Origin of the sequence: Streptomyces lacrimifluminis, assembly GCF_014646095.1 — a bacterium.
GTDB classification, from domain to species: Bacteria; Actinomycetota; Actinomycetes; order Streptomycetales; family Streptomycetaceae; genus Streptomyces; species Streptomyces lacrimifluminis.
In genome coordinates this window covers 57,672-166,139 of the sequence record NZ_BMMU01000001.1, presented here as the reverse complement: position 1 = coordinate 166,139, position 108,468 = coordinate 57,672, and the positions used below count along the sequence as shown (strand labels likewise).

General features: G+C 70.3%; 119 protein-coding genes, 1 tRNA gene, 2 pseudogenes and 1 riboswitch (2 of these 123 running past the window's edge). Of the genes and pseudogenes, 52 read left to right on the top strand and 70 right to left on the bottom strand.

Annotation, left to right across the window (positions count from 1 at the left end; translation table 11 throughout):
* Positions 1-576 carry the 5' portion of a hypothetical protein gene (locus IEY89_RS00840; RefSeq protein WP_189145244.1) on the bottom strand. It extends 465 nt beyond the left edge of the window, so 576 of the gene's 1,041 nt are visible here — the first part of the coding sequence; it begins with the start codon at positions 574-576; the stop codon falls past the left edge of the window.
* Between the two features lie 280 nt (positions 577-856).
* Here IEY89_RS00840 and IEY89_RS00835 point away from each other — a divergent pair, with 280 nt between their 5' ends.
* Entirely contained in the window at positions 857-3,424 is a 2,568-nt protein-coding gene (locus IEY89_RS00835; RefSeq protein WP_189145243.1) for a helicase C-terminal domain-containing protein, read from the top strand.
* A 30-nt stretch (positions 3,425-3,454) separates the two neighbouring features.
* Here the strand turns inward: IEY89_RS00835 and IEY89_RS00830 are convergent, their stop codons facing one another.
* Both IEY89_RS00830 and IEY89_RS00825 read right to left on the bottom strand, forming a co-directional pair.
* The gene (locus tag IEY89_RS00830; RefSeq protein ID WP_229694979.1) at positions 3,455-4,000 is read right to left on the bottom strand and encodes a hypothetical protein; all 546 of its coding nucleotides are present in this window, start codon (positions 3,998-4,000) and stop codon (positions 3,455-3,457) included.
* Positions 4,001-4,044: 44 nt separating this feature from the next.
* Positions 4,045-4,281, bottom strand: a complete 237-nt coding sequence (locus tag IEY89_RS00825) for a hypothetical protein (RefSeq protein ID WP_189145242.1) — start codon at positions 4,279-4,281, stop codon at positions 4,045-4,047.
* 62 nt (positions 4,282-4,343) lie between these two features.
* Between IEY89_RS00825 and IEY89_RS00820 the strand changes: the two genes are divergently transcribed.
* Positions 4,344-6,005 carry a DNA repair helicase XPB gene (locus tag IEY89_RS00820; protein WP_189145241.1) on the top strand — a complete coding sequence of 554 codons (1,662 nt, stop codon included), beginning with the start codon at positions 4,344-4,346 and terminating at the stop codon, positions 6,003-6,005.
* 93 nt (positions 6,006-6,098) lie between these two features.
* Here IEY89_RS00820 and IEY89_RS00815 read toward each other — a convergent pair whose 3' ends face one another.
* A complete protein-coding gene (locus tag IEY89_RS00815) occupies positions 6,099-6,293 on the bottom strand; it encodes a hypothetical protein (protein WP_189145240.1) in 195 nt (64 codons plus the stop codon).
* Positions 6,294-6,653: 360 nt separating this feature from the next.
* On the opposite strand from IEY89_RS00815, the gene IEY89_RS00810 reads away from it, so the two are divergent.
* A complete protein-coding gene (locus IEY89_RS00810) occupies positions 6,654-8,702 on the top strand; it encodes a HelD family protein (RefSeq protein ID WP_189145663.1) in 2,049 nt (682 codons plus the stop codon).
* Positions 8,703-9,008: 306 nt separating this feature from the next.
* Here IEY89_RS00810 and IEY89_RS00805 read toward each other — a convergent pair whose 3' ends face one another.
* Positions 9,009-9,701 carry a copper homeostasis protein CutC gene (locus IEY89_RS00805; protein ID WP_189145239.1) on the bottom strand — a complete coding sequence of 231 codons (693 nt, stop codon included), beginning with the start codon at positions 9,699-9,701 and terminating at the stop codon, positions 9,009-9,011.
* A 260-nt stretch (positions 9,702-9,961) separates the two neighbouring features.
* Between IEY89_RS00805 and IEY89_RS00800 the strand changes: the two genes are divergently transcribed.
* Complete coding sequence (locus IEY89_RS00800; RefSeq protein ID WP_189145238.1) at positions 9,962-10,687, top strand: HD domain-containing protein; 726 nt, start codon at positions 9,962-9,964, stop codon at positions 10,685-10,687.
* A gap of 40 nt (positions 10,688-10,727) precedes the next feature.
* Complete coding sequence (locus tag IEY89_RS00795) at positions 10,728-11,831, top strand: GNAT family N-acetyltransferase (RefSeq protein WP_189145237.1); 1,104 nt, start codon at positions 10,728-10,730, stop codon at positions 11,829-11,831.
* On the opposite strand, the gene IEY89_RS00790 is transcribed toward IEY89_RS00795, so the two are convergent.
* The gene (locus IEY89_RS00790) at positions 11,813-12,148 is read right to left on the bottom strand and encodes a DUF4031 domain-containing protein (RefSeq protein WP_189145236.1); all 336 of its coding nucleotides are present in this window, start codon (positions 12,146-12,148) and stop codon (positions 11,813-11,815) included. The genes IEY89_RS00795 and IEY89_RS00790 overlap by 19 nt on opposite strands.
* A complete protein-coding gene (locus IEY89_RS00785; RefSeq protein ID WP_189145235.1) occupies positions 12,145-12,549 on the bottom strand; it encodes a DUF8819 family protein in 405 nt (134 codons plus the stop codon). Before IEY89_RS00785 ends, IEY89_RS00790 begins: the two co-directional genes overlap by 4 nt.
* 56 nt (positions 12,550-12,605) lie before the next feature.
* On the opposite strand from IEY89_RS00785, the gene IEY89_RS00780 reads away from it, so the two are divergent.
* The 5 genes from IEY89_RS00780 to IEY89_RS00760 all read left to right on the top strand — a co-directional run bounded on the left by IEY89_RS00780 (position 12,606) and on the right by IEY89_RS00760 (position 16,432).
* On the top strand, positions 12,606-13,604 hold the full coding sequence (locus IEY89_RS00780) for a MurR/RpiR family transcriptional regulator (protein WP_373287179.1): 999 nt from the start codon (positions 12,606-12,608) through the stop codon (positions 13,602-13,604).
* A gap of 110 nt (positions 13,605-13,714) precedes the next feature.
* Complete coding sequence (gene murQ / locus IEY89_RS00775) at positions 13,715-14,662, top strand: N-acetylmuramic acid 6-phosphate etherase (protein WP_189145233.1); 948 nt, start codon at positions 13,715-13,717, stop codon at positions 14,660-14,662.
* Positions 14,663-14,732: 70 nt separating this feature from the next.
* Positions 14,733-15,266, top strand: a complete 534-nt coding sequence (locus IEY89_RS00770; RefSeq protein WP_189145232.1) for a GNAT family N-acetyltransferase — start codon at positions 14,733-14,735, stop codon at positions 15,264-15,266.
* A gap of 142 nt (positions 15,267-15,408) precedes the next feature.
* Positions 15,409-15,999: a hypothetical protein gene (locus IEY89_RS00765; protein WP_189145662.1), complete on the top strand. Its 591-nt coding sequence runs from the start codon at positions 15,409-15,411 to the stop codon at positions 15,997-15,999.
* 142 nt (positions 16,000-16,141) lie between these two features.
* Positions 16,142-16,432: a DUF6355 family natural product biosynthesis protein gene (locus tag IEY89_RS00760; protein ID WP_189145231.1), complete on the top strand. Its 291-nt coding sequence runs from the start codon at positions 16,142-16,144 to the stop codon at positions 16,430-16,432.
* A 98-nt stretch (positions 16,433-16,530) separates the two neighbouring features.
* Here IEY89_RS00760 and IEY89_RS00755 read toward each other — a convergent pair whose 3' ends face one another.
* The 4 genes from IEY89_RS00755 to IEY89_RS00740 form a co-directional block, all read right to left on the bottom strand.
* Positions 16,531-16,947 (bottom strand): PIN domain-containing protein, encoded by a 417-nt coding sequence (locus IEY89_RS00755; protein ID WP_189145230.1) that lies wholly within the window; start codon positions 16,945-16,947, stop codon positions 16,531-16,533.
* Positions 16,944-17,168: a type II toxin-antitoxin system VapB family antitoxin gene (locus IEY89_RS00750; RefSeq protein ID WP_189145229.1), complete on the bottom strand. Its 225-nt coding sequence runs from the start codon at positions 17,166-17,168 to the stop codon at positions 16,944-16,946. Before IEY89_RS00750 ends, IEY89_RS00755 begins: the two co-directional genes overlap by 4 nt.
* A gap of 89 nt (positions 17,169-17,257) precedes the next feature.
* Positions 17,258-17,467 carry a hypothetical protein gene (locus IEY89_RS00745; RefSeq protein ID WP_189145228.1) on the bottom strand — a complete coding sequence of 70 codons (210 nt, stop codon included), beginning with the start codon at positions 17,465-17,467 and terminating at the stop codon, positions 17,258-17,260.
* Positions 17,454-17,699 carry a hypothetical protein gene (locus tag IEY89_RS00740; protein WP_189145227.1) on the bottom strand — a complete coding sequence of 82 codons (246 nt, stop codon included), beginning with the start codon at positions 17,697-17,699 and terminating at the stop codon, positions 17,454-17,456. Before IEY89_RS00740 ends, IEY89_RS00745 begins: the two co-directional genes overlap by 14 nt.
* 111 nt (positions 17,700-17,810) lie before the next feature.
* Here IEY89_RS00740 and IEY89_RS00735 point away from each other — a divergent pair, with 111 nt between their 5' ends.
* The 4 genes from IEY89_RS00735 (at position 17,811) to IEY89_RS00720 (ending at position 20,712) form a co-directional block, all read left to right on the top strand.
* A complete protein-coding gene (locus tag IEY89_RS00735) occupies positions 17,811-18,653 on the top strand; it encodes a helix-turn-helix domain-containing protein (protein WP_189145226.1) in 843 nt (280 codons plus the stop codon).
* The gene (locus tag IEY89_RS00730) at positions 18,634-18,843 is read left to right on the top strand and encodes a DUF397 domain-containing protein (RefSeq protein WP_189145225.1); all 210 of its coding nucleotides are present in this window, start codon (positions 18,634-18,636) and stop codon (positions 18,841-18,843) included. The genes IEY89_RS00735 and IEY89_RS00730 overlap by 20 nt, the downstream gene beginning before the upstream one ends.
* 295 nt (positions 18,844-19,138) lie before the next feature.
* The gene (locus tag IEY89_RS00725; protein ID WP_189145661.1) at positions 19,139-19,975 is read left to right on the top strand and encodes a hypothetical protein; all 837 of its coding nucleotides are present in this window, start codon (positions 19,139-19,141) and stop codon (positions 19,973-19,975) included.
* 62 nt (positions 19,976-20,037) lie between these two features.
* Complete coding sequence (locus IEY89_RS00720) at positions 20,038-20,712, top strand: Uma2 family endonuclease (RefSeq protein ID WP_189145224.1); 675 nt, start codon at positions 20,038-20,040, stop codon at positions 20,710-20,712.
* Between the two features lie 20 nt (positions 20,713-20,732).
* Here the strand turns inward: IEY89_RS00720 and IEY89_RS00715 are convergent, their stop codons facing one another.
* The 6 genes from IEY89_RS00715 to thrC all read right to left on the bottom strand — a co-directional run bounded on the left by IEY89_RS00715 (position 20,733) and on the right by thrC (position 27,844).
* Positions 20,733-21,890 (bottom strand): winged helix DNA-binding domain-containing protein, encoded by a 1,158-nt coding sequence (locus tag IEY89_RS00715; protein WP_189145223.1) that lies wholly within the window; start codon positions 21,888-21,890, stop codon positions 20,733-20,735.
* A gap of 197 nt (positions 21,891-22,087) precedes the next feature.
* Positions 22,088-23,212 carry an NADH:flavin oxidoreductase gene (locus IEY89_RS00710; protein ID WP_189145222.1) on the bottom strand — a complete coding sequence of 375 codons (1,125 nt, stop codon included), beginning with the start codon at positions 23,210-23,212 and terminating at the stop codon, positions 22,088-22,090.
* Between the two features lie 253 nt (positions 23,213-23,465).
* Entirely contained in the window at positions 23,466-25,094 is a 1,629-nt protein-coding gene (groL, locus tag IEY89_RS00705) for a chaperonin GroEL (RefSeq protein WP_189145221.1), read from the bottom strand.
* A 389-nt stretch (positions 25,095-25,483) separates the two neighbouring features.
* A complete protein-coding gene (locus IEY89_RS00700) occupies positions 25,484-25,690 on the bottom strand; it encodes a cold-shock protein (protein WP_189145220.1) in 207 nt (68 codons plus the stop codon).
* A gap of 454 nt (positions 25,691-26,144) precedes the next feature.
* Positions 26,145-26,420, bottom strand: coding sequence for a MoaD/ThiS family protein (locus IEY89_RS00695; RefSeq protein WP_175433254.1), 276 nt, complete (start codon positions 26,418-26,420; stop codon positions 26,145-26,147).
* Between the two features lie 110 nt (positions 26,421-26,530).
* Complete coding sequence (gene thrC / locus IEY89_RS00690; RefSeq protein WP_189145219.1) at positions 26,531-27,844, bottom strand: threonine synthase; 1,314 nt, start codon at positions 27,842-27,844, stop codon at positions 26,531-26,533.
* A gap of 15 nt (positions 27,845-27,859) precedes the next feature.
* Positions 27,860-28,007: riboswitch (SAM riboswitch) on the bottom strand.
* A gap of 165 nt (positions 28,008-28,172) precedes the next feature.
* On the opposite strand from thrC, the gene IEY89_RS00685 reads away from it, so the two are divergent.
* Together IEY89_RS00685 and IEY89_RS00680 are read left to right on the top strand one after the other, a co-directional pair.
* Positions 28,173-29,117, top strand: a complete 945-nt coding sequence (locus tag IEY89_RS00685; protein ID WP_189145660.1) for a glucosyl-3-phosphoglycerate synthase — start codon at positions 28,173-28,175, stop codon at positions 29,115-29,117.
* Between the two features lie 126 nt (positions 29,118-29,243).
* The gene (locus tag IEY89_RS00680) at positions 29,244-30,653 is read left to right on the top strand and encodes an alpha,alpha-trehalose-phosphate synthase (UDP-forming) (RefSeq protein ID WP_189145218.1); all 1,410 of its coding nucleotides are present in this window, start codon (positions 29,244-29,246) and stop codon (positions 30,651-30,653) included.
* Here the strand turns inward: IEY89_RS00680 and otsB are convergent.
* The 4 genes from otsB to IEY89_RS00660 all read right to left on the bottom strand — a co-directional run bounded on the left by otsB (position 30,643) and on the right by IEY89_RS00660 (position 34,852).
* Positions 30,643-31,488: a trehalose-phosphatase gene (gene otsB, locus IEY89_RS00675; protein ID WP_189145217.1), complete on the bottom strand. Its 846-nt coding sequence runs from the start codon at positions 31,486-31,488 to the stop codon at positions 30,643-30,645. The two genes, IEY89_RS00680 and otsB, sit on opposite strands and share 11 nt — an antisense overlap.
* 335 nt (positions 31,489-31,823) lie before the next feature.
* On the bottom strand, positions 31,824-32,057 hold the full coding sequence (locus IEY89_RS00670) for a DUF3263 domain-containing protein (RefSeq protein ID WP_189145216.1): 234 nt from the start codon (positions 32,055-32,057) through the stop codon (positions 31,824-31,826).
* A gap of 76 nt (positions 32,058-32,133) precedes the next feature.
* Positions 32,134-33,393 carry an extracellular solute-binding protein gene (locus IEY89_RS00665; protein ID WP_229694978.1) on the bottom strand — a complete coding sequence of 420 codons (1,260 nt, stop codon included), beginning with the start codon at positions 33,391-33,393 and terminating at the stop codon, positions 32,134-32,136.
* Positions 33,394-33,589: 196 nt separating this feature from the next.
* A complete protein-coding gene (locus tag IEY89_RS00660) occupies positions 33,590-34,852 on the bottom strand; it encodes an extracellular solute-binding protein (RefSeq protein ID WP_444545537.1) in 1,263 nt (420 codons plus the stop codon).
* Between the two features lie 123 nt (positions 34,853-34,975).
* Between IEY89_RS00660 and IEY89_RS00655 the strand changes: the two genes are divergently transcribed.
* The 4 genes and pseudogenes from IEY89_RS00655 to IEY89_RS00640 form a co-directional block, all read left to right on the top strand.
* Entirely contained in the window at positions 34,976-35,917 is a 942-nt protein-coding gene (locus IEY89_RS00655) for an ROK family protein (protein ID WP_189145214.1), read from the top strand.
* 71 nt (positions 35,918-35,988) lie between these two features.
* Entirely contained in the window at positions 35,989-37,119 is a 1,131-nt protein-coding gene (gene nagA / locus IEY89_RS00650) for an N-acetylglucosamine-6-phosphate deacetylase (RefSeq protein ID WP_189145658.1), read from the top strand.
* 26 nt (positions 37,120-37,145) lie between these two features.
* A complete protein-coding gene (locus tag IEY89_RS00645) occupies positions 37,146-37,319 on the top strand; it encodes a hypothetical protein (protein ID WP_189145705.1) in 174 nt (57 codons plus the stop codon).
* Positions 37,235-37,440, top strand: a pseudogene (locus tag IEY89_RS00640) (PfkB family carbohydrate kinase); the annotation flags it as partial. The gene IEY89_RS00645 and the pseudogene IEY89_RS00640, both read left to right, overlap by 85 nt.
* Before the next feature lie 43 nt (positions 37,441-37,483).
* Here IEY89_RS00640 and IEY89_RS00635 read toward each other — a convergent pair.
* Both IEY89_RS00635 and cdgB read right to left on the bottom strand, forming a co-directional pair.
* Positions 37,484-38,479 (bottom strand): CBM35 domain-containing protein, encoded by a 996-nt coding sequence (locus IEY89_RS00635; protein WP_189145213.1) that lies wholly within the window; start codon positions 38,477-38,479, stop codon positions 37,484-37,486.
* 202 nt (positions 38,480-38,681) lie between these two features.
* Positions 38,682-40,412: a diguanylate cyclase CdgB gene (cdgB, locus tag IEY89_RS00630; RefSeq protein WP_189145212.1), complete on the bottom strand. Its 1,731-nt coding sequence runs from the start codon at positions 40,410-40,412 to the stop codon at positions 38,682-38,684.
* A 423-nt stretch (positions 40,413-40,835) separates the two neighbouring features.
* Here cdgB and IEY89_RS00625 point away from each other — a divergent pair, with 423 nt between their 5' ends.
* On the top strand, positions 40,836-41,354 hold the full coding sequence (locus IEY89_RS00625; protein ID WP_189145657.1) for a flavin reductase family protein: 519 nt from the start codon (positions 40,836-40,838) through the stop codon (positions 41,352-41,354).
* Positions 41,355-41,425: 71 nt separating this feature from the next.
* Complete coding sequence (locus IEY89_RS00620) at positions 41,426-41,893, top strand: GNAT family N-acetyltransferase (RefSeq protein ID WP_189145211.1); 468 nt, start codon at positions 41,426-41,428, stop codon at positions 41,891-41,893.
* 267 nt (positions 41,894-42,160) lie between these two features.
* On the opposite strand, the gene arfB is transcribed toward IEY89_RS00620, so the two are convergent.
* Positions 42,161-42,598 (bottom strand): alternative ribosome rescue aminoacyl-tRNA hydrolase ArfB, encoded by a 438-nt coding sequence (gene arfB, locus IEY89_RS00615; RefSeq protein WP_189145210.1) that lies wholly within the window; start codon positions 42,596-42,598, stop codon positions 42,161-42,163.
* Between the two features lie 181 nt (positions 42,599-42,779).
* Here arfB and IEY89_RS00610 point away from each other — a divergent pair, with 181 nt between their 5' ends.
* Together IEY89_RS00610 and IEY89_RS00605 are read left to right on the top strand one after the other, a co-directional pair.
* Positions 42,780-43,355 carry a TerD family protein gene (locus IEY89_RS00610; RefSeq protein WP_189145209.1) on the top strand — a complete coding sequence of 192 codons (576 nt, stop codon included), beginning with the start codon at positions 42,780-42,782 and terminating at the stop codon, positions 43,353-43,355.
* A gap of 257 nt (positions 43,356-43,612) precedes the next feature.
* Positions 43,613-44,113, top strand: coding sequence for a hypothetical protein (locus IEY89_RS00605; RefSeq protein WP_189145208.1), 501 nt, complete (start codon positions 43,613-43,615; stop codon positions 44,111-44,113).
* 103 nt (positions 44,114-44,216) lie between these two features.
* On the opposite strand, the gene IEY89_RS00600 is transcribed toward IEY89_RS00605, so the two are convergent.
* Complete coding sequence (locus tag IEY89_RS00600; protein ID WP_189145656.1) at positions 44,217-44,861, bottom strand: pentapeptide repeat-containing protein; 645 nt, start codon at positions 44,859-44,861, stop codon at positions 44,217-44,219.
* 235 nt (positions 44,862-45,096) lie between these two features.
* Between IEY89_RS00600 and IEY89_RS00595 the strand changes: the two genes are divergently transcribed.
* Together IEY89_RS00595 and IEY89_RS00590 are read left to right on the top strand one after the other, a co-directional pair.
* Entirely contained in the window at positions 45,097-46,317 is a 1,221-nt protein-coding gene (locus IEY89_RS00595) for an NAD(P)-binding protein (RefSeq protein WP_189145207.1), read from the top strand.
* 83 nt (positions 46,318-46,400) lie between these two features.
* Positions 46,401-47,381, top strand: a complete 981-nt coding sequence (locus IEY89_RS00590) for a zinc-binding dehydrogenase (RefSeq protein ID WP_189145206.1) — start codon at positions 46,401-46,403, stop codon at positions 47,379-47,381.
* A 360-nt stretch (positions 47,382-47,741) separates the two neighbouring features.
* On the opposite strand, the gene IEY89_RS41630 is transcribed toward IEY89_RS00590, so the two are convergent.
* Positions 47,742-47,873 carry a rhomboid-like protein gene (locus IEY89_RS41630; protein ID WP_373287178.1) on the bottom strand — a complete coding sequence of 44 codons (132 nt, stop codon included), beginning with the start codon at positions 47,871-47,873 and terminating at the stop codon, positions 47,742-47,744.
* Between the two features lie 60 nt (positions 47,874-47,933).
* On the opposite strand from IEY89_RS41630, the gene IEY89_RS00585 reads away from it, so the two are divergent.
* Complete coding sequence (locus IEY89_RS00585) at positions 47,934-48,821, top strand: aminoglycoside phosphotransferase family protein (protein ID WP_229694976.1); 888 nt, start codon at positions 47,934-47,936, stop codon at positions 48,819-48,821.
* A 27-nt stretch (positions 48,822-48,848) separates the two neighbouring features.
* On the opposite strand, the gene IEY89_RS00580 is transcribed toward IEY89_RS00585, so the two are convergent.
* On the bottom strand, positions 48,849-49,358 hold the full coding sequence (locus IEY89_RS00580) for a GNAT family N-acetyltransferase (RefSeq protein WP_189145204.1): 510 nt from the start codon (positions 49,356-49,358) through the stop codon (positions 48,849-48,851).
* A gap of 68 nt (positions 49,359-49,426) precedes the next feature.
* Positions 49,427-49,500 (bottom strand) — tRNA-Thr (locus IEY89_RS00575).
* Positions 49,501-49,726: 226 nt separating this feature from the next.
* Here IEY89_RS00575 and IEY89_RS00565 point away from each other — a divergent pair.
* From IEY89_RS00565 to IEY89_RS00555, 3 genes are all read left to right on the top strand, one after another.
* Positions 49,727-50,863 carry an ABC transporter ATP-binding protein gene (locus IEY89_RS00565; RefSeq protein ID WP_189145202.1) on the top strand — a complete coding sequence of 379 codons (1,137 nt, stop codon included), beginning with the start codon at positions 49,727-49,729 and terminating at the stop codon, positions 50,861-50,863.
* Between the two features lie 210 nt (positions 50,864-51,073).
* Positions 51,074-51,523: a hypothetical protein gene (locus IEY89_RS00560; RefSeq protein WP_189145201.1), complete on the top strand. Its 450-nt coding sequence runs from the start codon at positions 51,074-51,076 to the stop codon at positions 51,521-51,523.
* 166 nt (positions 51,524-51,689) lie between these two features.
* Entirely contained in the window at positions 51,690-52,421 is a 732-nt protein-coding gene (locus IEY89_RS00555) for a nucleotidyltransferase family protein (RefSeq protein ID WP_189145200.1), read from the top strand.
* 168 nt (positions 52,422-52,589) lie between these two features.
* Here the strand turns inward: IEY89_RS00555 and IEY89_RS00550 are convergent, their stop codons facing one another.
* The 6 genes from IEY89_RS00550 to IEY89_RS00525 all read right to left on the bottom strand — a co-directional run bounded on the left by IEY89_RS00550 (position 52,590) and on the right by IEY89_RS00525 (position 59,171).
* Positions 52,590-54,290 (bottom strand): DoxX family protein, encoded by a 1,701-nt coding sequence (locus IEY89_RS00550; RefSeq protein ID WP_189145655.1) that lies wholly within the window; start codon positions 54,288-54,290, stop codon positions 52,590-52,592.
* 123 nt (positions 54,291-54,413) lie between these two features.
* Positions 54,414-55,355, bottom strand: a complete 942-nt coding sequence (gene rlmB / locus IEY89_RS00545) for a 23S rRNA (guanosine(2251)-2'-O)-methyltransferase RlmB (protein WP_189145199.1) — start codon at positions 55,353-55,355, stop codon at positions 54,414-54,416.
* 109 nt (positions 55,356-55,464) lie between these two features.
* Positions 55,465-56,883, bottom strand: a complete 1,419-nt coding sequence (gene cysS, locus IEY89_RS00540; RefSeq protein WP_189145198.1) for a cysteine--tRNA ligase — start codon at positions 56,881-56,883, stop codon at positions 55,465-55,467.
* Between the two features lie 198 nt (positions 56,884-57,081).
* The gene (ispF, locus tag IEY89_RS00535) at positions 57,082-57,588 is read right to left on the bottom strand and encodes a 2-C-methyl-D-erythritol 2,4-cyclodiphosphate synthase (RefSeq protein WP_189145197.1); all 507 of its coding nucleotides are present in this window, start codon (positions 57,586-57,588) and stop codon (positions 57,082-57,084) included.
* The gene (gene ispD, locus IEY89_RS00530; protein WP_189145196.1) at positions 57,578-58,330 is read right to left on the bottom strand and encodes a 2-C-methyl-D-erythritol 4-phosphate cytidylyltransferase; all 753 of its coding nucleotides are present in this window, start codon (positions 58,328-58,330) and stop codon (positions 57,578-57,580) included. The genes ispF and ispD overlap by 11 nt, the downstream gene beginning before the upstream one ends.
* A gap of 358 nt (positions 58,331-58,688) precedes the next feature.
* Positions 58,689-59,171: a CarD family transcriptional regulator gene (locus IEY89_RS00525; protein ID WP_006380568.1), complete on the bottom strand. Its 483-nt coding sequence runs from the start codon at positions 59,169-59,171 to the stop codon at positions 58,689-58,691.
* 626 nt (positions 59,172-59,797) lie between these two features.
* Between IEY89_RS00525 and IEY89_RS00520 the strand changes: the two genes are divergently transcribed.
* Positions 59,798-60,424: a copper chaperone PCu(A)C domain-containing protein gene (locus IEY89_RS00520; protein WP_189145195.1), complete on the top strand. Its 627-nt coding sequence runs from the start codon at positions 59,798-59,800 to the stop codon at positions 60,422-60,424.
* A gap of 116 nt (positions 60,425-60,540) precedes the next feature.
* Here the strand turns inward: IEY89_RS00520 and phoP are convergent, their stop codons facing one another.
* Both phoP and phoR read right to left on the bottom strand, forming a co-directional pair.
* Complete coding sequence (gene phoP / locus IEY89_RS00515; protein ID WP_486389060.1) at positions 60,541-61,212, bottom strand: two-component system response regulator PhoP; 672 nt, start codon at positions 61,210-61,212, stop codon at positions 60,541-60,543.
* Positions 61,213-61,217: 5 nt separating this feature from the next.
* Entirely contained in the window at positions 61,218-62,543 is a 1,326-nt protein-coding gene (gene phoR / locus IEY89_RS00510; RefSeq protein ID WP_189145193.1) for a two-component system sensor histidine kinase PhoR, read from the bottom strand.
* Between the two features lie 203 nt (positions 62,544-62,746).
* Between phoR and phoU the strand changes: the two genes are divergently transcribed.
* The 4 genes from phoU (at position 62,747) to IEY89_RS00490 (ending at position 65,586) form a co-directional block, all read left to right on the top strand.
* Positions 62,747-63,436, top strand: a complete 690-nt coding sequence (phoU, locus tag IEY89_RS00505; protein WP_189145192.1) for a phosphate signaling complex protein PhoU — start codon at positions 62,747-62,749, stop codon at positions 63,434-63,436.
* Between the two features lie 154 nt (positions 63,437-63,590).
* Positions 63,591-63,743 carry a hypothetical protein gene (locus IEY89_RS00500; RefSeq protein WP_189145191.1) on the top strand — a complete coding sequence of 51 codons (153 nt, stop codon included), beginning with the start codon at positions 63,591-63,593 and terminating at the stop codon, positions 63,741-63,743.
* A gap of 301 nt (positions 63,744-64,044) precedes the next feature.
* Positions 64,045-65,181, top strand: a complete 1,137-nt coding sequence (locus IEY89_RS00495; protein WP_229694975.1) for a sugar ABC transporter substrate-binding protein — start codon at positions 64,045-64,047, stop codon at positions 65,179-65,181.
* Positions 65,182-65,337: 156 nt separating this feature from the next.
* Positions 65,338-65,586 carry an SCO4226 family nickel-binding protein gene (locus IEY89_RS00490; RefSeq protein WP_189145190.1) on the top strand — a complete coding sequence of 83 codons (249 nt, stop codon included), beginning with the start codon at positions 65,338-65,340 and terminating at the stop codon, positions 65,584-65,586.
* A 109-nt stretch (positions 65,587-65,695) separates the two neighbouring features.
* Here the strand turns inward: IEY89_RS00490 and IEY89_RS00485 are convergent, their stop codons facing one another.
* Positions 65,696-66,496 (bottom strand): hypothetical protein, encoded by an 801-nt coding sequence (locus tag IEY89_RS00485; protein WP_189145189.1) that lies wholly within the window; start codon positions 66,494-66,496, stop codon positions 65,696-65,698.
* 189 nt (positions 66,497-66,685) lie between these two features.
* Positions 66,686-67,447, bottom strand: a complete 762-nt coding sequence (locus IEY89_RS00480; RefSeq protein WP_189145188.1) for a phosphoglyceromutase — start codon at positions 67,445-67,447, stop codon at positions 66,686-66,688.
* Positions 67,448-67,598: 151 nt separating this feature from the next.
* On the opposite strand from IEY89_RS00480, the gene IEY89_RS00475 reads away from it, so the two are divergent.
* Positions 67,599-68,879, top strand: coding sequence for an MDR family MFS transporter (locus IEY89_RS00475; protein WP_189145187.1), 1,281 nt, complete (start codon positions 67,599-67,601; stop codon positions 68,877-68,879).
* Here IEY89_RS00475 and IEY89_RS00470 read toward each other — a convergent pair.
* Positions 68,854-69,324 carry a DUF2000 domain-containing protein gene (locus IEY89_RS00470; protein ID WP_189145186.1) on the bottom strand — a complete coding sequence of 157 codons (471 nt, stop codon included), beginning with the start codon at positions 69,322-69,324 and terminating at the stop codon, positions 68,854-68,856. The genes IEY89_RS00475 and IEY89_RS00470 overlap by 26 nt on opposite strands.
* Positions 69,325-69,373: 49 nt before the next feature.
* On the opposite strand from IEY89_RS00470, the gene IEY89_RS00465 reads away from it, so the two are divergent.
* The gene (locus IEY89_RS00465) at positions 69,374-70,195 is read left to right on the top strand and encodes a helix-turn-helix transcriptional regulator (protein ID WP_229694974.1); all 822 of its coding nucleotides are present in this window, start codon (positions 69,374-69,376) and stop codon (positions 70,193-70,195) included.
* Here the strand turns inward: IEY89_RS00465 and IEY89_RS00460 are convergent.
* Entirely contained in the window at positions 70,182-70,676 is a 495-nt protein-coding gene (locus IEY89_RS00460; protein WP_189145184.1) for a type III secretion system chaperone family protein, read from the bottom strand. The two genes, IEY89_RS00465 and IEY89_RS00460, sit on opposite strands and share 14 nt — an antisense overlap.
* A complete protein-coding gene (gene mshA, locus IEY89_RS00455; RefSeq protein WP_189145183.1) occupies positions 70,669-71,973 on the bottom strand; it encodes a D-inositol-3-phosphate glycosyltransferase in 1,305 nt (434 codons plus the stop codon). Before mshA ends, IEY89_RS00460 begins: the two co-directional genes overlap by 8 nt.
* A gap of 146 nt (positions 71,974-72,119) precedes the next feature.
* Between mshA and IEY89_RS00450 the strand changes: the two genes are divergently transcribed.
* From IEY89_RS00450 to IEY89_RS00440, 3 genes are all read left to right on the top strand, one after another.
* Positions 72,120-72,959: a class I SAM-dependent methyltransferase gene (locus IEY89_RS00450; protein WP_189145182.1), complete on the top strand. Its 840-nt coding sequence runs from the start codon at positions 72,120-72,122 to the stop codon at positions 72,957-72,959.
* A gap of 301 nt (positions 72,960-73,260) precedes the next feature.
* On the top strand, positions 73,261-74,355 hold the full coding sequence (locus IEY89_RS00445) for a C40 family peptidase (RefSeq protein ID WP_189145181.1): 1,095 nt from the start codon (positions 73,261-73,263) through the stop codon (positions 74,353-74,355).
* A gap of 334 nt (positions 74,356-74,689) precedes the next feature.
* Positions 74,690-76,102, top strand: a complete 1,413-nt coding sequence (locus IEY89_RS00440) for a PP2C family protein-serine/threonine phosphatase (protein ID WP_189145180.1) — start codon at positions 74,690-74,692, stop codon at positions 76,100-76,102.
* 79 nt (positions 76,103-76,181) lie between these two features.
* On the opposite strand, the gene IEY89_RS00435 is transcribed toward IEY89_RS00440, so the two are convergent.
* The 3 genes from IEY89_RS00435 to IEY89_RS00425 form a co-directional block, all read right to left on the bottom strand.
* Positions 76,182-76,520: a DUF2516 family protein gene (locus IEY89_RS00435; RefSeq protein ID WP_189145653.1), complete on the bottom strand. Its 339-nt coding sequence runs from the start codon at positions 76,518-76,520 to the stop codon at positions 76,182-76,184.
* Between the two features lie 148 nt (positions 76,521-76,668).
* Entirely contained in the window at positions 76,669-77,370 is a 702-nt protein-coding gene (locus IEY89_RS00430) for a hypothetical protein (protein WP_189145179.1), read from the bottom strand.
* Positions 77,371-77,483: 113 nt separating this feature from the next.
* The gene (locus IEY89_RS00425; protein ID WP_189145178.1) at positions 77,484-78,023 is read right to left on the bottom strand and encodes a helix-turn-helix domain-containing protein; all 540 of its coding nucleotides are present in this window, start codon (positions 78,021-78,023) and stop codon (positions 77,484-77,486) included.
* A gap of 287 nt (positions 78,024-78,310) precedes the next feature.
* Between IEY89_RS00425 and IEY89_RS00420 the strand changes: the two genes are divergently transcribed.
* From IEY89_RS00420 to IEY89_RS00400, 5 genes and pseudogenes are all read left to right on the top strand, one after another.
* Positions 78,311-79,222 (top strand): helix-turn-helix domain-containing protein, encoded by a 912-nt coding sequence (locus IEY89_RS00420; RefSeq protein ID WP_189145177.1) that lies wholly within the window; start codon positions 78,311-78,313, stop codon positions 79,220-79,222.
* A gap of 368 nt (positions 79,223-79,590) precedes the next feature.
* A pseudogene (locus IEY89_RS00415) lies at positions 79,591-80,010 on the top strand (MFS transporter); the annotation flags it as partial.
* A gap of 285 nt (positions 80,011-80,295) precedes the next feature.
* A complete protein-coding gene (locus IEY89_RS00410; RefSeq protein WP_189145175.1) occupies positions 80,296-80,832 on the top strand; it encodes a helix-turn-helix transcriptional regulator in 537 nt (178 codons plus the stop codon).
* A 10-nt stretch (positions 80,833-80,842) separates the two neighbouring features.
* On the top strand, positions 80,843-81,253 hold the full coding sequence (locus tag IEY89_RS00405) for a VOC family protein (protein WP_189145174.1): 411 nt from the start codon (positions 80,843-80,845) through the stop codon (positions 81,251-81,253).
* Positions 81,254-81,318: 65 nt separating this feature from the next.
* Entirely contained in the window at positions 81,319-83,727 is a 2,409-nt protein-coding gene (locus IEY89_RS00400; protein ID WP_189145173.1) for an ATP-binding cassette domain-containing protein, read from the top strand.
* Between the two features lie 27 nt (positions 83,728-83,754).
* Here the strand turns inward: IEY89_RS00400 and IEY89_RS00395 are convergent, their stop codons facing one another.
* From IEY89_RS00395 to IEY89_RS00380, 4 genes are all read right to left on the bottom strand, one after another.
* A complete protein-coding gene (locus IEY89_RS00395) occupies positions 83,755-84,306 on the bottom strand; it encodes an HAD domain-containing protein (protein WP_189145172.1) in 552 nt (183 codons plus the stop codon).
* Positions 84,307-84,327: 21 nt separating this feature from the next.
* Positions 84,328-85,041, bottom strand: coding sequence for a TetR family transcriptional regulator (locus IEY89_RS00390; protein ID WP_189145171.1), 714 nt, complete (start codon positions 85,039-85,041; stop codon positions 84,328-84,330).
* Between the two features lie 86 nt (positions 85,042-85,127).
* Positions 85,128-87,296: an aminoglycoside phosphotransferase family protein gene (locus tag IEY89_RS00385; RefSeq protein ID WP_189145170.1), complete on the bottom strand. Its 2,169-nt coding sequence runs from the start codon at positions 87,294-87,296 to the stop codon at positions 85,128-85,130.
* A gap of 225 nt (positions 87,297-87,521) precedes the next feature.
* Positions 87,522-88,421 carry a winged helix-turn-helix domain-containing protein gene (locus IEY89_RS00380; RefSeq protein ID WP_189145169.1) on the bottom strand — a complete coding sequence of 300 codons (900 nt, stop codon included), beginning with the start codon at positions 88,419-88,421 and terminating at the stop codon, positions 87,522-87,524.
* 172 nt (positions 88,422-88,593) lie between these two features.
* Between IEY89_RS00380 and IEY89_RS00375 the strand changes: the two genes are divergently transcribed.
* On the top strand, positions 88,594-88,776 hold the full coding sequence (locus IEY89_RS00375; RefSeq protein ID WP_189145168.1) for a hypothetical protein: 183 nt from the start codon (positions 88,594-88,596) through the stop codon (positions 88,774-88,776).
* On the opposite strand, the gene IEY89_RS00370 is transcribed toward IEY89_RS00375, so the two are convergent.
* Both IEY89_RS00370 and IEY89_RS00365 read right to left on the bottom strand, forming a co-directional pair.
* Positions 88,767-89,588 (bottom strand): HAD family hydrolase, encoded by an 822-nt coding sequence (locus IEY89_RS00370; RefSeq protein WP_373287167.1) that lies wholly within the window; start codon positions 89,586-89,588, stop codon positions 88,767-88,769. The genes IEY89_RS00375 and IEY89_RS00370 overlap by 10 nt on opposite strands.
* Positions 89,537-90,418, bottom strand: coding sequence for a winged helix-turn-helix domain-containing protein (locus IEY89_RS00365; RefSeq protein WP_189145167.1), 882 nt, complete (start codon positions 90,416-90,418; stop codon positions 89,537-89,539). The genes IEY89_RS00370 and IEY89_RS00365 overlap by 52 nt, the downstream gene beginning before the upstream one ends.
* Positions 90,419-90,629: 211 nt before the next feature.
* Between IEY89_RS00365 and IEY89_RS00360 the strand changes: the two genes are divergently transcribed.
* The gene (locus IEY89_RS00360; RefSeq protein WP_189145166.1) at positions 90,630-90,818 is read left to right on the top strand and encodes a hypothetical protein; all 189 of its coding nucleotides are present in this window, start codon (positions 90,630-90,632) and stop codon (positions 90,816-90,818) included.
* 33 nt (positions 90,819-90,851) lie between these two features.
* Here the strand turns inward: IEY89_RS00360 and IEY89_RS00355 are convergent, their stop codons facing one another.
* The 3 genes from IEY89_RS00355 to IEY89_RS00345 all read right to left on the bottom strand — a co-directional run bounded on the left by IEY89_RS00355 (position 90,852) and on the right by IEY89_RS00345 (position 94,158).
* Positions 90,852-91,709, bottom strand: coding sequence for a winged helix-turn-helix domain-containing protein (locus tag IEY89_RS00355; RefSeq protein ID WP_189145165.1), 858 nt, complete (start codon positions 91,707-91,709; stop codon positions 90,852-90,854).
* A gap of 273 nt (positions 91,710-91,982) precedes the next feature.
* Complete coding sequence (locus IEY89_RS00350; RefSeq protein WP_189145164.1) at positions 91,983-93,263, bottom strand: GNAT family N-acetyltransferase; 1,281 nt, start codon at positions 93,261-93,263, stop codon at positions 91,983-91,985.
* 274 nt (positions 93,264-93,537) lie between these two features.
* Positions 93,538-94,158 carry an RsiG family protein gene (locus tag IEY89_RS00345; protein WP_189145163.1) on the bottom strand — a complete coding sequence of 207 codons (621 nt, stop codon included), beginning with the start codon at positions 94,156-94,158 and terminating at the stop codon, positions 93,538-93,540.
* Positions 94,159-94,356: 198 nt separating this feature from the next.
* Between IEY89_RS00345 and dtd the strand changes: the two genes are divergently transcribed.
* Entirely contained in the window at positions 94,357-94,782 is a 426-nt protein-coding gene (gene dtd, locus IEY89_RS00340) for a D-aminoacyl-tRNA deacylase (protein WP_189145162.1), read from the top strand.
* Between the two features lie 27 nt (positions 94,783-94,809).
* On the opposite strand, the gene ygfZ is transcribed toward dtd, so the two are convergent.
* From ygfZ to IEY89_RS00310, 6 genes are all read right to left on the bottom strand, one after another.
* Positions 94,810-95,775, bottom strand: coding sequence for a CAF17-like 4Fe-4S cluster assembly/insertion protein YgfZ (gene ygfZ / locus IEY89_RS00335; protein ID WP_189145161.1), 966 nt, complete (start codon positions 95,773-95,775; stop codon positions 94,810-94,812).
* A gap of 10 nt (positions 95,776-95,785) precedes the next feature.
* Positions 95,786-96,250, bottom strand: a complete 465-nt coding sequence (locus IEY89_RS00330) for a Fur family transcriptional regulator (RefSeq protein ID WP_189145160.1) — start codon at positions 96,248-96,250, stop codon at positions 95,786-95,788.
* 67 nt (positions 96,251-96,317) lie between these two features.
* Positions 96,318-96,893 carry a heme-binding beta-barrel domain-containing protein gene (locus IEY89_RS00325; protein WP_189145159.1) on the bottom strand — a complete coding sequence of 192 codons (576 nt, stop codon included), beginning with the start codon at positions 96,891-96,893 and terminating at the stop codon, positions 96,318-96,320.
* A gap of 302 nt (positions 96,894-97,195) precedes the next feature.
* Positions 97,196-98,092: a hypothetical protein gene (locus tag IEY89_RS00320; protein ID WP_189145158.1), complete on the bottom strand. Its 897-nt coding sequence runs from the start codon at positions 98,090-98,092 to the stop codon at positions 97,196-97,198.
* Positions 98,089-98,946 carry a hypothetical protein gene (locus IEY89_RS00315; RefSeq protein ID WP_229694973.1) on the bottom strand — a complete coding sequence of 286 codons (858 nt, stop codon included), beginning with the start codon at positions 98,944-98,946 and terminating at the stop codon, positions 98,089-98,091. The genes IEY89_RS00320 and IEY89_RS00315 overlap by 4 nt, the downstream gene beginning before the upstream one ends.
* Positions 98,943-99,779 (bottom strand): hypothetical protein, encoded by an 837-nt coding sequence (locus tag IEY89_RS00310; protein WP_373287166.1) that lies wholly within the window; start codon positions 99,777-99,779, stop codon positions 98,943-98,945. The genes IEY89_RS00315 and IEY89_RS00310 overlap by 4 nt, the downstream gene beginning before the upstream one ends.
* Before the next feature lie 210 nt (positions 99,780-99,989).
* Here IEY89_RS00310 and IEY89_RS00305 point away from each other — a divergent pair, with 210 nt between their 5' ends.
* Positions 99,990-100,352 carry a DsrE family protein gene (locus IEY89_RS00305; protein WP_189145157.1) on the top strand — a complete coding sequence of 121 codons (363 nt, stop codon included), beginning with the start codon at positions 99,990-99,992 and terminating at the stop codon, positions 100,350-100,352.
* Here the strand turns inward: IEY89_RS00305 and IEY89_RS00300 are convergent.
* Together IEY89_RS00300 and IEY89_RS00295 are read right to left on the bottom strand one after the other, a co-directional pair.
* Positions 100,349-100,630 carry a DUF397 domain-containing protein gene (locus IEY89_RS00300; protein ID WP_189145156.1) on the bottom strand — a complete coding sequence of 94 codons (282 nt, stop codon included), beginning with the start codon at positions 100,628-100,630 and terminating at the stop codon, positions 100,349-100,351. The two genes, IEY89_RS00305 and IEY89_RS00300, sit on opposite strands and share 4 nt — an antisense overlap.
* Complete coding sequence (locus IEY89_RS00295) at positions 100,612-101,454, bottom strand: helix-turn-helix domain-containing protein (RefSeq protein ID WP_189145155.1); 843 nt, start codon at positions 101,452-101,454, stop codon at positions 100,612-100,614. Before IEY89_RS00295 ends, IEY89_RS00300 begins: the two co-directional genes overlap by 19 nt.
* Before the next feature lie 178 nt (positions 101,455-101,632).
* On the opposite strand from IEY89_RS00295, the gene IEY89_RS00290 reads away from it, so the two are divergent.
* Both IEY89_RS00290 and IEY89_RS00285 read left to right on the top strand, forming a co-directional pair.
* Entirely contained in the window at positions 101,633-102,028 is a 396-nt protein-coding gene (locus IEY89_RS00290) for a hypothetical protein (protein ID WP_189145154.1), read from the top strand.
* Positions 102,025-102,321, top strand: a complete 297-nt coding sequence (locus IEY89_RS00285) for a DUF7848 domain-containing protein (protein WP_189145153.1) — start codon at positions 102,025-102,027, stop codon at positions 102,319-102,321. Before IEY89_RS00290 ends, IEY89_RS00285 begins: the two co-directional genes overlap by 4 nt.
* A gap of 16 nt (positions 102,322-102,337) precedes the next feature.
* Here the strand turns inward: IEY89_RS00285 and IEY89_RS00280 are convergent, their stop codons facing one another.
* From IEY89_RS00280 to IEY89_RS00245, 9 genes are all read right to left on the bottom strand, one after another.
* Complete coding sequence (locus tag IEY89_RS00280) at positions 102,338-102,724, bottom strand: VOC family protein (RefSeq protein WP_189145152.1); 387 nt, start codon at positions 102,722-102,724, stop codon at positions 102,338-102,340.
* Positions 102,725-102,752: 28 nt separating this feature from the next.
* The gene (locus IEY89_RS00275; RefSeq protein ID WP_189145151.1) at positions 102,753-103,013 is read right to left on the bottom strand and encodes a DUF3099 domain-containing protein; all 261 of its coding nucleotides are present in this window, start codon (positions 103,011-103,013) and stop codon (positions 102,753-102,755) included.
* Between the two features lie 83 nt (positions 103,014-103,096).
* The gene (locus IEY89_RS00270; RefSeq protein WP_055524959.1) at positions 103,097-103,384 is read right to left on the bottom strand and encodes a DUF1416 domain-containing protein; all 288 of its coding nucleotides are present in this window, start codon (positions 103,382-103,384) and stop codon (positions 103,097-103,099) included.
* A 113-nt stretch (positions 103,385-103,497) separates the two neighbouring features.
* A complete protein-coding gene (locus IEY89_RS00265) occupies positions 103,498-104,337 on the bottom strand; it encodes a sulfurtransferase (RefSeq protein ID WP_055524958.1) in 840 nt (279 codons plus the stop codon).
* A 191-nt stretch (positions 104,338-104,528) separates the two neighbouring features.
* Positions 104,529-104,609 carry an Ms5788A family Cys-rich leader peptide gene (locus tag IEY89_RS41805; protein WP_351335063.1) on the bottom strand — a complete coding sequence of 27 codons (81 nt, stop codon included), beginning with the start codon at positions 104,607-104,609 and terminating at the stop codon, positions 104,529-104,531.
* A gap of 259 nt (positions 104,610-104,868) precedes the next feature.
* Positions 104,869-105,612 carry an LmeA family phospholipid-binding protein gene (locus IEY89_RS00260; protein ID WP_189145150.1) on the bottom strand — a complete coding sequence of 248 codons (744 nt, stop codon included), beginning with the start codon at positions 105,610-105,612 and terminating at the stop codon, positions 104,869-104,871.
* Positions 105,613-105,906: 294 nt separating this feature from the next.
* Complete coding sequence (locus IEY89_RS00255; RefSeq protein WP_189145149.1) at positions 105,907-107,007, bottom strand: hypothetical protein; 1,101 nt, start codon at positions 107,005-107,007, stop codon at positions 105,907-105,909.
* Positions 107,008-107,017: 10 nt separating this feature from the next.
* Complete coding sequence (locus tag IEY89_RS00250; protein ID WP_189145148.1) at positions 107,018-107,272, bottom strand: MoaD/ThiS family protein; 255 nt, start codon at positions 107,270-107,272, stop codon at positions 107,018-107,020.
* Positions 107,273-107,320: 48 nt separating this feature from the next.
* Positions 107,321-108,196: an alpha/beta hydrolase gene (locus tag IEY89_RS00245; RefSeq protein ID WP_189145147.1), complete on the bottom strand. Its 876-nt coding sequence runs from the start codon at positions 108,194-108,196 to the stop codon at positions 107,321-107,323.
* Positions 108,197-108,449: 253 nt separating this feature from the next.
* On the opposite strand from IEY89_RS00245, the gene IEY89_RS00240 reads away from it, so the two are divergent.
* Positions 108,450-108,468, top strand: partial view of a response regulator transcription factor gene (locus IEY89_RS00240; RefSeq protein WP_189145146.1) — the 5' portion only. It continues 782 nt past the right edge of the window; 19 of the gene's 801 nt are visible here — the first part of the coding sequence; the start codon lies at positions 108,450-108,452; its stop codon lies beyond the right edge, outside the window.

Genomic DNA, 108,468 nt, shown 5'->3' with positions numbered 1-108,468 from the left:
TGGCTTCTGGGGCCTGGGAGGCGGCTTGAGGAGGTCGGGGATCTCCACCCCGCCGACGAACCCGGCCGGGAGGCTGTCCGTGTCCGTGAGCGGACCCCTGCGGCCCGCCAGCCACCAGTCCGCGTCCCCGAGTTCGTCCGTACCCGCGAGATGGGGCGGAGCGGGGTCGCCGTCCACGGGAAACGGAGCGAACGCCTCCGCGGCGTCCGCTTCCTTGCCCTTGCCGGCCTCCGCCGGGCGCGGGTGCGGGACGAGTCGCCCGAGCCCCTTGCCCTTGCGCTGCGGCTCCTCGCGGTCGCGCTGTACAGGTACGGAGGCCCGCGGTGCCTCGGGCGCACCGGGGCCGGGGCCGGGGCCCGCGCCGGCCACGACCTCGTCCGGGGTGCCGATGCGGTCGAGGATGCGGCGTACGGAGGCCGGGCTGTCGACCGTGGCCCTGGCGCGGCGCCGGTCGATCTCCTCACGCAGCCCCGAGACGAGGCGCATCCGGTCACCGGACGGCAACTGCCGCTGCTGGGCCAGGTCTCCGACCCTGCTCAGATACTCGTAGACGACCTGGTCGCTCTCGATACCCACGAAGCCAGACGTTACCGGCATCTCCATCGAGCATGGGGGCACCCATCGAGCATGGGGGCACCCATCGAGCATGGGGGCACCTATCGAGCACGGCGGCACCTCTTCCAGCATGGGCGGTACCTCTCCAGCGCCGGCCTGCACCCTCAGCCCGTCCGGCGATTGAGGACGAGCGCGTTCAGCGCGAACGGGGGTCTGGGGGCGGCGCCCCCAGCAACGCCCACACCAACTCCCCGCACCGACGAAAGACACCGCACCGCACCCACCCGCTACCGTGGGCGGGATGAGCACCGAGGAGACACCGGCGCCGCGTTCCCTCGCGGAGGCGCTTCGCGCGCGCGACGACGCATCGCTCGCCGCGCTGCTGCGCACCCGTCCGGACCTCATCACCCCCGTCCCCACCGACCTCACCCAGCTGGCCACCCGCGCCGGCACCCGCGCGTCGGTCGTGCGCGCCCTGGAGCGCCTGGACCGGTTCACGCTCCAGACGGCACAGGCGCTGGCCGTGGCCCCGGACCCGGCGGCGTACGACGATCTGCTGGCCCTCCTCGCGGGCGACGCCGCCGATCCGGCGGTCACCGCCGCGCTGCCCCGCGCCCTCACCGTGCTGCGCGAGCAGGCGCTGGTGTGGGGTGGGACGGACCGGCTGCGTCTGGTCCGTACCGCCCGTGAGCTGCTGGCGCCCTCGCCGCAGCATCCGTCACCGACGGGGCTCGGTCCGACGGTCGCGGAGGCGACGGCGGGGATGTCGCCGGGCCGGGTCCAGGAGATCGTGGCGGCGGCTGGGCTCACGTCGACGCACGACGCGGTGAGCGCGGTGGCGTCGCTGACCGCGCTGTTCACCGACCGGAAGCGGATGGCCGCGCTGCTCGGCAGCGCCTCCCCCGACTCCGTGGACGTACTGCGACGCCTCGTCTGGGGGCCGCCCTACGGGCAGGTCACCGCCGACCCGGCCGCACACCTGCGCTGGCTGCTGGACCGGGGGCTGCTCCTGCCCACGGCGCCCGGGACGGTCGTCCTGCCGCGCGAGGTGGCCCTCCACCTGCGCGAGGGCCTGGCGCACCGCACGACCGAGCCGTTGCCGCCCGGGATCGAGCACGCGGCGACCCATCGTCCACAGGTTGTGGACAACGCGGCGGCCGGGCAAGCGTACACCGCGCTCGCGACCGTCGAGGAGCTGCTGAAGGACTGGGACGAGGGCGGCCCGGCGGTGCTGCGGGCCGGCGGACTGAGCGTCCGTGACCTCAAGCGGACGGCCGTCGCCCTGGACGTGTCCGAGCCGGTGGCCGCCTTCTGGGTCGAACTCGCCTACGCGGCAGGCCTGTTGGCGTCCGACGGCGAGGCCGACGAACGGTACGCGGCGACCCCCGCGTACGACGAGTGGCTGGAGTGGCCCTCGGCGCAGCGCTGGGCGCGGCTCGCGGAGGCATGGCTGACGGCGACCCGGACGCCCGGAGTGATCGGCGGCCGGGACGCCAAGGACCGTACGCTGTCCGCCCTCGGCCCGGGCCTGGACCGGTCGGCCGCGCCGGAGGTACGGCACCGGGTGCTGGCCCTGCTGGCCGCCCTCCCGGAGGGCAGCTCCCCGACCGTCGAGTCCGTGCTGGCCCGCCTGCACTGGGAGCGTCCGACGCGCGGCCCGCAGCAGGACCGGGAGGGCGACGAGGACCTGCGCACCAGGCTCGCCCGCTGGACCCTGGCCGAGGCGGAGTCGCTGGGCGTCACGGGACGGGGGGCCCTGTCGTCCCAGGGCCGGGCGCTGCTGGGTGCCCCCGCCGCGCCGGTGAAGGCGGCCGAGCCGACCGGCCCCGGCGACAAACTCCCGGTGCACCACCGCGACCACCCCCACCCCCACGCACACCCCCACGCACACGCCCTCGAACCCCTCTCGGCGTCCGAGCAGGCCGTCGCCTCCGCCACCGCCGCCCGGCTGCTCACCCCGCTCCTGCCCGAGCCGCTCGACCACGTCCTCCTCCAGGCGGATCTGACGGCGGTGGCCCCGGGCCCCCTCAAGCGCCCGCTGGCCGACATGCTCGGCGTGCTCGCCGACGTCGAGTCGAAGGGCGGCGCGACGGTCTACCGCTTCACCCCGGGTTCCGTACGCCGCGCCCTGGACGCCGGCCGCTCCGCCTCCGACCTGCACGACTTCCTGACCGCCCACTCCCGTACGCCGGTCCCGCAGCCCCTCGCCTACCTCATCGACGACGTGGCGCGCAGGCACGGCCACCTGCGGATCGGCGCGGCCTCGGCGTACGTACGCTGCGACGACGACGCGGTGCTCAGCGAGATCCTCGCCGACAAGCGGTCCGCGAACCTGCGCCTGCGGCGCCTGGCGCCCACGGTGCTGGCCGCCCAGGCCGACCCGGCGACGCTCCTGGACGGTCTGCGCGCGATGGGCTTCGCACCGGCCGCCGAGTCCGCCGAGGGCGACGTCCTGATCACCCGCGCGCACGCCCACCGCACCCCGCCCCGCACAGCCCCGGACCCGGTGCCGGACGGCCCCCCGGCCCCCGACACCACACTCCTCTCGGCGGCGATCCGCGCGATCAGGGCGGGCGACCTGGCCGCGACGACCCCGCGCAAGCCGACGGACACCCCGGCCGCGACCGGCGACCTCCCGCGCACCGGCCCCGCCGAGACGCTGGCCACCATGCAGGCCGCCGTGATGACCGGCGAGGCGGTGTGGATCGGCTACGTCAACGCCGAGGGCGCCGCCAGCCAGCGCGTCATCGCCCCCATCCGCGTGGAGGGCGGCTTCGTGACGGCGTACGACCACACGGCGGACGAGGTACGGACGTATCCGCTGCACCGGGTCACGGGCGTGGCGGAGCTGGTGGAGGACCAGCCGTAGGCACCCCAAGCCGCCGCCGGAGCGACCCGGTCAGCAGGCGGCGACCCGGGCGTCGGCGGGCAGGCCGAAGTGGGTTCGGGCGGCGGTCTCCAGGGCGGTGGACGACATCGTGCCGTCGGCGCCGGACTCGGCGTAGAAGCCGAAGTGGTCCTCGGTCCACTCCGCGTACCCGGCACCGTCCGGCGGCTCCTCCCGCGACACGACCCGGTAGCCGCCGTGGGCCTCCCGCTCCAGCCGCAGCACCTGCGGGTACCGGGCACCGCCGCACTCCACCAGGGCGCCCCCGCGGACCCCGTACTCCATGCACAGGGTGTTGACGCCGGCCCGCACGACGCCGTCGTCCTCGCGGCCGAGCTCCAGAGCCTCCGCCCGGCAGAACCACCGCGCCCGGAGTCCGGCCACCGTCTCCCCGTACCCGCTCCCCCGCGCGTCGGCCACCAGCCGGGTCTCGATCACCGGCCGCACCTCACCCCACAGCCGGGGGTCGACCTCCTGCGCCCCCATGGCCCACACCCCGGTGGCCGCCAGTACCACCACGGCTCCGGCACCGGGCCCCCAGACGCGTACGGACGTCACCGCGGCCTCCTCCCTTCCCGCGCGCACCGCGCGGGCCCGCCTGTTCAGATACTCGGAGGGCGCTCATGGTTGCCCGGGGCCTCTCGCGACCGGGCGAGGGCGCGGCGCATCTCCTCGGTGAAGCGGCGGCCGGGTGGCAGGAGTCCGCCGCTGCCGAGGAGCGTGTCGACGGCGTCGCGGGTGAGTCCGTACCAGGTGGTGTGCTCCTGCTCGGCCCGGGAGTCGGGCGGGGCGGCGGTCCGATCGGTGTGCTTTCGTATCCGGCTCCGGCCCCGGGGCAACCCGGGCGATGGGGCACACTGGACGTTTGGCCGTAGGCCGTACGGAAGGGATGTGTACGTACGTGAATGGTCCACTCATCGTCCAGTCGGACAAGACCCTGCTCCTTGAGGTCGACCACGAGCAGGCCGGCGAGTGTCGTCGGGCCATCGCGCCGTTCGCCGAGCTGGAGCGGGCGCCGGAGCACATCCACACCTACCGGGTGACCCCGCTGGGCCTGTGGAACGCGCGGGCCGCCGGGCACGACGCCGAACAGGTCGTCGACGCGCTCGTGCAGTACAGCCGCTACCCGGTGCCGCACGCGCTGCTCGTCGACATCGCCGAGACGATGGACCGCTACGGCCGGCTGACCCTCTCCAAGCATCCGACGCACGGGCTGGTCCTCACGACCACCGACCGGCCGGTGCTGGAGGAGATCCTGCGCTCCAAGCGGATCGTCCCGCTCGTCGGCGCCCGGCTCGACCCCGACACCGTGGCCGTGCACCCGTCCGAGCGCGGGCAGATCAAACAGGTGCTGCTGAAGCTGGGCTGGCCGGCCGAGGACCTCGCCGGGTACGTCGACGGCGAGGCGCACGCGATCGAGCTGGCCGAGGACGGATGGGCGCTGCGCCCTTACCAGCAGCAGGCCGTGGAGAACTTCTGGCACGGCGGGAGCGGAGTGGTCGTCCTCCCGTGCGGGGCGGGCAAGACGCTGGTCGGGGCCGGGTCCATGGCCCAGGCGAAGGCCACCACGCTCATCCTCGTCACGAACACGGTCTCGGCCCGGCAGTGGAAGCACGAGCTGGTGAAGCGGACGTCGCTGACCGAGGAGGAGATCGGCGAGTACAGCGGGACGCGCAAGGAGATCCGGCCCGTCACCATCGCCACCTACCAGGTGCTCACGACACGCCGCAAAGGCGTCTACCCGCACCTGGAGCTGTTCGACTCCCGCGACTGGGGGCTCATCATCTACGACGAAGTGCATCTGCTGCCCGCGCCCGTCTTCAAGTTCACCGCCGATCTGCAGGCCAGGCGGCGACTCGGGCTGACCGCGACCCTCGTACGGGAGGACGGGCGCGAGTCGGACGTCTTCTCGCTCATCGGGCCGAAGCGGTTCGACGCGCCCTGGAAGGAGATCGAGGCGCAGGGCTACATCGCGCCCGCCGACTGTGTGGAGGTCAGGGTCAACCTGACGGAGTCGGAGCGGCTCGCGTACGCCACCGCCGAGACCGAGGAGAAGTACCGCTTCTGCGCGACCACCGCGACCAAGCGCAAGGTCACGGAGGCGATCGTGCGACGCTTCGCCGGGCAGCAGATCCTCGTCATCGGCCAGTACATCGACCAGCTCGACGAACTCGGCGAGCACCTGGACGCGCCCGTCATCAAGGGGGAGACGCCGAACTCGCAGCGCGAGAAGCTCTTCGACGCGTTCCGCCAGGGCGAGATCAGTGTGCTGGTCGTGTCCAAGGTCGCGAACTTCTCCATCGACCTGCCGGAGGCCACCGTGGCCATCCAGGTCTCGGGCACCTTCGGGTCCCGGCAGGAGGAGGCTCAGCGGCTGGGCCGCGTACTGCGGCCGAAGGCCGACGGGCACAAGGCCCATTTCTACTCGGTGGTCGCCCGGGACACCCTCGACCAGGACTTCGCCGCGCACCGCCAGCGGTTCCTGGCGGAGCAGGGATACGCGTACCGGATCATGGACGCGGACGAGCTGCTCGCCGAGGGCGCGGAAGGCACCGAGGGCTGAGGGGCGGGGGCTCGGGGGCTGAGGTCCGGGGAGGGCTGAGGTCCGGGGGCTGAGGTCCGGGGCTGAGGTCCGGGGCTGAGGGGGGTACGCCGCTCACTTGCGGCGCACGCCCGCCTCCTCCCCGTACTCGCCGAGGAGTACGACGCTCAGGGCCGCACCGGCGAACACCTTGACGGCGCGCAGGGCGTCGCCGAAGGGGTGCCGGTGGCCGCCCCGCACGGGGGTGGCGCCGGAGCGGACGGAAGCCATGGAGGCTACGGACGCGGGGGTGAAGGCTGCTGCGCTCATGTATCCATGGTTGCTCCCGGGGCCGCCCATGCCATCGGCCTGCGGGTCGAACCTCCGTCGTCGCCCCGTACGTCTCCGGGTGGACGTCTCCCCCATAGGAAGGTGGAGTCCGCCCCCTAGGGGATGACGAACGCCGTACGCGCCGACGTACTCGTCACCGGGCGCCGAAATTGATTGGCCTCCACCTCCTCCCGTCCCCTAGGATCTCCGCTCTTGCCCGCCTCCCGTCGTGGAGCGCCGCCGCCCGGACGGAAACCGGTCGGCTCTCGACGTCACACCCAGCAGCAGGTACGCACGCGTACGCAGCAGGTATCCGGAGGCACCGCCTTGTCCAGCCCCGTTCCCGTTTCCGACGACCCGATGTCCGGCAACCCGATGTCCGACGATCCGCTCGGCCGCGAGCGCTCCCATCTCTCCGCCTCCCGAGCGGCCCTCCGCGCGATGCGTGAGGACGCGGAGTCGCTCGACATCAAGGACGTCACCGCGAACTGGGTCAACGCGGCGGTCCTCTCCCGCCAGATCGAGGAGCGGATCAGGGCCCTCGCCGACCTCAGTCACACCCCGCTGTTCTTCGGCCGCCTCGACTACCTGCACGCGCCCGGCGCCGAACAGGCCGAGGGTGCGGAGGGCGAGCAGTTCTACATCGGGCGCCGGCACGTCCACGACGCCGACGGCGACCCCATGGTCATCGACTGGCGTGCGCCGGTGTCCCAGCCGTTCTACCGGGCCTCGAAGACGGACCCGCTGGATGTCGCCCTGCGCCGCCGGTTCGGGTACACCGGCGGGGACCTCACGGCGTACGAGGACGAGCACCTCTCCGACCCCACGGAGTCGGCGGCGACCAGCAAACTGCTCCAGCAGGAGATCGAGCGCCCGCGCGTGGGCCCGATGCGGGACATCGTTGCCACCATCCAGCCCGAGCAGGACGAGATCGTCCGCAGCGGGCTGGGCGGCTCGGTGTGCGTGCAGGGAGGCCCCGGCACCGGGAAGACGGCCGTCGGTCTGCACCGGGTCGCCTATCTCCTCTACGCCCACCGTGACCGACTGGCCCGCACCGGCACCCTCGTCATCGGGCCGAACAGCTCCTTCCTCCACTACATCGAGCAAGTGCTGCCCGCGCTGGGCGAGTTGGAGGTCAAGCAGGCAACCGTCGACGACCTGGTGGCCCATGTGGAGGTGCGCGGCACGGACGACGCGCCGGCGGCGATCGTCAAGGGTGACGCGAGGATGGCGGACGTCCTCCGCAGCGCGGTCTACTCCCACGTGACGCTGCCCACCGAACCCGTGATGGTCGTACGAGGGTCACGGCGCTGGCGCGTCCCGGCGTACGAACTCGAAGTCATCGTCCGGGAGTTGCTGGACCGTGGGATTCGTTACGGCGCCGCCCGCGAGGCCCTGCCGCAGCGCATCGCGCACGCCGTGCTGGTGCAGATGGAACGGTCGGGCGAGGCGCCGGACGACCGTGTGCAGGACTCCGTCGCCCGCAACGCGGCGGTGAAGGCCGCCGTGAAGGCCGTCTGGCCGCCGGTCGACCCCGCGAAACTCGTCCTGCGCCTGCTCACCGACGCCGACTTCCTCGCCGTGCACGCGGCCGGAATCCTGGACGAGGACGAGCAGAAGGAGATCCTCTGGGCCAAGCCCGTACGGTCGGTGAAGGCGGCCAAGTGGTCGGCCGCGGACGCCGTGTTGATCGACGAGACGACGGACCTCGTCCAGCGCACGCACTCGCTCGGGCATGTCGTCCTGGACGAGGCGCAGGACCTCTCCCCGATGCAGTACCGGGCGGTGGGCCGGCGCTGCACGACCGGCTCGGCGACCGTCCTCGGCGACCTCGCGCAGGGTACGACGCCCTGGGCGACGCGGAGTTGGGACGAGGCTCTGGCCCACCTGGGCAAGCCGGACGCGGTGGTCGAGGAACTGACGGCGGGCTTCCGCGTCCCGACGGACGTCATCACGTACGCCTCACGCCTCCTGCCGCACATCGCGCCGGGTCTGACCCCAGTGGCGTCGGTGCGTGAGAACCCTGGGTTCTTCGACGTGCGGCCGATCAGCGACGACGCGGGTGAAGTGGTGGCCGCTTGTGAGGAGTTGCTGCGCAACGAGGGCTCGACGGGACTGATCGCGGCGGACACCCGTATCCCGGCGCTGGCGGAGGCGCTGGGGGAGGCGGGCATCGGGTACCTGTCCCCCGGCGAGGAGACGACGCACGAGACCCGGCTGACCCTGGTCCCGGCGTCGCTGGCGAAGGGCCTGGAGTACGACTACGTGGTCCTGGACGAACCCCGGGCCGTGGTGGACGCCGAGCCCGACGAACGCACCGGCCTACGGCGCCTGTACGTGGCCCTGACCCGAGCGGTGTCGGGCCTGATCGTGGTGCACGCGGCGGCGCTGCCGGGGGAACTGGCCTGACGGCTGTTTTCCCACCCACCCGTCTCGGCCCGTTCGCCAGGCGCCCCTGAACGACCGTCGCCGGGCGGCATTTCCAGCCGTCCGGCCGGTTCAGCGCATCCGTTGTTTCCCACCCAACCGCCCGTTCACCGCATCTATTCAGCACGGGCCCAGGCATCTTCAGCCCGTCTGGGGGTCCCCCTCTGGGGGAGTTTGAGGACGAGGCCCCTTCAGGGCCGAAGCGGGGGTCTGGGGGCGCAGCCCCCAGGGACAGGATGGGACGGGTAGGGGCGGCGGGGGCGAGAAAACACCCCCGGACACGCCCCCTCACCCCCCGTCCAGCACCCCCCGCCACTCCGCGACCGCCCCCACCGACACCGGCCTCCCCCACCCCTCCGGCCGAGCCGCACCCCCGATATGAAACGCGTCCACACCCACAGCACGCAGCCGCGGCACATGCTCCAACCGCAGCCCGCCCCCCACCAGCAGCCGCTGCTCGTACCCCGGCTCCCCACCCCGCGCCGCCTCCGCGAGCAACGTAGGCAGCCCGTCATCGACCCCGGCCGCCGAACCCGCCGTGAGGTAGGTGTCGAGCCCCGGAAGCCCATCGAGCTGCTTGCGCAACGCATCCCGGTCGACGGCGTGGTCGATCGCCCGGTGGAACGTCCACCGGCAGCCCTCGATCTCCCCCACGACCCGCTCGACGGCAGCGAGATCGACCCCACCGTCCGCCCCCAGGAACCCGAGCACGAACTCCTCCGCACCCGCCCCCCGCAACTCCCCGGCGACCCCGGCCAGCCGATCGACATCCCCCGCGCCGAACCCGTCCGCCAGCCGCAGCATCACCCGCAGCGGGATGTCGACGGCGTCCCGGATCCCGGCGAAGGCCGCGACGGTCGGGGTGAGCCCGTCGGCGGCCATGTCGGTGACCAGCTCCAGCCGGTCGGCCCCTCCGGCCCGGGCGGCGACGGCGTCCTCGACACCGAGGGCGATCACCTCCAGCACTGCGCGCCGGCTCATCGGACCCCTTCCCTTGGATTCCCTTGACTGCCCTTGACTGCCTTTGACTGCCTTTGGCTGCCCTTGGCTTCACGTTGAAGCGACTACAGGTCTAGTCCAATCCAAGAGTACGCCGGAGCCCCGCCCCCGTCACTCACCCGCCCCGCCCCACCCCACCCCACCCCACCCAGAAGCCCACCCCCACCCCCGCTCACACACCCACCGAAACCGTCACGCCTCCCACCCCACGGCCCACCCCGCCCGGACGGCAGAATGCCCGCATGCCCGATCAAGCCGACCCCGCCGCCCCGGACGCCCTCGCCACCCTCCGCGCCCGCTGGACCCGGACCCTGGAAGCAGCCCGCGTCACCCCCGGCGACGCCGAAGAGCTTCCCGACCCCACCCCCTACGCCGACAACCTCCTCGCCCGTTACCAGGAACCCCAGCGCCGCTACCACACCCTCACCCACCTCACGGCGGTCCTGAACCACATCGACGTACTGGAAGCGGAGCAGGCCGACACACCAGCCCCGGACCTCGCCCCCGACCTGGCCCTGGTCCGCCTCGCCGCCTGGTTCCACGACGCCGTGTACGCCCCGGACCGCTCCGAGAACGAGGAGCGTTCCGCCCGGCTCGCCGAGCGTGCCCTCCCCGAGGCCGGTGTCTCGGCAGCGGGCACCGCCGAGGTAGCCCGCCTCGTCCGCCTCACCGTCACTCACGCCCCCGCGCCCGGCGACCGCAACGGCGAGGTCCTGTGCGACGCGGACCTCGCGATCCTGGCCGCGCCCCAGGACACGTACGCCGCGTACACGGCCGCCGTCCGCGAGGAGTACGCCTTCGTCCCGGCGGACGCCTTCCGGGAAGGCCGGGCAGCGGTACTGCGCCAACTCCTCGCCCTGCCACAGCTGTTCCGGACGCCGTACGGCACGCGGCACTGGGAGGAACCGGCACGCGCCAACATCGCGGCGGAGCTGAACCGGCTCGAAACGGACTCGGCGCCGATTTAATCCGTGTCCGTCACCGCACCCCACCCCCTATCCTCGCCGCATGCTGAGCACGGGCGGGAACGAAGTGGACGAGGCTGTCGCGAGCGCGGTGGCGCTGCTGCGGCCGGTGGTGGACCGGGACTGGGCGGACACCAACGCGGGGCAACTGGAGTGGAGTTGCCGGCAGACCGCCGAGCACATCGTCACCGACCTCGTCACCTACGCCGCGCGGCTGGCAGGGCGGACACAGAGCCCGTACGCCCGCCTCGACATCACCCTCGGCAGTGCGGACGGCCTGGCCCCCGCCGACAACTCGGGCGTCAACGGAGGCATCCTCGACGTCATCACCGCGACCGGCGCCCTGCTCACCGCCGCCGTCCGCACCGCACCCCGTGACGTGCGGGCCTTCCACCCGGCCCCCTTCCGCAGTGCGAACCGCGAGGGCTTCGCCGCGATGGGCGTCGCCGAAGTGCTGCTGCACACCCACGACGTCGCCGAGGGGCTGGGGCTGCCGTACGAACCGCCCGCGCATCTGGCGGAGTTCGTCCTCACCCGGATCTTCCCGCACGTCCGGCCCGGCCCGGACCACTGGCGGACCCTGCTCTGGGCGACCGGCCGCGCGGGCCTCACCGGCCGGGCCGACGTCACCGAGTGGCGCTGGAGCAACAACCTCGTCCTCGACACCGAACGGCTCCGCCTGGAGGGTGTCACCCCGGCCGCAGCCGCCGATCTGAGCGCGGGCGGCACCGGCGGCTTCGACTGGATCGAGGGCGGCCCCTTCGAGGGCACGCGGGAGGCCGCCGGGATGACGACGAAGGCGTACGAGGCGGGCGTACACCGCCCGGAGTTCGGCCTGTTCGTCCTCGTACGGCGGGAGGACGACCGCGCGGTCGGCGGCATGGGCTTCCACGGCGCCCCCGACGAGGAGGGCAAGGCCGAGGTCGGCTACGACCTCGCGGAGGCCGCCCGCGGCAACGGCTACGCCACGGAGGCGCTGCGCACGCTGGCGGAGTGGGCGCTGGCCCGGGACGACGTACGGTCCCTGTTCGCGACCATCGAGCCGCGGAACGCCCCGTCCCAGGCGGTGATCGCCCGCGTCGGGTTCGTGCCGGTGAGCGCGGAACCCGACGAAGAAGGCCTCCGGGCCTACGAGTTGCGCGGCTGACGACCAGGCCGACCCGGCCCGCCCGCCTCTACCTGCCCGCCCGGCCCGCCCGGCTCGCGCGCCGCCTTCCGCCTGCGCAGCCCCGCCCCGTGCAACAGCCGCACCACCTCGCGGCTGCTGACCTCCACCGCCCCGGCCGCCACCACATCCCCGTACCGATGCGACGGAATGTCGTAGTGATCGCGCTCGAAGGCCCGCTCGGGTACGCCCAACTCCCCCGCGAACGAGTGCAGTTCCTCGTACGAGACGTCGCTCACGAGGTGTGACCACAGGCGGCCGTGCCCGGGCCAGACCGGCGGATCGATGTAGATCGTCACGACGACGGCGTCCCGCCCGAGGTCGCGCCCAGTCCCCCCACCGCCGCGACCCGCACCCCCGCCTTGTGGCACACCCACTGCGGATCGGGGCCCAACTCCGGTTCCACCTCCAGGGCGTGCGGATCACCGCCGCCGCAGACCGGGCACAGGGGCCAGCGGCCGTACGTCTCCAGCAGTGAGTCCTGGACGTCCTGGGCGACCAGCCCGGCCACATACCCCGCGCCGTCCGGCCACTGCTCGACCCACCAGCGGCGCTGGACGACCGACTCCTCGACCATCGAGACGACATCCGCCTCGGCGACCTCGCGCGCGGCCAGGTCGGCGAGTACCAGGGCACGTGCCGCGTGCAACGCCTGCTCCAGTGGGGTGACGGGGGGACTGGGGTCGCCGGTGGAGGTCATGCACCCATTGTGCGCACTCTTGACCGTACCTCCGAATGGAAAATATCTTTCATGATGTGAGCCGAGACGTGAAGGAAATTTTCGGTACAGCGGGTGCGGCAGGTGCGGCAGGTACACCGGGCACCTCCGGGAAGCCCGGCGGCCTCCCGGGTGTCACCCCTCCCGCGCCCGCCGCCCTCGCCGCCAAGGTGCGGACACTGGCGCCCTCCATGACCCGCTCCATGCAGCGCGTCGCCGAGGCGGTCGCCGCGGACCCGGCCGGCTGCGCGGCACTGACGGTCACCGGCCTCGCCGAACTCACCGGCACCAGCGAGGCGACGGTCGTCCGTACGTCCCGGCTGCTCGGCTATCCCGGCTACCGCGACCTGCGCCTCGCCCTCGCGGGCCTGGCCGCCCAGCAGCAGTCGGGGCGCTCCCCCGCCGTGACCGCCGACATCGCGGTCGACGACCCGATCGCGGACGTCGTGGCGAAACTCGCGTACGACGAGCAGCAGACCCTCGCCGACACGGCCGCCGGGCTGGACATGGCCCAGCTGTCCGCCGCCGTCAGCGCGCTGGCCGCCGCCCGTCGCATCGACATCTACGGCGTGGGCGCCTCCGGTCTGGTCGCCCAGGACCTCACCCAGAAGCTGCTGCGCATAGGGCTGATAGCGCACGCCCACAGCGACCCGCACCTCGCCGTCACCAACGCGGTGCAGCTGCGCGCGAAGGACGTCGCCGTCGCGATCACGCACTCCGGGTCGACCGGGGACGTCATCGAGCCGCTGCGCGTCGCCTTCGAGCGCGGGGCCACGACCGTCGCGATCACCGGCCGCCCCGACGGGCCCGTCTCGCAGTACGCCGACCACATCCTGACCACCTCCACGGCCCGCGAGAGCGAACTGCGCCCGGCGGCGATGTCGTCCCGCACCAGTCAACTCCTCGTCGTGGACTGCCTGTTCATAGGCGTGGCACAGCGAACGTACGAGACGGCCGCTCCCGCGCTCTCCGCCTCCTACGAGGCCCTCGCCCACCGCCACACCCCGCGCAACAGCGGCACGACATCGCGCCGCTAGGCCCGCCCGCGCCCGGGCGTCTCCGCGTCCGGGCAGCACACCGACAGCCGCAACACCGGTAGCCGCACCGTCACACCGTCGCGCCGGAAGATCCGAAAGAGCCGCACGCCATGACCTCAACCGCTGACGCCTCCTCCAACCACCGTGCCCTGAAAGAGGAGTTGGAGTCGCTGACGACGGAGGCGTTCCGCCCGGAGCTGGCCGAGATCGACCAGCTTCCCACTCTCGACATCGCCAGGCTGATGAACGCCGAGGACACGACCGTCCCGGCCGCCGTCGCCGAACGGCTCCCGGAGATCGCCGCCGCGATCGACGCCCTGGCGGCCCGGATGGCCCGCGGGGGCCGGCTGGTCTACGCGGGCGCGGGCACGCCGGGCCGGCTCGGCGTGCTGGACGCCTCCGAGTGCCCGCCCACCTTCAACACCGACCCCGCCCAGGTCACGGGCGTGATCGCGGGCGGACCCGAGGCCATGGTCACCTCCGTCGAGGGCGCCGAGGACTCCAAGGAGCTGGCGGCCGGTGACCTCGACGCGCTCGGCGTCACCGCCCTGGACACGGTGGTCGGCGTCTCCGCGTCAGGCCGCACGCCGTACGCGGTCGGCGCCGTCGAACACGCCCGCGCGCTGGGCGCGTTGACGATCGGCCTGTCCTGCAACGCGCGCAGCGCGCTCGGGGCGGCGGCCGAGCACGGCATCGAGGTCGTCGTCGGACCAGAGCTGCTGACCGGGTCGACGCGTCTCAAGGCGGGCACGGCCCAGAAGCTGGTCCTCAACATGCTGTCGACGATCACGATGATCCGGCTCGGCAAGACGTACGGGAACCTGATGGTCGACGTACGGGCGTCGAACGAGAAGCTCAGGGCCCGCTCCCGCCGGATCGTCGCCCTGGCGACCGGCGCGGGCGACGAGGAGATCGAGGCCGCGCTCGCGGCGGCGGACGGGGAGACGAAGAACGCGATCCTCGTCGTCCTCGGCTCGGTCGACGGCCCGACGGCCGCCCGCCTCCTCGCGGAGAACGACGGCCACCTGCGCGCGGCGCTGGCAGCGGCATCCCACTGACGCACTGCCGCACTGCCGCACTGAGACACTGATGCGTGGGCGCGTTCGGCCGTCGGGCAGGATGGACGCCATGACCGAGATCCACACCCCCCGCCTCCTCCTCCGCCGCTGGACCGACGACGACCTCGTGCCCCTGTCGGAGATCCTCGCGGACTCCCAGGTCATGCGCTGGATCGACGACGGCTCGGTGCGCGACCTGGAGTACACGGCGGAGGCCATCGAGCGGTGGGAGGAGGAGTGGGACGAGGAGGGCTTCGGCCTCTTCGCCGTCGAACTGCTCGCCTCGGGTGAACTGATCGGCGCTGTCGGCCTGTCCGTGCCCGCGTTCCTGCCGGAGGTGGCGCACGACGTGGCGATCAGCTGGCTGCTCGGCTCCCCGTTCTGGGGCCAGGGGTACGCCTCCGAGGCCGCCCACGCCACCCTGGAGTTCGCCCTCCAGGACCGCGGCCTGGACCGCGTGATCAGCATCAGCAGAGGGGGCGACGACGCCTCCGAGAACATCATCCGCAAGCTGGGCCTGACGGAGGAGCGGGACACGACCCACCCCGTGTACGGCCACCAGCTGCTCGTACACGCGATCGACCTGACGGAGTTCGAGGCGTAGGCCCAAATCGGACCGTCGGCATACGCGCACTCGCGCCCGCGTTGTCAGTGGCGTGTGCGACGGTTGAGACCGCTGACCGCTCCGCTCCGCTCAGCACACGCACATGCGCGTACGCACGCACGCCGAAGGGACGACGACCACCGTGAACCACGCCCAGCTGACCGCCCTAGGGCGAGCCCTGCGTGTCCTCGGCGAGCACGGGGACGCGCTCGGCGGCGACACCGCCGACGCGAAGCTGCACGAGATCAAGGCCGACCTGAAGCGGGCCCTGGCGATCCTGGACGACACGGTGGCCGGGGCGGCCCCCACGACCCGCTGCGCCGAGCACCCCAACGGCCCGGTCGACGAGAGCGCGAACGACCTGTGCCTGCTCTGCGAGACGCGCCGTCGCAGCGCCCGGCGCTCCCAGCAGAACGGCACCTACCCGCAGGCCCGCCACGCCGACCCGGAATCAGCACCCCCCGAGCGCACGATGTCCCGCTACGGCGTACGCGCCGACCGCCCCGAGTCCCAGCAGCGCTGGATCCCCGAGGTCTGGACCGGCCAGAACTGGCAGCTCTGCGGCACCCCGCGCCGCGACCGCCAGGAGGCCGAGCGCTACCTCTCCGCCGAGCGCCGCGCCCCCCGCCCCGGCATCGCGTACCGCCTGGTCCACGAGTTCACCGACTACGAGGTCCTGCGCATCTGGGGCACACCGGTGAAGGTGGACATCGAACCGATGGGGAACCTCTGACATCTCGGACAGCGGGACCGCAAACCTTGATCCACACGACCGGGTGAACCAGGTCCCTCGTGCGAGGCAATGTGGCCGGATCGGCGGCCGGTGATCGTCAATGCTGCGGGTGTCCGAATCATTCCTTTGCCAGGAGACCCTCTTGAACGTCCGCCGCTTCCTGACGACCGCCCTCGCCGTCGTCGCCCCCCTGACCAGCGCCCTGGTTCTCGCCGTCGCCACGCCTGCGGCCACCGCCGCCGCGAACCCCTGCGGGTTCTACGAGACGGGCAGCGACGCGTACTACAACCACTGCACGGGCGACGGCTCACGCATCATCATCGAGGTCGAGGTGTGGGGCCCGAACTACGAGAAGTGTGTGGCCCCCGGCGACACCTGGCTCGGCAGCAGCAGCAAGATCGACGGCGCGTTCTACACCGGCCGCCTCTGCTGACCTGATCGAGGCCCTACGGCCCAACGCAGCCGGCGCTTGATGGGCGACGCGGGCATAAACCTGCCTCGGCCCCGCCCCGCCCTCATCTCCGGTCCGGCTCAGAGCGGCCCTTGGCGCACATTGCGCTGCCGCAGCTCGCCCGCGAGGCCCTCGACGGTCACGAAGTCGGCGTCGTCGTGCAGAACGACCAGACCGTGGTGAGCGGCGGTGGCACAGATCTGGAGATCGACGGCGGACAGCGCGCGGTGGGCGCCCTTCTCGGCAGCGCGCAGTTGAACTCGGCCGATCCAGTGGGAGGCGCTCTTCGGGATGGCGACATCCTCGTAGATCTCCTCGAACAGAACCCGGAACTGCTCGTACTGGTCGAGGTTCCGCGCCGACGTCAGGAACTCGGCGCGCTGCGGGTAGCACGAACGGATGTCACCGTCGGCCGCCACCTCGCGCCAGGCCCCAGCCAGCGATCCGTCCCGCATGATGCGCCAGAGCGCGGAGGAGTCCAGCAGATAGCGTGTCACTCGGCGTGGCCCTCCTTTTCCGCACGATGCGCGGCCTCGGCACCCTCGACGTCCCAGTCCTGAGCGAGGGCGATGAACCTGTCGTAGGCAGCGGCTCGGTTCAGCCGCTTGTTGTACTCCTCCAACGCCTTCGCCACCGCGGCGGTCTTCGTCTTGTGCCCGCCCAGGCGCTTCGCCGTCTCCAGCGCCTCGTCATCGATCTCGATGTGCGTCAGGGACATCTCGGCCTCCCGCGATGTACATAAAAGGTCACCGTCTCCCTTGTGACTGTACATACCCTCGTCCGTCCCCACCCTCGCCCCAGCCCTCCTCAAGGCAGCCGCCCCTCCCGATTGACCCGCCGCACTCGCGCCAGCAGCACATCCCCCGGCGCCGCCTCCCCCAACGCCTCCGGCGGACAGTCCCACTCGCACCCGCCGCCCACGGGCCGCAGCTGCACGTATCCGCCCTCGCGCCCCATGACCTCGCCGATCCGCCCGTCACGCACATCGAGGGCGTACGCCACTTCACGCACCCTCATCGCCACCGGCGGCCACGCCCTCCAGCACGACGGCCAGCCGCGTCGCCGTACGGACGTTGCAGCGCCCGAGGGCCACCAGCGCGAACGGCTCACTGCTCGCCCCGCTCACGGGGTCGACCCCCAGCGACGGGAGGGCCACCCCGACCCCTTCCAGCACCGCCCGCAACCGCGCCACGATCTCCTCGGTCGTCAGCAGCCGCCCGTCCGACATCAGCTCCGTCACGCCGCTCATTCCTCTCCACTCTGAGTGTTCGCTTTCTCCACACAGCGTGGCGGTCAGGTGTCTAACCTGGCCAGAGACGACACCCCAACAACCCCATGTGTCCGACAGGGAGTTGCCGCCATGGCAGGTTCGAAGGACCTCGACCCCTCCTCCTCACCCCGTGCCTTCCTCGGCGCCGAGCTGCGCCATGCCCGCGAGGCGGCGGGCCTGAGCCAGGATCAACTGGGCCGACCACTCTTCGTCAGCGGTTCGTTCATCGGGCAGATGGAAGCCGGTACTCGGCGGATGATGCACGAGTACGCCGTGCAGATAGACCAGATCCTGGGCACGAAGGACTTCTTCGAGCGCAACTGCGCCGCGCTGGCCAAGTCGAAGTACCCGGACCACTTCGCGGAGGCGGCGGAGGCCGAGGAGACGGCTACAGCCATCAGGGAGCACTCCCATCTCCTCATCCCCGGGTTGCTGCAGACAAAGGCATACGCGGCGGCGGTGTTCCGTGCCTACAAGCCGACGGCTTCAGACGCCGAGATCGACGAAGACGTGGCCAGCCGCCTAGACCGCACACGCCTCCTCGACAACCCAACATCCCCGTTGTTGTGGTCGGTTCTGGACGAGGCGGTGCTCCGGAGGGTGGTCGGCGGTCCGGCAGTGATGGCGGAGGCGTTGCGGCACGTGGCAGCGCTGATCCGGCAGCACCGGATCATCGTGCAGGTGCTGCCGTTCGGCGCCGGGGCTCACGCCTCGATGACCGGCTCCCTGAAGCTCATGGAGTTCGACGACGCACCGCCTCTCTCCTTCGTCGAGGGCCCGAACATGGGAAAGCTTTTGGACGACCCGGCCACGGTCGCCCGCCACACCCTCACGTTCAACCTCCTCCAGGCAGCGGCACTTTCGCCGCAAGATTCACTGGCCCTGATCGAGTCGGTGGCGCAGGATTACGAGCATGGAGAAGAGCACTCTTGAGCACGCCCTGACCACGGCCACCTGGCACAAGTCGACGTACAGCGGCGGCGAGGGCGGCAACTGCCTGGAAGTGGCCGACGGCCACCCCGCCCTCGTCCCCGTCCGCGACTCCAAGAACCCCCAGGGCCCGAAGCTCGCGTTCCGGGCGGAGGCGTGGGGGGCGTTCGTCGACAACGTCAAGCGCCCCTAGGGAAACTGGCCCCGCCGCGCGCCCCGAAGCTCAAGCGGCCAGCTCCGAGCCCTCTTTCTGAGGATTGGGAGGCGGGTCTCAACCCACCCACCCACCCCGCGTGTTGACTTGACGCGTTCGGCTTGCCACGCAGAGTCACAAGGAGCTAGCGTGCCGAAATAGCAAACAAACAACCCCCGCCAGGTGCTGGAACACCTGCGGGGGTCTGACCTCCGAGATCGAAAAGAGCGATCCCGTGGCTGAAGCCAACTTTAGTGCTGCCGTCCTGCCCGCGCACGCGACCCCGCCCCATCCGATGGCCAATCCGGGTTACGGCAAGCGCGACGCCCCCGACCAACGCCCCCGCACGAACCACGACTTCGCGCATCTGCCGCCGCGCGAAGCAGCCGTGGCCGCGTATATCGATCGCCTGCCCGGCGGAGCCGACATCTCCGTGAAGACGCTGGCCAAGCACCTCCCGTACGGCCAGTGCGCTCTCCGGACGACTCTCAACAACCTTCACCAGGCGGGCCACCTGCGCCGGGGCCGCGAACACCTGACCGGCACCAGCAGCCAACTCTGGATCACCCGAACGTGGTTCACGCGCACGGCACGGGGCGACGACTGGTGGGCGGCGTTCACCCGGGGCGACGTACCGACGGAGTACGAGGCGCAGTCCCCGGCGGAGCAGCGGAGCCGCCCGACCCGCTCCCGCGCGTTCATCCTGCTGGCCGCTCTCGGCCGTACCGCCCCCGCGCTGTCCCTCTCCCAGGCGGACTGCGCGGCGCTGGCCCCGCTGGTCGCGGAGTGGTTCGAGCGCGGGGCGAACGAGGAGTCCGTACGGCATGCCCTGACCGCCGGCCTGCCGACCCCGGTCCACCACCCGGCCGCCCTGATCCGCGGGCGCCTGACCAGCAAACTCCCGCCGGAGCCCGCTGCCGTACGGCCACCACTGCGCATGCTGGAGTGCGCGAAGTGCGGGGTGCCGGGGCGGGCGGAGGCGTTGGCGGGGGGCGTGTGCGGGGAGTGCCGGGGTGAGACCGTTCCGCCTCGGGCACCCTCCGCACCGGTCGCCGCCTCAGCAGTCCACGCCTATGCCGCCACGACCCGCGCGGCGCTGATCGACCGACGCCGAGAAAGGCCACGCGTATGAGCGCTCCAACAGTGCGCAGACACCGCTCCGGGGCACCATGGTGGGAAGGAGGCGAGCCCACCATGACCTTTGGCACCAGGCGCCCGCAGATGTCCCGCGAGGACTTCGAAGAGCTGGCCGGTAAGGCCCCCGAGAACGTACAGCTCGAATTCCTCGACGGACGGCTGTACGTCAAGGGCGATCACATCGAGGTCGAGGACTTCGAAGAGCTCGCCCGCAGGGCTCCGGAGGGCGTGAAGCTCGAACTCATCGACGGAAAGCTAGAGGTCAAGCCGTTACCGGACAATCGCCACAGGGCCATTGTGGTGTGGCTCATTCGGCTGTTCATGCAACTGCGCCCCGAACTGGCCATGTACCACGAACAGGATCTCAAGATCGGCGCCTACCGCAAAGGGAACGCCACTGCGGATGCCGCGCTGGCGCCGTTGGATCACTTCATCGCCGAGGACAAGAACTGGGCCTCGCCGGACGGTGTCCTCATGGTCGTCGAAGTCACCTCCCACGACCGCGACACCGACCGACGCGACCGCATCGACAAGGTGCGCGGTTACGCGGAGGCGGGCATCCCCGTCTACCTGCTGATCGACCGGGACAACGACACCCTGGTCGTGTACAGCGAGCCGAAGAACGGGATCTACCAGCAGAACCCGTCGTACCCGTACGGAGCCGTGGTCGAGCTGCCCGCCCCCGTGAACGTCACCCTCGACACCGAGAAGCTCAAGGACTACGCCGACTGACCGTCGTCCGCGCGAAGCGGTCAGCCCTTGACTCCATTGACTCCCTTGACTGTCTTGGTCTCGACACCGGGAAACCCCTTGTCCCACCAGTGTCCGTAGCGCCGGTAGACAGCTGGATCGCGGTCGGCGAGCAGCGCGGACAGCTTCTCCGCCTCCTCGGTCAGGCCTTGCCACGCGGCCTTGCCGAGTGTGCGGAAGGTGGTCAGTTCCAGCCCACCCTCGACCGCGCGCCACACCCCGGCGACCTGCCCGTCGACGAGCAGGCAGGGCAGCATGTCGCCGTTGCGCCGGACGACCAGCGGCCGGTACTCCTGGGGCATCACCCGCCCGGGTACGGCGTGGGCCAGCAGCGTGCTGTCCCACATCGGCAGGAGCCTCGGCGGCGCCGGGGTGTCCTCGGCGGGCACGGTCGCCCCTGCCAGGTCGAACAGGGCGGCGCGGCCCGGACCTGCCACCCGCACCACCTGGTCGCCGAGCTCGTGCAGCGCCTGGGTGATCACCGGGCGCCCCAGCAAGGTGAACCGGGCGAAGTCCTGGGCCGACGCGGGCCCGAACCCCCGCAGGTAGGAGAGCAACAGCCGCCGCACCCCGGCTGCCGCGTCCTGTGTCGCGGGCCCGGGGGCCACGGGGGAGGCGAGGTAGGTGTTCCGCTGCGTGAACGACCACGGGCCGCCGGTCGGCACATGATGTATCGGCGCGTACGTCCGTAGCGCCCACCACACGCGGTGTGCCTGCTCGCCGAACCTCGCCGTGACCTCCTTCTCCACCTCGGCGCCCGTACGGGGTCGCGCCAGGAACCCGGCAAGTTCCGGGAGCAGTTCGTCGGCGTCGGCGTGGGTCAGCTCTGTCGAGGTGAAGCGGCGGTCGTACAGCCGCGACGCCCGCAGAGTGCTCAGCATGGCCGCGTGGTAGGACGCGTAGTCCTCGGCGTGGACAGCGTGCAGCGTGATCCGCATGAGGGACGCCTTCACGATCCGGCGGTCCGCGAACGCCGCGTCGAGCTGCTCGGGCGCGAAATCCCGCAGGCGGTTCCACAGCGCCAGGTACGGCGACGCCGGTGTCTGCGCCTGCAGAGCGCAGACCCGCCGGACCGCCTCCGCCACGTCGAGGCGCTGACGCTCCAGCAGGAGTTGACGGTCCAGGGTGGCCAGGGCGAGCTGTCGCGCGGTGAGGATCACGCCCCGGATTATGCCGCCCCCTCCCAGGCACAGACACGAGCACCGGCCGCCGAAGCGAGCGACACCTGGTTGTACATGGGCCGGCACAGACGGACGACGAAGCCCAGGCCGGAGGGACCGGACCTGGGCTTCGTCGTGTGTCTGTGGTGCCGAGTGCGGGTGCCGGGTGGCGGATGGCGGCTCGGATCAGCCGGACATCAGCTCAGCGACCCCAGCGCCGCCGCGTCGTAGGCCTTCAGCTCGCCCGTCCGGTCCTCCAGGACCTTCGCCGCCCACTCCGGGTCCTGGAGCAGGGCGCGGCCCACGGCCACGAGGTCGAACTCCTCGTTCTCCAGGCGGTCCAGGAGGTCGTCGATGCTCCTGAGCGGGGAGCCCTCGCCCGCGAAGCCGTTGATGAAGTCGCCGTCGAGGCCGACCGAGCCGACGGTGACCGTCGGCTTGCCGGTGAGCTTCTTCGTCCAGCCGGCCAGGTTGAGGTCCGAGCCGTCGAACTCGGGGAGCCAGTAGCGGCGCGTGGAGGCGTGGAAGGCGTCGACGCCGGCCGCCGCGAGCGGGGTCAGGATCGACTCCAGTTCCTCGGGGGTCTCGGCGAGACGGGCGTCGAAGGCGCCCGACTTCCACTGCGAGTACCGGAAGATGATCGGGAAGGACGCGGACACGGCCTCGCGTACGGCGGCCACGATCTCCGTCGCGAACTTCGCCCGGGCGACCGAGTCACCCCCGTAGGCGTCCGTGCGGCGGTTGGTGTCGGCCCACAGGAACTGGTCGATCAGGTAGCCGTGGGCGCCGTGCAGTTCGACTCCGTCGAAGCCGATGCGCTCGGCGGCCACCGCGGCCTCGACGAACGCGCGGATGACGTCGTCCAGGTCCGCCTGCGTCATCTCCTTGCCGGCACCCGCGGTACCGTCGAGCCGCAGTCCGGACGGGCCGACCGGCGGGGCCTCGGCGTACGGGGGCTGTCCGGCCTCCCTGACCATGCCGATGTGCCACAGCTGCGGCACGATCTTCCCGCCGGCCGCGTGCACGGCGTCGGCCACCTTCGCCCATCCGGCGAGCTGCTCCTCGCCGTGGAAACGGGGGACGCCGTCGCTGTCACCGGCGGACTCGTGTCCGACGTAGGTGCCCTCGGTGACGATCAGGCCGACCCCGGCGCCCGCGCGGCGCGAGTAGTACGAGGCCACGTTCTCGCCGGGGACGCCACCGGGCGAGAACTTGCGCGTCATCGGCGCCATCACGATCCGGTTCGGCACGGTCAGGCCGTTCAGCGTGACGGGGCGGGAGAGGACCTGGGCCGCGCGGGAGGTCTGGGTGGGGGCTGTCACGTGGGGGCTCCTCGGAAAGGGACGGGAGATGAGCGGAGGTTCGGGTGCAGTTGCTTGCATGTGCATCAACTACGGCCGCCCGGGTCTCCATTCCGGCCCGCCGGGAAGGTCGGCTGTGATCCCGGCCACTGCGCGCGCCACCTCGGGGTCCCCGGGGCACCTGGGGTCCCGGAAACGCCCGAGGGCGGCACCCTCTCCGTAAGGAGAAGGGTGCCGCCCTCGGTACGAAGGACGGTGATCAACCAGAGGTCGATCAGAAGTCCATGTCACCGCCCGGCATACCGCCACCGGCGCCGGCGCCGGCACCGGCCTTCTCCGGCTTGTCGGCGATGACGGCCTCGGTGGTGAGGAAGAGCGCGGCGATCGACGCGGCGTTCTGCAGCGCGGAGCGCGTCACCTTCGCCGGGTCGATGATGCCCTCGGCGATCATGTCGACGTACTCACCGGTCGCGGCGTTGAGGCCGTGGCCGACGGGAAGGTTGCGGACCTTCTCGACGATGACGCCACCCTCGAGACCACCGTTGACGGCGATCTGCTTGAGCGGGGCCTCCAGGGCGAGACGCACGATGTTGGCGCCGGTCGCCTCGTCACCCGTCAGCTCAAGCTTCTCGAAGACCGAGGAGGCCTGGAGCAGGGCCACGCCACCACCGGCGACGATGCCCTCCTCGACGGCCGCCTTCGCGTTGCGAACGGCGTCCTCGATGCGGTGCTTGCGCTCCTTGAGCTCGACCTCGGTCGCGGCACCGGCCTTGATGACCGCAACACCGCCGGCGAGCTTCGCCAGGCGCTCCTGCAGCTTCTCGCGGTCGTAGTCGCTGTCCGAGTTCTCGATCTCGGCGCGGATCTGGTTGACCCGGCCGGCGACCTGGTCGGCGGAGCCGCCGCCGTCGACGATCGTGGTCTCGTCCTTGGTGATGACGACCTTGCGCGCACGGCCCAGGAGGTCCAGGGAGGTGTTCTCGAGCTTGAGACCGACCTCCTCGGAGATGACCTCGCCACCCGTGAGGATCGCGATGTCGTTCAGCATCGCCTTGCGGCGGTCGCCGAAGCCCGGAGCCTTGACCGCGACGGACTTGAAGGTCCCGCGGATCTTGTTGACGACCAGGGTCGAGAGCGCCTCGCCCTCCACGTCCTCGGCGATGATCAGCAGCGGCTTGCCCGACTGCATGACCTTCTCCAGGAGCGGGAGCAGGTCCTTGACCGAGGAGATCTTGGAGTTGGCGATGAGGATGTAGGGGTCCTCCAGCGAGGACTCCATGCGCTCCATGTCGGTCGCGAAGTACGCCGAGATGTAGCCCTTGTCGAAGCGCATGCCCTCGGTGAGTTCCAGCTCCAGACCGAAGGTCTGGGACTCCTCGACGGTGATGACGCCTTCCTTGCCGACCTTGTCCATCGCCTCGGCGATGAGCTCGCCGATCTGCGTGTCGGCGGCGGAGATGGAGGCGGTCGAAGCGATCTGCTCCTTGGTCTCGACCTCCTTCGCCTGGTCGAGCAGGGCACCGGAGACGGCCTCGACGGCCTTCTCGATACCGCGCTTCAGCGCCATCGGGTTCGCACCCGCGGCCACGTTGCGCAGTCCTTCACGGACCAGCGCCTGGGCCAGGACAGTCGCGGTCGTCGTACCGTCACCGGCTACGTCGTCCGTCTTCTTCGCGACTTCCTTGACCAGCTCGGCGCCGATCTTCTCGTACGGGTCCTCGAGCTCGATCTCCTTGGCGATGGAAACACCATCGTTGGTGATCGTGGGGGCGCCCCACTTCTTCTCGAGGACGACGTTGCGGCCCTTGGGGCCGAGGGTGACCTTGACGGCGTCGGCGAGCTGGTTCATCCCGCGCTCGAGACCGCGCCGTGCCTCCTCGTTGAACGCGATGATCTTGGCCATGTGAAGTGGTCCTCCCGGACTGGGGTGGATGCTCCGGACCGCGCTGGCGCCCGCGACGGACGGCCTGCCTGCCCTGTGGTTCCTTGCACCACCTGGCCTGCGGACCTCACCCACCCGGTCCTTCGGTAGCACTCTCACCTTCAGAGTGCTAACGCCAATGATTAGCACTCGCCCCTGCCGAGTGCAAGCGGCTCTCGAAGATCCGCAGGTGAACAGGGGGGCACCTACGGGCCGGTAGGCACGTCGATGGACCTACCGAGGACCGACCGAGGACATGCCGACGGACACACCGATGGGCCCGCACCCCGTGAGGTCCCACGGAGTACGAGCCCATCGAATCCTTCAACGAAGGAAGAAGAACGTCGCTTGCGATGCGCCGGCGCGTTGCTTCAGCTGGTCGCCAGGCGGACCATGTCCGCCTGCGGCCCCTTCTGGCCCTGCGAGATCTCGAATTCGACCCGCTGACCTTCCTCGAGGGTGCGGTAGCCGTCCATCTGGATCGCGCTGTAGTGGACGAAAACATCCGCACCACCGTCGATCGCGATGAAGCCGAACCCCTTCTCCGCGTTGAACCACTTGACGGTGCCCTGAGCCATGCCTAACTCCCCTATTACTGGCCCTTGCACGGATCCGCACTTCGCGGATCCGGGTCAGACCTCACCCCCCCAACCGGTGGAGGTGTGCGCCGGAACGCGTCGACCGCGGCCGAATGTATCTGTCCAACTGCCCTCTGCAACAGGTCAATTGGACGAGAAATCCGGGCACACCAGGTCAGGAAATATGCGGAGAATTCACGCGGATTCAGGGCAAGCCGGGCCCCGCAAAGAGAACAAAAAACGCAAAAGGCCTGCACACTTTGGCTACTTCTCGTTGGATGCGCGGCAGGAATTAATACGCGTGCGGCGAGCGAAGTGGTGCGGCTTCCCAAACTGTACCGCGCTCAACCATACAGAATTGCCCCCTCCGCTTCTCTCACGGAGGGGGCAATTGGATGAACTCTCGGTAATTTATGTTACCGACGGTTACTACTTGCGGGTATCACACCCCGGATCATCCGCCGGCGACGGCCGGGATGATCGACACACCGGCGCCGTCCGGCGTCGCCGTCTCCAGCCCCTGCTCGAAGCGGACGTCGTCGTCGTTGACGTACACGTTGACGAAGCGCCGCAGCTTCCCCTGGTCGTCGAGCACCCGGGCGGCGATCCCGGTGTGGTTCTTCTCCAGGTCGGCGATGACCTCGCCGAGGGTCCCGCCCTCGGCACTCACCTCGGCCTGCCCGCCGGTGTAGGTACGCAGGATGGTGGGGATGCGGACAGAAACACTCACGATGTGACCTCCCGGTCAGGGTGACATACCTAGGGGCGCGGGACTGTGCTGGATGTGCGGCTACCGCCGCGTGGGCGCGACCGGCCCCCACGGGCCGCGGACAACAACGGCTAACCGAGTCCGGCCTCGCGGAAAGACTCAAGGCTGGGTCGAATCGTCGCGGTCAGCCCGACGTCGGCCACCGCGTCCAGCGTCTTGAGACCGTCCCCGGTGTTCAGCACAACAGTCGTGAGCGTCGGATCCAGCAGCCCGTTCTCGATCAGCTTCTTCGCGACACCCACGGTCACGCCACCGGCGGTCTCCGCGAAGATCCCTTCCGTCCGCGCGAGCAACCGAATCGCGTCAACGACCTGCTCATCGTTGACGTCCTCGACAGCCCCACCCGTCCGCCGCGCGATATCCAGCACGTACGGCCCGTCCGCCGGGTTGCCGATCGCCAGCGACTTGGCGATGGTGTTCGGCTTCTGCGGCCGTACGACGTCGTGCCCGGCCTTGTAGGCGACGGACACCGGCGAGCAGCCCTCCGCCTGGGCGCCGAAGATCTTGTACGGCCTGTCCTCGACGAGCCCGAGCTTGATCAGCTCCTGCAGACCCTTGTCGATCTTCGTGAGCTGCGACCCGGAGGCGATGGGCACGACGAGCTGGTCGGGCAGCCGCCAGCCGAGCTGCTCGCAGATCTCGTACGCCAGGGTCTTGCTGCCCTCCGCGTAGTACGGGCGCAGGTTGACGTTGACGAAGCCCCAGCCCTCGCCGGCCGGGTCGCCGATCAGCTCGGAGCAGAAGCGGTTCACGTCGTCGTAGTTGCCCTCGATGCCGATGAGCTCGCCGCCGTACACCGCGGCCATCACGACCTTGCCCTGCTCCAGGTCGTGCGGGATGAACACGCACGAGCGGAAACCGGCGCGGGCGGCTGCGGCGCCGACGGCACCGGCCAGGTTGCCCGTGGAGGAGCAGGAGAGGGTGGTGAAGTCGAAGGCGCGGGCGGCCTCGATGGCCTGGGCGACGACCCGGTCCTTGAAGGAGTGGGTCGGGTTGCCGGAGTCGTCCTTGACGAAGAGCTTGCCGGCGTCGACACCCAGCTCGCGGGCGAGGTTGTCGGCCTGGACGAGCTTGGTCCAGCCGGGGTTGATGTTCGGCTTCTCGGCGACGTTCGCGGGGACGGGCAGAAGCGGCGCGTAGCGCCAGATGTTCGCGGGTCCCGCTTCGATGCGCTTGCGGAGTTCCTCGGTGTCGGCCGCCGAATGGACGCCGAAGTCGTAGGCGATCTCCAGCGGGCCGAAACACTCCTCGCAGGCGAAGACCGGACCGAGGGGGACCCGGTGGCCGCATTCACGACAGGAGAGTGCGACGGCGGGGCCGAGATCAACGGGGGTGACGGAGCCGGTAGTGGTGCTCTCGGTGCTCAGAGCGGTTTGCGCAGCCATGGAGGCGAAGCCCTTTCCTCATCTTCCTCACGACGCGTTTCGCCGTGAGACGGATTTGGCACCTTCCCGAGCCGGCAGCCTCGCCACATGACATGCGACAAGACCGGCTGGAGGGTTGCCGGGGCTTCATCGGGCCGTATCCCTCTGCCCCTCTGGATGAGCGGTATGAAGTTGTGAGGTGGTGAACACCGGTGACCTCGGACATGCGATGGTCACCCGCGTTGTTCAAGACTGTAACCGAAGGCTTGGATGGTGGTGGGAGCCGTCCGAACCGCGAGATAGAAGATCGCTCGCGCTTCCCCCCATGGAACGCAAGGGAGAGCCGCACGTGCTGGAAGACGCCGAGCGCTGGCTGAACACCCGCTCCTGGTCCGTTGACGACCGCCCGCTGAAGAAGATCGTCGCCGCGAAGCGTTCCTCGAACGCCACGGTGAGTGTCGTACTGCCCGCGCTCAACGAGGAGGAGACGGTCGGCGAGATCGTCGCCGTCATCCGCCGTGACCTGATGCTGAAGGTCCCGCTCGTCGACGAGATCGTGGTCATCGACTCGGGATCGACCGACCGCACCTCCGAGGTGGCCGCCGCGGCGGGCGCCCGGGTCGTGCACCGCGACGACATCCTGCCGCGCATCCCTGCCGTTCCGGGCAAGGGCGAGGTGCTGTGGCGCTCGCTCCTGGTCACCAGCGGGGACATCGTCTGCTTCATCGACGCGGACCTGAAGGAGTTCTCGTCGGACTTCGTCTCCGGGATCGTGGGCCCGCTGCTCACGGATCCGGGTGTCGACCTCGTCAAGGCGATGTACGACCGCCCGCTCGGCCAGGCGGCAGGCCAGGGCGGCCGGGTCACGGAGCTGATGGCCCGCCCCCTCCTCAACATGCACTGGCCGCAGCTTGCCGGCTTCGTCCAGCCGCTCGGCGGCGAGTACGCGGCCCGCCGCTCGCTCCTCGAACAGCTTCCGTTCCCCGTCGGCTACGGCGTGGAGCTCGGCATGCTGATCGACTCCCTCCACCTGGTGGGTCTGGACGCGTTGGCGCAGGTCGACGTGGGTGTGCGCAAGCACCGCCACCAGGACGGCCGGGCCCTGGGCCGGATGTCCGCCGCGATCTACCGCACCGCACAGCTCCGGCTGACCCGGGGCCATCTGATCCGCCCCTCGCTCACCCAGTTCGAGCGCGGAGAGGCCGGTTTCGAGCCGCGTACGTACTCGGTGGACACGGAGGAACGGCCGCCGATGGTGGACGTCGCGGAGTACGCGAGGAGGAAGGCCGCGTAGGCCGTCACGGGTGCCGTCACGGGTGCTGTTACGGCACCGGCGCAGGTCCTCCCGCACGGGCTTGTATACGGCTGAGGCGTACGTGTGTACGTTTGAGTGTTTCCGGGCCGGGCTAGGTTGAGGCGTATGGCTTCAACGCATGGTGTGCAAAGTGGTCGGGGCGATTACCGAGTGCTGGTCGCGTCCAACCGCGGCCCGGTCACGTACGAGGTCCGCGAGGACGGCTCGCTGAACGCCCGGCGCGGCGGTGGCGGGCTGGTCTCCGGGCTGTCGGCGATCGGGTCGGACGCGAACTCCCTGTGGGTCTGCTCGGCCCTCGGTGACGGTGACCGCGAGGCGGTACGGCGCGGGGAGGCCGAGGCGGGCGTCCGGATGCTCGCGATCCCGGCGGACGTGCACGAGGACGCGTACAACGGCATCGCCAACTCGGTGCTGTGGTTCGTGAACCACATGCTGTACCAGACCCCGCTGGAGCCGGTCTTCGACGCGGAGTTCCGGCGGCGGTGGGCGTCGTACGAGGCCTACAACCGCGCGTTCGCCCAGGCCCTGGCGGACGAAGCGGCCGAGGGCGCGTCGGTGGTGGTCCAGGACTACCACCTGTGCCTGGTCCCCGGGATGCTGCGCGCGCTCCGCCCCGACCTCCGAATCGGCCACTTCTCGCACACACCGTGGGCACCGGCGGACTACTTCCGGATGCTGCCGTACGACATCTCCGAGCAGCTTCTTCGCGGCATGCTCGGCGCGGACCGCCTCGGCTTCCTCACCCGGCGGTGGGCCGACGCGTTCACCGCCTGCTGTACGGACCTGGTCGGCGGCCTCGGCGACACGCGGATCGGGGTGCACGGGCTGGGCGCGGACGCGGACTTCCTGCGGGGGCGCGCGCACGAGCCGGACGTCGAGGAGCGGATGGCCGCCCTGCGGGCGGAGATCGGCGGGGTCGGCCGTAAGGCGATCGTGCGGGTGGACCGTACCGAGCTGTCGAAGAACATCGTGCGCGGACTGCTGGCGTACCGGCAGCTCCTGGAGGACCGCCCGGAGTGGCGCGAGCGGGTCGTGCACGTCGCCTTCGCCTACCCCTCCCGCCAGGACCTGGCGGTCTACCGCGACTACACGGCCGAGGTGCAGCGGGTGGCGGACGACATCAACAAGGCGTACGGAACAGCGACCTGGACCCCGGTCGTCCTCCACGTCAAGGACGACTTCGCCCGCTCCCTGGCCGCCTACCGCCTCGCCGACGTGGCCCTCGTCAACCCCATCCGCGACGGCATGAACCTCGTCGCCAAGGAGATCCCGGTGGTCTCCGACGAGGGGTGCGCGCTGGTGCTGTCGCGGGAGGCGGGGGCGTACGAGGAGCTGGGCGAGGACGCGATCGTGGTGAACCCGTACGACGTGACGCAGACCGCGCGGGCGCTGGAGGAGGCGCTGACCATGGGGGCCGGCGAACGGGCGGAGCGCACGAAACGGCTGGTCGCGGCGGCGACCGCGCTGCCGCCTGCCCAGTGGTTCCTGGATCAGCTGAACGCGCTCAGCGACTGACGACCGCCCGGCCGAGGGCCGTCAGCAGCTGTACGACGCCGGCGGGGCCGTCGACCACCAGGTCGGCGCGTTCCGCCAGCTCCGTCACCGCCTCGGTGGCGTTGCCGCTGCACACCAGGAGGCCCGGGACGCCGTTCTGGCGGAGCTTCTCCACGGCCGCGAACGCCGGGAGGTCGCCGAGGTCGTCGCCGGCGTAGAGGACCGAGGTGGCGCCGGTCTCGCGGACGTACTCCTGGAGGGCGACGCCCTTGTCCATGCCGGGCGGGCGCAGTTCCAGCACGAGGCGGCCGGGTTCGACGATCAGTCCGTGCCTGGTCGCCAGGTCGGCGAGAGGCACGCGCAGGGCCTCGAACGCGGCCTGCGGGTCCGCCGCGCGCCGCGTGTGCACGGCGACGGCCCGGCCCTTCTCCTCGATCCACGTGCCCTGCCAGGCGCCGAACCGTTCGAGGAACCCGGGCAGTTCGGCACGGACTGCGGCGACGCCGGGGTGCGCGGCGGGGGCGCTGACCGTGCCGGTCACGGCGTCCCAGCGTTCGGTGCCGTAGTGGCCCAGGACGACGAGGTGCTCCAGACCGGGCACACCGGCGAATCCGCCGTGCCGGACGGCGACACCGGCGGGGCGGCCGGTGAGGACGGCGACGGAGGCGACATTGGGGGCGAGGGCGGAGAGGGCGGGCAGCGTGTCGGGGTGGGCGCGGGCCTGCTCGGGGTCGGCCACGATCGGAGCGAGGGTCCCGTCGAAGTCGAGAACGACGACGGCACCGGCGGGATTCGCGAGGACGGCATCCAGCCCGTCACGGCCGGTCTGCGTCACGGGCGTAGGCAGGGAATCCATGGGTTCGACCCTATCGGTCGGCCCGATACCTCTTCAGCTAGGACCGGCACCTTCAGCCCGTCCGGCGTCCGAGGACGAGCGCGGCCCGCATTTCCAGCCCGTCCGGCGTCCGAGGACGAGCGCGTGCCCGCATTTCCAGCCCGTCCGGCGTCCGAGGACGAGCGCGGCCCGCATTTCCAGCCCGTCCGGCGTCCGAGGACGAGCGCGGCCCGCATTTCCAGCCCGTCCGGCGTTTGAGGACGAGCGCGTTCAGCGCGAAGGGGGGCTGGGGGCGCAGCCCCCAGGAACGGGATGGGACGGGTAGGGGCGGCGGGGGCGAGGAAACCCGGCATCACCTACCGCTCCCCCCGCCGAACCTCCCGCACCCTCCGCAACCTGTTCACCGTCACCGGATCACACGCCAACGCCCGCTCATCGTCCAGCAGCGCGTTGAGCAACTGGTAATAGCGCACCGGCACCAACCCCAGCTCCTCCCGAATCGCCCGCTCCTTCGCCCCCGGCCCCGCGAACCCCCGCCGCTCCAGCGCGAGAATGTCCTGTTCCCGTCGCCCCAGCTGCTTCCCGTCCATGGAAGAAACCGTAGCCCCCGCCACTGACATCCGAAGTCAGGGAATCAGGGAGCCAAGGAGGCAAGGAGTCAGGGAGTCAGTCCGAGGCCGCCTCCGCCGCCACGGCCCGCTCCTGTATCGCCCCCAGCACCTCCCCCGGACTCCCCCGCTCCAGCACCGCCCCGCCGACCGTCTCCCGGATGTTCCGGCTGACGGCCGTCCACGTCGGCTTGCCGACCGGGAACAGCTGGGCGGTGCCGAGCGCGTCCAGGCCGTCCCACAGTGCCTCGTACGTCTTGTTCGCGCGCATCGACGTCGCCGCCGACGACGTCACCGGCAGCAGCTGATACGTGCCCGCCAGATCCACCGTGTTCTTGTCCTCGTACAGGAAGTTGAGATACGTACCGATCTCCGTGGCATGCCCGCCGTGCTTGAACGCGGCGATCCAGTCCGTCGTACCGACCGTCGCCGTCGTCGTGCCCGCCGTGCGGCCCGGCATCGGGACGGCCTCGTACGCCACCGGCTCGACCGACCGCTCGATCTCCCGCACGAGCGCCCCCGGTGCGCTGACCATGCCCGCCTCGCCGTCCACAAAGGCCTGGAGCGCGGCCTTGCGGTTCAGGCGGTTCGGGGGCACCGGCCCGGTCAGGCCCTCGCCGACCATGCGGTCGCGCAGCCAGGTGAGCGTGGAGACGTTGTCGGCGGAGGCGATGTCGTACGCGCCGGTGTCCCCGGTGTAGCCGCCGCCTCCGCCGAGCAGCCACTGCAGGGTCTCGGACTGCGCCTCCTCGGGGCCGAGCGGGAGCGCGTACGGGTACGTGACGCCCCGCTCGTCGAGGACCTTCGCCGCGTTCCTCAACTCGGCCCAGGTGGTGGGGGGTTGGAGGCCGGCCTCGGCGAAGAGGGTCTTGTTGACGTAGAGGAGGCGGGTCGAGGCGAGGAACGGCAGGCCGTACTGGGTACGGCCGGTCGTGCCCGCGTCGACGAGGTTGGGCAGGAAGTTGCCCTGGACGCGGATGGAGAGCAGGTCGTCGGCCGAGTAGAGCTCACCCTTGGCCGCGTAGTCGGCGTAGCCGCTGATCTGGGCGATGTCGGGCGGGTTGCCGGCGGCGACCATCTTGGCGACCTGCGCCTCGGCCTCGCGGGGTTCGTACACCCGGACGTCGATCCGGATGCCGGGGTGGGTGGCCTCGAAGGCGGTGTCGACCCTGTTCCAGTACGACTCCGAGTTCTTGACGACGCCGTCACCGTAGTTCGTGGCGACCACGGTGAGGGTGACGCTGTCGGACCCCGCACCGCCGTCGCCCGAGCCGCAGCCGCCCAGCACCAGGACGGAACCCAGACTCAGCGTCGTCACGGCGGCGAAGACCAGCCCCCGACACCCGCCCCACACTTCTCGCACGGCAGACCGCTCCCCTGGGAGGCACGCGCGCCACGCTCTGTGGACGCGCGTAGAGCCTCCCGCATCGGGGGACCCGGTCCAATGCCCCGGGCGTTTCGGCCGTGCAACATTTCCGGGCCCACGCACATAGCCATGGCCATGGCCTGGTGGCCTACTCCGCGCTCTCCTCCGAGTTGGCCTGCTTCTGCAGCTCGGTGAGGACCGTCGCCGGGTCGCCGTCGGCCGCGAACGCCGTACCGATCCGCTGCTTGATGTCCGCGCTGACCTGCGCCCAGGACGTCTTGCCGACCGGGTAGAGCTGGGCGGTCGGGAGCTCCTCAAGGAAGGGGGCGAGGTCCTTGTCGCGGGCGGCGGTGGACATCGTCTTCGAGGCGGAGGCGGTGACCGGCAGGAGGTCGTACTCGCGTGAGAAGGCGAGCACGTTCTTCTCGTCGTAGACGAAGTCGAGGAAGTCGCCGACCTCCCTCCGGTGGCCGTTCTTCTTGAAGGCCATCATCCAGTCGGCGACACCCATCGCGGACCGCGTCGAGCTCTCCTTGCCCGGCATCGGCACCATCCCGAAGTCCACTCCCCTGGCCGCCGCGATCTTCATCAGCGAGGGATGGCCGTTGAGCATACCGACCTCACCGCGCGCGAAGGCGGCGAAGGCGGCGGCCCGGTCGAGCTTGCCGGGCGCGACGGGCCCGGTGAGGCCCTTGTCGACGAGTTCGTCCTTGAGCCAGGTGAACGTCCTGATGTTCTGCGGCGAGTCGATGCCGTAGGTGCCGACCTCGCTGGTGTAGCCGTCGCCGCCGCTGAGCAGCCACTGCATGGTCTCGGCCTGCGCCTCCTCGGGCCCCAGCGGGAGGGCGTACGGGTACTTCACGCCCTCCTCCTTCAGCGCGGCGGCGTCTGAGGCCAGCTCGCTCCAGGTGGTGGGCGGGGTGAGACCGGCCTCGGCGAAGAGCTTCTTGTTGAAGAAGAGGAGACGGGTGGAGGCGGCGAAGGGCATGCCGTACTGGGTGCGGCTGACCTCCCCGGCGTCGGCCAGCTGGGCGACGAAGTCGGCCTGCGTCGGGATGGAGAGGAGTTCGTCGGCCTGGTACAGCTCACCCTTGGCCGCGTAGTCGGCATACGCGCCGATCTGCGCCAGGTCGGGGGCGTCACCGGCGGCGACCATCTCCTTGACCTCGCGGTCGACGTCGTTCCAGGAGTGGACGCTGACGTCGACCCTCACATCCGGGTGGGCCTTCTCGTACTCCGCGACCAGGTTGTCCCAGTACTTCTGGGAGCTGTTGGCGCCGGAGTCGCCGTAGTCGGCCGCGACCAGCTTCAGGGTGACCTCGCCCGAGCCGGCTCCTCCGCAGCCGCCGAGTACCGCCGTCATCCCGAGGGCGGACACCGCCGCGATCATGCCTGTCCTACGCCGCTGCACCACAGAATCCCAACTGGTCGTTCACATACATGTTCATTGGTACGTTCAACTTCTTAACCCCATAAGGTCTACACCACGTAAGTGGACTAGACCTCTTCCGGGTCGACGGGTCACACTGTCCTCGTGAGACATGTCATCGCCCTCGATGTGGGCGGCACCACGATGAAAGCCGCCCTCATCGGGCCGGACGGCGCTCCGCTCCACCAGGCGCGCCGGGCGACCGGACGCGAGCACGGCCCCGACGCCGTCGTCGAGGCGATCCTCGGCTTCGCCGCCGACCTGCGTGCCCACGGCATCGCCCACCTCGGCGAGAGCGCCGCCGCCGCCGGAGTGTCCGTCCCCGGCATCGTCGACGCCGACCGCGGCCTCGCCGTCTACGCGGCGAACCTCGGCTGGCGTGACGTACCCCTGCGCGAGCTGCTCACCCGGCGACTCGGCCTGCCGGTCGCCCTCGGCCACGACGTCCGGACGGGCGGGCTCGCGGAGGGCCGGATCGGGGCCGGCCAGGGAGCCGACCGTTTCTTCTTCGTCGCCCTCGGCACCGGGATCGCGGGCGCGATCGGCGTCGACGGCCGGGTGGAGGCGGGCGCGCACGGCTTCGCGGGCGAGATCGGCCACATCGTCGTACGGCCCGGCGGGACCCCGTGTCCGTGCGGCCAGCGCGGCTGTCTGGAACGGTACGCGTCGGCGTCGGCGGTGAGCGAGGCCTGGGCCGCGACCTCCGGCACCCCCGGCGCGGACGCGGCGGACTGCGCCAGAGCCGTCGACTCCGGCGACCCACGCGCCCGCCAGGTCTGGCAGCACGCGATCGACGCCCTCGCCGACGGCCTGGTCACCGCCCTCACCCTCCTCGACCCCCGCACCCTGATCATCGGCGGCGGCCTGGCGGAGGCGGGCGACACGCTGTTCACCCCGCTGCGCACCGCCGTACAACAGCGGATCACCTTCCAGAAGTTCCCGGACATCGTCCCCGCAGCCCTGGGAGACACGGCAGGCTGCCTGGGCGCGGGCCTGTTGGCCTGGGATCTCCCGACCGTCACCGACCTCACGGAGGCAACGCCCTGATGGCAACCCACCTAGGGGCGCGGGGAACTGCGCGACCAGCCCTCACCGCCCCGCAGCACGCACACAACCTGGTGTTCAAAGGCGCTCAGGTAGTACTCCCCACAGGAATCAGCAACGGCGCCCGACTCGGCGTCGAGGGAACCAAGTTCACCGAGCACCCCCACAGCGACGCCCACGAGATCGACGTAAGCGACCACTGGCTGGTCCCAGGATTCGTCGACCTCCACAACCACGGCGGAGGCGGAGCCTCCTTCACCTCCGGCACCGCCGAGGACATCCTCAAGGGCGTCCACACCCACCGGACCCACGGCACCACCACCCTCGTCGCCTCCACCGTCACCGGCGACATGGACACCCTCACCGCCCAGGCCGGCCTCCTCTCCGAACTCGCCGAACAGGGCGACATCGCCGGCGTGCACTTCGAGGGCCCCTTCATCTCCCCGTGCCGCAAGGGCGCCCACTCCGAGGCGCTGCTGCGCGACCCGGACCCGGCAGAGGTGCGCAAGCTGATCGACGCGGCACGCGGCCGGGCCAGGATGGTCACCCTCGCCACCGAACTCCCCGGCGGCCTCGACTCCGTACGGCTGCTCGCCGAACACGGCGTCCTCGCGGCGATCGGACACACGGACGCGACGTACGAGCAGACGGTGCAGGCCATCGACGCGGGCGCCACCGTCGCCACGCACCTCTTCAACGCGATGCCCGCCCTCGGCCACCGCTCCCCCGGCCCGATCACCGCCCTCCTCGAAGACGAGCGGGTCACCGTCGAACTCATCAACGACGGCACGCACCTGCACCCCGCCGCCCTCCAGCTCGCCTTCCACCACGCGGGAGCGGACCGGGTGGCGTTCATCACCGACGCGATGGACGCGGCCGGCTTCGGCGACGGCCGCTATCTGCTGGGCCCGCTGGAGGTGGAGGTCAGCGAGGGTGTGGCGCGGCTGGTCGAAGGGGGTTCGATCGCGGGCTCCACCCTCACCCTGGACCGCGCCTTCAAGCGGGCGGTCACGGTCGACCGCATCCCGGTGACGGACGCGGTGGCCGCCCTCTCCGCCAACCCGGCCCGCCTGCTGGGCATGGACGACCGGGTGGGCTCCCTGGAACCGGGCAAGGACGCGGACCTGGTCCTGCTGGACGCGGACTTCACGGTCAAGGGAGTGATGCGCAAGGGGAGTTGGGTAGTGGAGCCCCAACTGCCTTGAGCTGAGCGGGGGGAGGGATCGGCCGGGTGATCCTCACGGTGACGCTGAACACCGCGCTCGACATCACGTACCGCGTACGGGAGTTACGCCCGTACGCCTCCCACCGGGTCACTTCGGTGACCGAACGGGCGCCGGCGACTCGGTGGTCGCCGGCCTGCTGTCGGGCCTGGTCGACCAACTCCCCTGGCCCGAACGCCTGACCCGCGCGGTGGCCCTGTCGACGGCGACCGTACTGGCCCGGTGGCGGGCGAGTTCGACCGCGCGGCGTACGAGAGGCTGGTGGAGCGGGTCACGGTGACGCGTGAGGCGACGGCTGCCTAGCGGACGACGTCGGCCAGGCCAGCCCTCTCTCAGGCCTCTGTCACTATCCGTTGGCAGGCGTCAGATACAGCTGATCGATGTTGACGTCGCACTGGTTCCCCTGCTCGCAGGAGATCTTGAGCGTGTTGGTGCCCTTGTTCAGCTGAACGGACGCCCAGGTGTTCGTCCAGCCCTTCGCGTAGTCGCCCTCGGCGGCCTTCGCGAAGTTGCCCAGGTTGAGCGGGCGGGACTGGGCCGTGCCGTTGACCGTCAGTGTGGCGCTGGCGTCCTTGCCGGGTACGCCGTAGTTGACGTACAGCCGGTACTCGCCCTTCTTCGCGATGCCGTTCACGTTCCACGTGACCGATGCGCCCACGTTGTTGAAGTTGCCCACATAGACACCGCCGGCCGCCGTGGCGCCCTCGACGTCCGACGTGGTGGCGGCGCCGCCGCCGAGGAGCAGGGCCTTCGCGTCGACGGCCGGGAGCTCGCCCTCCGAGGCCGCCGAGGTGGTGGGTGACGGGGACGCCTCGGCGGTCTGCCCGGTCGACGGGGAGGGGCCGGCGTCATTGCCCGTGCCCTTGTCGTCATCGCCGCCCATCATGGCCACGCCGATACCGATGACGACCGCGGCGACCACCGCGATGGCACCGATCAGCAGTCCCTTGGTGTTGGGGCCGGAGCCCCGCCCGCCTCTGCCGCCGCCCCCGCCGTACGCGGGCTGCTGCGGGGCCGCGGGGCCGGCGCCGAAGGCCTCGGGTGCCTGGTAGTGGGTGTTCGGGCTGCCGTACACCCCCTGCTGCTGCGGGATCGCCTGGCCGTACTGCGCGGTCGGGGCGGTCTGGCCGTACGCCGGCTGCTGGGCCTGGCCGGGGGCCTGCCCCGGGGCCGTCTGCGGGCTGTACTGGCGCTCGCCGACCGGCCGCACCCGGCCGACCGAGTTCGGGTAGCCGTAGCCGCTGCTCGGCGGCTGGGCTCCGTTGGCCCGCCCGTCTTCGTACAGGTAGCCGAACGGATCGTCGTCCTCGGGCGTGCTCGCGCCGCTGTTGCCGGGCGTCATCCCTTGGTCTCCTCAACAGGTGCGGGGTGGGACTACTGCGGGGTGGGACCACAAGGTGTTGCGAGGTCCTGGGAAGCATGCAATGCGAATAACGAGCCTACCCGCTCCCACTGCCCCAAACGGGTGACTCCGGTGGCACAGAGCCGCTACAAGATCGCTACAGGGCCACTGATCTCGACTGATCTCTCGACCGATCCGGTGATCATCCCGCGCGGCGATGCTGTTTGGGACGAGATCGTTTCTCGATGTACATGCGCTCGTCGGCCGACTTCAGGACTTCGTCCGCCGTCATCCCGCAGTGTGCCCACCCGATGCCGAAACTCGCGCCGACCCGCATCGCGCGGCCGTCGACCCGGATGGGCTGGATGATCTCGTTGCGCAGGCGTACGGCGAGGTCCTGGGCGTCGGCACGGCCGAGGCCGTCGGCGAGGACCACGAACTCGTCGCCGCCGAGCCGGGCCACCGTGTCGCCGTCGCGCACAGCCCCGCCGAGCCGCCGCGCCACCTCGATCAGCACCGCGTCGCCGGCGTTGTGCCCGAAGCGGTCGTTGATCGACTTGAAGCCGTCGAGGTCGCAGAAGAGGACCGCGAGCCCCTTCGTCCCGTCGTCCTGGTCACCCTCGGGAGCGACGGTGTGGACGTGGTGGTCGTACGCGCCGTACACCTCGGGGCCGCCGCGGAAGTCGAAAGCGTGGCCGTTCACGTCGTACGGCTGGAACCCACCGTCCGTCACCGGCGCCGGCGCCGTCGTGTACTGGTCGTGCGTCCCGTAGGGGTCCAGCTGGCCGTGGCCGTAGGCCGCGTCGACCGACTCGACCGGACCGGGCGCCGTCGTCTGCGGGCGCTCGCAGAGGCGGGAGCTGAGCCGGGCGCGCAGTTCGGCCGAGTTGGGCAGACCGGTGAGGGAGTCGTGGGAGGCGCGGTGGGCGAGCTGGAGCTCGCGGCGCTTGCGCTCCTCTATGTCCTCGACGTGGGTGAGCAGGAAGCGCGGGCCGTCGGTGGCGTCCGCGACGACGGAGTTGCGCAGCGACACCCACAGGTACGAGCCGTCCCGGCGGGCGAGCCGGAGTTCGGTGCGCCCGCCCTCGGCGGAAGTGCGCAGCAGGGTGCCTATGTCCTCGGGGTGCACGAGGTCGGAGAAGGAGTAGCGGCGCATCGCGGAGGCGGGACGGCCGAGCAGCCGGCACAGGGCGTCGTTGGTGCGGAGTATTCGCCCGTGCTGGTCGCCGCCCATCTCGGCGATGGCCATGCCGGAGGGGGCGTACTCGAAGGCCTGCCGGAAGCTTTCCTCGCTGGCCCGCAGCGCCTGCTGCTCGCGTTCGAGTCTGACCAGTGCCCGCTGCATATTCGCGCGTAGACGTGCGTTGCTGATCGCGATGGCGGCCTGGAACGCGTACATCTGGAGCGCTTCCTTGCCCCATGCGCCCGGTCGGCGACCGTTGCGCGGCCGGTCCACGGACAGTACGCCGATCAGTTCGCCGCAGGAGCCGCCGGGCACGCTCGGAGTGAACATCGGCGCGAAGAGCCGGTCCGAGGGGTGCCACTCGTCCTCGAAGCGCGGGGCGGGGCCGTCGGTGTACCACTGCGGGACGTCGTCGTCGTCGAGGACCCAGCCCTCGGTGTGGGGTATGAAGACCAGGTCGCCCCAGGCCTCGCCCATGGCGAGCCGGCGTTCCCAGGAGTCGCGCGAGCCGACCCGGCCGGTGATGAGGGCCTCGGCGGCGGAGTTCCCGGCGAAGGCGGCGACGACGAGATCGCCGTCGGGGCGGACGAGGTTGACGCACGCCAACTCGTACCCGAGGCCGTTGACGACGCCGTCGGCGACGGTCTGGAGGGTGTCCGCAAGACTCCGCGCGGTGTTCATGTCCGCCATGACCTGGTGCAGTTGCCGCAAGGTCGCAAGACGGACGTACGGCTCCTGGTCGGTCTCCATTCGCCCTCCTTCCGCCTATCTCACCTTTCCCGCCACTGAATCACAGCGCGCTGCCCACTCGGTACACAGGGTCAACAAAAAAGGTCACCTGTGACTCAAGTCACAACGAAAGATGAGCAATTGAGTGGAGTTTCTGAGTTCTCCCTGTGCGTTTACTGAACGCAAACTTTGTATCCGTGTGGATACTACGAGCGAGGATACGGGCGAGGAGAAGTCGGCGGGGCCGTTCCCGATCATTGGGTGTCGCCATCGGTGTCGCATGGGTGTCGGTCGGGAGTCCTAGGTCCGGGTTCGGGCGCTGGTCCGATGCGGCGGCACAGGAGCGGCGAATAACTTTTCCGTGTGCCGACCCACGCCGCCGTACCCACCGCGCCCACCACACCCGCCACCACCGTCCCCTCTCCCGCCGGGCATCCTGGTGGAGTGAGCAACGACGACTTCCGCGCCGCGATGTCCCGCCTGGCCTCGGGAGTGGTCCTGGTGACCGCACAGGAGCCATCGCTCGACCCGGACGACCCGCACGCGCCCGTCGGTGAGGACGTCGGCATGACGGCGACCGCCTTCCTGTCGGTCTCCCTGGACCCGCCCCTGGTCATGGTCAGCGTGCGCGAGGGCTCCCGGATGGACGACCTGCTGGCCGAGCAGCCCCTGTGGGCGGTCTCCGTCCTCTCCGAGAACCAGCGGCACATCGCGGGCCGGTTCGCGATGAAGAACCGCATCAGCGACCGCCTCCTCTTCGAGGACCTCCCGGTCGTCCGGGGCGAGGCGTCCGGCGCCCCCCTGCTGGGCGGCGCCCTGGCGACCCTGGAGTGCCGGACGGAGCAACTGGTGACGGCCGGCGACCACACCCTGGTGATCGGCCGCGTCCTGACGGCGACCACACCGAGCGCGGACGGCGGCCCGCTGGCGTACTTCCGGGGCCGCTACCGGCAGCTGGGCTGAAGACCGGGTGAAGCCGGGCTGACGGGAAACTCCCTGGTCACACCCCTACCGGGCGCCTTAGCTTTGCCCCTATGACGAACGACACGCTCCGGCTGGAGCGGATCAGCTCCGACAACTTCGACGCGGCCGTCGCCGTACGGGTCCGCCCGGACCAGGAACACGCGGTCTCGCCCGTCATGAAGTCACTGGCCGAGGCGTACGTCCATCCGCGCACCGCCTGGCCCCGGCTGATCCTCGACGGTGACCGGCCCGTCGGTTTCCTCATGGCCTTCTTCGACATCGCCTGGGTCGGCACCAGCGCCGACCTGCGCTCCGGTCTGTGGCGCCTGAACATCGCGGCCGACGAACAGGGCAAGGGCTACGGCCGCTTCGCCGTCGAGTCCGTCGCCGCCGAGATCCGCCGTCGCGGGGGCACCGGCCTCTACGTCACCTGGCACCCCGGCCCGACCGGCCCCGAGCCGTTCTATCTGGGCCTGGGCTTCAGCCCCACCGGGGAGACCAGCGGGGGCCAGACGGTCGGGGTACTGAACCTGACCTAACCTGCCAATGCGACCTTTTGTGTACGAACGTAAACGTCAGGACTCGCTCCAGGCGCCCGAGGCCGCCTCCTCCGGAGAACACGGCCGCCTTCCGCCGCCGGGCCGGACAAGGCATTCGGTAGGTGACGGCCCTGAGACAACTTCGGCGGGATTCGCATCACCCGACGGGAAATACATTCCCGGGCGCCGTTCCGACCTTCTTTTTTTCCGTCGGACGAAAATTCACGATCGTTCACCCCGCACCAGGTCAATGCCCGGCTACAGGCCCTAACCCCAGTCCCGTCCCGTACGGCCCCGCTTCACGTCCGCGCGTGCCTTCTTCTGCCGCAACCGGCGTTCGTTGATTCCGCGCGGGATACGGGTCGGCGTACGGGGCTTGGGCGGAGGTGCGGTGGCCTCGGCGAGGAGGGCCGCCAGGCGTACGGCCGCCGTCTCCCGGTTGCGCCACTGCGAGCGGTGCTCGGAGGAGCGGACCGTGACGACTCCGTCGACGAGCCGGCCGGCGAGGCGCTCCAGCGCACGCTGCTTCCAGACTTCGGGCAGCGCTTCGGTGTTCGCGAGGTCGAGGCTCAGCTCCACCTTCGAGTCACTGGTGTTGACGTGCTGCCCGCCCGGCCCGCCGGACCGCGAGAAACGCCACATGAGCTCGGCCTCGGGGAGCGAGACGGAGCCACGGATGAGGTAGGGACCGGACATGCCCACCATGGTCGCGCGGCTGTCCGGTCCACGTCACCCCGTTTTCGCCGCGACAGCCGTCACGGCAGGTAAAGAAAGTAAAGACGCGGAACCTTCGGGACCCCCGTCGGCGTTCATGGGAGTGACGGTAGCTTCGTCCTGTACGGAGCACCGCACCGCACGCTCGTCAACGAGGGAAGGACTCCCAACAATGGCTGTAAGCCTGTCCAAGGGTGGCAACGTCTCGCTCACCAAGGAGGCTCCGGGCCTGACCGCCGTCACCGTGGGCCTGGGCTGGGACGTCCGCAGCACCACCGGTACGGACTTCGACCTCGACGCCTCGGCGATCGCGGTCAACACGCAGGGCAAGGTCTACTCGGACGGCCACTTCGTCTTCTTCAACAACAAGCAGACCCCGGACAGCACGATCGTCCACACCGGCGACAACCGCACGGGTGAGGGCGCGGGCGACGACGAGGCGATCAAGGTCAACCTCGCCGGCCTCCCGGCCGACATCGACAAGATCGTCTTCCCGGTCTCGATCTACGACGCGGAGAACCGCTCGCAGAACTTCGGCCAGGTCCGCAACGCCTACATCCGCATCCTGAACGAGGCCGGCGGCGCCGAGATCGCCCGCTACGACCTCTCTGAGGACGCGGCGACGGAGACGGCGATGGTCTTCGGCGAGCTGTACCGCAACGGCGCGGAGTGGAAGTTCCGCGCGGTCGGCCAGGGCTACGCCTCGGGCCTCGTGGGCATCGCCCAGGACTTCGGCGTCAGCGTCTGAGTCGACGACCGAGCCGTTGACAGCGGCTGAAAAGCCCCCGGCCGAGCGCCAGCCAGCGTTTGGACCGGGGGCTTCCGCGTGCCCGCACACTCCCCGCGTGACGGCCGTACAACGCTGACACCTCGCCCGCACAGCGCCCGTGTGAGGGCCGTACAGCGCTCGCGCATCGCCCGCACAGCTTCCCCTCGTGCACGCGGTTCGCACCCGTGCGGAGACAGGTTCACGGGCGTCAATCCCGCCGTGACACCATCACGTCCGTGCTCGATATCGGTTACGCCCTCTCCAACCGCTTCCCGGACCCCCCGCAGACCGACTACCGCCGCGCGGACGTCCACACACTCCGCCACGACCTGTTCTGCGGGGACGTCTATCTCGCCGACACCAAGGCGGACCGGGAACTGTCCACAGCCTGGGGATGGGTACCGGTACTCGACTTCGCGTGGGCGCTGTGCGACATCGTGGAGCGGCTGGACCAGGATCCCGCGGGCTCCCGTGCCGCCCGTCCCCAGTACGCCGAACTGGACTTCACCGAGTCCACCGACCGCATGCTCTTCGAGCGCCGCTTCGGGTGGGTGGACATCGAGTCCGACTGGATGCCGGCGGAGGAGCCCCCGCTCACCTTCTCCCACGCGGAACTCCGCAAGGAGGCGCGGGACTTCCTGCACGACGTACTGGCCGACCTGATCGACCTGCACGAGGCGCTAGGCGAGAACCCGGCGATCTGGACACTGCAGGCCCGCTTCCCGAGGGTGCGCTGATCGACAGCAACGTCCGGAGAACCGTCCCGTACCTGGGGGCTGCCGCCCCCACTGGACACATGCAGCAAACGGGTGGAGGGGTGGGGTGGGAAACACACCCCGCCTACTCCACCCGCACTCCCAACTCCGCCGCGAACACCTCCGCCAGGTCGAGCAACTGCGCAGGGCTGATCACCGCCCCCGCCAACCGATCCACCCCCCGCGCGAACCCCAACTCCGCCGCCCGCCGGAAATCCACATCGCTCAGCCGCGCCGCGCTGAAGTCCGCCCCCTTCACCACGCAGTCCACGAACTCCACCCGCTCCAGCACCGCACCCCCGAAGTCCGGCTCCACCAGCACGCATCCCTCGAAGACGACGTCCTTCAACCTCGCCTTGCGCAGGTTCAGATAGTCGATCTTCCCGCCCCGCACCACCACCCGCTCCAGCACGGCCCCGTGCAACTGCACCCCGCCCAGCCGGGCATCGACCAGCTCCACATCACGCAGAGTCGACTCGGCGAGGTTCGTGCCGACCCCCCTTATGCCCGTGAGGACCGAGTCGAGCAACCGGGCGTGGAGCAGCCGCGTCTCGTCCAGCGCGCACCCCGTCAGCGCGCAGTCCATGAAACGGGCGCCCCCGCCGTCCTGCCCGGCGAAGTCGGCCTCCCGGAAGTCCAGCCCGTCGTAGTCCCCGTCCGCCTCCAGTTCCCCGCCCCCGAACGGCTCCAGCCCCGGCAACCGCACCTCGGGCCGCCGAGCCGCCTTCACCCCGGACCCGGAACCCGTCGTACCACCCACGCCACCCACGCCAGCCGCTCGGCCCACGCCACCCACCACTCGCCTCGCCATGCCCCCCATCCTGCACCCCACCACTGACAACGCCCCTGACCTGCGCGAACCGTCTCCCACCACCCCCATGTCACATTCCGGCCCCACCCTCCGTCGTACCGACAGAAAGCAGAAACCAGAAAGGCGAAGGCGCCCACCACAGGGAGACGCAGACATGCACCCGGTCCGTACTCACGCCCGTACCCGCACCACCCTCACCGTCATCGGCGGCGGCTTCGCCGGCCTCACCGCCGCCATCGCCGCCGCCGAGGCGGGCGCCAAGGTCACCGTGCACGAGGCCCATCACACCCTCGGCGGCCGGGGCCGCACCGCCGAGGAGCCGTACCGTACGAACGAGGGCCCGCACGCCCTCTACAGCGGCGGCCCGCACTGGACCTGGCTCACCCGGCGGAACCTCGTCGGACCGCTCGCCCCGCTGCCCCCGCTCGAAGCCGCCCGCTTCCACTTCCGCCACCAGGGCACCCTGCGCCGCACCCCACCCCTCGCGATGCTCAAACTGCTCCGCCACAGCGCCCAACAGGCGCCCGTGGACGTCGACTTCATGACCTGGGCCACCGAGCAGGCGGGCGAGAAGGGCGCCCGGGCCGCCGCGCACTACTCCGCCGTCGCCCTCTTCCACCACGACCCCGGCGCCCTGTCCGCGGCCTTCGTCCAGGAACGGCTGCGCCGCGCCGCCGCCCTCCCGCCCGAGGCCCACTACCCGCGCGGCGGCTGGGCCAGCGTCATCGACCGGATGGCCGCCCGCGCCTGGAACCTGGGCGTACGGGTGGAGACCCTGTCCCGCGTCGACACACTCCCCACGAACACACCCGTCATCGTCGCCACCTCCCTCGACGCCGCCCGGCGCCTCCTGGGCGACGACACCCTCACCTGGACCGGCGCCCGTACGGTCCTCCTCGACCTCGCCGTACGGACCCGGCGCGGCGACCCCTTCGTCCTCTCCGACCTGGACGCACCCGGCTGGCTGGAACGCTTCACCGCACAGGACCGCACCCTCGCCCCGGCCGGCGAGCAGCTCCTCCAGGGCCAGTTCCCGATCGCACCGAGCGCGTCCCGCGCCGAAGGCATCGCCCGTGCCGAACAACTGCTCGACCTGGCCTTCGACGGCTGGCGCGACCGCGTCACCTGGCGCCGCGAGGCCACCGCGAACGGCCGCACCGGCGCGGTGGACCTCCCGGGTACGACCTGGCGCGACCGGCCCGCGATCGAACGCGGCAACGGTGTCTATCTGGCGGGTGACCAGGTCGCCGCCCCCGGCGTTCTCGCTGAGGTCTCGTTCAACAGCGCGCTGACCGCCGTATCACTGGCACTGGGCACCCGACGAAGCCGCGACCGCCCCGGCCCCCTCAACCCCCTTGACCTCAAGCACGCTTGAGGCCGAAGAGTGGGGACTCCTACGGCACCGCGCCGCACCGCCCGCCCGGCCACACACCGGGCCGCACACCTGGGGGACCCCACATGCACGCCATCCGCCTGCACACCTTCGGCCCCGCCGACAACCTCACCTACGAGCAGGTCGAGGACCCCGCACCCGGCCCGGGCCAGGTCCGTATCGCCGTGGCCGCAGCCGGGGTACACCTCCTGGACACAGCCCTCCGCGAAGGCGTCCAGGGCCCGGCGCCCGCACCCGTCCCCCTGCCCACCGTCCCCGGCCGCGAGGTCGCCGGCACCGTCGACGCCCTGGGCGAGGGCACCCCACACCTGTGGCTCGGCAAGCGCGTCGTCGCCCACCTCGGCTTCCAGCCCGGCGGATACGCCGAACTCGCCGTCACCGACATCGAACGCCTGCACGAAATCCCAGCCGGCCTCGACTTCGCCCAGGCCGTCGCGATGATCGGCACAGGGCGTACGGCGATGGGAATCCTGCAGTTCACCGACCTCGGCCCCGACTCCGTCACCATCGTCCCGGCCGCCGCGGGCGGCCTCGGCACCCTTCTCGTGCAGTACGCCCGGCACGCCGGAGCCACCGTGATCGGCCTGGCCGGCGGCCCGGCGAAAACAGCACGCGTCGCGGCGAACGGCGCCGCCCTCGCCGTCGACTACACGGACCCCGCCTGGCCGGAGAAGGTCCGCGCGTACCTCGGCGGCCGACCCGCCACAGTCGTCCTCGACGGCGTGGGCGGCGACATCGCCCGCGAAGCCACCGCCCTCCTCTCCCCCACCGGACAGCACCTCGTCTTCGGCTGGTCAGCAGAAGGCATCAAAAACGGCGGCCCCTACCTCGTCGAGGGCCTCTCCCAACAGATCCTCGGCCCGGCCATGCTGGCGAAGACAGGCGGCCCCAACCCCCTCCGCACCCTGGAACTCCGCGCCCTCACGGAAGCCGCCACCGGCCGCCTGACCCCGGCCGTACACCGCTTCCCCCTCGCCGAGGCAGCCGCCGCCCACCACGCCCTCGAAAACCGCGGCACGACCGGCAAGGTCGTCCTGGAACCATGACCAGCCCCCCTCACTGCCACCACCTACCGCCCGGCCACCCGATCCACCACCCGAGCCAGCCCCAACGACCGCCCACCTCCCCGGCCGACTCCCGCCGATCCGCCGCCCGATACGTGGCGTACACCCCAGCACCCCCAGCCACCGCAACGGCTCCGGCGCCGGCTCCGGCTCCGGCTCCGGCCCCCAATTCCGCACCCGATGCTTCACCCATGACAGATCAGCCGACTGACAGATCAGTCAACTCGGCACGCGCCCGCCCGACCCGAATCCAGCAGCACCAGATCCCGCAACGTCCGCGCCACGAGACTGACCGTGGCACACCAGTCCCGCGGTACCTTCTGATTCCGCTCGCGCTGGAGATCAGCCCACCCACCGGATGGTCCGCAGGAACTCCTCCTGGAACTCCGCCGACATGTGATGCACCGCCACAGTCGTGAAGCCCAGAACAAGCAGCCACACATACGTCGGAGCACCACGGACGCACGCCCCCACCCCACGCGGACCCACCGGAAATCTCCTGCCCGAAAGTACGCACGCACATACAGTCGGCAAGTGATCAGCATCCGTGTCCCGGACGAACTGGCCGCCACACAACTCAAGTACAACGGCGAGGCAGGCCGCGCCTTCATCACCGCACTCCCCGCCCGCACCGCCGACTTCCTCGGCCGCTGGAACCTACGCGTCGACGGCCACGCCATGCACGGCGTAACAGCCCTGGTCCTCCCGGTCCTCCGCTCCGACGACACCCCGGCCGTCCTGAAACTCCAACTCCTGGACGCCGAGAGCGAAGGCGAACCGACCGCCCTGCGCCTCTGGAACGGCTACCACGCGGTACACCTCCTCGACCACGACCCCACCACGGGAACGATGCTCCTGGAACGCCTCGACCACACCCGGATGCTGTCCCACCACCCCGACACCCACGAAGCCACCCTGATCATCGCCGATCTCCTGGCCCACCTCACGGCCGTACCGGCCCCACCGGGCATCCGCCGCCTCGCCGACATCGCGGAAAAAATGCTGAACGACGCACCAAGGGCTCTCCACCAAATCCCCGACCCCGAGACCCGCACCCTCCTCACGGACTGCGCGGCAGCCCTATGCGAAGTGGCCCCCGACCCCGGCGACCGCCTCCTCCACTGGGACCTCCACGACGAGAACGTCCTCGCCGCCACCCGAGCCCCCTGGCTGGCCATCGACCCGAAACCCCTCGCCGGAGACCCCGGCTTCGACCTCTGGCCGGCCATCAACAACCGCTTCGACCCCGGCGACATCCTCTGGCGCTTCGACGCCCTGACGGACGCCCTGGCCCTCGACCGGGAACGAGCACGCGCGTGGACGCTCGCCCGGGTCCTCCAGAACGTCCTGTGGAACATCGAGGACGGCGACCCCCTGGAGGAAGCGGACCTGGAGATCGCACGCCGACTGCGCCACGCCTGACCCACGGCAAGCCCCAGCCGCGACCAGTCACACAACACACTCCATGCACACCAGCCGATCCCGCCCGTCCCACGACTCGGTGACGATGAACCCGAACCGCTCGTACAGAGCAATGGCCCCGGTCCGCCATTCCCACACGGACAGCCGCACCCTGCCGACACCATCCTCCGCAGCCTGCGCGAGCGCGGCACGAAGCAGACCGGACGCGATCCCCCGCCCCCGGAATTCCGGATCCGTCCAGAGCCTCTTGATCTCCGACCGTCCACCGACGGCAGCGGCCACCACGAGACACCCCACGGCCACACCCCCGCTCAGAGCCACCAGCACGACATCCCCGACGAACGCGGCCCGCGGATCCGAGATCTCCGCCCGATAGCGCGGTGGCAGCCCGTCCACGTCGGCAACGGGCGCACCCTTCTCGGCCTCGGTCCCCAGGTGGTAGGCCGCCAACAACCGGGCGAGCCCGTCCTCGGAAGCCTCGGACGAGGGCGCCTGCCCCGGCCAGCGGACGATCACAACCTCACGCTGATCAGTCATGCCGCCAGCATCACACGGGCGCGAACACGAAGAAGCCCAGGTCAGCTCAACGCTGACCTGGGCAATTGAGCCCCCTGTCGGATTCGAACCGACGACCTACGCATTACAAGTGCGTTGCTCTGGCCAGCTGAGCTAAGGAGGCGTGCCGCGCGCGTACAACAGACCGTGCAGGCGTGCGTGCCCGTGAAGTGTACCCAGGCCCCGGCCGACCCCTGGTCGAAAATTTCCGCGAAGTTCACACTCCCCCAGCTACTGACAGACGCCGCAACCCCGGGTACCGTCCAGATTCAGTCCGCGTACGTGGACTACACCACCTTCCACTACGGATCGTCCGGCACGTTCCTGCCGGTGAAGGGGGCCTAGTACCCATGGCCACTGTTTCGTTCAACAAGGCGACCCGCATCTACCCGGGTGGCGACAAGCCCGCCGTCGACCAGCTTGAGCTCGATGTCGCGGATGGCGAGTTCCTCGTCCTCGTCGGTCCCTCCGGCTGCGGTAAGTCCACCTCCCTGCGCATGCTCGCGGGTCTTGAGGACGTCAACGCCGGCTCGATCCACATCGGTGACCGCGACGTCACGCACCTGCCGCCGAAGGACCGGGACATCGCGATGGTGTTCCAGAACTACGCGCTGTACCCGCACATGACCGTCGCCGACAACATGGGCTTCGCGCTCAAGATCGCCGGCGTCAACAAGGCCGAGATCCGCCAGAAGGTCGAGGACGCGGCGAAGATCCTGGACCTCACGGACTACCTGGCCCGCAAGCCGAAGGCGCTCTCCGGTGGTCAGCGCCAGCGTGTCGCCATGGGTCGTGCCATCGTGCGTGAGCCCCAGGTGTTCCTCATGGACGAGCCGCTGTCGAACCTCGACGCCAAGCTCCGTGTGTCGACGCGTACGCAGATCGCGTCGTTGCAGCGCCGCCTCGGCATCACCACCGTCTACGTCACCCACGACCAGGTCGAGGCCATGACGATGGGCGACCGGGTGGCCGTGCTGAAGGACGGTCTGCTCCAGCAGGTCGACTCGCCGCGCAGCATGTACGACCGCCCCAAGAACCTCTTCGTGGCCGGCTTCATCGGTTCGCCGGCGATGAACCTGATCGAGGTTCCGATCACCGACGGTGGCGTGAAGTTCGGCAACTCGGTCGTCCCGGTCAACCGCGAGGCCCTCACGGCCGCCGCGGACAAGGGTGACACCACCGTCACGGTCGGCGTCCGTCCGGAGCACTTCGACGTCGTCGAGCACAACGGTGCCGCCGCCAGCGCGCTGTCCAAGGACACCGAGGACGCGCCGGCCGGCCTCGCCGTCACGGTGAACGTCGTCGAGGAGCTGGGCGCCGACGGTTACGTCTACGGCAGCGCCAAGGTCGACGGCGAGCTCAAGGACCTGGTCGTCCGTGTCAGCGGCCGTGCCGTCCCGGACAAGGGCGCCACGCTGCACGTCGTGCCCCGTCCGGGCGAGATCCACGTGTTCTCGACCTCGACGGGCGAGCGCCTCGCCGACTGAGACCACTGACGTCTCGGCCTGAACACCGAAGGGCCCCGCGGCTTGCTGCGGGGCCCTTCCCATGCGCGCCCACCGGACGCCCGATACCCCGGCAGACCGGTCGTTTCGAATCGCGTACGTCAACGCCCTACCCACAAAATGGCACCAATCCATCCCCCGATAGGGTGACTGAATGTCGCCAAATCAGCACCGAGCGCTACCCTCACTCGCGTGAAGCACTCCACTAACCAACTGACGCGAAGTGGCCGTGGCCCCGCCCGCCGGATCGGCCGTAGCCTCGCCCTTGTCCTGCCCGTCGTCCTGGTGCTGTCCGGGACCCTCGCGGTCACCCGAGTCAACTGGTCGGGGAACCCCTCGGACTCGGTGCTCACCGCCTCCTCCGAGAAGCTGGCCGCCCGGGCCGCCGCTGCCCCCGCACCGCAGGACGTCCTGCGCGACCAGCTTCTTCTGGAGCTCCAGAAGAAGGACCCCGGCACCGCCCTCACCCACCTGCAGCAGGCGGTGAACGGCCGCCCGTCGCTGGCGAAGCACTGCACGTCGATCGCCCGTGCCCTGGGCCGCGCCGCGGTCCGCATGTACGGCCCGTCGCGCGCCCAGTCGTACGCCCGCCCGGTCTGCGACACGTCCTTCGCCACAGGAGTGGCCGCGGCCCACAGCTAGATGCCATCAGGCGCCCCTCTAGGCGCCCCGCAGGGGCTTGCCTAGAGGGGCGCGGGGAACTGCGCGACCAGCCCCACCGACCCGCAGACCCCCACCCACAGCTCCACCCTGAGCCCCACCCCAGCCTCCCCCGCGGCACCCGCGGAGCGCCCCGTACAGTTCGGACATGACCGATCCGAACGCCACGTCGCGCCCCACCCAGGCCGTGGTCCTCGCCGGCGGCCAGGGCTCCCGGCTCCGCCCGTACACCGACGACCGGCCCAAGCCGATGGTCGAGATCCCCGGCACGGGGACGCCGATCATCGGCCATCAGCTCGTCTGGCTCGCCGAGGAGGGTGTGACGGACGTGGTGGTCAGCTGTGGCCATCTCGCCGAGGTCCTCCAGAAGTGGCTGGAGACCGCCGATCTGCCGTTGAACGTCACGACGGTCGTCGAGACCGAACCTCTCGGTCGTGGCGGCGGCCTCAAGTACGCCGCCGCGCACCTGCCCGCCCCGGAACAGCCCTGGTACGCCACCAACGGGGACATCTGGACCCGTTTCTCGCTGCGCGACATGGCCGACTTCCACGCCGAGCGGGACGCCGTCGCGACCCTCGCGCTGGCCCGTCCGCGCCTGCCCTGGGGTGCTGTGCAGACGGACGGCTTCGGGCACATCACGGACTTCATCGAGTCCCCTCCGTCGACCTTCGAGATCAACGCGGGTGTGTACGTCTTCTCGTCCGACTTCGCCGCCCTGCTCCCGGAGCGCGGGGATCACGAGCGCACCACGTTCCCTCATCTGGCCCGCGAACTCCGCCTGGCCGGCTTCCCGATCCCGCACGGTGCCTACTGGCGTGCCATCGACACCGCGAAGGACCTCACGGAGGCGGCGAAGGAGCTGGCGGCGCTGGGCCGTTGAGCCGGCGGTCCGCCAACTGCCTTTGTAGATACGCCTGTACGTACTCCTGTACGTACTCCTGTAGGTACGCGTGCACGTACGCCGCATACGTCGATGGGGTCCCGCGCATTCCCGTGCGGGACCCCATCGACGTAACCTGCGTAACCGCCTTGCCCGGGCGGGTTGCCGCTAGCCCAGGAGGCCGCCCACCAGCCCTGGCTGGCCGGTGGAGGAGCCGCCGGTGCTGCCGTCGCTGCCGCCGGTGCTGCCTCCCGTGGAGCCGCCGTTGGTGCCGCCCGGGGTGCCCGTGCCGCCCGACGAGGACGGTCCGGCGGTGGTGCTGGGCGCCTGCTCGGCCGGGGTGGTCTGCTGCGGCGGGGCCTGGCCGGCGCTGCCCTGGGTCTGGCTGGGCCGGCTTCCGGTGACGCTGCCGCTCTCGCGGGCCTCCTGGGGGGTGGTCGCGGCGTCGCCGGTCGTGGGGCTGGCCGAAGTGGCGTTCTGGGTCGGGGACTTGGTGACCGCCGAGGGGCTCTTCGAGGCGCGGCGTTCGCCGGACTGCTCCGGGAGGGGGGAGCCGGGGAGTTCGTTGCGAGGGGCCTCGCCGGGGCCGGGGACGACCACGCGGTCGGCGTCGCGGACGGCGCCGCCGAGGAGCGAGCCGATGAGGAGCGTGAGTCCGATGACGACGGCCGTGACGAGGGCGCCGCGTCGCAGGACGTAGGCCCGCAGCTCCCAGATGTCCGTACGGGGGCCGAGTCGGCGCCAGGCGCTGCCTGCGAGGCGGCCGTCGATGGAGTAGACGGGGGCGCCGGCGATGATCAGCGGCGACCAGGCGGCCAGGTAGATGATGTCGGGCGCGTCGTAGACGGGGACGCTCTTCCAGCTGACGGTGACGAGCAGCGCGGCGGAGAGCATGGCGCCGCCGACGGCCGCGACCCGCTGCCACAGGCCCAGGACCGTGATGACTCCCACGATGACCTGGAGGAAGGCGATGACGAGTCCGGAGCCGACGGGGTGCTGGAGGGCGAACTGGCGTAGTGGTTCGGCGACTTCCCAGGGGTGAAGGGTGTTGAGCCACTTCATCATGGAGCCGCGTTTGCCGCCGTCGAAGTAGACGGGGTCGCAGAGCTTGCCCATGCCGGCGTAGATGGAGATGAAGCCGAGGAAGATGCGCAGCGGGAGCAGGACGACGCCGAGGTTCATCCGGCGGCCGGGGTAATAGGCGTGCCGTACGGGGTCGCTGGGGTGGCGCCTCGCGCCGGTGCGACGTCCGTCGGCGTCCCGCTCGTAGGCTTCGTCGCCCTCGTAGCCGAACTCGCCGTCTCCGTAGCCGGATTGGCCGTATCCGGCTTCCTCGTAGGCGCTGCCGGTGGTGCGCATGGTGGGGAGCAGGCGGCCGGTGTCGGAGCCGTGGGTGCGCTGGCTGCCGACGATCGGTGTCTCGACGGTCTGGTCGAGGGTGCTGCCCGCGTAGTCGAGTTCGTCGTCGATACGGGGGATGACCTGCGTCGCTCCGGCGTCGCCGGTCGGCGGCTGTTCGCCGTGGCGCACGCTGGAGCCCCGTACGGCCTGGAGCAGCCGGTGGGCGCCGGTGTCGTCGGGCGCCGACTTGCCGCTCCAGACGACGGGTGCCCTGCGTCGGACGGCTGTGGCGCCGCCGGCGCCTACGACGGGGATGCGCGCTGCGTCCTCGGAGGTGCCGAGGTGCCGGGCGACGCGGGACGACGGTGCCGCCCGCCGCGTCGAGGCCCCCAACTGCACGCGGAAACTCGCATGGTTGACGATGACCTGCGCCGGATCGCTCGGCACCTTCACCATGCTCAGCGCGGGAGCGTCGTCGTATCCCGACGAGCGGTCCCCCGTGGGTGTGCGGGGTGTTCTGGTGTCCACACTCATCTAACCGAGTGACGTGAGGTTAGGACACTGCTTTGACTTGGCGGATGTGTCCGGACCGCGTCAAGGTCACGTCACCCGCTCGGATTCCCCCGTACAGGTGACGTCGCGCACGCGTGTTCAGGCGCGTCGGCGGGCCGCTTCGTACAGGACGATCCCGGCCGCGACACCGGCGTTGAGGGACTCGGTGCCGCCGGGCATCGGGATCCGTACGAGGTGGTCGCAGGTCTCCCCGACCAGCCGGGACAGTCCCTTGCCCTCGCTGCCGACGACGATGACGACGGGTCCGCCGAGGGCGGGCAGGTCGCCGACCTCCGCGTCACCGTTGGCCGCGAGCCCGACAACGACGATCCCGGCCTTCTGGTACGCCTCCAGGGTGCGCGTCAGGTTGGTGGCACGGGCGACGGGTGTGCGGGCGGCGGCGCCGGCGGAGGTCTTCCAGGCGCCGGCGGTCATGCCGGCGGCGCGCCGCTCGGGCACGACGACTCCGTGCCCGCCGAAAGCGGAGACGGAGCGGACGACGGCGCCTAGGTTGCGCGGGTCGGTGACACCGTCGAGGACGACGATGAGGGGGTCCACACCGTTGTCGTAGGCGGCGTTGGCCAGGTCCTCCGGGTGGGCGTACACGTACGGCGGGACCTGGAGCACGAGCCCCTGGTGGTTGAGCCCGTTGGTCATCCGGTCGAGCTCGGGCCGGGGGGCTTCCATCAGGTGGATGCCGCCGCGGTCGGCGACCAGCTGGAGCGCCTCGCGCACACGCTCGTCGTTGTCGATGAACTGCTGGACGTAGAGCGTGCTGGCCGGGACGCCCTCGCGGAGCGCCTCGACGACCGAGTTGCGCCCGACGACGAGTTCGGAGGAGGCTTTCCCGCCGCGCCCCTTGGGTGCGGGCCGCCGCTGGAGCTGCTTGGACTTGGCACCGGCAATACGGTTCTTCTTGTGTCCCTTGCGCGCCTCGGCGGGCGGCGTCGGGCCCTTGCCCTCGAGCCCCCGGCGCCGCTGGCCGCCACTGCCGACCTGCGCGCCCTTCTTGCCGGACATGCGGCGGTTGTTGGTGGCCATGACCTACCTGTCTGTGTGAAGACGTGCGTGTGTACGTCTATGAGTGTGCCGCCCGGAATCCCGAGCGGCACAATCGATCAAGGAAATGTGTGGATATGAGCGGAAATACTCAGCGCGGTCCGAGGGTCCAGCGGGGCCCCTGCGGGCCGTCCTCGATGACGAGCCCCGACTGGTTGAGCTGATCGCGGATGGCGTCCGCGGTCCCCCAGTCCTTGCGCCCTCGGGCGGCCTCGCGCTGGTCGAGGACGAGTCGTACGAGGCTGTCGACGATCCCGTGCACGCTTTTATTGAGCACAGTCTCGCCGCGGTCACCCGCCTGCCCGGCCCAGTGCGGGTCGAGCGGGTCGAGGCCGAGGACGCCGAGCATGGCGCGCACCTCGGCGAGCCGGGCTACGGCGGCTTCCTTGTCGTCGGCCGCGAGGGCGGAGTTGCCCTGCCGGACGGTGGTGTGGACGATGGCGAGGGCCTGCGGCACGCCCAGGTCGTCGTCCATGGCCTCGGCGAAGGCGAGCGGCACCTCGGCGGCGGGCTCGACAGCGCCCCCGGCCTTCTCGACGACGCGCTGCACGAAGCCCTCGATCCGGGCGAACGCCGACTCGGCCTCACGCAGGGCGTCTTCGCTGTACTCGATCATCGAGCGGTAGTGCGGGGTGCCGAGGTAGTAGCGCAGGACGATGGGCCGCCAGGCCTTGACCATCTCGCTGACGAGGACGGAGTTGCCGAGGGACTTCGACATCTTCTCGCCGCTCATGGTGACCCACGCGTTGTGCAGCCAGTACTTGGCGAAGTCGTCGCCGAAGGCCTTGGCCTGGGCGATCTCGTTCTCGTGGTGGGGGAAGATCAGGTCGAGGCCGCCGCCGTGGATGTCGAAGGCGGTGCCCAGGTACTTGTGGGCCATGGCGGAGCACTCGAGGTGCCAGCCGGGCCGTCCCCGTCCCCAGGGGGTCTCCCACGTCGGCTCGCCGGGCTTGGCGGTCTTCCACATGGCGAAGTCACGGGGGTCGCGCTTGCCGGTCTCGCCGTCGCCGGAGGGCTGGAGCAGGTTGTCGAGTTCCTGGTTGGACAGCTGCAGGTAGCCGGGGAAGGAGCGCACGTCGAAGTAGACGTTCCCGTCGGCCTCGTACGCGTGTCCGCGCTCGATGAGGCCGCGCATCATCTCGACCATCTCGGTCACGTGCCCGGTGGCACGCGGCTCGTAGGTCGGGGGCAGGCAGCCGAGCGCGCTGTAACCGTCGTTGAAGGCCCGCTCGTTCTCGAAGCCGATGGACCACCAGGGGCGGCCCTGTTCGGCGGCCTTCCTGATGATCTTGTCGTCGATGTCGGTGACGTTGCGGACGAAGGTGACGTCGTACCCGCGGTACGTGAACCAGCGGCGCAGGATGTCGAAGTTGAGGCCCGACCGGATGTGCCCGATGTGCGGGGCGGCCTGCACGGTGGCGCCACAGAGGTAGATCGAGACGCAACCCGGCGTGAGCGGGGCGAAGTCACGGATCTGCCGGGCGCTGGTGTCGTACAGGCGAATGGTCACGAGACCAGGGTAGTGGCCCACACCGGGTGCCCTGCGACCCTTACCCACAAGGGCCACGTATTCGTGACATTGCCGCCGGCGGTTGGGCGGAGACGGCGTGCGGGCGCGTTGGGGGCGCGGCCCTGGGGGCTGCGCCCCCAACCCCCCGCTTCGGCCCTGAAGGGGCCTCGTCCTCACACGCCGGACGGGCTGAACTACTCAGCCCAGGCGGGCGACCAGGGCCGTGGCCACCGCCATCAGTCCCTCTTCCCGTCCCGGAAACCCGAGCCCGTCCGTCGTGGCGCCGGAGACCGACACCGGCGCCCCCACCGCCTCCGACAACACCTTCTGCGCTTCCTCGCGCCGCTTCCCGATCTTCGGCCGCGGTCCCACCACCTGCACGGCGACGTTGCCGATGGTGAACCCGGCCGCCCGTACGATCCGCGCCGCCTCCGCCAGCAGCGTCACCCCGGACGCGCCGGACCACTCCGGGCGCCCGGTGCCGAAGTGCTGCCCCAGGTCGCCGAGGCCGGCCGCCGAGAAGAGCGCGTTGCACGCGGCGTGGGCGACGACGTCCGCGTCGGAGTGACCGGCGAGCCCTGTCCCCTCGCCCTCCCATTTCAGGCCGGCGCACCACAGCTCCCGGCCGTCCTCGAAAGCGTGAATGTCGGTTCCGATGCCGACCTGGGGCAGCACCGGCGCCGCCGCGGCGGGTTCAGAAGCCATCGTTGAGCCTCCTGCGGGCCAGTACCGCTTCCGCCAGCACCAGATCGAGCGGCCTGGTCACCTTGAAGGCCTCCTCGTGACCGGGCACGACCACGACCCGCAGGCCCAGCTGTTCCACCATGCTCGCGTCGTCGGTGACGTTGTCGGTCACCGTCTCGTGGGCCCGTAGGAGGGTGTCGATCGCGAATCCCTGCGGTGTCTGGACGGCCCGCAGCCGCGCCCGCTCGGGCGTCGCCAGCACCGGTTCCGGTTCCCCGGGCGTCGTGGCCGGTTCGACCTCCTTGACGGTGTCCGCGAGCGGCAGCGCGGGGACCACGGCCTGCGCGCCGTCCCGTACCGCCTCGATGACCGCGTCGACGGTGTCCACCGGTACCAGCGGGCGGGCGGCGTCGTGCACGAGGACGATGTCGATGCCGGGCGGCAGCGCGTCCAGGCCGAGCTTCACCGATTCCTGCCTGGACTCGCCCCCGGGGACGACCAGGAAGTCCGTGCGTTCGGGCAGCGCGTGGGTGTCGAGGAGGGCTTTCACCTCGGCGGCGCCGTCCGGCGGGGCCACGACGACGACCAGCGAGACGGCACGGGACGCGGCCATCGCGCGTACCGCGTGGACGAGCATGGGCGTGCCGTTCAGCGCGCGAAGCGCTTTGGGGGCGCCCGGGCCGAGGCGTACGCCCCGGCCGGCGGCCGGAATCACGGCGGCCGTACGTGCCCCGGGCGGTGTGGGGCGCGATTCGTCAGACATCGGTTCCTGTCAGGTTTGTGTGCCGAGCCCTCGTGGGTATGGCCTGGAGGAGTGCCGGGCGCGAGCCTTGACCGGACCCTTCCGTGACATCCGGTCGAGCCTGCTCCGGGCCCGGCACACCAAGTATCAGTACTTCAGTGCTACTGGCAGATCGCGGGAACCCCACGACCGCGGAGAATCCACTGCTCGTAGGAAATCCGCTGACGGTGTCAGTGGTGTCCCGGATACGCGGCGGAACTTCCGGGCACGAACATGCCGCAGCGCCCGGCGACATTGGATACGTCATCGGGCACCGCGGCATTTCAATGTGCTGCTGAGCTGAGTGAGCCGGCTTCTCAGGGCCTGCGTTCAGTCAGAGTCAGGACGCGAGCACCTCGTCGAGCAGTGCCTCGGCCTTGTCCTCGTTCGTGTTCTCCGCCAGCGCGAGCTCGCTCACCAGGATCTGGCGAGCCTTGGCGAGCATGCGCTTCTCACCGGCGGACAGTCCGCGCTCACGCTCACGACGCCACAGGTCACGCACGACTTCCGCGACCTTGATGACGTCACCGGAGGCGAGCTTCTCCAGATTTGCCTTGTAACGACGCGACCAGTTTGTGGGCTCCTCGGCATACGGAGCACGCAGGACCTCGAAGACCCGGTCCAGCCCTTCCTGACCAACCACATCACGTACGCCGACGAACTCCGCATTGTCCGCTGGCACACGCACCGTCAGGTCACCCTGCGCGACCTTCAGCACCAAGTAGGTCTTGTCCACGCCTTTGATCTGGCGAGTTTCGATAGCCTCGATCAGCGCGGCCCCGTGATGGGGATAGACCACGGTGTCGCCAACCTTGAACGTCATGTGACAGGTACCCCTTCCGTGGCTATCCAGGGTAACACGGAAACGACGGCTTCTGAATGGTGTTTTCGCAGGTCAGGGCATATCTCGGGGCTTGACAACTGCAACAGGAACGTGCTTCGACAGGGCCGTGAGAGCGAAGACGGCGGGGGTATTCGCAGGTCGGAGCGGCTCTCCGAACGAAGTGAAACCCGGGCGTTACACACGCCCGGAGACCCCGACGGAAGACCAAACATCCAGTTATGTCCGCTTCCAAGCGTGCGACGTCCGCTACTCCGTTCGGTGAGCGGAGTCCACGCGGGGCGAATCCGGAATTGATCACGCCGGTCGATGTCCGGGAGATGGTCGGGCCGATGACACACGGGTGATCCACGAGTGATCTACGGGTGATCAATTTCCGGCTGTGCTCATTCCTTCACCGGAAATCCGCGAGCTCCCTGATGGCGCTTATCCGAATGTCGAAGTGGCTCATGAGGCACCCGCGCCCGCCGAGGCAACGCCTCCGTCCGCCTCTAGAGGCGGGTCGGGTGCAGCGGCGCGGGAACGGCTCGGTAACCTAAGGCCGCTGACAGTCACTTAGGGCGGCTTTATAAGAAGCTGCCCGTGCGTTCCAAGGAGTTGCCGCCGCCGTGAGCAGCAGCCTTCGACGCGGCGCCCTCGCCGCATCCGCCCTCGCGTTCTCGGTCGCCACGCTCGCCGGGTGCGCAGCCGGAAACAACGCCCAGACGCTGGGGGTCAAGCCGGACAACGCGGCAACGACCGTCGGCGACATCAAGCTGCAGAACGTCGTCGTCATCACCCCGGCGGAGCCGGAGTCGACCGGCCCGGCCGCCGTCTCCGCGACGGTGTTCAACACCGGCGCCACCGCCCAGACGCTGGAGTCGATCACCGTCCCCGGCACCGGCAAGACCGCTGAGCTGAATCCCGCCAAGGGCGGCAGCCTCAGCATCCCGGCCCATGGCTCGCTGGTCATCGGCGGCGAGAACAACGCCTCCGCCGTGCTGCCCGGCAGCCGTGAGGCGATCCAGGACGGCAACGCGCAGAAGGTCACCTTCACGTTCAGCAAGACCGGTGACGTGAGCCTGCGCGCGTTCGTCGTCCCGGCGGAGAGCTTCTACGCCTCGTGGGGCCCGACCGAGGCACCGGCCTCCCCGGCCGACACCGCCTCGCCGTCCGCTTCCCCGAGCCCGTCCGGGGAGGCCGAGTCGCCTGCCGCCGGGGCCTCTGCGAGTACCTCGGAGACGGCCGGCCACTAAGGCGTCCGACGGCCACGGGGCCGTCGTACACGCGCATGTACGTCGAAGGGCGGGACCTCTCCGGGAGGTCCCGCCCTTCGACGTACATGCGCGTACCGGCAGGTGCGCGGGCCGGTTTACGGCTCGAACTTGTATCCGAGGCCGCGGACCGTGACCAGGTACCGCGGTGCGCCCGGGTCCGGCTCGATCTTGGCGCGCAGGCGCTTGACGTGGACGTCGAGGGTCTTGGTGTCGCCCACGTAGTCGGCGCCCCAGACCCGGTCGATGAGCTGCATCCGGGTCAGCACGCGGCCGGCGTTGCGCAGCAGCATCTCCAGCAGGTCGAACTCCTTGAGCGGGAGGTCGACCTTGGCGCCGGAGACGGTGACCACGTGGCGGTCGACGTCCATGCGGACCGGGCCGGCCTCCAGTGCGGCCGGGCTGACCTCCTCGGGCTCGCCGCGGCGGCGCAGGACGGCGCGGATGCGGGCGACCAGTTCGCGGGAGGAGAAGGGCTTGGTGACGTAGTCGTCGGCCCCTATCTCCAGACCGACGACCTTGTCGATCTCGCTGTCCTTGGCGGTGACCATGATCACCGGGACGTTTGACTTGACGCGCAGTTGACGGCAGACCTCCGTGCCGGGCAGGCCCGGCAGCATCAGGTCGAGCAGGACGAGATCGGCGCCGTTGCGCTCGAACTCGTCGAGTCCGTCGGGCCCGGTGGCCGCGATGGCGACCTCGAAACCCTCTTTGCGGAGCATGTACGAAAGGGCGTCGGAGAAGGACTCCTCGTCCTCGACGACGAGCACTCGGGTCACGGATGGACCTCCGGGGCGTGAAGCGGATCGTAAGGGGATGTGCCGGTGGTCCGGTCGGCCACTTCGCCGGGGTCGGACGGTCCGTCCCCGGCTTCGGGGTCGGAGTCTGGGAGTGACTCGGGGTGTGAGTCATGGTCGTACAGGTGCGGCCGGTTCGCGCGGGATCGGCGGCCGGTGGCCGCTTCCGGGAGCCGCAGGGTGAACGTGGAGCCCTGGCCCTCGGAGCTCCACACGGTGACCTCCCCGCCGTGCGAGGCGGCCACGTGCTTGACGATCGCCAGCCCGAGGCCCGTACCGCCGGTGGCGCGGGAGCGGGCCGGGTCGACGCGGTAGAAGCGCTCGAAGATGCGCTCCTTGTCCTTGTCGGAGATGCCTATGCCCTGGTCGGTCACGGCGACCTCGATGAGGTCTCCGCCCGGCGCGTTGACCCGGCGTGCCGCTATGCCGACGCGGGTGGTGGAGGGCGAGTAGTTGACGGCGTTCTCCACGAGGTTGCCGAGGGCGGCGGCGAGCTGGCCGCGGTTGCCCCAGACGCGCAGGTCGGCGGTGCCTCCGGCGGCCATGGTGATCTGTTTGGCGCCGGCCTGGTGGCGGCAGCGGTCGACGGCCTCGGCGACGAGTTCGTCGACGCGGACCGGTTCCGCGTCCTCCAGCGGGTCGTCGTTCTGCACCCGGGAGAGGTCGATGAGTTCCTGGACGAGGCTGGTGAGGCGGGTCGCCTCGATCTGCATCCGGCCGGCGAAGCGTTCGACCGCCTCCGGGTCGTCCGAGGCGCCCATGACGGCCTCGGAGAGGAGGGAGAGCGCGCCGGTGGGGGTCTTGAGCTCGTGGCTGACGTTCGCGACGAAGTCGCGCCGTACGGCCTCGATGCGCCGGGCCTCGGTGAGGTCCTCGACGAGGAGGAGGATGAGCCGTGAGCCCAGCGGGGCGACGCGCGCCGAGACGGCGAGGGCCTCGCCGCGTCCGGTGCCGCGTCTGGGGAGGTCCAGCTCGACCTGGCGTATCTCACCGTCGCGCCGGGTGTCGCGGGCCATATGGAGCATCGGCTCCACCGAGAGCTTTCCGCCACGGACCAGTCCGAGGGCGTACGCCGCCGAGCTGGCCTTGACCACGGCGTCCGCCTCGTCGAGCACGACGGCCGAGGACCGCAGCACCGACAGCACCGTGTCGACGCCGGGCGGCAGCACGGGGTCGGTGTGCAGGGAGGTGCGGGTGGGGCGTTTCTGGTCGCGCTCGCTCCAGCGGAACGCCAGCATGGCGATGACACCGGTGAGCACCCCGGCGATCGCTGCCGCTGCGGCGACTGCCGCGTTCACGTCCATGCAGCCAGGTTAGGCATGGGACAGGTCCTGGCTACAGCCAACAGTGTGCGACCTCGAACACTCGTCGCCCAGAGTTCACCTTGGAGCCAGTATTGGTTCATTTGTCGGGGCGGAAAAGGACGCGTGCAGGACCGAACGTGGGAGCGTGGGGGTCACGGGGCCCGCGGTTCGCCCCCGAACGGACGTCAAGAGAGGGACACCTGATGCGTGACGCGTACCACGAGGAACTTGACTCGATCGGCGATGGTCTGGTCGAGATGGCCCGACTTGTCGGGTCGGCGATCGGACGTGCCACGACGGCGATACTCGATGCCGACCTGAAGCTGGCCGAAAGCGTCATCGAGGCCGACGCCAGGGTCGACGAGCTCCAGCACGACCTGGAGGGCCGCGCCATAGCGCTGCTGGCCCGCCAGCAGCCGGTGGCGACCGATCTGCGGATCGTCGTCACGTCCCTGCGCATGAGCGCCGATCTGGAGCGCTCGGGCGACCTCGCCCAGCACGTCGCCAAGCTGGCCCGGCTGCGCTTCCCGGAGCGCGCGGTCCCGAGCGACCTGCACGCCACGATCCTGGAGATGGGCCAGCTCGCGCAGCGCCTGATGGCGAAGGCGGCAGAGGTCATCATCACCAAGGACGTCGACCTGGCGATGCAGCTGGAGACGGACGACGACGAGATGGACCTGCTGCACCGCACGCTCTTCCGGCACCTGATGGAGGACCGCTGGAAGCACGGCATCGAGACGGCGGTCGACGTCACGCTGCTGGGCCGCTACTACGAGCGCTTCGCGGACCACGCGGTGTCGGTCGCCAAGCGTGTGGTGTTCCTGGTGACGGGCGAGCACGCGGACGAGCTGCAGGCGGACGTGCAGCCGCCCACCGGTGCCGAGGGGGCGTAAGTCTCCGGTCGGCTCCGCGGCGGGGCGTGCGGAGCCGGCCTTCGCGCCGTCGAGGGGTCCGCGAGCCTCTGTGCGCCGTTGATGCGCCCGGCGGGGTGGGCATGCAATGGGGAAAAGGCACCCGTCTCCAGGATCCAGGCTCCAGGAGGGCCCCATGGCCGAGACCCCCAGCACGCCCGACCCGACACAGGCACGCGAGACGCAGCAGCCCGCCGAGATCAAGAACCTGCCCCTGTTCGGCGCCTGCGGCTGCGGCTCCGGCTGCGGGTGCGGCTGCCAGTCGGGCAACCCCTGTCAGTGCGGTTGACGGCGTATCACTGAAGCCGTGAGGACCCTGTCTCCCGTTGGGGAGATGGGGTCCTTTTGTGTGAGGTTCGTGTACGGCGGGGTCGTTCACCCCGGTTCGGAGCGATGCGGGACGACCTCGACGGTCGTTGAACGGGCATACACTTCACAGCAGTTGACGCTCAGGCGCTGTCCATGCACAACAGGCACCCTGTTGCCATCTCGTTAACCAGCACTTCTTGACGTCACGTGCTGCCGCCGCGTTGGCTTCCGTATCTGATCTGGGTTCGTCCTGCCTGTTCCCCGCCTGGAAGGCACCTGCCGTGAACGCTCGTACCCCCCGTCGGACCGCCGTGCGCCGTACCGCCATCGCGGTGACGGCCGCCGCCTCGGCCTTCTCGCTCGCCGCGTGCGGTGTCATCGACAGCGCCGGCGGCAGCAGCGGCTCCGCAGAGCCCAAGAAGGGCGACGACATCACCGTGGGGCTCCTGCTGCCCGACAAGAAGACGAAGCGCTTCGAGAAGTTGGACTACCCGCTCTTCAAGAAGCAGGTCACCGCCCTCACCAGTGGCAAGGGCAAGGTTCTCTACGCCAACGCCGAGGCGGACAAGGCCAAGCAGAACCGGCAGCTCGAAGAGATGATCGCCAAGAAGGTGGACGTCCTCGTGGTGGACGCCATCGACGCCAAGACCATCGCGCCGTCCATCGAGAAGGCCAAGGACGCGGACATACCGGTCATCGCGTACGACCGGCTCGCGGAGGGCCCGATCGACGCGTACGTCTCGCACGACAACGAACTCGTCGGGGAGGTACAGGGCCGCTCGATCATCGAGGCGCTCGGCACCAAGGCCGCGACCAGCAAGATCGTCATGATCAACGGCTCGGTCACGGACCCGAACACGGCGTTGTTCGAGGACGGCGCGATGACCGAGCTCGAGGGCAAGGTCCAGATCGCGGCGTCGTACAACACCAAGGACTGGCTGCCCGAGGTCGCCAAGGCGCACATGGAGACGGCGATCCAGTCCGTCGGGCTGAACGACATCGACGCCGTCTACTCGGCGAACGACGGCATGGCCGGCGCGGCCATCGACGCGCTGAAGGAGGCGGGCGCCTCGAAGATCCCGCCGGTGACCGGGCAGGACGCGGACCTGGCGGCGGTGCAGAGGATCGTCTCGGGCGAGCAGTACATGAGCGTCTACAAGTCGTTCATCCTGGAGGCCAACAACGCCGCGTCCATCGCGGTCGCCAAGGTCCAGGGCCGCGGAATCGAGTTCGACGCGCTGACCCGCGACACCGTCGACAGCCCGACGGAGAAGAAGATCCCGTCGATGCTGGTACCGGTGGTGGCCCTCACGCAGGACAACATCAAGGACACCGTGATCCAGGACGGCGTCTACACCGTCCAGGACATCTGCACCCCGGAGTACGCGGCGGCCTGCGCGGAGATCGGGCTCGAGTAGCGGGTACGAGCGGCGAGTTGCTCCCCGTGGGCGAGGAGCCGTCGGCGGTGGCCGCGCGTGGAGTCGCCGGGGCGGCGGTTCGGGCAGAGGATGGAGAGCAGGCGAACCGTACGAAGCAGGACGTGCGACCGGATCAGGGATAGGAGGTGTGACGCCATGCCCCAGTTCATGGACGTCCACCACGGCATGGAAGGCATCACGGCCGACCAGCTGAACCAGGCCCACCAGGCCGACCTGGACATCGAGAAGGACGAGGGAGTGCACTTCGAGAAGGCCTGGGCGGACCCCGCGTCCGGCACGGTCTACTGCCTCTCGGAAGCCCCCTCGGCCGAAGCGGTCCAGCGCATCCACGAGCGGGCCGGCCACAAGGCCGATGAGATCCACCCGGTTCCCCTGACGGTCTGAGGACACGGTCGGCAGGTGAGCGGGCGCGTACGAGGAGGTCCCCTGCCCGCCGATGTCGCGGGCAGGGGACCGTCACTTCAGTGGCTTCAATGGCATCTGCGGTGCGGGCTCACTTCACATCGACGTAGTCGGTCCAGCCGGGCGTGGCCTGGGTGAGGCTCGTGCCCTCGAAGGTGTAGCGGTACGCGCCGTCCGCCGTCGCCTTCACGGTGGCCGTGGCCCAGCCGTTCCGGTCGGTCTTGATCTTCTTCAGCGTGACGAAGGCGCCGCTCGTGCCCTTGCGGTACTGGAGCAGCACCTGGTGCCCGATCAGGGGCACGTTCTTGTTCTTCTCCCAGCTGGCGACGGTCATCTGGGCCTTGACCGTGAGGTTCTTGCCCTTCGTCACCGGCTCCGGGGTGGCGTCGGTCTGGGTCATGTAGGTCGTGCGCTTGATGCGGGCGAAAGCGGTGAGGTCGATGCCGTCCCCGCGGGTGACGTTTCCTTCGCCGTCGACGGCAGTGAAGGACAGGAGCCAGAGACCGGCGAGGGCGTTGCTGCGGAGGTTGACCCTCGGGTCGGCGGTCAGCATGGCCTCGCACCAGGAGGTGATCTCGTTGATCTTGTGGCAGGTGGCGGACGCGGTCATGATCCCGTCGGCCGTCGCCGGGTCATCTCCGTGCCTCAGCTCGATCGACACGCTCTTGACGCCCTGCGGGTCGGTGACCGTCGCGGAGATCGGGATCAGCCTTTTCTTCGCGGCCTCGACGCCAACGGTGGAGTCCTGCCAGTCGTGGTTGACGTCGATGGTCGAGAACTTCGAGGAGTCGTCCTGGTCGGCCCCGGCTGCCGGGGCGGCGAGAACGGTGACGGCCAGTGCGGCACTGAGAGCGGCGGCGGTAGCTGTGGCGACAGTGGCGCGTATGCGCATGGTGTGGGTTCCCCCTGGGATTGATGAGGCGGGTGGTGCCTTCACCTGCGTCAGACACACGAGACGCCTGAGGGGTTGTGCTCTGAGGGTCCATCAGTGAGCCCCGGCCGCGAAAACGCCCCCGCTCCGCGCCATGGGCGCAGGTCGGGGGCATGATCGCGAAAGGTGTCGCGAAAGGTGTCGCGAAACCTACTTCTTCTTGCCCTGGTTCTTGACCGCCTCGATCGCCGCCGCGGCCGCGTCCGGGTCGAGGTAGGTGCCGCCCGGGGTCACCGGCTTGAAGTCGGCGTCCAGTTCGTAGGCGAGGGGGATGCCCGTCGGGATGTTCAGGCCGGAGATCGCCTCGTCGGAGATGCCGTCCAGGTGCTTGACCAGGCCGCGGAGGCTGTTGCCGTGGGCCGCGACCAGGACCGTACGGCCGGTGAGGAGGTCGGGGACGATGCCGTCGTACCAGTACGGGAGCATGCGGTCGACGACGTCCTTCAGGCACTCCGTGCGGGGGCGCAGCTCCGGGGGGATCGTCGCGTAGCGGGGGTCGCCCGACTGCGAGAACTCCGTGCCGTCCTCGAGGGGCGGGGGCGGGGTGTCGTAGGAGCGGCGCCAGAGCATGAACTGCTCCTCGCCGAACTCGGCGAGTGTCTGGGCCTTGTCCTTGCCCTGGAGGGCGCCGTAGTGGCGCTCGTTCAGGCGCCAGCTGCGGTGGACGGGGATCCAGTGACGGTCCGCGGACTCCAGGGCGAGCTGGGCCGTGCGGATCGCGCGCCGCTGGAGGGAGGTGTGGAGCACGTCGGGGAGCAGACCGGCGTCCTTGAGCAGCTCACCGCCGCGGACCGCCTCCTTCTCGCCCTTGTCGGTGAGGTTGACGTCCACCCAGCCGGTGAACAGGTTCTTCGCGTTCCATTCGCTCTCGCCGTGGCGGAGGAGGATCAGCTTGTACGGTGCGTCGGCCATGCCCCCGAGCGTAATAGAACGTCCTGATCCGTTGCTCGGCCGCCCGGCAAGCGGACGGTTGACGGGATCTGTTAATTGAGTGGCTCCCCCGCCCGACACGCTCGTAAGGTGTCATCGTCGATTGAGATGCTTACATCCGTGGGGGACAGCTGTGCCGCTCGCCGCCTTGAAACGCGCCGTCCGGGAGTCCGTCTCCGGGCTGCCCCGCGAGTTCTGGTGGCTGTGGACGAGCACTCTCGTCAACCGGCTCGGGGCCTTCGTCGCCACGTTCATGGCGCTCTACCTGACCCTCGACCGCGGCTACTCCGCCTCGTACGCCGGTCTGGTCGTCTCGCTGCACGGGCTCGGCGGGGTCGTCTCGTCGATCGGCGGCGGCGTCATGACCGACCGGCTCGGACGACGCCCCACGCTGCTCATCGCCCAGTCGTCCACGGCGTTCTCCGTCGCGCTGCTCGGCTTCGTGCACCACCCGGTCGCCATCGCCGGGGTCGCCTTCCTGGTGGGGATGGCGAGCAACGCCTCGCGGCCCGCCGTGCAGGCGATGATGGCGGACATCGTGCGGCCCGAGGACCGCGTCCGCGCGTTCTCCCTGAACTACTGGGCCATCAACCTCGGATTCGCCGTCTCCTCCGCCGGCGCCGGCTTCATCGCCGAGGTCAGCTATGCCGCCGGGTTCCTCGTGGAAGCCGGTATGACGTTGGCCTGCGCGGTCGTCGTCTTTCTCAAGCTGCCCGAGTCACGGCCGACGCACGCGACGAAGGAGGAGCGGGCGGAGGCGTCCGTCGGGCTCGGGACCGTGCTGCGCGACGGGCGCTTCATGAGCGTCGTCGGGCTGTGCTTCCTCGTCGCGCTCGTCTTCCAGCAGGGCGCGGTCGGACTGCCGATCGCGATGGGCGAGGCCGGGTTCACCCCGGCGGACTTCGGGATGGTCATCGCCGTCAACGGCGTACTCGTGGTCGTGCTGCAGATCCCGGTGACCCGTTTCATCGAGCACCGGGACGCCCGTCGGCTCCTGGTGGCCTCGTCCCTCCTGGCCGGGTACGGATTCGGGCTCACCGCCTTCGCCGGGTCGGTCGGCGTCTTCGTCCTCACGGTCTGCGTCTGGACCCTGGCCGAGATCGTCAACGCGCCCACGCAGACGGGGCTGGTGGTGCGGCTGTCTCCGCTGCACGGGCGCGGTCGCTACCAGGGCATGTACACGATGTCCTGGTCGGTGGCCGGCCTGGTCGCCCCGCTGATGTCGGGCTTCGTCATCGACCACTACGGCGCGGAGTGGCTGTGGGGGCTGTGCGCGGTCGTCGGGACGGTGGCGGGGGTGGGGTACTGGGTGCTGATGGAACGGGTTTCGGCGGAAGTACCGGCCAAGGAGACCTCCCCCGTCGACGCCGTCCTCGCTTCCGAAGCCGTCAAGGATGCATCCGCGACCCCTTGACCACCTTGTCCACCGCGTTCCTCGGCCCGTACACCGCCACCCCCACGACGTCCAACTCCCCTGCCCCCACGGCCCGTACGGCCGCCCGGTTGTCCCGGTCGTTGCCCGTGCCGAACAGGTCGGACGTGAAGACGGCGCAGGGCAGGACCCGGGACACCGCCCGTCCGTGCGCCGCCTTCAGCGTCTCCTTCGTGGCCTCGAAGACGAGGACCGGCTGGCGGAACATCGGGAGGTACGGGGTGCCGTCCGCGTCCTCGTACGGCTCGCCGACCACCTCGGGGACCGTTGTCCCCAGGCCGCTGACCAGGAACGCGGTCACGTTCAGGCGCTGCCAGGCTTCCAGGTCCTCGCGCAGGACCACGGCGATCTTCGTGTCGAAGCGGATGGGCTCCGGGGTGGGGTCGGGGGCGGGCGCGAGGGCGGGGGTGGTGTGCGGTGCGTTCATGGCTTGAGACTGCCGACCGGCGCATCCCGGCGTCTTGTACGTTCTTTGCGTGGCCGCCGCACCGTCCCAGCAGCGAGACGTCTCCGCCTGGCACCCCCGCGTCCCGGGCGTCCTTGAGGTGTTCCACGCCCACTTCGTCGAGTACGCCTACCCGATGCACGTACACGACAGCTGGACGCTGCTCATCGTCGACGACGGCGCCGTACGGTACGACCTCGACCGGCACGAGCGGGGCACCCCGCACGACACCGTGACCCTGTTGCCGCCGCACGTGCCGCACAACGGGTCGCCCGCGACGCCGGACGGGTTCCGCAAGCGGGTCCTCTATCTCGACTCCACCCATCTGGGCGAGGAGTTGATCGGGGCCGCCGTCGACCGGCCCGATCTGCGCGACCCGCTACTGCGCCTGCGCGATGGGCAGTTGCACGGTGCGCTCGTGCGGGACGGGGAGGAGTTCGAGGCGGCCGGTCGGCTGGCGCTCGTCGCGGAGCGGCTGCGTACGCGGTTGCGGGCGGCCGGCACGGCCCGTCCCGCGCGCGTCGATCCGCCGCTCGCCCGGCGGTTGCGCGAGCTGCTCGACGAGCGGCTCGTCGACGGGATCACGCTCGACGAGGCGGCGCGGCTCGTGCACGCCCATCCCGCGCATCTCGTACGGGCGTTCAGCGCGGCCTTCGGGATGCCGCCGCACCGGTATCTGACGGCGCGGCGCGTCGACCGGGCCCGGCGGCTGCTCCTCGACGGGCGCTCTCCCGGCGAGGTCGCGGCGGCCACCGGGTTTTACGACCAGGCCCATCTCACGCGCCACTTCAGAAAGTTGGTGGGCGTGCCACCCGGGCGGTACCGGCTCGGGTCCGGTGTCAGCCGGCCGTAGGGCGCTGGGTCAGGTGGGCGAACGCGTCCAGGTTGCGGGTCGACTCGCCCCGGGACACCCGCCAGGCGTACTCCTTGCGGATCGCCGACGCGAACCCCAGCTCCAGAAGGGTGTTGAAGCCGCCGTCGGCCGCTTCCAGGACCGAGCCGAGGAGGCGGTCGATCTCCTCCGGGGTGATCGCGGACAGGGGGAGCTTGGACGTCACGTACACGTCGCCCAGGCGGTCCACCGCGTAACTCACGCCGTACAGCTTGAGGTTGCGCTCCAGGAGCCAGCGGTGGACGCCCGCCTCGTTCTCGTCCGGGTGGCGGATCACGAACGCGTTCAGTGAGAGGGAGTGCTTGCCGACGAGGAGCGATACCGTCGTCGAGAGTTTGCGGGTGCCCGGGAGCTTCACCACGTAGTTGCCGGGGTTCGGGCTCTCCCAGTCCAGGTCGGCCTCGGTGAGAACCTGCTCGATGATCGACGCCGAATCAGCCATGCAGCGAGCGTACGCGACGCCTGTGGGCCTGCATCGCGGCCGTGTAGACCTCCCCCGTGGCGGCGGCCGAGGCGTCCCAGCCGAAGCACTGGGCGTGCCGGGCCGCCGCCGCGCCCATCCGGGCGGTCAGGTTCTCGTTGTCGGCGAACTCGCGCAGCACGCGCGCGTAGGCGGCCGGATCGTGGCCCTGTACGAGGAATCCCGTACGTCCGTCGTAGACGGCCACCGGGAGGCCGCCCACCGCCGCCGCCAGCACCGGCGTGCCCGCCGCCTGTGCCTCGATGGCGACCAGGCCGAACGATTCGCTGTACGAGGGCATGACCAGGACGGAGGCCGCCCGGAACCAGTCCGCCAGCTGTTCCTGGCTGACGGGCGGGCGGAAGCGTACGACGTCGGCGATACCCAGGCGGGCGGCGAGTTTCTGCAGGCCTTCCGGCTTGGCCAGGCCGCTGCCGCTGGGGCCGCCGACTATCGGGACGACGATGTTGGCGCGCAGCTCGGGGCGCTCGTCCAGGAGGACGGCGACCGCGCGGAGCAGCACGTCGGGGGCCTTCAGGGGCTGGATGCGGCCCGCGAAGAGGGGGATCAGGGCGTCCTGCGGGAGGCCGAGGCGGGCGCGGGCCGCGGCGCGGCCGTCGGCCGGGGAGAAGCGGTCGAGGTTGACGCCCGGGTGGACGACGGCGACCCGGCCGGGGTCGGCGTCGTAGTGCCGTACGAGTTCGTCGGCCTCTTCGGCGGTGTTGGCGATGAGGCGGTCGGCGGCGGCCACGACCTGCATCTCGCCGATCACGCGGGCGGCGGGCTCGGGGTTGTCGCCGGTGGCCAGCGCGGCGTTCTTGACCTTGGCCATGGTGTGCATGGCGTGCACCAGAGGGGTGCCCCAGCGCTGGGCGGCGAGCCAGCCGACGTGGCCGGAGAGCCAGTAGTGCGAGTGCACGAGGTCGTAGTGACCGGGGCGGTGGCCGGCCCAGGCCTGCATGACGCCGTGCGTGAAGGCGCACAGCTGGGCCGGCAGGTCCTCCTTGGGGAGGCCTTCGTAGGGGCCCGCGTCGATGTGGCGCACCAGGACGCCGGGGGCCAGTTCGACGGCCGGGGGGAGGGCGGCCGTGGTGGCCCGGGTGAATATCTCGACCTCGATGTTGATCGCGGCGAGGCGCTGTGCGAGTTCGACGATGTAGACGTTCATTCCGCCGGCGTCGCCCGTGCCCGGCTGGTGGAGCGGGGAGGTGTGCACGGAGAGCATGGCCACCCGGCGGGGCCTGCGGCGGCGGCCCAGCAGGCCGATGTACTGGCTCACGTGGCGTTCCTCCTTCTCGGCCCCGATCACTTCCCTCAGCTCCGAAGGGTCAACGCCACGAGTCGGCGGCCCATTTCCTCTTTGCCCAATCATTACCATTTCCCGCTCAACCGTTCGATAGGGCACCGCCCCTTACCCTCGTACGCATGACTGCTCCCCGCGCATCGGCCCGGCCTCTGGGAACGGTGACGCGCGGGACGACCAACCCCAATCGGCTGCGCCGCATGGACCGCTGGATCGCGGCCACGCACGGATCCGCCCTGCGCCGCGCCCCCTTCCCTGTCGCGGTCGACCTCGGGTACGGCGCCGCGCCCTGGACGGCCGTCGAGCTGCTCGCCCGGCTGCGTACCGTGGCGCCACGCGCGCGCGTGGTGGGCGTCGAGATCGAACCGGCCCGGGTGGCGGCGGCGAAACCGTACGAGCGTGAGGGGCTCACCTTCCGGCACGGCGGCTTCGAGGTCCCGGTGCCGGAGCGGCCGGTGCTCATCCGCGCGGCGAACGTGCTGCGGCAGTACGACGAGGCCGAGGTCGCCGGGGTCTGGGCGCGGCTGTGCGCCCGGCTCGCGCCGGCCACGGGCGGCATCGGGGGCGGTTTCGGGGGTGGTTTCGGGGGCGGGCTGCTCGTCGAGGGGACGTGCGACGAGATCGGGCGCCGCCATGTGTGGGTCGCCCTCGGGCCCGAGGGACCGCGCACGGTCACCTTCGCGACCCGGCTCGGCTCCCTGGACCGCCCCTCCGACCTCGCCGAGCGCCTCCCCAAGGCCCTCATCCACCGGAACGTCCCGGGCGAACCGGTGCACGCCTTCCTGCGCGACTTCGACCGCGCCTGGGCGGGCGCGGCGCCCTACGCCTCGTACGGGGCCCGCCAGCGCTGGATCCGGGCGGTAGGGGACCTCACGGCCGACTGGCCGGTGACGGACGGGCCTTCACGGTGGCGCCAGGGGGAAGTGACCATTGCGTGGCGGGCGTTGGCACCTCGGCCCTGAGTCCCCGACTCACCGAGCCACCGAGCCACCGGACTGCCGGACTGCCGGACTGCCGGACTGCCGAATTCTCGCCCGATTACTGCATGTTTGGCAGATTTTACGGCTTTCCATGTTCCTCACATTGCTCAGGATTCACGGGCAACGATCTCTGCACGCCGTTCGTCACACATGCGGGGGCCCGGGAAGGGCAGGCAACCCGCGGGATGTCTGTCGCTTTCCGCGGTGACATGGCACGATCCCCGGGGCGCCATAAGTTACTGACGGTTAATCAAGTGGGCGAAAAGGTACGGGGGTACGGGTCATGGGAGCCGGCAAGCGGAGCCTGGTCGCGACAGCCGTGGGACTGGTCTGCGCGGTCACCGTCCTCGGCGGCACGGGCACCGCGTTCGCGAGCCCAGCGCCGACCCCGACGCCCACACCGACCCCGAGCGTGACGCTGCCGCCGAACAAGGATCTGGAAGCCGTACACAAGAGGCTGGAGAAGCTTTACCACGACGCGGCGGTCGCCACGGACGCCTACAACGCGGCGGAGGAGCAGGCCGAGCGGCAGTCCGCCGAGATCGTCGAGCTGGCCCGGGAGATCGTCAAGGGGCAGGAGCGGCTGGCCGATTTGAAGGACCGCGCGGGTGCCGCGGCACGCGCCCAGTACCGCTCGGGAGGCCTGCCGCCGAGGGCCCGGCTGTGGCTCAGCGACGATCCGCAGGCGTGGCTGGAGGGGGTCAGCCGGATCCGGCAGGGCGAGAAGGCGACCAAGGGCCTGCTCGCCGAAATGACCCGCACCCAGCAGGACTTGGAGCTGTACGCGAAGGACGCCTCGACCCAGTGGCAGAAGCTGGAGACGAGCCGGAAGGCCAGGGCCGCCGCACAGAAGAAGATCAAGCAGCAGATCGCGGCGGCCCAGTTGTTGGAGTCCCAGCTCAAGATTGAGGAGAAGGAACGCCTCGCGGAGCTGGAGCGCGAGGCCGCCGCCAAGGCGCAGACGTCCTGGCTCGGTTCCGGCATCCTCGACGACATCGACGGCAGCGCGACCGCACAGGGCAGGAAAGCCGTGGAGTTCGCGACGGCGCAGCTGGGCAAGCCGTACGAGTGGGGCGCCGAGGGCCCCGGCACGTACGACTGCTCGGGCCTGACCTCGGCGGCCTGGGCCGCGGCCGGGGTCACCGTCCCGCGCACCTCGCAGCAGCAGTGGAACCAGCTTCCGCACGTCGACATCGAGGACATGCGCCCGGGCGACCTGATCGTCTACTTCGACGACGCGAGCCACATCGCGATGTACGTGGGCGACGGCAAGATGGTGCACGCCCCGCGGCCGGGTCGGACGGTGACGATCGCGGGGGCGGGGTCGATGCAGATACTCGGTGCGGTCCGGCCCGGTGTGGCCCGGCCCGGTGCGTGAACCCGGCAGCCATCTCGGGCAATTCGCCACATAGGGAACGTCCCGTCGCCTTTCACGTCCTGCGGAACATCCCGCACCGCACATGACCCGCCCCACGTGACCCAACGCACCCGTCGGCACCGCCCAACCCTCTGGCAGACGTGACATTGGTCATCCCCGGGAGGGCAACCCCGTGCCCAAGTGCGTGACGGACCACGGCATATGACACCGGCGCCACCTTGTGAACGCACCGCCGACCATTCCGCTGCAAGCCCGTCAACCGCTATGGTCCCGGTCGGTGGATCGAGACCCCTCGCCCATCGTGCCCTCGGGGGGAGGGAAGGAACCCACGACGATGCCCGTACCCGTACCGCGGCAGAGAGCGATCCCGGCCCTGGAGAACGACCAGGCGCCGGCCCCGGCCATGCCCGGCGCGACCTCCACAGGCACCCCCGGCCTCGACGCCCCCTCCGGCGAAGCGGCTCCGCGCACGCAGACGACGACCGGCACGGACACCGCGGACGCCGCCGACGCCGCAGCCAGGGCCGCTGCCTCCGGCACCGCCGCCGGCACGCATCTGACCCTTCTGCTGATCCAGGACGACCCGGGCGGCTCGCCCGTCGTGCCCGAGCTGCTCGACGCGTCGGGCAAGCCGATCCGCGTCCGTACGGCACGCAACCTCACCGAGGCCGAACGGCTGCTCACCGACGACGTCCACTGCATCCTGCTGGACCTCGCCCTGCCCGCACCCCAGCGCACCGACGACGGCAACGACGACGAGCTGGCGGTGCTGAAGCACGTCCTGCGGCTCGCGCCCCGGCACGCCGTCCTCGCGCTCACCGCCTCCGGCGACGCCGAGCGCGGTACGGAGGCGGTGCGCGTCGGCGCCCAGGACTATCTCTTCCGCGACGAGCTGGACGGCCGGCTGCTGAGCCGCGCGATCCGGTACGCCGTGGAGAGAAAGCGCTCCGACAGAGCCGAACGCCGGCTGACCGAGTCCCGGCTGCGGGCCCAGGAGAACGCCCGTCTGGAACGCGGCCTGCTCCCCACCCCGCTCCTCGACGGCTCGTCGCTGCGCTTCGCGGCCCGCTACCGCCCCGGCCGCTCCCGCGCTCTGCTCGGCGGCGACTTCTACGACACGGTCCGTACGCCCGACGGCACGGTCCACGTGATGATCGGCGACGTGTGCGGGCACGGCCCCGACGAGGCGGCGCTCGGCGTGGAGCTGCGCATCGCGTGGCGCGCGCTGACCCTGGCGGGCCTGTGCGGCGACGCGCTGCTGGGCACGCTCCAGCAGGTCCTGGAGCACGAACGCGACAACGACGAGATCTTCGCGACGCTCTGCACGGTCGACATCGCGCCGGACGGCCGCAGCGCGGGCCTGTGCCTGGCCGGCCACCCGGCTCCGCTGCTGGTCCGCCCGGCGCCCGCACCCTCCGGGCCCGGGGTCGTGGCGGAACTGCTGCCCTACGACAACAACGGCCCGGCACTGGGCCTGCTGCCGGGGGCCCGCTGGCCGCGCACACAGGTGCGCCTGGGGCCCGAGTGGACGCTGATGCTCTACACGGACGGTCTGATCGAGGGCCATATCGGCGCGGGCCGGGAGCGGCTCGGCCAGGACGGCATGGTGGCGATGATCCGCCGCCAGCTGGCACAGGGGCTGCGCGGGGAGAACCTGCTGCGGGCCGCCGTGAGCGAGGTCCGCGAACTGAACGGCGGGGAGCTGACGGACGACCTGGCGGTCCTGCTGCTGGACCGCCAGGCGTAGACCGCTCGGGTCGGGGAGAGCGATCCGGCGGCAGGTCATTGGTGCGCGGGTGGTGCGGGGGGCTGCGGGGGTGCGGGGGTCAGCGACCGCCGTTGTACGGCCCGTACGGACCGTCGCTGCTGGAGCCGCCGCCTCTGCGGCTGCGCCCGCCGCCCGGGAGACCGCGCAGGGCCGGTCGTACGTCGACCATGTACACGATCGTCGCGACCAGGCCGATGATCGGCAGGAACGACAGGATGTTGAAGATCAGGTTCACCACGAAGGCGAGCCCGAGGATGATCAGCCAGAACGGCTTGGTCTTCTTGTCCGCCGCCCGATAGGCGTCCTCACGGCGCACCGCGGCGTCGATCAGCGCGAACCCACTGAACACGATCAGGGCCACGCTCAACAGCCACATGAACCCCGCGAACCCCTGCATCAGCACAACGTCCACCACCAAGCTCGGTCAGTTCCTACGTGCGGTCACCGTACCCGCAACCTGAAACCCGCTACCCGCCAAACGGGTCGGGCACTCCAGGAGTGCCCGACCCGTCCCCGTACACGCTGTTTCACCCGTTCGGCTCTGCCTACTTGGCGGGCGGAGTCGTCTTCTTGGCGGCGGGCTTGCGGGCCGGGGCCTTCTTGGCGACGGGCTTCTTGGCCGAGGCGGGCGCGATGTTGGCCTCGGCGGGAGTCGGGACAGGGGTCGGGGCGGAGGCCGGGGCGGGCATCTTCTCCTCGGTCGCCACCTTGACCTCGACCGGCTCGGCGTTCGGCTCGACGGCGATCGCCAGTTCCTCGATCTCCTCGGCGGCCTCGCCGCGCCAGGTCTTCACGGCCTGCTCGCCGTGCTCGGCGACCTTCTCGTACGTCTCGCGCGCCTTCACGGCGTACTCGGCGGCGACGCCGACACCGCGCAGAGCGAGGTCCTGGGCGCTCTCGCCGAGCTTCTTCAGGTCGGCGTCGATGGTCGAGCCGAGCTTCTTGAAGTCGCCGTCCAGCGTGGTGATGAACTCGCCGACCTTGGTCTGGATGGTCTCCTGCGCCTCCTTGGCACGGCCGGCGGCCTTCTCCTGCGCCTCCTTGGCGCGAGCGGCGGCCTTCTCCTGGACCACCTTCGGGTCGGTGCCGCGCACGGCCTCGATCCGGGCCGGCGCCTCGGCGCGCAGCTGCTCGACCAGAGCGGGCACCTTCTTGGCCTGCTGAAGGGCGAGGTCGGCGGTGCCGGCGGCGAAGTAGAACGGGGTGGGGTCGCTGAAGGTCTTGCGGAGGTCGTCGGTGATGGCCATGGTGATGGTCCTCCCGGGTTGCTTCGAACTGAGGGTTTGGGGTTCCCGCGAACGGCGGGCCGGTCTCGACCGACGCGTCTGATGTGTCTGTCGCGTCTGTCGCGTCCGGTACGTCAACTGGCTGTCTGCTGCGGGCCGGCGTCGCTGCCGGTGCCTATGTCTGTATCTCTGTCTGTATCGCTGTCCGGGTCCCTGTCCGTGTCTCTGTGAGCGACGCCCGGAACGTCCGGCACAGGGACCTCCGGCACAGGGACCTCCGGCACAGGGACCTCCGAGGCCGGCGGGCTGCCGGGATCGGCGATCTCGAACCCGTTCTCCTTGCGGAAGGACTCGTAGATCTGCAGCAGCACCTGCTTCTGCCGTTCGCTGAGCGTGGGATCGGCGAGGATCACCGCACGCGTCTCCACCTCGTCCCGGTCCCGCTCGGCATCGAGGATGCCGGCCCGCACGTACAGCGTCTCGGCGGAGATCCGCAGCGCCTTGGCGACCTGCTGCAACACCTCCGCGCTCGGCTTGCGCAGCCCGCGCTCGATCTGGCTCAGATACGGATTGGACACCCCGGCGGCATCGGCGAGCTGCCTGAGGGACAGCTGCGCGGTGCGCCGCTGGTCACGCAGGTACTCACCGAGATTGCCGACGTTGAGCGTTGCCATGACTCCACCTTGCCGCACCCTTGCTAACTATTGCAAGCGCCTGCTTGCAAAAGTGCGCCACGCCACTGTGGCCGCACAGCAGATGGCCAGTCCTTGGGTCGTCGTACCGAGTCGACGCCGCGTGGGGGTCGGCCCGGTTCGAGGCGGCCGGGCCAGGTGGGGCGGGCAACGCGGTCGCCCGTCCTGGCCGACGAGGCCGTGGCGGGACGCGAGTGAGTGGGCGGCATCCCGTGGTGCGCCACGAGGCGCTTGAGTCTCCAGCGGCTGGAAGGTCCAGGATTTCGCCCATGGACGACGAACGCCCCGACGTGCTCACCATCGGCCAGCTTGCGCACCGCACCGGACTCTCGGTGCGTACCCTGCGCTTCTGGTCGGACGAGGGAGCGGTGCCGCCCGTGGCCCGCTCCGCGAGCGGCTACCGGCTGTACGACGCCGGGTCCGTGGCCCGCGTCGAGCTGGTCCGCACCCTCCGTGAGCTGGGCCTCGGGCTCGACGACGTGTGCCGCGTCCTGAGCGGCAGCACCACGGTCGCCGAGGTCGCCGACGCGCACGTGGCCGCGCTCGACGCGCAGATCCGCTCCCTCAAGGTGAGCCGGGCCGTTCTGTCCACCGTTTCGAAACGTGGTTCGACCGCCGAGGAGACAGCACTGATGAACCGGTTGGCACGGCTTTCCGCCGCCGAACGCAAGCAGATCATCGACGAGTTCAAGGAGGAGGTGTTCGGCGGTCTCGCCGTCGACCCACACCTGCGTGACCGCCTGCACACCTTGCGCATCGAATTGCCCGACGATCCCACGCCTGAGCAGGTCGACGCCTGGATCGAACTGGCCGAGCTGGTGCGGGACCCCGGGTTTCGCGCCCGGTTGCGCACCTGGATGGAGCTCAACACTCCCGTACCGGGGCAGGGCCGTCCCCCGGGGGCGTCCATCTGGTGGGCCAGGCAGGTCGTGCAGACCGTCGCGGAGGTCAGAGAACGCGGGGTCGCTTCCGAAGGGCCGGCAGCGGCCGAGGTGCTGTCCGAGCTGTTCGGTGACGCCGACCGGGCCGCCGTGCTGCGCAGTCTGGAAGCCGGGATCGAGGCAGGAGCGGAGCGCTACCGCACGCTCGTCGCGTGTGTGCGCGGGCAGGATTCGTTTCCCGAGGCGACCGAGGAACTGGAGTGGCTGGCGCGAGCCCTGCGCGCCGCGGATCAGGCCTGAGGCGAACCATCGGGCCGGCGTCCACCGGGACGTGCTGCTGCGACGGTGGCCAGCATGAGGGCCTCCCCGGCGGCCGGACCGGCGGCATTCACGTCCCCTGCTCCTCGGCGTCGTGCTGATCGGGTTCTTCGTGGTCGTCGAGCGGCGTTCCCCCGCTCCCCTGATCCCGCTCCACGTCTTCCGGATCCGCTCGGTCTCCGCCGTCAACGGCGTCGTCCTCTTCGTGACCGGTGTGATGGGCGCGCTCACCCTCCTGCTGTCCCTGCTGTTCCAGAACGTACGGCTGGACGGCCCTCTGGAAGCGGGGGTGTCCGTGCTGCCGCTGGGTCTGGTCACCGCGGTCGTCTCACAGCTCACCGCGCCTCGCCACCGCTTTCACCCCAAGGCGTGTGCTCGTCGCCGGTGTGATGGTCTTCGCGGCGGGACTGCTGCTCCTCGCGACGGCCGACGGTACGGGCAGTTACGGTCCCCTGCTGCTGGGCATGATCGTGTGCGGCGCCGGTTTCGGCACCTTCTTCACCACCGCGGCCATGACGGCCACGGGCGACGTACCCGATGCCGATCAGGGACTCGCCGGCGGACTCATCAACACGGCGACCCAGATCGGCACCGCGCTGGGAATCGCCGTTCTCCTTTCCCCCGCCAACCGGACGGCCGCCGACCAGGGCGCCCCCACACCGGCCGACGTGTCCGACGGATTCGGCCTGGCGGCACAGGTGGCCGCCGTCAGCCTCGCCGTCGTCAGCGTCTTCGCCCTGGCCACGCTCAGGCGCCCCCGAGACACGTAGTCCGGACAGCACGAACTGCTCAGGTCGAGCGAGACGGGACACCCTTCGTTGCCCCGCTCGACCCAACCTCTCCCATCGCACCAGAACCGATCCGATCAGGACCCATGTCACCGCGGGGATAGCCGCTGGAACACCTCCGCGGCTTCGTCCAGCTCGTCCATGATGCCGATGCCGATGCCGATGCCGTTGCCGAGGCCTCCGCCTCCACAGGGACCGGCGTGGATGCCATGCGGGGCGTCCGCTCGGACCCGGACCGGCTCGGGGGCCCGGTGGTACGGTCGCCGAATGGACCCGCAGGAGCTCGCCAACCTCGCGCATCTGCGTCGGGCCCGGGATCTGATCGACCGGGAGTACGCGCGTCCGCTCGACGTTCCGACGATGGCCAAGCACGCGCTGATGTCGCCCGCGCACTTCTCTCGGCGGTTCCGGGCCGCTTACGGCGAGACGCCGTACAACTATCTCATGACCCGCCGTATCGAGCGGGCGATGACGCTGCTCCGCGCCGGCATGAGCGTGACCGACGCCTGCATGACCGTCGGCTGTACGTCGCTGGGCTCGTTCAGCTCCCGGTTCACCGAGATCGTCGGGGAGACACCGAGCGCGTACCGGGGCCGGGCGCACGACGCGGTGACGGCGATGCCCGCCTGTGTGGCGAAGGTGCAGACACGGCCGAGCAGAAACGCGCCGGTCCCGGCGGCTCCGAGCACGGGCGTTCCGAGTACGGGCGTTCCTGGCACCGGTGCACCGGCCGCCGGGGACATCGAGAAGGTCGGGAACGTACCGAGCAGGATTCGAGAAGCGGGCCGTACGGCCGCGGCCTAGCGTTGTCGGCATGGACATCGCACTGCAGTACTGCCACATCACCGTCAACGACCCCGACGAGGCGCTCGCCTTCTACCGCGACGCACTCGGCTTCGAGGTCCGCAACGACGTCGCATCCGGCGAACACCGCTGGGTCACCCTCGGCAGCCCCGCGCAGCCGGACCTCGAACTCGTCCTCTCCGAACCCCACGCGGGCCGCTCCGCGGCCGACGGCGACGCCCTGCAGGAACTGCTCACCAAGGGCGTCATGCCGATGTTCGTCTTCCGCACCGACGATCTCGACGCCCTGTTCGAAAAGGTACGGGCATCCGGCGCGGAAGTGCTCCAGGAGCCCATCGACCAGGCATGGGGCCCGCGCGACTGCGCGTTCCGCGACCCCTCGGGCAACCTGGTGCGGATCTCGCAGAAGCCGAAAAACTAGAGACAGGCGACCGTCCGGGCGTCAGCCTGGAGGAAACCCGCCCGACAGATGGAGACGGAGACCCGATGAGCAGGACCCCGAGGACGGACTCGCAGCCGGCCGACGCGCCGCACGGTGCCGACAGTCACGATCTGATCCGTGTGTACGGTGCGCGCGAGAACAACCTCAAGGACGTCAGCATCGAGCTGCCGAAGCGGCGACTGACGGTGTTCACCGGTGTCTCCGGTTCGGGCAAGAGTTCGCTGGTCTTCGACACGATCGCCGCGGAGTCGCAGCGGCTGATCAACGAGACGTACAGCGCGTTCGTCCAGGGGTTCATGCCGACGCTGGCACGGCCCGAGGTGGACGTACTCGAAGGGCTGACGACCGCGATCATCGTCGACCAGCAGCGGCTCGGTGCCGACCCTCGCTCCACGGTCGGCACCGCCACCGACGCCAACGCGATGCTGCGCATCCTGTTCAGCCGGCTGGGGCAGCCGCACATCGGGCCGCCCAGCGCGTACTCCTTCAACACGGCGTCCGTCCGCAGCAGCGGTGCGATCGCCGTCGGCAACAAGAAGGCGGTGAAGGCGACCTACAACCGCACCGGCGGTATGTGTACGCGCTGCGAGGGCCGGGGCGCGGTCTCCGACATCGACCTCACCCAGCTCTACGACGACTCCAAGTCGATCGCCGAGGGCGCGTTCACCATCCCCGGCTGGAAGTCGGACAGCCAGTGGACCGTGGGGCTGTACGCCCAGTCGGGCTTCCTCGACCCGAACAAGCCGATCCGGCGGTTCACCAAGAAGGAGATGCAGGACTTCCTCTACGGCGAGCCGACCAAGGTCAAGGTCAACGGCGTCAACCTCACCTACGAGGGACTGATCCCCAAGATCCAGAAGTCGTTCCTGTCCAAGGACAAGGAGGCGCTGCAGCCGCACATCCGGGCGTTCGTGGAGCGGGCGGTCACCTTCGCCACCTGCCCCGAGTGCGAGGGCACCCGGCTCAGTGAGGGGGCCCGGTCGTCGAAGATCAGGAAGATCAGCATCGCCGACGCCTGCGCGATGGAGATCCGCGACCTGGCCGAGTGGGTTCGGGGCCTCGACGAGCCCTCGGTGACGCCGCTGCTCACCGCGCTCCAGCACACGCTGGACTCGTTCGTGGAGATCGGTCTCGGCTATCTCGCGCTCGACCGCGCCTCGGGCACCCTGTCGGGCGGCGAGGCGCAGCGCGTCAAGATGATCCGCCACCTCGGTTCGGCCCTCACCGACATCACGTACGTGTTCGACGAGCCGACGATCGGCCTGCACCCGCACGACATCCAGCGCATGAACGACCTGCTGCTGCGGCTGCGCGACAAGGGCAACACCGTGCTCGTCGTGGAGCACAAGCCCGAAGTGATCGCGATCGCCGACCACGTCGTCGACCTGGGCCCCGGCGCCGGTACGGCCGGCGGCACCGTCTGCTTCGAGGGGACCGTCGAGGGGCTGCGGACCGGCGGGACCGTCACCGGCCGCCACTTCGACGACCGGGCCGCCCTCAAGGCGACGGAGGCGGTTCGCAAGCCGACCGGCACACTGCCGATCCGCGGTGCGACGAGGCACAACCTCCAGGGCGTCGACGTCGACATCCCGCTCGGGGTGCTGTGCGTCGTGACCGGTGTCGCCGGGTCCGGCAAGAGCTCGCTCATCCACGGGTCGCTGGTCGAGACGCGGGGGGCCGTCGGCGAGGGTGTGGTGTCGGTCGACCAGACCCCGATCCGCGGTTCCCGGCGGAGCAACCCGGCGACGTACACCGGACTGCTCGACCCGATCCGTACGGCGTTCGCCAAGGCCAACGGGGTCAAGCCGGCCCTGTTCAGCGCCAACTCCGAAGGCGCCTGCCCCACTTGCAACGGAGCCGGTGTCATCTACACCGACCTGGCGATGATGGCCGGCGTGGCCACGACCTGCGAGGACTGCGAGGGGAAGCGGTTCCAGGCGGCGGTGCTGGACTACCACCTCGGCGGCCGGGACATCAGCGAGGTGCTCGCGATGTCGGTGACGGAGGCGGAGCAGTTCTTCGGCGCCGGCGAGGCCCGTACACCGGCCGCGCACCGCGTCCTCGACCGGCTCGCCGACGTCGGCCTCGGCTACCTCAGCCTCGGCCAGCCCCTCACCACCCTGTCCGGCGGCGAACGCCAACGCCTCAAGCTGGCCACGCACATGGGCGACAAGGGCGGGGTGTACGTCCTCGACGAGCCGACGACCGGCCTCCACCTCGCCGACGTCGAGCACCTGCTCGGCCTGCTCGACCGGCTCGTCGACGCGGGCAAGTCCGTCATCGTCGTCGAGCACCACCAGGCGGTCATGGCCCACGCCGACTGGATCATCGACCTCGGCCCCGGCGCGGGCCACGACGGCGGCCGCATCGTCTTCGAGGGCACCCCGGCCGACCTGGTGGCGGCCCGCAGCACCCTCACGGGGGAGCACCTCGCGGGCTACGTGGGGGCCTGAGCGCGGGCCCCCACGACAACTGCCGCCCTACGACCGGAGCCACGCCTCGACGGCCGCGAAGTCCGCGTCCAGCAGACCGTGGTGAGGATCGACCCGGTGCAACAGGGCCCGCCCCGGGTGGTGTTCGGCAACCCAGCGACGGTCGGCGTCGGTCACCTCGTCATCGACCCAGACGAAGTCCCGCCCGGCCGCTCGATCGACGAGCGGCCGGGTCTTCCAGTGCACGCCGGGCCCCCCGGGCAGGTCGTCGGGGGCCGGCTCCGGCCAGTGCACCACCGGGAGGTCCGGCAGGCCCAGCCACGGGGCGACGCACTCGTTCGCCTCGTCCATCCAGGTCGTGGCCCACACCAACTCGCAGGCCAGCGCGGCCAGTCGGGGCCCGAGAGCGGGATCGATCCTGGGCAGCAGCGGGTTCGCCCCGGATTCCGGGACGCGCAGTCGCCGGGCGGGCCGGTACGTCGGATAACCGTCCGGATACTGCTCCGGTGTGCCGCCGAACGGGATCAACGGTCCGTCGACGTCCAGGAAGAGGAGAGTGGGGACAGGGGGCGGAGCGGCAGGAAGAGAAGGGTTCGTCATCGTCCTTCTTGATACCGCAGCCTAAAACTCACCGCCCCCGTGTTCGGAGTTCAGAACGGCAACGCCCGCCCGTGCACGATCTCCAGCCGTGACCCCGCCCCCGTCAGCACCCGCACCCCTCTCCCCCAGCCACGGCAGCCCCGCCTCCAGCTGCCCGAACGCGCCCTCCGCCGCCGCGACCGCGTCCTCGCGTACCGCCTCCACGGTCTCCCCCGCCGCGATCCGGCGCCAGTTCTCCTGCGCGAGGATCCGCTGGACGGCGATGATCTGGCCGGCCGCGAGCCGGGCCGCCAGGGTGCCGCCGAGGGCGACGGCGAGCACGGCCTCCGACCGCTGCTGGTACTCGTACGCCCGCGCGACCAGCGACGCCGTGCCGTAGAGCAGTCGGTGGAAGGCGAGCACCTCGGGGGAGCCGTTGAGGCCGGTGACGGGGTCCTCGCGACTCAGCCCGTCGAGGAAGTGCCGGCGCAGCGCCTCGACCGGCGAAGCCTCCGCACCGGCCGCCCGTACCACCCGCGCCGCCTCGTCCTCGTGGTCCGCGAAGCGGTGCAGGACGAGATCCTCCTTGGCCGGGAAGTACCGGAACAGCGTCGGCTTGGAGATCCCGGCTGTGGCGGCGATCTCCGCGACGGACACCGCGTCGAAGCCCTTCGCGAGGAAGAGCCCGATCGCGATGTCGGACACGTGTCGGTAAGTCTGCTGCTTCTTGCGCTCGCGCAGCCCGGTTCCAGCCATGGGAGCGAGGGTACGCACTCGCCGGGCCCGCACGGAGCCGCCCGCCGCACACAGCCCCGCCGACGGCCCCGGGCACCTCCGGCCGGCTACCTCAGAGCGAGCGCCAGATACGGGTTCTCCGTGGAACGGGCCGGCAGGCCCAGCGCGGCCGTGGCCGACGCCAGCGTCATCGCGTACGAGTCGACCGCGCGACGGACGTTCGGGGCGTCCAGGCCGGCGCCGGTGACCAGGCGATCCAGGTCGATGTAGGCGGACCGGACGATCTCGATGTCCCGGTACACCCGCCAGTCCTGTCGCCAGTCGCCCGTGTACTCCGGCGACAGCAGGCGCTCCCAGCGTCGGAACATCCGTTCGCGGATCTCCGACCGGGTCGGCGTGAGGTGCATGTGCCGCACCAGGTCGTAGAGGGGGTCGCCGACGACGGCCATCTCCCAGTCGATGATGGTCAGCACCAGCGGGTCGTCCCGCCGGACGAGGTTCCACGGGTTGAGGTCACCGTGCAGCAGCGTCGGCACGCGTTCGTTCACGACGTGCCTGCCCAGGATCTCCCGCAGCCGGTCGGCGTCGGGCAGCCCGAGAACCCTGGCCAGCTGCTGCGACTCTCTGGGCAAGTCCTGTACCAGGATGACGAGTTGCTCGCTCAGCCAGCCGTAGAAGTCTCCCTCGCCCGCCGCCGGGTCGAGCGCGTGGTAGTCCACGTCCGTCAGCGCGCGGAGCTGGTCGACGAGCGCGTCCGCCTCGTGCGGCAGCAGGCCGTTCACCGGATGGCTCGGCGGCTGGTCGATGTCGCGCCGGCCCGCGTACGTGTGGACGGCGAAGCGCTCGTTCCGGTAGCCGCTGCCCAGGGCGAGGACCCTCGGCGCCGCCACCGCGACGGACGACTCCTCGATGGCCTGGAGCACCGCGTGCTCACTGAGGAAACTGGGCTCGCGCCGGCAGGCCTTCGGCACCTGGCGCCGGACGACCACGGGAAAGTCGACGCCCCCGACCCAGACCACCGAGTTGAGATGCGCGGTCCCCTTGAAGACCCGGTTGGCCGGCGCCGCGCCCTCCGCGAGCAGCGCGCGGTGCACATCGGCACGGGAGAACTCGGAATGCTCCGGGACCCGGTCGTCCGGCGTCCAGTGGATGTCGTCCGCCCCCCACCCCCGGCCGCGCTTCCTCCCGTCCTCCCGGGATGCCTGCCAGCGGAAGAGGATGCGCTCGATCTCGTCCGTGCCCGGTACGTTCCGGAGCCCGAGCGGCGCTGCCGCCGCCTTCAGGGCCCTGCGCACCGACGCCGTCGCCTCGTCCAGACTCTTCTGGTCGAACGTGTCCTCCAGGGACTGCGCGGCCCGCATGACGTCCGGGAAGACGGACTGCGCCCGCTCGAAGTCCACGTAGTGGCGCAGGTCCTTGCCCAGACCCTTGACTGCGGCGGGGCGGACGGGCCCCATGGCCTCCGCCCAGGCACCGATCACGTCGTCCCACTGGTGGTCGGGGTACTGCATCCGGACGAGATGCGTCGCCAGGTCGTGCAGGGGGTCGCCGTAGGTCGCCAGTTCCCAGTCGACGCAGATGAGGGGCGGGTCACCGTCGTAGGAGACGATCAGGTTGTCGCGGTGCAGATCCGCGTGCAGCAGGCTGTAGGGCCGCCGTGTCATGGCCGGCACCCGTTCGGCCAACCGGGTGAGGGCGTCCTCCGGAATGCCGAGCGCCGTGAACAGGCCCCCGAAGGCGAGCCAGTTGCGTCGGCGGATCTGACGGTCGGCCAGCTGGGCGAGCACCCGCAGAAAGCCCTGACTGTCGGTGAGGTTGCGGGGCCAGACCTCGGGCAGGGGCGGCAGAGCGCCTCGGCGCACCCGCGTCATCTGGGCAAGCAGGCCGGCCAGCGCCTTCATGAGGAGGGTGTCGACGGGCTTGCCGTTTCCGCAGACGCTGGAGAGCGGTACACCTTCCACATAGCTGTGGACGGTGAACCCGTCGCCCTCCAGCAGGCACTTCGGCACATTCGGCAGCGCGCTGTGCACGGCGTCGAGGATGCGCGCCTCGTCCCGCCAGGTGCGGATCACGACGGGCAGCGCCACCTCCCGCCGGATGCGGACGGTGACCGGCGTACCGGCCGCGAGGCCCACCTTGTGCGCCACGTCCTCCGTCAGCGGCAGGACGTAGTTCTGGTTGTGGTGACCGTTGCTCGCCCCGCCGTGCCGTGCGGCACGTGCCACGAACGCCTCGATGATGTCCGGCGAACCGGCGTCGGCGCTCTCCCCTGTCATGAAACGGGGAACTGGGGGTGCGCCCACTGGCTGCTCCGGGACTCGCGCGAGGATGGATGGTGCGGCAGAACGGTGTTGTTCCCAGGTGATACTCCGCGCGGCTTGAGCGGCAACTGAGCGGACACGACGGGTGGTCTGCCACTCTGCTGCGTCAGGTCGCCGAGGTTGGCCTGTTCGCCATCCATACGTATGCGCACGAGCTGTTGCTCACACGGTTCGGGCATGCTAGCGCACAGCCGGGGACTCCTCGGAGAGGAGTTGCCAGACCGAGTCGAACCAGTTCTGCATGCTCTCAACGAAGGTGGAACCCGGTGAGTTCGGGTCGCCGTCCCGTACGTGGTGCGTCAGCGTGGCACCCAGGCCCAGGACGTCGAGGGCCTCGACCGTCTTCCGCCTGTCCACCACCACCGGCCGCCGGATCACCTCGTACATGCCGTGCAGCGCTTCCACACCGTTGATCAGATAGAGCTTGAAGGCGGGGGTCAACGGTGCGTAACGGACCTCCAGCCGGATCTCCGGGACCAGCCCCTCGGCCGTCAGCTCCGCCAGCACTCCGCGCAGGGAATCGGTGTGCCGACCGGTGATGTCGCGGAGTCGGTCGCGCAGGAGCGGGTCGTGCTTCGCGTCGGTTCCCCTCGGATAGGGCAGGGACTCCGTGTCGTACGGCAGGAGCATCCGCAGTGCGATGCGCTGCGGAACTATGGCGTGGGCCCTGATCCGTTCCGCCTGGAGGCGGATGTGCGCGTCCAGGGTCTCGGACGTCAACGTGTAGACGTCCAGGGTGACTTCGGGCTGTTCGAACGCCTCGCTGATGAGTGGCCCCAGGGTCACGGCCTGGCGCGACCGGGTGGCCTTGGGCGCCGTGGACTGGATGCGCTGGACCTTGACGACCCGGGATCCGCTGCCCTGCCGGGACTCGATCCAGCCCTCGTTGCGCAGTTCCCTCAGGACACGCTGCACGGTGTCACGGGACACCCCGAACTCCTGCGCGAGGTCGCGCTGCGCGGGCATCAGGGAGCCCAGCGGGTACACCCCGCCCGTCATACGGTGCCGCAGTTCGTCGGCGACGCGGTCGAACTCCCGGCCGCCACCGTCGGCGGCCTGCTGTCCTCCCTCGTGTCCCATACTCCGACCGTACCGCTTCCGGTCCATTTGCAAACAGATTTCAGTCAACTGAACCATCAACTACCAAGCCGGTTAAGGGATCTACCGCACCGGGCAGACCACCTTCATCAACCGGTCCAATTGGACGGCGAGTTGAACGCTTCACGCAAAGTGGAAGGGGAGGGTGGGGAGGATGGTTCTGTACCAAGCGGCCTTGGCACTGGGCGAGTTCCTGCTGGGGCGGCTGGCCCAGTCGAGACTCGGGGTGCTGGGCCTGCTGCTCCTGGCGACGGTCTGCGTGGGCATCCGGGCACGCCACACCGGCCTGGCCGTCGGCGCGGTGGTGGTCTTCACCCTGCTGATGACTCAGGCCTGACCGCGCAGCAGCTTCAGTACGGGCTCCAGCGAGCCCACGATCGTCTCGGCACCCGCGTCCCGCAGCAGCTTCTCCTTGTCCGCGTTACGCGCGTAGCCGAGGAACGGCACACCGGCCACCTGCGCGGCGACGTAGTCCGAGGGGGTGTCGCCGATCATGAGCGCGGACGACGGCGCCGCCCCCATAGCGTTCAGCGCACGGTTGAGACAGTGCGGGTGGGGCTTGAGATGGCTCAGCTCCCGTGTGCGGCCGTAGACGTGCGGGGCGAAGCACGAGGCCAGACCACGGCTCGCCAGATACTGGTGGACCACGAGCGGGGAGTTGTTCGTGGCGACCGCGAGCCGCGCACCGACCGCTGTCCAGGTGCGGATCAGCGGGTCGGCGTACGGGGTGGGCATCGCCAGGCCCGTGGCCCGGAGTTCCTCATGCGTGAGACGTTTCTCCAGCTCGTCCACCAGGTCGCTCCCCGGATGCCGGCGGTCGACGGCCCGCAGCACGACGTGCGGATCCAGGGACTCGCGCTCCGCCTCCGTCAACAGACCGTGCAGGCCGCGCCCTTCGAGCCACTCGACGAGGTCGATCGCCACGCGTTGCGCCGAGTGGCCCGCGAACAGGGCGCAGATGGGTCCGTCGAAGTCCCAGAGCACGACGTGTGCGCGGGCGACCGGTTCCCGCAGCTCGTCGATCATGGAGTCGATCACGGAGTCGTCCTCGGCCGCCGGTTCGGTCGCCAGTTCGGTCTGTGTCGTATCAGAGGTCACTAGGAGAGTGTCAGGTCCGTCGTGATGGTTTCCCAGAGGGCGTCGAACCACTTCTGGGATTGCTCGACGAACGCCGTGTCCCGTTCCCCGGCGCCCTTCTCGAACGAGAAGAGGAGCGACTCGGTCCCCAGGGTGTCGTACATGTCGAGCGTCACCCCGCTCTCCACCGCCTCCTCACGGCGGGCGATCATGTAGTACGCGATCAGCGCCTCCGTCCCGTTGAGCAGGTACAGCTTCACCGGCGGGGTGAACGGCAGCGCCCTGAACGTCACCCGTACGTCGATGCCGTGCGACGAGCGCAGGGCCCGCAGATTGTGCTGGAGGACGTGCCCCTGGGCGTTGCGCTGGAGCAGCCAGCGCTGGTGGACGGGGTCGTCCTCGCTGCGGCCCTCGACAGGGACCGGGAAGGCCAGCGCGATGTCCCGGGACGGGAGCAGGATGCGTACGTCGATCCGCTCGGGCCGGATGCGGCCCTCGTGGATCAGCCGGACGGACTCCCCGACGGCCAGCATCAGGCTCTCCGCGGTGAGACAGGCCGCGTCGATCCGGACGTGCGGGACCGAGAACGCCTCCGTCAGACGCGGCGCCAGCCCCACCATCGTCGGCTGGGGCCCTTCCCTGGGCGGGGCCGCCTCGGCGACGCGCGGCGGACTGCCCTTGCTGACGTTGGTGAGCAGCTGCTCGGCGTGCAGGATGCGCAGCGCCTCACGGACGGCACCGCGCTCGACGCCGAACTCCTCGGCCAGCTCGGCCTGGGTGGGCAGGCGGTCGCCCGGCTGCAGTTCGCCGGTGCGGATGCGGTCACGCAGGGCGGTGGCGATCTCCTGGGGCGTCTGTCTTCTGCTGCCGTTCACTGCCACGTTCTCCTGAGTCACGACCAAACGCTACAACTCCGATCCATCTTTGGGGAGTTGTTTGAAAGTTGTTTTGAAGTAGTGGCCAAGTGGGGACAACCTAAAGAGAGTTGGTTACCAACTTGGTGAAGTTGGCGGAATCCTCGCCTCCTTTCTGCCACCCTGCGACACCGCCCCGGATCGGCCTCGGATCCACCCCGGACAGCGCCCCGGTCACCGCCCTGAAGGAGGAACCACCATGCCCGCCATCGCTCTCCTCGCCGCCGTCTTCATCAGCGGCATCCAGCAGTTCGTCAGCTGGCAGTACGGCACCTCCGGCGTCGTCGGCCTGCTGCTGCTCACCATCGGCATCAAGGCCAGGAACGCGACCCTCAGCTCCATCGGAGCGGTCGTGCTCGCCCTGCTCGTCACCGGGCCCGCCCTGTGACGACGACGGCCGCGATCAGCCGTGGGAGACGTGTCAGTCCGTGAGCACCAGCTCCGAACTGATCGTCTCCCACAGTGCGTCGAACCACAGATGCGACTGTTCCACGAACGTCGAGTCGCGCAGCCCGGCGCCCCGCTCGAACGCGAACAGCGTCGACCGGACACCCTCGGCGTCGTACATCTCCACCTGCTCGTGGTCGATCTCCGCCTCGCTTCTCTTCAGCGTGTAGTACGCGAAGAGCGCCTCCGCCCCGTTGAGCAGATACAGCTGCACCGGTGGCGTGAACGGCAGCGCCCGGAAGGAGACGCGCACGTCGATACCGTGCGTGCCGCGCAGGGCCAGCAGGTTGTGCCGCAGGACCTGCCCCTGGGCGTTGCGGTGGGTCAGCCAGCGGCGTTGCAGCCGGCCGGTGGCCGAGGCCCCGGCCGGGGAACCGTCCGCCAGCTCCACCGGCGCCGGGAACGCGAGGTCGATGTCACGACTCGGCAGTAACACCCGGACGTCGATTCTGGCCGGATTCAGCCGTCCGGCGTGGATCTGGCGCAGCGGCTCCCCGATGGCGAGGGTGAGCGCGACGGACGTCAGACACAGGGCGTCGACGGCGACGTGCGGCGCCGCGAAGGCCGCCGCGACACGGGGCGCGAGGGCCCCGATGGTGGGCAGCGGCGGGGCGACGGGGCCGGTCGGCACCGGTCCGGGATCGGGAGCGACCGTCGCCGGGCTGCCTTTGCTGACGTTGGTCAGCAGCCGCTCGGCATACAGGATGCGCAGCGCGTCACGGACGGCACCCCGCTCGACACCGAACTCCTGGGCCAGCCTGGCCTGGGTGGGCATGCGCTGGCCCGGCCGCAGCTCACCGGTCCTGATCCGGCTGCGCAGGGCGTCGGCCACGTCTCGGTGTGACCTATGGGACTCCACAACCAAACACTACAACTTCCCGCCATCCTTGGGCAGTTCAAGGGAAGGTGGTTATAAGACGCCCTCAGGTGGAGATAAGGAAGGAGAAGTTGGCTACCAACTTCTCCAACATGGTCAAACCTTCCACAGGTTGGCGACCGAACTCTCTTCCGGAGGGGAGCCTGGAGCTCGGCAGCCACCACGACCGGAAAGGAGGTCGGATCGGAGCCGGTTCAGAGCCGGATCGGCATCGGATCAGGAATCGGATCAGAAGATGTCCGGGCACCACGGTCGCCTGGACGTACGCAGCAGGGCGTCGGCCACCCGGGCGGCGCCCGCTCGTTCCTCCCGCACCCGGCCCAGCGCCGCCAGCCGCACCGCCGACTCGTCACCGAGCCACAGCGCCGCCAACTCCCTTACATCCAGCGTGATTTCGGCAGCGTCACGGACCCCGGGCGTGCAGAAGCCGACACCCTCCGCGGACACCTCTAGCCGGTACCGCCCCCCGGCGAACCCAGCCGCGTCGACAACCTCCAGGACGAGCCCACGACTGCCGCCGACCGCCCCCGACCCCGTCCCGTCGTACGGACGTGCCTCCAGCGCCCGTACGACGTCCAGGATCCGCACCCACAGCCAGTCCGCGTGCGTGGTCAGCCTGGCCGCCCGCGGGTCCGGCAGGAAGAAGGGGAGCAGATCGTCCGGGGCGCGCCAGCCGGTCTTGACCTTGGTGATCCAGTCGATCGAGCAGAGGTACTGCCACAGGGCGCGCTCGGCGGCCGGCGTCGCGGCGATCAGCCAGTTCACGTCGGCGGTGTCCTGCGGCTGCTTGGCGTCCCATTTGTCGTCGGCCTCGTACGAGACGAGCCCGTCGACCTCGCCGTCCGCCGAACGGTGGACGGCGTAGAAGGGCTCGTCCCAGGACTCCCCGAACCGCACCACACCGGTGTTGACCTGCCACCAGCGCTCGTCCCGGCTGACGGCACCCGGCTGCTGCCGCGCGAGCCGCGTGTGCAGCTCGGGTCCCAGCTTCCGTACGTCCGCCGCGTCCACGAGGTCGATACGGCCGCCGTCCGCCGGGCCCGACCAGCGGGGGTCGAGGCCCGCGCGCGGTACGTCGATCGTCCATTCGGAGGCCCAGGTGGCGGGCCCGAAGCCGTACCGCCCGTAGATCCGGTACTCGGCGGCGATCAGCGTGGCGACGACGTCCCCGCGCTCCTTCGCGGCGGCGAGGTCCTGGGCCATCATGCGGGTGAGGATGCCTCGGCGGCGGTGGGTGGACGTGACGGTGACGTTCGAGATCGCGTCGGCGGAGACGGTCGCGCCGCCGCCCACGCTCAGTTCCTGGGGGAACGAGCGGAAGGTCGCCACGCATCGTTCGCCGTCGTACGCGCCGAGCATCCGCCCGGGCAGAAATCCCCCGCGGCGTGCCTCCAGCTCCGTGTCCGTGACCTCGGGCGACCGGAGGAACCCGGTGCTCAGGGCCCGGGTCCACTCCCGGAGGCCGTCCTCGGTGACGGTGCGTATGCCGACGTCGGCGGGGGAGGTCATGGGGCCAGGCTAGGGCGGGGGTGGGTGGGGTGTCGCGCGGTTTTCCTCGCCCCCGCCGCCCCTACCCGTCCCATCCCGTTCCTGGGGACTGCGCCCCCAGACCCCCGCATCGGCCCTGAACGGGCCTCGTCCTCAAACGCCGGACGGGCTGGGTGTGCCTGGGCCTGCGCTGGACACAGACGGTGAACGGGTGGGTGGGAAACACCGCCTGGGCTGCAAAGACGGCAAGGGCGGGTGGGTGGGAAACACCGGGCAGGCTGAGGGATGCCGGTGCTCAGAGCAGCAGGTCCTCCACCTGGGCCTCGCCCTCGCGGTACCGGCGCGCGATCTCCCCGCTGCAGTCGTCCGCAGTGCGCTGCAAACCCTGCCGCCGCCGCGAGACCTGCTGCTCGTACCCCACCAGCCGGCCCATCGCCGCCGTCAGCTCCAGGTCCGTCCGCGCGTCCAGGTCCGACAGCTCGACCTCGGCGAGCATCTCCGCCGCCAGCCGCCCGTACAACTCGCTGTGCGGCGTCCCCAGCGTCACGTGTCGCGCCGACGACCGGTGCCGCGCCGGCGCGTCCGTCAGGATCTCCGACAGCCGCTCGACGACCGACGCCTCCCCCACCGCGACCACCGACGTGGGCGCGCGCCGCGCGAGTTCCGCGCGCAGGATGTCGATGCGCCCCTGCAGCAGCCGCCGTACGTAACTGAGGTCGGCCTCGTCGCGCTGGGCCTCCCGGCGCAGGACGCGCAGCTCGGCCAGTCGCAGCACGCCGAGGTCGTGCTCGGGCGGCGTGGGAGCCAGCAGCGAACTGATCGAAGTGACCGGAGCATCCGGAGCAGCCGCACCGACGTTGCGCTGCCCGGGCGGTCGGGCGGCCGTATGAGGCCGCCCGGTACTCGGTGTGCTCATGTGCCTCTACCGTCCCCTCGACAGGCGAATGGGTAGCATCGTGCCACCCCCGGTGGCCGCTATGTGACCGAGTGCCCCCGAACGGCCCCAGATAAGGGCTTAAAGATCAAAAAGAATCCCTTCATGGCCCCACAGAACCGGTCCGGTCGCCACGACTTGACGTCCATGGCCTTCATGGCGGCACGGCATGATGGGCCCATGCGTGCAGTGGTGCAGAGAGTGGACGGCGCGAGCGTCGTCGTGGACGGCGAGGTGACCGGGGAGATCGCGGGCGAGGGCCTGTGCGTCCTCGTCGGGGTCACGCACGAGGACACGAAGGAGAAGGCGGCCCAACTGGCTCGCAAACTCTGGTCGATCCGCATGCTGGCGGACGAGAGGTCGTGCTCCGACATCGACGCCCCGCTGCTCGTCATCAGCCAGTTCACCCTGTACGGCGACGCCCGCAAGGGCCGCCGTCCCACCTGGCACGCGGCGGCCCCCGGCGACGTGGCCGAACCGCTCGTCGACGAGGTGGTCGCCCAACTCCGTTCCCTGGGCGCGACGGTGGCCACGGGCCGCTTCGGCGCCCAGATGCGGGTCTCCCTGACGAACGACGGCCCGTTCACGGTCCTCGTCGAGATCTAGGAAGCCCGGAAACCCAGAAGCCGAGAGCTACGGCTCGACCACGACCTCCTGCGCGGCAGCCGTCGTGTCGGCGACCAGCCGCGCGTCCACCGCCACGTTCCGCTTCACCAGCGCGAGCGCGACCGGACCCAGCTCGTGATGCCGTACGGACGTCGTGATGACGCCGATCTTCCGCCCGTCGGGCCCGTCGTCCGCGAGCCGGAGTTCCGTGCCGGGCGGCGGCAGGTGGACCTCGCTGCCGTCCAGGTGCAGGAACACGAGCCGACGCGGCGGCTTGCCCAGGTTCTGGACGCGGGCGACCGTCTCCTGCCCCCGGTAGCAGCCCTTCTGCAGATGCACCGCCGTGCCGATCCAGCCCAGCTCGTGCGGGATGGTCCGGTGGTCGGTCTCGAAGCCGACGCGCGGCCGGTGCTGCTCGACCCGCAGCGCCTCGTACGCCAGCAGCCCCGCCGCCGGCCCCGCCTTCTCGGCGTACGACTCCAGCTCGCCACGGGGAAGGAAGAGGTCACGCCCGTACGCCGTCTCGCGTACGACGACACCCTCGGGAACCTCCGCGATGGCCCCCGCGGGGAGGTGGACGACGGCGAACTCGTCCGTCCGGTCGGCGACTTCGACCCGGTAGAAGAACTTCATCGACTCCAGGTAGGCGATCAGCGCCTCCTGGGTCCCTGGCTCCACATGGGCCCAGGTGGTCGTGCCGTCGTCGACCAGGTACAGCGCGTGCTCGATGTGACCGTTCGCGGACAGCACCAGCGCCTCGGTGGCCTGGCCCACGGGCAGGTCGCTGACGTGCTGGGTGAGCAGCAGGTGCAGCCAGGTCAGCCGGTCGTCGCCGGTGACGGTGACCACGCCGCGGTGGGAGAGGTCGACGAATCCGACGCCCTCGGCGAGGGCACGCTGTTCGCGGAACAGCTCGCCGTAGTGGGCGGCGACGCCTTCGTCCACCCCCTCGGCGGGGACGGCGCCGGGCAGGAACAGCAGAGGGCTCTTCATGGGGACAAGCCTACGACTCGGTAGTTGAAACCTTGGCCGCCGAAGCCTTGGCCGAAGCCTTGAGGGAGCAGTCCTTGCAACGGCCGAAGATCGCGAAGTGCTTCATGTCGGTCTCGAACCCGAAGTCCTCGCGCAGCTTGGCGGTGAAGTCCGCGGCGACGGCGACATCCGTCTCGATCACGTTCTCGCAGTCGCGGCAGACCAGATGGATGTGGTGGTGCCGGTCCGCGAGGTGGTAGGTCGGCGCCCCGTGCCCGAGGTGGGCGTGGCTGACCAGCCCCAGCTCCTCCAGCAGCTCCAGGGTTCGGTAGACCGTGGAAATGTTGACCCCCGACGCCGTCTTCCTCACTTCCACGAGGATGTCGTCGGGGGTCGCGTGCTCCAGGGTGTCCACGGCTTCGAGGACAAGCTGGCGTTGCGGGGTCAGCCGGTAACCGCGCTGCCGCAGATCACTTTTCCAGTCGGTGCTCACCACACCACGAGTCTAGGACCACTTGCCGGGTCCACTCACTGGGTCTGCTCACCGGCTCTGCTCGCCGGCCCTACTTGAAGAAGGCGATCCCGTCGTCCGGCATGTCGTCCGGCAGGGCCTTCGCCCAGCGTTCGACGTCCTCCGGGGTGACGACCTTCTTCAGGTGCGCCGACATGTACGGGCGCAGCTCGACGTCCGGGGTCTGCTTCTCGCCGACCCACATGAGGTCGCTGTGCACGTACCCGTAGAGCCGCTTGCCGCCGGTGTACGGCCCCGAGGCCGCCGTCCGCGCCACGGCGTCGGTCACGATGTCGATCTGCGGCTTCTTGGCGGCCAGCTCGCCGTACCAGACCTCGACGACACCGTCCTGGCGGACCATGACGACCTCGACCTTGCGGTCGGCGTCGACCCGCCAGTAGCCGGACTCGGACTCCAGGGGCCGGACCTTGTTGCCGTCGGCGTCCAGCACCCACGAGTGGGAGTGGTACTCCAGGAAGTCACGTCCGTCGTGCGTGAAGGTGACCTCCTGCCCGAAGTTGCACTTCTCGTCACCGGGGAAGTCGTAGACCCCCGCGCCGGCCCACTCACCGAGCAGGAAGACGAGCGGCACAAGGTCCTTGTGGAGGTCGGACGGGATCTCGATCATGAGCTGCTATTCCTGCTATTCCTGCGATTCCTGGTGGCGGGGGTCAGCGCTGGCCCTGGTACAGCTTCTTGACCGTGAGACCGGCGAAGGCGAGAACGCCGACGGCGACCAGAACCAGCAGGGCTTCGAAGAATGCCTCAAGCACGGGGTGCTCCTCGGACGATCGGTTGGGCAGTACACGCGGTACAGGTCGGTACACGCAGTACGCAAGGGCCGGGCCCCACTCTAGTCGGGTGGGGCCCGGTCCTCACGGCGAGGTCCACAGAGGTCCGCGGAGGTCCGTCAGACATCCTCAGAGCTCCTCAGCCGAGCAGCTGACTCTGCAGGGTGACCGTCTGCTGGAAGGGGACGGCCTCGGCGGTCCCCTTGCGGGACTGGAGGATCACCGCGTAGACGTCCCCGGCCACGAGGTAGGCCTGGCGGACCTGCTCGGCGCCGTACGGCTTCGCCTCCACGTAGGCGGTGCGGGCGATGTCCACCATTTCGGAGGAGCCCGGGAAGCCACTGTCGTAGCGGGTCTCACCGGCGCCCCGCACCTGATAGACCGGGGAGGAGTACGAGGCGGCGTAGCGTGCCATCCCCTCCTCCACAACGGTCGCCGTGCCGAATCTGAGCAGGTAGACGCGGGTCCGGGTGCCGTCGGGTGTGGTCCAGCCGCGAGCGGCGATGTGCCGCAGGCCGAGATCGACGAGCCGCTGCCCGAGGGCGTCCCGGTCCTCCTTCAGTTCGTACTCCGCCAGGTAGTCCTTCGTCGCCAGCCAGCCGTCCGAGCCGCGCAGCGTCTTGTCCTCCTTCGCTCCCTCGGGCGCGGGCAGGACGAGGGCGCGCAGATCGGCGTGGTGCGTCCCTGCCGCGTTGTCCTTGGCGAAGGGCCCGGGGCTGCCTGCGGGCAGCGGCGGCTTGGTGAGCTGCGGGAAGTCCCAGCGCCCGTCCGACTCGGTGGCCAGTCCCGGTACGTCCGTACGCTCCATGCCCGCGATCCCGTACGCCGTCGCCGTACCGGCCGCGGCGAGGACGGCGAGGGCGGCGGTCCAGCGCAGGAGAGCGGGCAGGACCCGCCGGCCCCTCGCCACCGGGGGCGCCGCGGGACCGGGCTGTGCCTCGCCGGTGGCGGCGGACGGTCCGGCGCTGTTTGGTGACTCGCCGACGAGGGCGCTGTCCGGTTCGGCTTCGTCGATCAGTCGTGGCTGCTCGGTCATACGGCTTCCCCCGGCTCGGTGATGCGGTCGAGCTGGGTGCGCACCAACGTCGTGATGCCCTTGGTGTCGAGTGGCTGCGCACCGTACGCCGTGACGGTGACCAGGACGCCTCCCACGTAGGCGGAGCAGAGCATCCTGTCGAGCGCCACGTCGTCCTCACCCTTGAGCCGCTGGAAGCACCGGGCGTCGTCGTGCCCCTCGATCTTCATGCCTTTACGGAAGAGTCCCGAGGCGTCGAGGAACCTGTTCTGGAACGTGGAGCTGCGGCGGACGGCCGACCTGTTCTCCATCCGGGCGAGCACGACGGTCACCGAGGAGACGGACACATTGCGCACATGGGCGTACGTCCGGTCGCTGAAGTAGCTGCGTGCCGCCATACCCTTGATGCGCTGCTGGTCGATCATTCCTTCCAGCTCCTTGCGCTGGTCGCGAGGCAGCCCACGCAGGGATTCCTTCCGCAGGGCCGTGGCCTGGGCTCCGCCGAGCTCCACGTCGGAACCGAACGGCGCGACGTCCGGCCCCTGGATCCAGGTGCCCTTGTCACCGCCGCCGGTGAGGCCGGTGCCTTCACCACTGCCGTACGGCACGAGCACGCCGGCGAGCCCCTGCCTGGCCGACGCCTTCTTCTCGGTCTCGCGCTCGGGGAACTTCCAGGTCGGAGCACCGGCGTCACGGTCGGCCGCCCGCACGGTCACCACCGTGTGGACCACCCCGGCGACCAGCGCACCGGCCAGCACCACGGACCCGGCCACGGCTGCGAAGCGCACGCGCCGGACAGGTTCGCCGGGCAGTGAACCCGGCTGCGCCTCCGGGCCTACGCGAATCTCGTCGCGAACCTCGTCGCGCTCACTCATAGCCGCTCCATCTGCCGCTCGGCCAGATCCATGATCGTCTTCTTCGGGATCGGCTTGCTGTCGTAGATCCAGATCTCCATCGCGACATCCCCGCGCCAGGCGTGCGCCTCGGCCGAGTACTGCGGCTCGTATCCGGGCTCGGTGTACGGCCGGGTGTGTACGTACGCCCTGTCGTTCCCGGTGCCGGGGATGCCCCAGCTGTCGGTGCCGTCCCCGTCCTCCGCCCACCCCTGGTGATCGCTGACGGAGTCGACGGCCGCCGTGCTGTTCCCCTGCCGGAACTGCACGAGCCGGATCTGCACGCTGAACGCACGGCCACTCTCCCAGCCGACGACGGCCGCCCGGCGGAACTCGTCCTCGGCCATACGGTCGAACCTGTCGCCCGGGTCGACGAAGTTGCCGAGATAGGCGGCGAAATCCAACCAACCGTCAGTGGACTCCAGCCATTCGGGGACCTTCGTGCCGGCCGGCTTCCGCAGCAGCAGCTTGCGCAGATCGCCATCGGTCCGCACCTGTCGGTCCTGGGCGGCCGACAGCGGCTCCGGCCCCTCGCCGCCCGCCTGCGCGAGCACCGGCTGCGACAGCGGAGGCAGCGGCGTGGGCTCACGGTCGGCCTGTACGAGATATCCGGCACAGGTTCCGGCGACGACCCCGAGCACGGCGGCACCGGCGATCAGCAGCGTCGTACGCCCGCGCCGACGCACCCGCGGCGGCGCGGGCGGTTCCTGCGGGGCTTCAGCGGCCTCCGTCACAGCCGGTTCCTCCGCGCCCTCGACGACCTCCAGGGTCTTCGGCGCTTCGGGTTCTTCCGAGACTTGCAAGACGTCCCCCATGCAACGTGACGCACGGATTCCCTATCCGCGCGCACAGGAGCCCCATGGTGAACGCCCAGAGTTGTAAGGAAGTCGATCACGATTCGGACTACATGACGACCGGCCGGACCCGGACCCGGGCTCACGCGACCGGGGTCAGCCCGGTCACCACCCGGCACGCGCCGCCCTGAGGTGAACAACGGGGTCCGCACCACGGCCTACGATGCGGCCATGGCGAAGAAGCTCGTGATCAAGGTGACGGCAGGGGCCGATGCCCCCGAGCGCTGCTCGCAGGCGTTCACGGTGGCGGCGGTGGCCGTGGCCAGCGGGGTCGAGGTGTCCCTGTGGCTGACCGGGGAGTCGGCGTGGTTCGCGCTGCCGGGCCGGGCCGCCGAGTTCGAGCTGCCGCACGCCGCGCCGCTGCCCGACCTGATCGACTCGGTCCTCGCGGCAGGGCGCCTCACCCTCTGCACCCAGTGCGCGGCCCGGCGGGACATCACCGAGAAGGACGTCATCGAGGGCGTACGGATCGCGGGCGCGCAGCTCTTCGTCCAGGAGGCGATGGCGGACGGGACGCAGGCGCTCGTCTACTAGAGCGAGTCGTCCCTGACAGCACCGACGAAGACGGCCCAGGCCCCGGCCCCGAGGACGAGGGCACCTCGACCGGGATCCTTGCTGTCCCGGACGGGGACGACGGCGGGGAGGTTGGGGGCGACTTCTACGCAGGCCCCGCCGTCCTGGTTGCTGTAGCTGCTCTTACGCCAGGCGGCGGAGCACAGGAAGTCGTGGGAGACCTCGACGCACTGACCGCCGTCCTGGTTGCTGTAGCTGCTCTTGCGCCACGTCAAGCTGTTCAGGTCGATGGCTCGCATGGGGCTTCCTCCAACATCCGCCTGATCAACTTCCGCGATTCGTCCGGCGATAGGGCCAAATCGCGTACCAGATCGTATCGGAGCTGGAGCCGTTCGACGTCTGCATTCTCCTGGACCAGTTCGCCCGAGTATCCGGTCTCGACCCACGCCACGGTGCGTCCGTCGGCGCCCCGCAGGAACATGGCGTCGGTGTTCGCCAGTCCGTGGGGTCCGGCGCTGAGCGGCACCACGTGGATGGTGACGTTGTTGCGCTGCCCCATGAGCAGCAGGTGCTCCAGTTGCTCGCGCCACTTGGCGGCATCCCGCAGCGGCGTCCGCAACACGGACTCGGAGAGGATCGTACGGAACCGCGGGGCACCGTCCGCCAGCAGCACCGCGCGACGGCCCACGCGCGCCTCGACCTGTACCTCCAACTCCTCCCCGCCGAGCCCGCCCGCCGCGAGCAACTCGCGTGCGTATTCGGAGGTTTGGAGAACACCGGGCAGGTTGGCGGCAGCGTAGTGCCAGAGACTGACCGCCTCGGCCTCCAGCACCATGTACCGCCGGTACCGCTCCTTGAACTGCGTCGGATCAGCCACCGCCAGTTCCCACAAGGTGAGTACGAGCCCGCCCGTGCCGTAATGCTGATCCAGCGCCTGGGCCACCTCCGGGCTTCCCAGAGTCGCCCCGCTCTCCAGCTTGCCGAACAGGGACGCGTCCCACCCCAGTGTCTCCGCGAGCTGCCGCAGGCTCTCCCCGCTCTTGACCCGGAGTAAGCGCAGCTCCTCCGCGAACCGTCGCCTGGGTTCCTGGCTCCGCCCGGTGATCACCCTTCGCGACGGCATCGCACTCCTCCTGTGGAAACCTGTGGAATTTATGGAACTTGCACCTCCACGCGCCGAACAACCGCCGCTCAGCGGCGTTTTGGCGACGCGGATGGGCCATGCTCACCCTGAACCCGAATACGCAGAGTAGTACAAACACCGCATTCCGTATAGAAGTTGGATGAAAGGAACGGCATCCATGACAACCGAGCCGACGACATCCTTCGAGCCCGGCACGCTGGTCCACGACCTGGTCACGGACAGGATCGGCGAGTACCGGGCCACCTCCGGCCCGTACGCGATGCTCCGCCCCGTCGGCGGCGGCCGTGAGTGGCAGGCCGACCCCGGGTCGCTCCGCCCGGCCACACCCGAGCAACGGCTGAGCGCGGGCGTACGCGCGGCGAACGAGCGTGCCGAGCGCGCCACTTGGGGCTACCCGGAGCCGAGCCGACCGCCCGCGCCGGTGCCCGGCTGCGAGACGTGCGCCGAGGTGGACGGGCTGCGGCGGACCGCTCAGGCAGCGTCGGACGCCAGCGCGGTGACCGACGCCGACGTCCTGATGCGCAGGCACCAGCGGGCGGAGCACGGTTCGTGACCCGACGGGTCTTCCGGTACGTGGCGTACGAGCTCGTGCAGGACCTCACCGCGTACCCGGAGTACTCCGCGCGCTGCGTCTCGGGCGAGGACGCGGACTGCGGGGCCGGGTCCGGTACGTGGCCGGGGCCGGGGGAGGTCGAGGAGTGGCAGCGCAGACACACTCAGGAGACCCGGCACACGCGCTATCGCCGGGTCTTCGCGGACTACGCGGTCATGGAGCCGACCGAGGGGCCCGACAGTCCGCCCCCAGGCCTGGAACCGGCGCGCATGACCCCGCCCCGCACGCCATGACACGGGGCACAGGCGTTCAGGGCGCGGCGGGCGTCCACAGGCAGAACGAGTGGCCCGACGGGTCCAGCAGGACGCGTACGTCGTCCTGCGGCTGGTAGTCGGCGAGCCGGGCGCCCTCCGACACCGCCCTCGCCGTCTCCCCTTCCAGGTCGTCGACCTCAATGTCCAGGTGGAGCATCATCTGCTGGTCGCCGGGGGCGCGGGTGGGCCAGACAGGCGGGACGTACGCGCGTTCCGTCTCGAAGGCGAGGGAGACACCCTCGGCGCCGGACGGGGAGCCGATGAGGACCCAGTCGGGTTCCTCGCTGCGGATCTCGTAGCCGAGGAGGCGTCGGTAGAAGCCGGCCAGTTCGTGCGCGTCACGCGCGTCCAGCACGACGGTGGACACTCTCGTACGTCCCACGGGTCCCCGTCCCCCTCGACCTGCTCGGCTACGGGCGGCGCTTCCTGCCGTCCAGCTCGTCCCACCACTCGTCGGACCTGGTGTCGCCGGACGGGTCGTCCCACCAGCGGTCGTCCGGGCCCCGGCGGTTGGCGACGATCGCCGCCAAGGGCGGGATCACCATCGCCACCACGCACATACCGACCGCCACCGGCATCGACCAGAGGCGTACGACCGACCAAGCCAGGACGAAGAGGCCGATGCACGTCCCCATCATGGCGAAGTAGGCGTGGCGCCGTCGCGCGTACATACGTCCAGGGTAGGTCTGCGGACGGCGAAGGGCCGTACCCCGAATCAAGGAGTACGGCCCTTCGGTTACTGCTGCTGGTGCCGTCAGACGGCGATCGCGACCTCCGAGAGGCCGCCCGTCTGGGCGACGACCGTGCGGTCGGCCGTGCCGCCCGGGACGAGGGCACGGACGGTCCAGGTGCCCTCGGCCGCGTAGAAGCGGAACTGTCCGGTCGCCGAGGTGGGGACCTCGGCGGTGAACTCGCCGGTCGAGTCGAGGAGGCGGACGTATCCGACCACCGGCTCGCCGTCGCGGGTCACCTGACCCTGGATCGTGGTCTCACCGGGCTTGATCGTCGAGGCGTCCGGGCCGCCGGCCTTCGCTCCACACATGTCTTTTCTCCATCAGAGGTCTGACCGGAGGGAAGGCCGGTCGGGGTGTACGAGGTACTCACTGACTACAGGTCTGCTGCGACTACAGGTCTGCCGCCGGCCTGGCGCCGGTTCTACTTGTTGGCGCCGAGCTCGATCGGAACGCCGACCAGGGAGCCGTACTCGGTCCAGGAGCCGTCGTAGTTCTTGACGTTCTCCACGCCGAGCAGCTCGTGCAGGACGAACCAGGTGAGCGCGGAACGCTCACCGATACGGCAGTACGCGATGGTGTCCTTGGCGAGGTCGACCTGCTCGTCGGCGTAGAGCTCCTTGAGTTCGTCGTCCGACTTGAAGGTGCCGTCGTCGTTGGCGTTCTTCGACCACGGGATGTTGCGGGCGGACGGGACGTGGCCCGGGCGCTGCGACTGCTCCTGCGGAAGGTGGGCGGGGGCGAGCAGCTTGCCGCTGAACTCGTCGGGCGAGCGCACGTCGACCAGGTTCTGCGAGCCGATGGCCGCCACGACGTCGTCACGGAAGGCGCGGATCGACTTGTTCTGGGGCTTGGCCTTGTAGTCGGTGGCGGGGCGCGAGGGGACCTCTTCCACCAGCTCGCGGGCGTCGAGCTCCCACTTCTTGCGACCGCCGTCGAGCAGCTTGACGCTGTCGTGGCCGTACAGCTTGAAGTACCAGTAGGCGTACGAGGCGAACCAGTTGTTGTTGCCGCCGTAGAGCACCACGAGGGTGTCGTTGCCGATGCCCTTGGCCGAGAGGAGCTTCTCGAAGCCCTCCTGGTCGATGAAGTCACGGCGGACCGGGTCCTGGAGGTCCTTGGTCCAGTCGATCCGGATGGCGTTGCGGATGTGGTTCTTCTCGTAGGCGGACGTGTCCTCGTCCACCTCGACGATGGCGATGTCGGCGTTGTCGAGGTTGGCCTCGACCCAGTCTGCATCGACCAGTACGTCGCTGCGGCTCATGCTGTTTCTCCTCCGGGGCAGTTGCGGCGGGGTGGTGCGTGGTGCGTGAGCAGAGGGGGCACGGATGCGGTCGTACCCGGTCGTATCCGCTCGTGTGCGGTCAGGCCTGTTGCGACTCGCGCACGAGAGCCCTTGGTGAAGGGCGCCGGGGATGCGGGAGGTGGTGCGCGGCTATCGCCGCGCGCTCCCGCTCAGAAAGGGCGACAGAGCATGGCGGCGACGCGGCACAGGTCTACTGCCCGCCGCTTCGTGAGATCCGCCTGTCGCTGCATAGCGTCGATCGTAGGGACGGATTGCCGGGGATGTCACCGGCGTGTCGCATGATGAGACGCGATCGTCCGCGATGTGAGATACGCGAGGGTGGCGGGCGGTGATTGCGGGGCGCGGGCGAGGAGGCGAGGGGTGCGTCCGTCGTCACATCTGCGGTACGGACGGAGCTGTCTCGCCAGTTGGACACCCGTTGACGCCCGTTGACACCCGTCGGCGCCCACGCGTGACGCGGGGGCGTCCTCAAGCGTCCTACCCCGCCAGCTACCCCGCCAGCCTGACGTTCGAACCCCGCACCGTGATGTCCACGCCGGTCTTCGCCGCTTGGACCGAGTCCAGCCTGATGCCGCCGGGCAGTCCGTCGATCTTCTGCTCGAAGTCCGTCACCGCGCGCATCCTGCCGTCGGCGAGGTCGATGCCCAGGTTGGGCAGGGAGTCCGCCTTCACCTTCACCGTGTCGCCGTCGACCGTGACCGTGCTGAGGACCGACACCGGCTCCGGCAGCTTCCTGCCGAGCACCGTCGCCTCGATCTCGACCTTGATCTTGCCGTTGCCGCCGTCCGACAGGCCCACGACCGTGGCGGTCACACCGGGCACCACCTGCGTGGGCTCCGACTCGGCCGACTTGGCCGCCTTCAGCAGTTCGGCGTACGAGATGGTCGCGCTGCCGGTGGCGGTGGCCGCGGTGGCGGAGCTGTAGTCGCCGGTGATCCGGACGTCGCGCATCCGGGCGTCGAGGTCGTCGATGCGGATGTTCTGGCCGGAGGTTCCGGTGGCGGCCTCGTAGTCCTTGATGCCGACCTTGACGTCGTCGAGTTCGCCGCCGGCGACCTGGGTGAGGAAGGGGAAGCCGTTGATCGACACGTCCGGCATGGTGGCCAGGTTTTCGTTGGTCCTGAGGCGGTCCGCGACCTCGTCCTCCGCGAAACCGACGGCGACGCGGTCGGCGATCGCGAAGAGGCCGCCGAGGATGACGGCGACGATGAGGAGTGTTCGGAGTGCACGCATGTTCGCGACGGTACCCGGCGGGGCTCCAACGAGGACCGGGACGGGGGTGGTTGTGGATCGGCTGTGACAGGCGGGGCGGTTTCTCGCCCCCGCCGCCCCTACCCGTCCCATCCCTGGGGGCTGCCGCCCCCAGACCCCCGCTTCGGCCCTGAACGGGCCTCGTCCTCAAACTCCCCCGGAGGGGGACCCCAGACGGGCTGATCGGTGCCGACCAGCGCTGAAGAAGGGCTGCCCGCGCTGGACACAGACGGCGAACGGACGGGTGGATGGGCGGGTGGGTGGGTGGGAAACCCCTCAGGCCAACGCCCGTCCCACCAGGTACACCGCCGGTGCCGCAGCCGCCAGCGGGAGTGCCACGCCCGCCGTGAAGTGGACGAACCTCGACGGGTAGTCGTAGCACGCCACCCGGTGTCCGACGAGCGCGCAGACGCCCGCCGCCACCCCCAGCAGCGCACCCCCGGTCCCCATCTCCGTCATCCCCCCGGCCGCGATCCCGGCCCCCGCAGCCGCGAGCAGGGCAACGACCACCGAGGCCGCCGTCGGCAACGGCAACGCCCGGGCGAGCACCGCCGCGGCGACCGCAGCCGCGCCGACGGTCACCGCGTCCGGCTCCGCGGCGAGGTGACCGGCGGCGATGATCGCCAGCGCCGCCGAGGCGACCGTCGCCATCAGGCCGGACATCCGGGTGTCCGCGTCCGCGTGGGACCGGAGTTGCAGGACCAGGGTCAGCAGCACCCAGACCGCGAGCGTGCCGAGGATCGCCGCCGGCGCGTTCTCCCGGCCCACCGCCAGCAGCGCCACGTCAGCCGTCACCGCGCCCGCGAAGGCGAGGGCGATGCCCTGCCGGGCGGGCCACATCCCGTTCAGCCGGAACCAGCCCGCCGCCGTGACCGCCTGGAGGATCACCAACGGCACGACCAGCGCGTACGAGCCGATGGCCGCCGCACCGGACAACAGCAGCCCGAGCACGGCGGTGAGGGCGGCCGGCTGCATCCCGGGCTCGATGATCGGCGAACGTCCCTCCAGCCGGGCCCGCTGCGCGTCGGTGATCCGGGGGTTCCCCGCGACCGTCGCGGGCCCGTACCCGGCGTCGGCCGCGCCGGGTACGGTCCCCTGCGGCGGCAGGTACGGAGTCTCCGGAACCTCCGCCACCGCGGCAGGAGTGACCGGGGCGGCCGTCACCGGGGCCTGCATCTGCGTCTCCCAGGTCTGCCCCTGCCACTGCTGCGTGTACTGCTGCGCCTGCGCGTCGTCGTACGCCGGCTGCTGCTGCCCGGGCCAGGCCCCGGGCTGCTCCTGAGGCTGCTGTCCCCCGTACTGCTGTTGCTGCTGGTACGGGTCGTACCCCTCGTACGACTCGCCGTACTGCTGCCCATATCGCTGCTGGTCGCTCATAGCGCTGCGCTCACCCTCCTGCGAACGGTGGGAGCACCTCGACCGTGCCGCCCTCGGCCAGCCGTACCGTCTCATGTTCGCGGGTGCCCACGGGGTCACCGTCGATGAGGAACGAGCATCGGCGCAGGACCCGGACGAGTTCACCGGGGTGTCGCTCGCGGACCGCGTCGAGCGCCTCGGCGAGGGTGGCCGCTTCGTACGGCTCCTCGGCGACCCCGGCCGCGGCCTTCGCGGCGGCCCAGTAGCGCACCGTGACCTTTGGCATGTGCCTGTTCTCTGCTTCCTCGAACGATCGGCTGTGACACCGTTCAGGCTAGCCCTCCCGCGAGACCGCCCAGTCCCCGATGCGCCGCAGCAGTTCGTCGTCCGCCGCGTGCTCCGCGTGGCCCATCCCCGGCTCCAGCCAGAGTTCGCCCGTGTCGCCCGCCGCTTCCGCGAGCATCCGGGGGTGGTCCACCGGGAAGTAGCCGTCCCGGTCGCCGTGCACGATCAGGAGGGGTGTCGGCGCTATGAGCGGCACCGCCTCCACCGGGGCGAGGGGTACGGGGTTCCAGTCCCGGTGGTGGATCCGCGTCCGGAGTCCGTAGCGGCCGACCAGGCGGCCCTCGGGCCGGGTGATCAGCCAGTGCACGCGCCGCATGGGGGCCGTACCCCGGTAGTACCAACGGGCCGGCGCACTCACCGAAACCACCACGTCCGACGCCGCCCCCGTGCGCCCCCCGTGCTCCGAGCGCCCGGAACTCCCGTGCAGCGCCGCGTGCCGCAGGACCACCGAGCCGCCCATCGAGAAGCCGACCGTGGCCACCCGGGTGTGCCCGAGTTCACGTGCCCAGCGGACCGCGGCGGCCAGGTCGAGGACCTCGCGGTCGCCGACCGTCGAGCGCCCTCCCGAAGCCCCGTGCCCCCGGAAGGAGAACGTCACGACGGCCCCGTACTGCGCGAACGCCTCCGCCACCCGCCGGACGTGCGGCCGGTCCACATCCCCCGTGAAACCGTGCGCGACGACGAACGCGAGATGATCGGAAAGTGGCGCAGAGGCGTCGTATACAACGCCTCCCGGCTCGTATACGGCATCGATCGTCACCCCGTCGTCGGTGGTCAGAAACCTCCGCAGAGGGGTGCGACCTGCCGTCTCAGAGTTCGGGACGGCGAAAGATCGCGTCACATGACCTGCCGGACCAGTGCTCATGTGGGCTATTCTGCTGGGCAGAGGACTCGGGCAGCGCAGCCCCCGAGTCCTTTTGTGCTTTCGGTGGCGTTGTATACGAAGCGGGTGACGAAGCGAAACGCTTCGGAAAACCGCAGGTGTACGCCCCGTGGATGGCGCAGCAGTACAGCAGTGCCGCAAACGTCCTCGCAGGGACCGAGGAGGAACCAGACGTTATGGGCGAACGAAACGTGCACGACCGTATGGCGACGACTATCCGGGTAGGTGGGACGCGATGAGTTCACTTCTCCTCC

What these genes read in the sequence shown, in the direction of transcription:
- IEY89_RS00620 (WP_189145211.1), top strand. Translation starts at nt 41,426, where the DNA reads ATGACGAACGACACGCTCCGGCTGGAGCGGATCAGCTCCGACAACTTC.
- IEY89_RS00395 (WP_189145172.1), bottom strand. Translation starts at nt 84,306, where the DNA reads ATGACGAACCCTTCTCTTCCTGCCGCTCCGCCCCCTGTCCCCACTCTC.
- IEY89_RS00745 (WP_189145228.1), bottom strand. Translation starts at nt 17,467, where the DNA reads ATGAGGGTGCGTGAAGTGGCGTACGCCCTCGATGTGCGTGACGGGCGG.
- IEY89_RS00425 (WP_189145178.1), bottom strand. Translation starts at nt 78,023, where the DNA reads ATGGCAACGCTCAACGTCGGCAATCTCGGTGAGTACCTGCGTGACCAG.
- IEY89_RS00385 (WP_189145170.1), bottom strand. Translation starts at nt 87,296, where the DNA reads ATGACAGGGGAGAGCGCCGACGCCGGTTCGCCGGACATCATCGAGGCG.
- IEY89_RS00410 (WP_189145175.1), top strand. Translation starts at nt 80,296, where the DNA reads ATGGACCCGCAGGAGCTCGCCAACCTCGCGCATCTGCGTCGGGCCCGG.
- IEY89_RS00245 (WP_189145147.1), bottom strand. Translation starts at nt 108,196, where the DNA reads ATGAGCACTGGTCCGGCAGGTCATGTGACGCGATCTTTCGCCGTCCCG.
- IEY89_RS00800 (WP_189145238.1), top strand. Translation starts at nt 9,962, where the DNA reads ATGCCCGATCAAGCCGACCCCGCCGCCCCGGACGCCCTCGCCACCCTC.
- IEY89_RS00275 (WP_189145151.1), bottom strand. Translation starts at nt 103,013, where the DNA reads ATGTACGCGCGACGGCGCCACGCCTACTTCGCCATGATGGGGACGTGC.
- IEY89_RS00255 (WP_189145149.1), bottom strand. Translation starts at nt 107,007, where the DNA reads ATGAGCGACCAGCAGCGATATGGGCAGCAGTACGGCGAGTCGTACGAG.
- ispF (WP_189145197.1), bottom strand. Translation starts at nt 57,588, where the DNA reads ATGGCTTCTGAACCCGCCGCGGCGGCGCCGGTGCTGCCCCAGGTCGGC.
- IEY89_RS00305 (WP_189145157.1), top strand. Translation starts at nt 99,990, where the DNA reads ATGGCGAAGAAGCTCGTGATCAAGGTGACGGCAGGGGCCGATGCCCCC.
- groL (WP_189145221.1), bottom strand. Translation starts at nt 25,094, where the DNA reads ATGGCCAAGATCATCGCGTTCAACGAGGAGGCACGGCGCGGTCTCGAG.
- IEY89_RS00430 (WP_189145179.1), bottom strand. Translation starts at nt 77,370, where the DNA reads ATGGCCATCACCGACGACCTCCGCAAGACCTTCAGCGACCCCACCCCG.
- IEY89_RS00770 (WP_189145232.1), top strand. Translation starts at nt 14,733, where the DNA reads ATGACCGAGATCCACACCCCCCGCCTCCTCCTCCGCCGCTGGACCGAC.
- IEY89_RS00835 (WP_189145243.1), top strand. Translation starts at nt 857, where the DNA reads ATGAGCACCGAGGAGACACCGGCGCCGCGTTCCCTCGCGGAGGCGCTT.
- IEY89_RS00315 (WP_229694973.1), bottom strand. Translation starts at nt 98,946, where the DNA reads ATGAGTGAGCGCGACGAGGTTCGCGACGAGATTCGCGTAGGCCCGGAG.
- IEY89_RS00805 (WP_189145239.1), bottom strand. Translation starts at nt 9,701, where the DNA reads ATGAGCCGGCGCGCAGTGCTGGAGGTGATCGCCCTCGGTGTCGAGGAC.
- IEY89_RS00810 (WP_189145663.1), top strand. Translation starts at nt 6,654, where the DNA reads ATGTCCGGCAACCCGATGTCCGACGATCCGCTCGGCCGCGAGCGCTCC.
- IEY89_RS00740 (WP_189145227.1), bottom strand. Translation starts at nt 17,699, where the DNA reads ATGAGCGGCGTGACGGAGCTGATGTCGGACGGGCGGCTGCTGACGACC.
- IEY89_RS00360 (WP_189145166.1), top strand. Translation starts at nt 90,630, where the DNA reads ATGCCCGCCATCGCTCTCCTCGCCGCCGTCTTCATCAGCGGCATCCAG.
- IEY89_RS00375 (WP_189145168.1), top strand. Translation starts at nt 88,594, where the DNA reads ATGGTTCTGTACCAAGCGGCCTTGGCACTGGGCGAGTTCCTGCTGGGG.
- IEY89_RS00525 (WP_006380568.1), bottom strand. Translation starts at nt 59,171, where the DNA reads ATGACGTTCAAGGTTGGCGACACCGTGGTCTATCCCCATCACGGGGCC.
- IEY89_RS00680 (WP_189145218.1), top strand. Translation starts at nt 29,244, where the DNA reads ATGGCTTCAACGCATGGTGTGCAAAGTGGTCGGGGCGATTACCGAGTG.
- IEY89_RS00610 (WP_189145209.1), top strand. Translation starts at nt 42,780, where the DNA reads ATGGCTGTAAGCCTGTCCAAGGGTGGCAACGTCTCGCTCACCAAGGAG.
- IEY89_RS00490 (WP_189145190.1), top strand. Translation starts at nt 65,338, where the DNA reads ATGCCCCAGTTCATGGACGTCCACCACGGCATGGAAGGCATCACGGCC.
- IEY89_RS00580 (WP_189145204.1), bottom strand. Translation starts at nt 49,358, where the DNA reads ATGACTGATCAGCGTGAGGTTGTGATCGTCCGCTGGCCGGGGCAGGCG.
- IEY89_RS00435 (WP_189145653.1), bottom strand. Translation starts at nt 76,520, where the DNA reads ATGCAGGGGTTCGCGGGGTTCATGTGGCTGTTGAGCGTGGCCCTGATC.
- IEY89_RS00555 (WP_189145200.1), top strand. Translation starts at nt 51,690, where the DNA reads ATGACCGATCCGAACGCCACGTCGCGCCCCACCCAGGCCGTGGTCCTC.
- IEY89_RS00320 (WP_189145158.1), bottom strand. Translation starts at nt 98,092, where the DNA reads ATGACCGAGCAGCCACGACTGATCGACGAAGCCGAACCGGACAGCGCC.
- IEY89_RS00445 (WP_189145181.1), top strand. Translation starts at nt 73,261, where the DNA reads ATGGGAGCCGGCAAGCGGAGCCTGGTCGCGACAGCCGTGGGACTGGTC.
- IEY89_RS00700 (WP_189145220.1), bottom strand. Translation starts at nt 25,690, where the DNA reads ATGGCTCAGGGCACCGTCAAGTGGTTCAACGCGGAGAAGGGGTTCGGC.
- IEY89_RS00420 (WP_189145177.1), top strand. Translation starts at nt 78,311, where the DNA reads ATGGACGACGAACGCCCCGACGTGCTCACCATCGGCCAGCTTGCGCAC.
- IEY89_RS00735 (WP_189145226.1), top strand. Translation starts at nt 17,811, where the DNA reads ATGGCAGGTTCGAAGGACCTCGACCCCTCCTCCTCACCCCGTGCCTTC.
- IEY89_RS00725 (WP_189145661.1), top strand. Translation starts at nt 19,139, where the DNA reads ATGGCCAATCCGGGTTACGGCAAGCGCGACGCCCCCGACCAACGCCCC.
- IEY89_RS00635 (WP_189145213.1), bottom strand. Translation starts at nt 38,479, where the DNA reads ATGACGCCCGGCAACAGCGGCGCGAGCACGCCCGAGGACGACGATCCG.
- cdgB (WP_189145212.1), bottom strand. Translation starts at nt 40,412, where the DNA reads ATGGAGACCGACCAGGAGCCGTACGTCCGTCTTGCGACCTTGCGGCAA.
- rlmB (WP_189145199.1), bottom strand. Translation starts at nt 55,355, where the DNA reads ATGGCCACCAACAACCGCCGCATGTCCGGCAAGAAGGGCGCGCAGGTC.
- IEY89_RS00250 (WP_189145148.1), bottom strand. Translation starts at nt 107,272, where the DNA reads ATGCCAAAGGTCACGGTGCGCTACTGGGCCGCCGCGAAGGCCGCGGCC.
- IEY89_RS00785 (WP_189145235.1), bottom strand. Translation starts at nt 12,549, where the DNA reads ATGACCTCCACCGGCGACCCCAGTCCCCCCGTCACCCCACTGGAGCAG.
- IEY89_RS00720 (WP_189145224.1), top strand. Translation starts at nt 20,038, where the DNA reads ATGACCTTTGGCACCAGGCGCCCGCAGATGTCCCGCGAGGACTTCGAA.
- IEY89_RS00590 (WP_189145206.1), top strand. Translation starts at nt 46,401, where the DNA reads ATGCACGCCATCCGCCTGCACACCTTCGGCCCCGCCGACAACCTCACC.
- IEY89_RS00350 (WP_189145164.1), bottom strand. Translation starts at nt 93,263, where the DNA reads ATGACCTCCCCCGCCGACGTCGGCATACGCACCGTCACCGAGGACGGC.
- IEY89_RS00380 (WP_189145169.1), bottom strand. Translation starts at nt 88,421, where the DNA reads ATGGGACACGAGGGAGGACAGCAGGCCGCCGACGGTGGCGGCCGGGAG.
- thrC (WP_189145219.1), bottom strand. Translation starts at nt 27,844, where the DNA reads ATGGCTGCGCAAACCGCTCTGAGCACCGAGAGCACCACTACCGGCTCC.
- IEY89_RS00345 (WP_189145163.1), bottom strand. Translation starts at nt 94,158, where the DNA reads ATGAGCACACCGAGTACCGGGCGGCCTCATACGGCCGCCCGACCGCCC.
- IEY89_RS00310 (WP_373287166.1), bottom strand. Translation starts at nt 99,779, where the DNA reads ATGGGGGACGTCTTGCAAGTCTCGGAAGAACCCGAAGCGCCGAAGACC.
- otsB (WP_189145217.1), bottom strand. Translation starts at nt 31,488, where the DNA reads ATGGATTCCCTGCCTACGCCCGTGACGCAGACCGGCCGTGACGGGCTG.
- IEY89_RS00670 (WP_189145216.1), bottom strand. Translation starts at nt 32,057, where the DNA reads ATGGACGGGAAGCAGCTGGGGCGACGGGAACAGGACATTCTCGCGCTG.
- IEY89_RS00440 (WP_189145180.1), top strand. Translation starts at nt 74,690, where the DNA reads ATGCCCGTACCCGTACCGCGGCAGAGAGCGATCCCGGCCCTGGAGAAC.
- IEY89_RS00595 (WP_189145207.1), top strand. Translation starts at nt 45,097, where the DNA reads ATGCACCCGGTCCGTACTCACGCCCGTACCCGCACCACCCTCACCGTC.
- IEY89_RS00795 (WP_189145237.1), top strand. Translation starts at nt 10,728, where the DNA reads ATGCTGAGCACGGGCGGGAACGAAGTGGACGAGGCTGTCGCGAGCGCG.
- IEY89_RS00460 (WP_189145184.1), bottom strand. Translation starts at nt 70,676, where the DNA reads ATGGCTGATTCGGCGTCGATCATCGAGCAGGTTCTCACCGAGGCCGAC.
- ygfZ (WP_189145161.1), bottom strand. Translation starts at nt 95,775, where the DNA reads ATGAAGAGCCCTCTGCTGTTCCTGCCCGGCGCCGTCCCCGCCGAGGGG.
- IEY89_RS00325 (WP_189145159.1), bottom strand. Translation starts at nt 96,893, where the DNA reads ATGATCGAGATCCCGTCCGACCTCCACAAGGACCTTGTGCCGCTCGTC.
- IEY89_RS00730 (WP_189145225.1), top strand. Translation starts at nt 18,634, where the DNA reads ATGGAGAAGAGCACTCTTGAGCACGCCCTGACCACGGCCACCTGGCAC.
- phoR (WP_189145193.1), bottom strand. Translation starts at nt 62,543, where the DNA reads ATGGACGTGAACGCGGCAGTCGCCGCAGCGGCAGCGATCGCCGGGGTG.
- IEY89_RS00300 (WP_189145156.1), bottom strand. Translation starts at nt 100,630, where the DNA reads ATGCGAGCCATCGACCTGAACAGCTTGACGTGGCGCAAGAGCAGCTAC.
- IEY89_RS00390 (WP_189145171.1), bottom strand. Translation starts at nt 85,041, where the DNA reads ATGGCTGGAACCGGGCTGCGCGAGCGCAAGAAGCAGCAGACTTACCGA.
- IEY89_RS00480 (WP_189145188.1), bottom strand. Translation starts at nt 67,447, where the DNA reads ATGGCCGACGCACCGTACAAGCTGATCCTCCTCCGCCACGGCGAGAGC.
- IEY89_RS00295 (WP_189145155.1), bottom strand. Translation starts at nt 101,454, where the DNA reads ATGCCGTCGCGAAGGGTGATCACCGGGCGGAGCCAGGAACCCAGGCGA.
- IEY89_RS00270 (WP_055524959.1), bottom strand. Translation starts at nt 103,384, where the DNA reads ATGTGTGGAGCGAAGGCCGGCGGCCCGGACGCCTCGACGATCAAGCCC.
- IEY89_RS00405 (WP_189145174.1), top strand. Translation starts at nt 80,843, where the DNA reads ATGGACATCGCACTGCAGTACTGCCACATCACCGTCAACGACCCCGAC.
- ispD (WP_189145196.1), bottom strand. Translation starts at nt 58,330, where the DNA reads ATGTCTGACGAATCGCGCCCCACACCGCCCGGGGCACGTACGGCCGCC.
- IEY89_RS00290 (WP_189145154.1), top strand. Translation starts at nt 101,633, where the DNA reads ATGACAACCGAGCCGACGACATCCTTCGAGCCCGGCACGCTGGTCCAC.
- IEY89_RS00400 (WP_189145173.1), top strand. Translation starts at nt 81,319, where the DNA reads ATGAGCAGGACCCCGAGGACGGACTCGCAGCCGGCCGACGCGCCGCAC.
- IEY89_RS41805 (WP_351335063.1), bottom strand. Translation starts at nt 104,609, where the DNA reads ATGCAGCGACAGGCGGATCTCACGAAGCGGCGGGCAGTAGACCTGTGC.
- IEY89_RS00565 (WP_189145202.1), top strand. Translation starts at nt 49,727, where the DNA reads ATGGCCACTGTTTCGTTCAACAAGGCGACCCGCATCTACCCGGGTGGC.
- IEY89_RS00500 (WP_189145191.1), top strand. Translation starts at nt 63,591, where the DNA reads ATGGCCGAGACCCCCAGCACGCCCGACCCGACACAGGCACGCGAGACG.
- IEY89_RS00750 (WP_189145229.1), bottom strand. Translation starts at nt 17,168, where the DNA reads ATGTCCCTGACGCACATCGAGATCGATGACGAGGCGCTGGAGACGGCG.
- dtd (WP_189145162.1), top strand. Translation starts at nt 94,357, where the DNA reads ATGCGTGCAGTGGTGCAGAGAGTGGACGGCGCGAGCGTCGTCGTGGAC.
- murQ (WP_189145233.1), top strand. Translation starts at nt 13,715, where the DNA reads ATGACCTCAACCGCTGACGCCTCCTCCAACCACCGTGCCCTGAAAGAG.
- arfB (WP_189145210.1), bottom strand. Translation starts at nt 42,598, where the DNA reads ATGGTGGGCATGTCCGGTCCCTACCTCATCCGTGGCTCCGTCTCGCTC.
- IEY89_RS00815 (WP_189145240.1), bottom strand. Translation starts at nt 6,293, where the DNA reads ATGAGCGCAGCAGCCTTCACCCCCGCGTCCGTAGCCTCCATGGCTTCC.
- IEY89_RS00470 (WP_189145186.1), bottom strand. Translation starts at nt 69,324, where the DNA reads ATGAACGCACCGCACACCACCCCCGCCCTCGCGCCCGCCCCCGACCCC.
- IEY89_RS00260 (WP_189145150.1), bottom strand. Translation starts at nt 105,612, where the DNA reads ATGCGTGCACTCCGAACACTCCTCATCGTCGCCGTCATCCTCGGCGGC.
- phoU (WP_189145192.1), top strand. Translation starts at nt 62,747, where the DNA reads ATGCGTGACGCGTACCACGAGGAACTTGACTCGATCGGCGATGGTCTG.
- IEY89_RS00265 (WP_055524958.1), bottom strand. Translation starts at nt 104,337, where the DNA reads ATGAGCCGCAGCGACGTACTGGTCGATGCAGACTGGGTCGAGGCCAAC.
- IEY89_RS00485 (WP_189145189.1), bottom strand. Translation starts at nt 66,496, where the DNA reads ATGCGCATACGCGCCACTGTCGCCACAGCTACCGCCGCCGCTCTCAGT.
- IEY89_RS00450 (WP_189145182.1), top strand. Translation starts at nt 72,120, where the DNA reads ATGACTGCTCCCCGCGCATCGGCCCGGCCTCTGGGAACGGTGACGCGC.